Source organism: Lysobacter sp. DMC97 (assembly GCF_056313745.1).
Window position 1 is genome coordinate 1 of the sequence record NZ_JBQUZR010000009.1, and the last position, 113,810, is coordinate 113,810.

Genomic DNA, 113,810 nt, shown 5'->3' on the forward strand with positions numbered 1-113,810 from the left:
GTTCGGCTACCGGCGGATGGCGGCCTGGCTTGGCGTGGGGGAGGCCCGGGTCCGGCGCCTGTGGCGTTCGCTGGGTCGGAGTTGAACTCGCCCTTCAATTCATGTGATGAAGGGGGTCTTTCAGGGACGACCACTTATTGCTTCCGTTCTGGAACAATCGGCCCAAGGGTCTTCAGCATGCGAGCCGCCCCCTCATTGCCATGCTTTGCGGCGCGTTTTAGCCAAAACTCAACCCGATGCGGCGAGTACATCCATGACTCCTTATCAGCATGACACCTCGCCAAATTGAGTTCCCCTTCATCGTTACCATTCTCCGCCGAAATTGCATACCAATAGCATCGATCCTTAGGGGCAATATATGCCGCTATTGCATTTGCCGCACGTCCTGAACCCGAATAAGCAACATCCCTGAAAAGCGGGAAATTATCGTCATCGATCGCCTTCCCACGGATATCTTCTTCATCGATAAACGTCACAGCATTCAATTTTTTAAGCTCGCCAATTGCAAATCCCTCCCCTTGCTCGACGGACCTTTCAAACCAAAATTTCGCACGGATAAGAGAATATCTTGAGTACAGCTTGCTTGAATAACAAGATCCTGATCCATGCTGCCCGATACGATCTTCGTTCTGAGCCGAAATCAAATACCAATAGCATTCGTAATCCATTCCCCTAGCGTTCTCCATGTAGTAGGTAGACACGGAGTTCGCATATTTCCCATCGCCGGAATACGCCAGCGCTTTGAACGCCGGCAAGTCTGACCTTGCCGGCATCTGCCTGTAAAATTTCGGAAAGGTTCCATCCCACTCTTTCATATAACCAGAGTCCACGTCCTGATAATCAATCGGACATCCAGCCAACGAAAGAAATGCTACCACTGCTGTTATTTGAACCAATTTCCGATAATTTCCGACCACGGACATCCTCCTGGGCAAAATTTGATCCACTCTTGCGGCGATCCAATGACGCGCTGTGCAGTACCGCCAACATAGACTCCTTCACCAGCAATGAAACGCCCATCACTATAGAAGAAAACAAACCCACTCGGCGCTACAACTGGAACCTTCAATATCTCCGCAAGCTGTGCCGCGAATGAAACAGGACCGCTGCCTGTCCGACAACTCAAAAGAAGCACTGCGCGCTTACCTTTGAAATTCGGGTCTTTCCTTATCAGCTCAGCAAGCGCCTCTGGTGTGATACGAACATTATCCGGCGACCTCATCTCTGTTGGCGTACCGTGGCCTGCAACCGTGTACACGCCTTCCGGAGAAACGAACTTGTCGGCAGCAATATTGAAATTTGTCAAGCTCCCGGGAAGTCGATGGAACAGTTCCATCTCAACCCGAAGGCCGAGCGAGTCCTTCCAATTGAACGGGTTCTCTATTGCATAGCCGTATGAGGCAATGCCTCCATTCAACCCAATCGGGTCACTCTCGACATACCTCCCTGTCGCCGGATCGTAGTCCCGGAAGTAGTTGTAGTTCATCCCCGACGCACTGTCGTACCGCTGCCCCGGGAACCGCATGTCGAACACGAGCGCGGTGCCGTCGCCGTCCGGGTCCTGCACCGGCGCCGTGTCGCCGAACGCCTCGCCAGCCAGGTCCCAACGCCACACCGCCACGTTGCGCACCGGGTCGATCACGACCCGCGGACTGCCGAGGGCATCGGGCTCGACGTAATGCAGCTTCTGCCCGGTGCTGGCGCCCGTCAACAGCCCCACCGGCAGGTCGCCGAACCACACGACCTGCTGCAGCGGCTGCCCAGCCGCGCTGTAGTCGCCCAGCCAGCGGCCGTCCGGGGCGTAGAGCGTCAGCACCGTCTGCCCGCCCGCCGTCTTGCTCACGCGCTCGCCACGGCCGTTGTAGCCGTAGCTCGCGGTCTGCGCGCCGCCGGCCTTCACCGCCGCCATCCGCCCCGCCTGGTTGTAGACGAACTCCTTCGTGGTGCCGCCGATCGAGGTCGTGTTGCCCATCGCGTCATAACCGCGCGCGACGCCCGCCACGTTCTGCAGCTTGTGATCCGTCGTGCCATAGCCATAGGCCTGCGGCGCGCCCTGCGTGCGGCTGGTCCGGTTGCCGGTCGCGTCGTAGGTGTAGGCCTGCAACACTGCGGTCGTCGTCCCGTCCTGCGCGCTGGTCAGCCGGTTCAAGGCGTCGTAGCCGTACGCCCGCAGCGGCGGATCGGCCTGGTACCCGTCGCGCAGCCACTTCAGGTTGCCGACCTCGTCGAACTGGTAGCCCAGACTCAGGCCGCCCGCCGCCGTGTCCTGCACGATGCCCGGCTGGCCGTTGAGGTTGAGGGTGCGGGTCATCACTCGCGCGTTGCCCCATGTCCACTGCGCCACCGGCCCGAACGGGTGGTAGATCGACGACGACAGCAGCGTCTGTCGCGTACCGCCGAGCGGCGTGACTCCGACGCCGGTGGTCCGCCCAAGACTGTCGCGCACGAAGTCCACAACCGTGCCGTCCGGGTAGGTCATCGACGCCAGTCGGCCGTTGGCGAGGACGGACCACTGGAGCGTGAGCACCTGTCCGTTTGTCCTCTGGACCTTGCGGACCAGATCCCCGAAGCGGTTGTAGCAGTAGCTGGTGCTGCCGCTGCCGTCGCTCATCTTCGCCAAACGGCTGGTCAGGAATGTCTCGCCTGCCGCGCAGTCGGCCGTGGGCGTGTCGTACTCATAGGCCACGTCCTCGGCCGTGCCCGGGTAGTCCCCGCTGATCGGTCGATTCAGCTCGTCGTACTGGGTCGTCACCGTCACCTGCCGCGCATCGGTGGCCGACGTGCGGTTGCCGGCGGCGTCGTAGTCGCTGGTCGCGATGCCCGTATCCGGGCTCTCCAACTGCTTCAGGTCGTCGAAGCCGTCGTAGGTGTAGATCGTGTCCAGACCCTTCGGGTCGGTCACGCGCGCGACCCGGTCGAGGGCGTCGTACTGGACGTGGGTCTGCGCGGCAATGCCGCCCACGTCGGCGACGGTCAGCGTGGTCCGCCCCAGCGGGTCGTTCGTGGTGTCGGTCTTGCGTTGCAACGCATCGGTCGTGCGTGTTGGCAGGCCCTCGGCGTCATACTCGAACGTCGTCGCATGGTTGTAGGCATCGACTTGGCTGTTCAGACGGCCCAGCGTGTCGTAGGTCCGGCCAAGAGTGCGGCGTATCGTGCCTGTGGCATCGACGACGCTCTCACCAATCCGGTCGCCCGCTGCGTTGAGGGTGTACTGGATCGTGTTGCCGCGGTTGTCGCCGACCGTGGTCAGCCGCTGTGCGGCATCGTAGGTGAAGGCTGCCTCCATGCCGTCGGATTGCAGGACGCGCTTGATCGCGCCGAAGGGGTAGTACCAGAACCGCGTGATCCGGTCGTCGCTCTCGCTGGCGCCATTCGCGCCGCGCACCTTCTGCGCTGTCGTCCAGCCGCGCGTGTTGTACTCCAGGTCCGTGGTCACGCCGGTCACGTCGACCAGCGACTTAGGCCGGCCTGCGCCGTCCCGGCTGGCAATCTCGATGGTGTGGTTCAGCGTGTTCGTGGTCTTCCACAGGTCGCCCTTGCGCCACGGGCACGTCGTCGGCGCCGCCGCGCAGGTCGCTTCATCCGCCATGCGATAGGTGTAGGTCACCACGTCGAGCACGTCCGTGCGCGGCCCGTCGACCGACTTGAGCAATCCGATCGTCGGACAGGTACCCGCGGTCACGTCGGCCGACTCGCAGTAGGTGTACGTCACCGACCTCACCGCGAGGGTCGTCGGGTCGATTCGGCTCACCGTGGCGACCTGGTTGCGGGCGTTGTAGGTCCAGACCAGTTTCGCGCGCAGCGTGCCCGCGGCATCGAACACGCGATGCTGGAGCATGCGCCCGCTGACCGGGTCACGATCCACCTCCGTCCGCCGCTGCTCCGGCGTGCCGAAGGCCTCGACCGTGGCCGTCCGGAAGGCACCGGTGTACTCGTAGCGCGTGGTCACGCCACGGGCATCGATCATCGACTGCATGCGCCCATCGGTGCCGTAGCTGTACGAGCGCCCGCCGGCGCTGTCGCTCAGGCCCACGATGCGGCGATAGACGCTCGACTGGATGGTGTAGCTATCGCTGCCATTGGAGGCCGTCTGCACGACGGCCGCATCCTCGTTGGGGTAGCTGACCTGGGTCAGTTCGTTCGGGCTGCCCAGCATCCGGCTGGCGGTCACGCGGCCGCGGGCGTCGTACGAGAACGAGGCGATGCGCTGGCTGAACTCGTCGACGATACCGGTCAGCAGATGCTTCTGGTCCGTCGCGCCCGCCAGTCCCGCTTCGTTGTAGTAGTAGAACCGCGTCGTCCAGTCGGGGTTGAGGACGCTGGTCAGGTTGCGGTCGGCGTCGTAGTTGTAGAGGTACTCGTTGCCATCCGGCAGCGTGATCCGCTGCAGCATGTTGTTGGCGTAGTTGAAGCGCAGCACCCGCCCCTGCCCGTCGGTGACGGTCGAGATCGCCTTGTCGGTGTAGGCGATGGTCACGTCATTGAGCGGGTCCTCCGGATGCCGCACCGCGATGAGGTAGCCGTTGAGATCGAACTCGCGCGTCTCGCCGTCCGGCATCCACAGGCGCCAGCCGATGCCGTTGGCGTTGACCCGCTCCAGTACCCGGTCGACGGAGGTCTGACCGCGGTAGCGATTGCCGCTGACCAGCGTATACCCCTCGTAGTTGCCCTGCTCGTCGATGTGGAGATAAGGCTCGGTCGTCGTACCCGTGAGGATCCGGTCGCTCCAGGTGTGGTTCCAGGCGACGGCGAAGAAGCGGTCGTTGCGAAACTGGCGCAACGAGCGGTAGTAGCGGGTGAACGTGGTGCCGGCGAAGGTGAAGTCAGGCTCCTGTCGCTGCTTCTCGCCGGTCGCCGGGTAGACCGGGTGGGGGCTGCCGGCGCAGGTCGCGCACTGGCGAATCTGGGTGATGATGTTGGCGACATCGTGATTGCGGGCGCCACAGACGAGGCCCTGCAGCACCTTGTCCTCAGTCGCGTTCGCGAACAGTGGTGTGTAGCCGGTGACGCAGTAGAACGGGCGCTTCTTGGCGACAGACCAGGTCGTGGACTTGGTCGTTCCATTGATGCAGTTGGCCGTGGTCTTGTACCAGCGCAGCGAGTAATCGGCGAGGCCGCGCGTCGAGGTGCCGTTGGAGATGATCCCGAGGGTCGTGCTGAAGTCCTGCGTGATCGTGCTGCCAGTGACGGTGCAGCCGGGCCATGCCGCCTGGAATCGGCTCTCGCCGGTGGCGACGAACTGGTCCATGCTGGCGCACCAGTTCGGGAGCGCACTCTGGTCGTCGCCCAGCGTACAGGTGCCGTCACTGGTGCCGACGAAGCCGTAGTTGGCGTAGTACGACGGTTGCCGGACATCATTGGCCGGGCGATCGCGCAGCCAATACTGCATGTAGATCGTGGTCGACGAGACCGGCAGGGTCTGCACGTGTTCAAGGTAAGCCTCTGCACCGTAGTAGTTGAAGGCGGCGGGCAATGACGCTTCGGCCTCCTCCAGCGAGTAGTAGCAGCCGGCAACGGTGCAGTACGTGGGCTGTGGCGTGGTCGGCGTGCTCTGCGCCATCGCGCCGACGGCGGCCACCACGGCGAGCTTCACCGCCAGGATGAAGCCGAACCAGCGGCGGGCGTTGGAGCGGCTGCGGGTAGCCGCCGGGTTGTGGTCTGTACTCATCGAGATACCTCCCTCGTCGAATCGATCGTAGGCAAATCGGGTGAACGCATTTGCCGAAGACAACGTGTTGGTGATGGAACCGGGGCTAACGCTGAACTGGCCGACCCGCGGAATGCCGGTGGCGATGGATGGCGAAGACCACGATCGCGACCAGCACGACCATCGAAGCGATCCAGCTGAACGCGATCAACGCCACTGCAAGGCGAACAAAGAACTGCACGAATCTGCCCCCTCCTCGCAATCAAATGGACGGGATCCCGTCCGTGGAACCGTTGGCGCTGCGCCTAGCGCGCGCCCATCCGCATGGCAGGTCCCTGCCCCTCGTCGAAGTCCTGCGCCTGCATGCGCGCCATGTCCTGCTCCTGCCCCTGCTGGCGCGTCTGCATCGCCGCCTGGGCCACGGACGAGGATTGCTCGACCGACTGCGACAGCGCCTGTTCGACGTTCACCGCGATCCGGCGATGACCGGGATCGTCGAGCGCGCCCTGCACGAGAAACACGGTTTCGGGGCGACCGGTCTGCGGATCGATCTTGTTGCCGGGCACCACGTGATCCACGCCGGTGAAGTTCCAGCCCGGGGTGGATACCGCCTGCGCCACGGCCGCGGCGCCAAGCGCCTCGCGCTCGCGCTCGCTCAGGCCCGCCATGCCGGGCACGGTACCGGCCTTCTCCATCGCGTGCTGCGACTGGAGGTAGAGCCCGTGCGCAGGATGCGTGGGGGCGGTCATCCCGGGCGCGGCGCGCTCTGGCTCGGCGACATCGCGCTCGTCGTCGCGATCCGGCCTGCGCCCACCCGCGACCAGCTTCGGTGCAGTGGGTGACGGCAGAACGTCGGGCTCGGGCTGCCGCATCTCCCGCGCCGTCGCCGCGACCTCGTGCGCCGGCGGCGGCACGGTGCGCTCGAAGGCCTCGCGCGTCGGCTCCGGGGCCGTGGCGTTGATCGACTCCGCGCGATCGACCGACGCACGCTGCGGACTCGGCGCGTGCGCGACGGCCGACTGCGTGTCCTGGTCCGCGATGCCGGTCGCCGGCAGATCGTGGGCGGTCTGGAACTGGCGCACCGCGTGTTCGGTTTCGGGGCCGTACTGCCCGTTCTGCGGCAGCGGTTCGCCCGCCGGGCCGCGATAGCCCTGCCGGTCGAGCCGGAACTGCAGCAGTTCGACCTGGTCGCCGCGAGCGCCGGGACGCAGGGCATCGTCAGGTGCCGAAGCGTCGACGCGCGGCTCGGTGGACGCCGCAGGCGCCCGCGGTTCCGGTTCGGGGGAGAAAACCGGTGCCGCTTCCGGCGCGCGCGCCGACGCTTCGGCAATGGGAGAAGACGCGTCCAATGCATCGACCGGTTCGCGTGCGACGCCATCGTCCCGTCGCCGGCCCGTGACCTGGATCGTCTCCAGTGCCGCCGTCTCCGGCTGCGACAGCCCCTGTCGATTCGCTTCACGCTGCGCCTGCGCGCGTGCGTCGCGCTCCTGCTCGGTGGCACGCTCGATGCGCTGGTCCGGCGCCTCCGGCACCGGCTGGACATCGTGGTGCCGCGCCCGCACCTCCGCCAACGCCTGGCGGATGTCCTCGCTGCTCGTCACCGCGGCGATGTGGTCGACGCCCTCGCGGTCGCGTTGCAGATGCACGATCGGGCTGTCCGCACCGATCCGGCCATCCGGCCCGGGCTTGAGCTGCACCGATCCCGGCCCCGACAGTGCGTTCTCCGCGCGCGTGCGCTGCATCGCCAGATCGATCGCTTCGCGCCACTCCGGCTGAAGCTCCGTCCCGGCGACCCGATAGCGATACATCAGTTCCTCGTGCTGGGTCGCATCCGCGGTCTTCGGGCCGCGCGGCAATGCCGTCGAGATCTCCTCCGCATGCTGCTGGAGGTTGGCCTGGAGCAGCGTGCGCGAGGCGTTCAACTCCAGCCGCAGCGCACCTTCCGCATGATCGTTGCCCGGAAGCGCCGTCCGGTGAATCCAGTCGCCATCCGGCTGGCGCTCGTAGAGCTTGCCGTCCGATGCGATCAGGCGATCGTGGTCGGTCAGCGCCGTACGCACCGCCTCGGGCATCGGGCCGTACATCTCCCAGCCGTACTGCGCGTAGGCCGCCTCGTAGCGCGCCGCGATGCCGGCGGGGCCGTTGACCACGTTCGCCTGCATCACCTCCAGCGAGGCGCGAGACAGCGCTGCGGCGCGATCCGGGCTCGCCGTCTCGACCTCGACGATGTCCAGGTCGTTGCGGTCCGCACCTGCCACGACGCGACGATGCCATTGCCCACCGTCCGCATCGAAGGTCCAAGGTGCGGGCTTGAGGCTGCCGCGATCGTGTTCGTCGGCCGGCAGGCGGAACGGGTTGGCCGGTGGTTCGGCCTCGCCCAGCGCCAGCGCCGTGGCGGTGTTCGTAGCGCGGTAGTTCAGTTCGCGCGCCTTGTCGTAGCTCGCGACCACGGCCGTTCGCGCCGGGTTGTCGGTAGCATCGAGCGTGGCATCGACCAGCCCCTGCCGTTCCCATGCGCGGCCGTTGAAGGCCCACGGCACGCCCGTGGCATCGGACTGGTGGAAGATCGCGTGGTTGTCCTGCAACTTGGCGAGTCGATCACCGACCGAACTGCCGGCCACGGCACCGGTGGCGATGAAGACCATCGCACCAGGACCGGTCTCCCAGCCCATCGCCGCACCCGCGACCGCGCCGCCAGCCCAACCGCCCATGCCGCGCGCGCCGTAGTGCGCCAGCACCGACTTGGCGGCTTCCGGGTTGTCCAGCGTCAGCTGCGCCGCGGCACGATCACCGGCGGCGGCGGCTTCGACCACGCTCAGCACGCCGCCGGCCGCGGCGACGCCGAACGTCACCTTCACCGGCAACGGCATCGGCGGCTGGTAGGCGCGCAGTTCGACGTTGGGCGAGTCCACTACACGGGCGAGCATGGCCTCGCCGGCGAGCATCGCGGGCTCCGGCGCCAACGGGCTGCGCACCACGGTGTGACCGCGCGAGACACTGCGCAACAGCGACTCGTCGACCGGCTCCGGTGCCTGCTTGACCAAGGTGACAACCTGGCCGGGCGCGGCAAGATGCGAATGATCCGGGACGAGTTGGGTGACTTCACCTTCGGGCGTGTCGCGACCGATCCTGGGGTAGTGCCGGAACAGCACGCTGCCCTCGGTCGAATGGTGGATCACGTTCATCCGCGGGTCCTGCGTCTCGTGCAGGCGCTGGAACAGCGGCTCGCTCGACAGCGCGTTGCGGTAGTCGATCATCAGGTTGAGGCTGCGATCCCCCAGTCCGCCGCGCAGGTAGCTGCCGCCGATATCCGAATGCACGCCGGAGACGGTGACGCTCAGGAAGCGCCCGTCCTCCGACAGGCCATCGGGCAGGATACGGTCGACCGGGAACAGCCCGCGGCGCTCGTCGGCGGCGTTGATCTGGAAGCCGGACACCACCGACGGCGGCAGGCGCCGGTCGAAGACTTCCATGTAGCCGGTCGGGACCGGATCGTAGAGGCCAACCGCCATCGGCGTGGCGCCCGGTGGCTGATGGTATTGGGTGTAGGTCAACGTGGGGTTGCCGAACTCGTCCATGCCCTCCACGACGCTCTTGGCGACAGGAATGCCGCGCTCGTGGATCATCCGGGCGACAAGCGGCACTTCACTGGCGCCGCGGCTGAAGCCCTCAAGATAGATGCTCAGTTGGGCATCGGGGTCGGCCTTGAAGATGCGCTGCGCACTCTCGACCAACTTCACGTACATCTCTTCCGCGCGCTCAAGGCTGGTGCGACCCGTGGCACCGTCCAGCTTGTTCTGGAACAGATTCGTTTGTGTTCCTGGGCCGGCGGAGTATTCAAAAGAGACGCTTCTTGTGCCTGCCGCGTTCAGAGCGCGCACATCCGCACGAAGCTTTGCCACGTTGGTCGCATGCAAAGGGTCCTGATCGACATCATTGCCCGTTCCATCCAGCAATCCGACCAGAAGATAGGAGTGAGGGTCCTTGCGGTCGAGCAGGGTCGGCGTCTGGAACCGGTACAACTGCTCGGCCGCGCCCTCATAGCGACGCACCTGATCGGGTGTCGCCAGCGTATGCGGTACGTCGTCGGTCGGCAGACCGTCTTCACCGAGCTGCACGACTTCTTTCTTCCCCCGGCCTCCCATCCTTCACCCCTTAGGTCAGTATGTCTTCGTCCACGCAAGGACTAGGTCGCGACGCTCATCGCTGCCCGGGTCATCCGGGCTCTCTCGCTCTTTCAGCACGATCCATCCCCGCATATAGACATTGATGGTGCGATCGTTGACTTCGAGCAGGATGTCGGCTGACCTTGCGTAGGGCGTCTTTTCCCATCCGGGTTTGACGTCTTCTCGCGCCACGTTGTGCAGGACGAGACGGTCCGGAAAGATGTCTTCGAGATCGATCTCGGCCTCGCGCGCCACGCCATCCAGCGCCGTCCAATAGATTTCTACAGGAGGAGGAAATCCGGGGCGCCCTAAGCTATAGCCCGCAGACCACGACTCCTTCCAATTCTCGCTAATCGGCTGACCAGATGGTTCGCTAATGTGCAGAGACATCTCTGACTTGTTGTAGTAGATGTGGCATTTGAGCGTGTTGTAACAGCATGCATCGAAGCTGAAACTATCGAACCGGATGGGCCACGGTTCTTGCGGTGCTTTCTTCTTGAACAACTTGCCCAGGATGAACATTTCGGCGCCCTCGGGATCGGTGGGGATGTCGTCGACTGCACGCGACACCGGGGATGATGCGGTGCCCGGCGATGCCGCGGCAACGGCTGTGGGCACCTTCTCGGGCAGCACCGGCCTGCGCTTCGGGATCACCGGCAAGCCGTTCAATGGCAGCAAGCCAAGTTCCTCCCGCGTCCGGGCATTGATGATGTCCATCTCGCGCAGCAGTTGCTGATCGTGTTGCCGATCCCGCTCTCGCGCGTCCTCCATCCTGATTTCTACCATTGCCCTGTCTCGCCCGTTGATACGCCATCACGTCGCACGCTCAACACCACAAGAACACCACGATGCCCAGCAACCAACGCGCCAGCCACAGCACGACTTCGGCCACCCGCTCGATCCGCGTCCGTTCCCGCTCGTCCCCCAGCTTGCGGCGCCGCAATCAAGCCGCCCTCCCGGGCCATTCACGAGATTGGTGCCAGATCCGCCAGTAGATTTCCTCGCGATGCACCGGCACCTCGCGCGGCGCGTCGATGCTGATGCGCACCTGTTGTCCGGATCGCATGCGCAGCGTGCCGCCGTAGCGGTCTTCTCCGAACAGGACATGGACCGCATCGCCGATCCGCAGGGACTCGCCGGCCAGCAGCGCAACCACGTAGCAGCGCTTGCGGCGCTGCCGGTGACGCAGGGCGGAGAGCGACTGGCCTTCGTCATCGACGATCGGCAGGTCACCAGGCGCGGCGATCGCCACCGTGTAGTGGTTCCCCGCCTTCCCGCGGATCGTCAGGCGCACGTGATCGCCGATGCGAATGCTCTCGCCCACGCGGCGGGTCAGGACCAGCATGGCCGCCTCCCCTGTTCCGTCGTGCGCGCCGGCTTGGATGTGCGGCGGCGTGGTGGCGACGTCCGCACGATCCGAAGCACCTTCGGCGGGTCGATGCGCAGTCGGACGTCCCGCAGCGCCTGCGCGCCATCGATCCGCAGGCACACGGCCTGCACGGCGATCGTCGTCGGGCCGATGGTGAAGGCGTCGCCGTCGCGCAGGGCCAGGACATGGGCGACGCGTCCGACGCCGGAAGGCGCGCTCGCGTGGAAGCCGTCCACACCGCCCAAGTCGTGGCGTACCGAGGCATCGAGGTAGACGTACAGCACATCGTCGATGCGGCCCGTCAGGTGGAGGCGGGTGTCCCGGCCGATCGTGATGGATTCGAGCAGGGTGCAGTCGAGAATGAGCATTCAGGCATCCCTCTCATGCCGGTAGGCGGCGGCCCCGGTGGTCGACGACCATGCGGGCAGCAATGCCATGGCCGTCGCGGGTGATCTCCCGCGCCGGACGCGCGCGGGTGGAACGTACACAGGCGGCGGCATGGGGAGCGCGCTGTCGACGCCCACGTGCAGGCTGTCCAGGCAGTCCGCGGCCAACTCAACCACCTCGCCCGGAAGCCAGATGCGGAACTCGTACTGGCCGAACCGGAAACGCTGGCACGCGTTCAGCCAGAACACATAGCGCCAGACCCCCTGCCGGGCCGAGACGGTGTGGACGACCTCGTCGCCAAGCATCAGGTAGATGCCCGGCGGCGCCCAGGCGCCGAAGAGGATGCGTTCCCCCTGCCGGACGTGGAGGGTGATTCCTGTCTTCTCCCCAAGTTGGAGGCTTCCCCCGATCTGGCACGTAGCGATACGCATGCTTCCCCTTCACTTGCGACCTAAGCCTGCCCCTCGTGGGCGCTTAGGCTCGCGATCCTTTGGATGTCGACTCGGGAACTGGTGCCCGGGCTGGCGACAAGAAATATCGCATTGCTAAACTTTATGCAATATACTTCTTGAACAATTTCCGCCCCCTCTGCCTATGCCGGTAGGATGCTCAACATGACCAGACACTCCGAGGCTTTCGCCGAAGCCATGAAGAGCACGGGCACGCGAAATACCGCGGTCGTGGAGCATCTTGGCGGTCGGATTTCACCGAGCGATGTCTCGAACTGGCGTGTTGGCCGCCGCCCGATGCCTGCAGAACATGCACCGGCAGTCGCCGCGCTGCTGAACGTGCAGCCTGAAGAAATCAGTCAGGCCTACGAGCGCATGGTGTTGGCGGGCCTACCGCTCACCGGGGTTCGCTCAACAGCACCCCGTCCTGCGGCAGGGCATGTGAGCTTGGACAGGCTGGAAGAATTCGGGCACCTGGACGGCCCGATGCGAATCGTGCTTCCCGATTTTCTTGTCAGACCAAGGATCGGATTGGCACCAATTCAAAACGTGCGATGGGCGTTACAGCCTTCCGAGGCAATGGAGCCGGAGATCAGGCGGCACGCGCTCGTATTGGTAGACACGAGCATGACGGAGCACGCTCATGTCGTTGATGGTAGTGCCTACGCCTACACGCTGTGGGGCCGCCCCGATATTCGACGCATCCAGATCCGGCGCGATGAGTGGTGCCTGGTACGGCACGGAAGCGGGACCGAACATACGATCGTCCCGGAGGCCGACCTCGAACACTTGCGCATCCTTGGCGCAGTCAGCGGGTGGATCAACCCTCCCTGAACTCTGGCGCTAGCTGGGAACTGGTGCTATACCAACAAAGAGTGGCAGGATCGGCCGGAATCGCCGGATTCAGGGAGGGGGCATGGAGCGAACGAAATCCGGATGGATGCTGAAAGGAATTGCTTTCAGTGCCGCGTATTGCGCGGTCTATCTGCTGGCATGGTATCAGTCGCTCGATCAATGGTTCCTGCCGACAGGACTGCGTATCGCGGCCTTGTTGTTCCTCCCGTACCGTTACTGGCCATTCCTTTTTCTTGGGGATGCAGCAGGGCTGCTGAAGATCAGAGGGGCGAAAGCCGAGCAATACGGCGAGCTTTGGGCGTATGTCAGCCCATTCCTGCTCGCCCCGATGATTTCCTTGGCACCCGCACTATTCCGGACACACCTGAAGCGCCTTGGCGATGATGTCAGATGGCTTCCCATCATCGTCGTTGCCATTTCGGTCTGGTCGTCTTTTTGCAAGATCGCTCTGAACTATGCGCTCTCAGGCCCAACCTCCGCCCATCTTGCAGACACTTTCCACAAGTACACGGTTGGGGACTCCCTTGGCATCCTGATCGTTGTGCCGCTGCTGCTCGTTTGGAAAAGCAGGCACCAAGATGGCTTCTCGAAAAACAGATTTCTTCTAGACGCCAGCATTGCAATCGCCATGATCGCAACCATGGCGATTGCCTCTTTGCCTGCCAGCACAAGCCCCTCCCTACGACAACTGTTCCTTGTGATGGAAATCGTTCCCGCAGCAGGCATGACCATCCTGCACGGATGGCGTGGCGCGGCTCTTGGGATCACTGCAACAAACCTCGCAATTGGATTGTCGCTTCCACACTTCGACCAAATGCGCGCGCATGATCCCGACTCATTCATCGCCCAGCAGATTCTCGTTTTTTCTGCGATGGCGTTCTTTGCACTTGGTGCCGGCATAACAAGACTCTACGACCGCGCGCGAGCCTTGGGCATATCAGAAGCCCACGCCTTGTCGCTCGCACAATCCAGCTTTCTATCGACGGAACACAACCTCCGCGAAAAGATGCTGTATATGGCTCAGATGCAGATGGGGTTCGATGACTACCGGAAGAGGATGATCGCCAGGCTCAAGGCCTCCGGTCATCATGCCGCAGCCATGGAGCTTAATGCAGAAGGCGTCGAACAAATGGCCTTGTTTGAACGGCAGTCCGCCGCTCTCTATCCAATTCAAATAGAACGACAGGGCCTGTATGCCGCACTTCATGCCGATGCCTTTTCGAGGCTGTGGGCAGCGGACACAGAAGTGATGTTATTCGTGAAGGGGCAGCCGAAGAATCTATCTGTCAACCTTCAACTTGCCGCGTATCGCTGCATCTGCAATGCGTTCGCGCTATTGAGGGAATGTCGGCCAGATCAATACAAGATCAAAGCGCGAGTTTGGCGCTACAAGGGCAACCAAGGCATCGCCGTTTCCGTGATTGCTCGACCCACCGGAGCAGCAGACCCTTCCAGTTCCAGCACATTGGCTGCACTGGAACTGGAAGGCAGAGTGAAGGCATACCGCGGCGCCGCAAGCCACCGACAAGCATGCCGCATCAATTTCTTCGTCTCGGAGCCTATCGGAGAGAAGACTGAAGCCTCTCAATCGATCGATGAAATGAGCATCGCCCAAAATTAAGGTGACGAGGGAATCCGAAAGACCCAACGATCACCATTCACATCAGGGTAGCGCACCACCTCAATTTCGGACGAGTGATACAGCAGACTTCCGCGACCGGCAGGTGGCAAGTCCCCCGGGACCATGACCCTTTCCACATCTGTTCCGACCGGCAACACCCATATCAAGTCATCGATCCGACCGATGGCGGCCCGAACTTTGCCGGTCGCATCGTTGACTTGCAGATATCGGACGCCCGCTCGCTGAAATTCATAGAGACCCCAGGCTGGATCTGCGATCAGATCGGTTGCAACGGGCGCCGATTGACCAAGCCCTGACGCAGACTTCGGTATCCCGTTTCCATCATCAGGACAGCAGGTTGCCGCCGCCGGCAAGGCCGCCAGAAGGGCGAATGCCGCCAACAGGATTGATAACGATATGCGTATGGACGAGCGCATCAACATCGAAGTTCTCCTTGTGAAATCCGTGCGAAAGGCCATTTGCAGAGCAATTTTTCATTAATTTGCAGTGCAAACTTTTTTGCCCGCGTTGCTAACCCCCTGCGAGCATTTCGACGTTATCACCCGATTAGGACGCAGCACCGCGCCCTACGCCCCGTATCCAAACGGGCCAAGCTTACGGGCTATCCACAACCCCAGTGTCGGCTGCAATCCGCTGCCGCAGGGCACGGTCGTAGGCCACCCCATGCTCCGCCCGCTAGCCATACGCCCCCCCAACCGCAGCGACCGCCGGAATGGGCTGCCCTGTAATCGGCGGTCAGGCATTGCGGATGCCACAAACGCAAAAAGCCCCGGCACAGCGACCTGTGCCGGGGCGTATGCCGTATACAGATTGTCGCCGGCACCGCGTGCCGGCGGAAGGCCGCACTAGATGCCGAGCATCTCGCCAGCCTTGGCGAACCCAACCCAGCGGCCGTCGCCGTTGAGGCCACGGTTCATGAACTCCTGCCGGGCAAGCCCGATCACGTCGGCGTCGCCGTGCTGGATCTCCAGCAGGAACCTCGTGTCGAGGGACTGAAGTTGTTCCACCAGATCGCGGGCGATGTCCTGCGTGATGCGCGCGCCGCTCATGCCTGGACTTTACTCTTGGCGATGGCGTGCAATTCGGCCTGCGCGCAGGCGGTCAGGTCGAGGCGCGCATTCGGCAACACCCCGGTGCTGACGAGGTTGAGCGCCCAGTTGAGCACCTGCGCCTTGTCCTTGGGATCTTCGACCTGCTGGTAGCGCGATTCGTACTCCGCCAGATCCCGCGAGGCGCGGTCGAAGGCGGCGCGCAGTTGCTTCAGCGCATCGGCCCCCTTCTGGATCGCGATGTGCCGTTCCAGTTGGTTTTCATCGATCATCATGTTCATGCATGGTGTCCTTGCGTCGGGGTGTGACCGCATGAACGCGCTGTTCCCGAGAGAAGGGAAGCATGCTGGCTTCGATGTTCGGGCGTAGACAGACCGCGGACAGCATCCATGCCGCCGTCGCGATCATCCGCCCTGTTCGGCCAGCGACGTCTCCGAACACCGCCATGGCATCGATATCGATGGCATGAGGTTCCTGCACGATGGAACGATGGACGGCGTCTTTGTGCCCGAAGGCATGCGGGCTCTACCGCTCTCCTCGATCACCAGACCATGCCGGCGGGACTGGCGGCGATGCGCGCGAGCAGGTCGCCCAGCGGCTCAGCCTCGGCACCCTCCGCGATGGGAGCGAGCAGCGTGCGGCCGGCGTCGATGAGTTCGATGCGGATGACGTCGATGCCGTTGCTTGCGTAGGCGATGTGCTTGCGGCCGTCGATGTGGCGCATCAGCGCCTGCGGCGTCTTGGCACGCAGCAGTTCGCGGCGCCATGCATGCCGGCCACGTTTGCCGGGGATGCGCACCAGCAGGGAGGCGATGAAGAATTCCTTGACGCGTTTGGGTTTGCGGGAGGAGGTGGTTTTCATGCGGGTCGATGTCCGTGTCGGGGTGGGCATGAACGCGCTGTGCCCGAGGGAAGCCAAGCCCATCGGGGCCGGCGTCCGATGTCCTTGTTCAGCCGTCAGAGGCCTTGGCCTTCGCGCCCTTGCGTCCCTGCTCGATGCCGGCGCGGTAGGTCGCTTCCAGCGCATCCCGCAGTTCCAGCACCGAGACTTCGTGGAAGTCCCAGCAGTCGCGATGACGGGATTCCAGCGTTTCAATCCGCAGGTGCTGCTGTGCGATGCGGGTCAGGAGTATGTCGAGGTGTTTCATGTCTTGTGGGCTGATGGTGTGGAGGTGCTGCATGAACGCGCTGTGCGCCATCAAAGCCAAGCGGTTCCCGATGTCGCGCCATGACATCGGGACACCGCCTTGCAGGCATCTCGCACCGCGTCGACGTCGTGCCCGGACTACGCCAACCGGCGCAGGCTGACGCGCTCAATGCGGCCGGAGAACGCGGCGTCGGCAGCGATGCGCAGCGCGTTGTGCGCGTTCGCCGTGAACTCCTCGACGAAGCTGCCGCTGGCGGCACGCGCCTCGCCCAGCGCGGGCGTGGTGCCAGCCAGCACGATGCGCACGCTGCCGGCGCCGACCTGGGAGAGCACGAGTTCGACGCGGTACAGGGCGCCGTCGACGAACGCGAACGGCTGCGCGAGATCGGAGGCGGTACCGGCGGCCTTGCTCGCGGCGCTACCGGCGATGGACCAGCCGGTGCCGAGCGTCCACGCCGCCTGCGTGTCGAAGTCGGCGTTCGCCAGCTTCTCGCCGCACTCGCACTGAAGCGTGCGGACGTGCGTCTGGCGACTTGCGAGCACGCCGCGCTGGCTGCGGACTTCGATGCGGAGCGCCGCGTCGCTGGCGAGCAGCACATCGACGCTGTGACTCGTAACGGCGATGTCGGTGGCCTCGTACAGCACGGCGTTGCCAAGCGCATGGACGACGCGCACGGTGGTGGTCGTGCCCGGCTCAGGCCCGACGCCGCCGGCCTCGTGCTCGATCAGGCGGTCGCCCTGCAGCACGCGGTCGCGGTGCGCCCACGCGATCGCCAAGCGCGCAAAACTCGCCTGCGGCGCGGCGCTGCCGTTGATCCGCAGCCGGCCCGGCGGATACGGCCGTGCCTGCCGGCTGTCCAGGCGCACCTGCGCGATCGGCGCGAGCGCGGCGTCGAGCGTGCCCTGCTGCGTGCGGGTGAGCAGCTTGGCTTCGATGGTTTCGCCAGCGAGGTGCTCGGTCGGATCGGCACCGACGTAAGTGTCCGCACACCAGATCCGCGTGCCCTCGGCGTGGGGCGTCGGCACCGTGTCGACGCAGCCGCGCGCGAGGGTGAGCGTGCCGGCGATGGGATCGATCGCATCGATCCGAACCAGTTCCTCGTCGACCAGCGCTTCGCTGCCGACGGCGACCAGGTCCAGGTCGCGCATGTCCGCCAGCGTCGCGACCGTATCGGTCAGCCCCAGCGCGCCCGCGAGGGTGGCGGTCGCGGAGAAGTCGCCACCCGCGACTTCCGCGAACGTGCCGCCGGCCGTGCGCGTGAGCAGCGCGTAACCGTAGGCCGGCCCGTTCGGTCGCGCACCCAGCGCGACCACAAAGCCGGCGTCATCCTCGACGAGGGTGAGATCGGCCGGACGCAAGCTGCCGGCGAGATCCCGGTACGTGGCCTCGACCAGCCGCTGTGCCGGTAGCGGCAGCGGCCGGGTGTCCGGCGGCGTCCACGGCCCGATCACGGGTTGCAGGTACGTGGTCGCCGCCATGCCATCGATGTCCTGCAGCAGCACCAGCGCCAGCGCACCAGCGGTGCGCGTGCCCTCGTCCACCTCCAGCACCCGCACCGGCATGCGCTGCACGCCCTTGCGCCGCCACGACAGCGCGAGTACGTCGCCGCGCTTCACGCCCCACCAGCGGCGGTCGACGGTGAGCTTGATCCGCTGCAACAGGCTGCTGGCGGCGGCGGTCTCGCGCGCGGCCACGCGCTCGCACAGGTTGCGGTTCCACAGGCCCGGCAGTGTGCGTCGATCAGCGACCACGCGCCCCTGCGCCTGCACGTTCGCCATGTTCTGGAAGGTGGCCGCCAGTTCGAGGTTGGTCACGCAGTCGCGGCCAAGGACCGTCACCTCGTTCACCGACCCATCGAGCAGCGGCGTCTGCCAGCTCTCCAGCGCGGTCACGCTGGTTTCGTCCAGCAGGGGGAGCGTCGCGACCTCGTAGTCCGGTCGGAACAGCCGGTACACGAACTTGCCGAGCATGGGATCGAACGCCCACAGCCCGCCGACGTGGTTGTTGACCTGCTGCAGGAAGCTGCCGATCGAGTCGCCGCGCCGCCAGCCCAGGCACAGGCCGAACTGCTCATCGTGTAACCGCTCGGCCGCGCGCAGGAAGCTGTCCTCATCGATCAGCGCGGGATCCAGGCCGACACCCCACACCGTGTCGGTCAGGCACTGGTAGTGGATGTGCGCGGCGTTCATGCCGCGGCCGATGCGCGCAAGCTGCGGCTGCCACACCGGCGTCGACCAGCCCTCGACGAAGCGCCCCCAGCGCTTGGCCCAGAGCTTCAGGTAGGGGTTCATCGCCCCGACCATCCCGCGGTACAGCGTGGTGCACAGGCCGCGCGCGGCCGGCCACGGCCCCGGCACCTGCTGCTGCAGGTAGGGCACCGGCTGCTGGTCCGGCTCGCCCATGCGGATCTGCAGCGTGCCGACGAGCCCGCCTTCCTTCTTGTCGCCGCCGAACAGTTCGGGCAGGTTGATCGCCAGCGTGCCGCTGCCGGGCCGTTCGCCCTCGAACACCGACTGGCCGCCGACCTGGATGCCAGCGAGGTAGTCGTTCGGACCGATCGACTCGCCCATGTACAGGTACATGTAGTGGCGGTAGCCGATGGTCGGCTTGCTGGACTTACCCACGCCGCGTGCGCTCCGGGGAACGGTGCAGGCGCGGAATCACGATCGGACGCCGCTGCCAGCGGCCACGCACCCGTGCACGCAGGTCGATCGCCCACAGCGCGTGGAAGACACCGGTGGCGAAACCGCACCCGCCGAGCAGGCGCTCGCCCGCGCTCCACAACGCCAGTCCGGACACGATCGATGTCGTGCAGGCCAGCACGGTCCAACCGCGATACACGAGGTCACGTCGCATCGGACGTCTCCCGCGCGCCCAGTGCCGCTTCGGCACGCGCGATCGCGATGGCGCGCGCCACGAAGGGATCGTCGTGCAAGTGCGGGTGATCGTCGATGACGATGCCCTCGGCGCACAGGACGCGCAGGTCGATGTCGTGGCGGCGGCACCAGGTGCGGATACTCGGCGTGCACAGCGGCCCGGCCGCCAGATCGACGGCGCGCACGTGGCGCAGGTGGATGCGCAGTTCGCGGTTCGACGGGATGTCGTTCAACGGAATGGTCACTTGCCACCCTTGGCCTTGATCGGCGTGGTGCGCAGGTCGCCGTAGGCGAGGACGTTGGGATCGTCGACCCACACCTCGCCGAAGATCACCATGGCCTCACGGCCTTCCTCGGCGGTCGGGACCGAAAAATCCGCGAGCGCGGGCGGCTTCTGCGACTGCGGCCGGGGCCGCATCGCGATGCTCAGGACGACGGAGAGGACGAGGGTGAAGACGTAGAGCCACATGACGGACGTGTTCCTGTGGACAGGCGTGCGCGCAGCCGCCACCCGGCGCGCATGCGCCGGGTGGTGCGCCGGAAGGGGGATTCAGAAGACCGGGTCGCTGCCGAAGGGATTGCGCATCCCTTTGAGGGTCGGCTGGCCGCCGTAGTTGAGGGTGTTGGCGAACTTGGCGCAGCCGCGCGGCCCCAGCGTGCGATCACAGCCGGGCAAGGCGATGACCTGCGCGCCGGACGCGAGCGCGGACGGGGTGAGCAGGCGCAGCGTCGCGCCGATGTGGGTCACGACGAATCGGCGCTCGATGCCGAGCGCGGACGTCCACTGCAGGACGCCACCGTCGAAGTGGCCGTCGTCGAACGCATCGAATGCGGCCGATGCGACGGTGTAGCCGGTCGCGTCGCTGAGTATCGCCGGCACCGCATGCGCGTCCGGATCGGCATTGCACAGGCCCGGCCCTTGGCTGTAGAGCACCAGCGGGCAGTTCGACTGCCAACTGCGGCGCAGGCCGAGGGTCTCGACTGCGGCGGCGAGCGAGGCGCAACGCAGTTTCGCGATGCTGTGGGTCTCGTCGAGGTCGGCCACAAAGCCGGTCCAGCCCAGGCGCACGAGGCCATCGCGCACCCGCACCCGCTTGAGGTCCAGCCGCAGGCGCAGGCCCGGCGGCACCGGCCGGAACAGGTTCAGCAGCGGCAGGTCGAGCGGTGCGGAAATCTCCAGCGTGTTCTTCGCTTCCTCCGCCGACTGCGCGATGCGTCCGCGGGTGAGCGCAACCGGGGCATACCGCTGGCCTTCGACGAGTGCCTCGCGTCCGGCATCGGTGTAGCGCCAGTGCTGGATGCCGATCGAGAAGTCGTACAACTCGATCTCGCGCGAGAGCAGTCCCATCACGGCTCCTCCGCCGGGATGCCGGCGAAACTTACGGCGCAGTCGAGCAGGCCGTCGCTGTCGGCGTGGTGGTGGAGTTCGACCGCATCGCCCGCAAGCGTGACCAGCGCCATCCAGCAGACGAGCCGGACCCGTTCAGGTCGAACGACGACGCCCAACGCAGTGTCGATCCTCAGCTGCTCGCCGATCTCGCCGTTGGCGAGCGGGAGTTCGGAAGAGGCCTCGATGGCACGGTAGAACACCGTGCCGTCGACCAGTTCGATGCGGAGGTGGCGACGGCCCGCCTGCTGACGCAGGCTGCGGCTGATCCCGCAGGCGGCGACGATGAGGGTCACCGCGCTCTCTCCGATGGTCTCGATCACTTCAAGATCGTCCGTCCAGGTCGGCAGCCACAGCGCCTCGGCGCGTCCTTGCAGCCCGTACAGCAGGCTGCGGTGGGCAGCGCGCTCGGCGCGGCCGACCAGTCGCCACGCGTGCGACTGCGTCGTCCACGCCAGTCCCGAGCCATCGTCGGCGTGCGTACGCCCGACCTCGCCGTCGAGCAGATCCACCCGCCGGGCGATGCTCGCGACCGGATCGGTGCTTTCGTCGCCGCGGTGTTCCAGCACCGGGACACCGCGATAGCGCATCGCCGGTAGCGCGGCCGGCCAATCGCTGGGCTCTGTCGACTCGAAGCGCAACTGTGCGGAGACCAACCGATCGCTCAGCCGGCGCAGTTCCGGCGCATCGGTCAGGCGCGCGGTGCGACACGGGATCAGGCGCGTGCCGACCGGCCACGCGCGGCGCGTCGGCGCACGCAACACGATGTGGTCACGTGCGATCTGCGCGACTTCCGCCAGCTCACAGATCGCCACATCGCGCCACAGCATCGCAAGACCGCCGACGACGAAGTCCAGGCCCGAGGTGTCGAACACGATCTGCATTGCGCCAAGCGGCACGAACGTGCCGAGCCACAGCGTGTCGACGAACACCGGCAGCGCCCACACCCGTGCGGTCCAATCGAACAGCGCATGTTCGATGCGGCGCCGCTCGTTCCGGTCGGCGAGGACCGCGAACTCCCACGACCGCCGCGGCGCCTCGCGCAGCGGCGTGCGGGTGACGGTGCCGGCGACCGCGACCTGGACGTCGGTCAGCCAGGCGAGCGTCTCGGTGAGCGGTTCGGACCAGTTCGGCGGCAACGTCCATGCCTGCAGGCGCAGGCCGTCGATCCGGATCGACCAGATCGCGCCGCTGGCGAACGCGAGTGTCGCGGTCGCCTCGAGTACCGGCGGCCCGTCGAGCCCAACGGTGAGGGTCAGCACCCGCTCCTGCAACGGGCGCAATGGCAGCGGCAAGGCGCTTGGCGCCGTCAGCGTGCTGCCGGCATCGCCGTCCAGGCGCAGCGCGGTCAGGGGCTGCGGGACCGTGCGCCAGGCGTTCCAGACCACGATCTCGCGGGTCAGTTCGGAGACGACGTTGCCCAGCGACAGCGCCGTGGGCAGGACGTGGATGCGGTCGTAGTAGTCCTCGACGAAGCGGTGCGCGAGGCGTCCGGTCGCCGGCCAGCGCAGGGCGTCCGGTGCACGCCACGCGCCGGCCCAGGCTGCGAGCGATGCGCGCGCATGCGCCGCTGGCACGAAGCGCACGTCGGCGAGCGCGGCCAGTTCGGGCGCGAGCGCGGGGTTGGTTGCGCCGGCCAGCCGCGGCATCGGCGCGATCCCGATCAACCCGGCCATCACGACGGCTCCCGCAGCGCGACGCCGAAGGTGCCGCTGTGCTGCGCGCCGACCGGCCAGCCGGCGCCGTTGCGCTGCACCGGGTGGACCGCATGCAGCGGATACGGGATCCAGCGCTCGGTACCGTAGACGAGTGGTTCGGCGAGGTCGAGGAAGTCGAGCCGGCAGTAGCGCGCGTGTGCCATCGTCGCGACGATGGTCTGGCCTTGCGCCTGCCGTGCCAGGAGCACGTCGATCGGCAGCAGCACGGTCGCCTGGTTGAACTGCGAGGGCAGCGCATGCAGCAGGCCGGCCTTGTGCGAGACGCCGAGCAGGTCGCCGGGCGCGCCGCCATAGGTCGTGCGCCAGATGGGCGCGCCTTCGAGTCCGCAGTGGATGAACGAGGAAGGGTACGTCCCGGCGAGGCCGGCGAAGAAATAGCCGAGCCCCGGGCCGTCGTAGGGCGTCGCCCCGAGCTGGCTACCGGTGCCGGTGTCGATGAATACCCTGACGTTCGCGCCACTGCCATCGACATCGCCGCGGAACGAACCCGAGCACCACAGCCCGGTGCCGTCGATCTGCGGCATGGACGACCGCCCCCAGTTGAGATGCTGGTGGCGGTCGACGTTGTAGCGCAGCACGCAGTAGACCTCGTCGGGCGCGTCGAACACGTGCAGCGCATACACGGCGGGCCACTGGATGGGCGCGTTGGCGAAGGACAGCAGTTTCACGGCCTGCGGGCAGGCGCCGGTGAGCGCCGCGCCGGCCTGTCCGGTGCCGACGGCGAGGACCAGCGCTTCCGCGCTGGCAGTGAGCTGCACGAAGGCGGTGCCGCGGCTGAGGATGCCGTCGACCAGCGTCCAGCCGCGGGCGGCGAGCGTGGCCTCGATCGTCGCCTTGAGCGCCGTGAAGCTGGTGACCTGCCCGGTGACGATCGCCATCACGTCATCTCCACCGCGACGTAATCGCGCCAGCCGGTACGCGCGCCGTCCTGCAGCACCACGAACGCGCGGCCGTTCACCGCACGGATCGCATCGACCGCCTGGCGCACGGTCATGCCGGTCTGGTCGACGAGCACGCCGCCGTCGAGTTGCAGCACGTTCTCCGAGGCGTTGTCGAACCCGGAGACGAAGCTCACGCCGTCGAGTGCGCCGTAGACGTTGCCGCTGCTGGCATGGCTGCGACTGTCGAAGTCGTAGGCGCCGAGCCGCATGTCGTACAGTTCCAGCGGCTGCGGCTGGTGCAGGGCCCCCGCTGGGACGAGGCAGCGGGTGCCCGCACCGGCCGCGCCACCGGATTCGCCGGCCAGCGCGTAGGCGGTGACGACGTCGCCGGCGCCGTTGCCGAAAGGCGCGATCTGCACCTTGCGCCAGGCACCGGCCTGGTCGCGCAGGAACAGGTGGCCGTCGTCGTAGCCGGCGTCGCTGCTGCCGCGCACGCCCTTGTAAGGGAACCAGTGCAGGTCGCTGTAGCGCCTGGCCTCGCGACCGTTGAAGTGGCCGGCGACGACCAGCGGCGCGGGATACTCGCCAGGCCGGGCGTAGGGCAGCGCCTTGCCGACGTACAGGTGCACGTAGATCGGCGAACCCAGCTTCATCGCGCCGGTGATGCGGCGTGGGTTGGCGGTGAGGAAGTAGCTGACCGCCTGGTGGTGGCAGGGGACGCCGCTGGTCAGGATGCCCGGCTGCACCTCGAACGGTGTCGCCGGCACGTAGCCGGTCATGGTCGCGGCGAGCAGGTTGTAATGGTCGGCGGCGACATCCTGGTACGCCTTGAAGCCGACGGTGATCTGCTCCTCGCCGGTGGTGCCGGTCGAGCGCAGGATCAGTTCGTGCTCGGGGATGGCCGTGTCGAAGCGCAGCGTCGTCCAGCCGGCGGCTTCGGCGAGCGCGCGCAGGACCTCGAGCATTTGCAGGTGGGCGTCCGGGCCAGCGCCCTTGGTCACGGTGTCGATGGCGTAGGCCATCAGGAACCTCCGATCCGCTGGCGCAGGAAGCTGCCGTTGCGGTCGATGACGTTGAGGATGGTCTGCTCCAGGCCGCGGCTCTGCGCCATCGACTCGGCGAGCGCGTCGGTGTTGATCGCATTGACCAGGCGCAGGTTGAGTTGCGGGTTCAGGCCCGCCGCCGCGCGGGCAAGGCCGCCTTCGGCGAACTTCATCCGCGGGGCGTGCGGCAGCGACACCGGCGGTGGTGTCGCGCCCGCGAAGCGACGCGCATGCCAGGCGTCCAGCGCCGGCATGCCGCGCGCATTGAAGTCTTCGAGGAACGCCAGCGCGCCGGGCTGGCGCACGACGGCGGCGCGGGTCACGAACTCGAAATCCGACAGCCACGCCGGGATGCTGTCGCTGGTGGCGGTGCCCGGGCCACGGACGTGGCCGCCGGTGGCGTAGCCGCCCCCGCCATGGAAGGTCGCCTGTGCGATCAGCCCGGCGATGGTCGCGCCCTGCGCAATCGCGCCGGCGATGAAGGGAATGTTCTCGGGGAAACCGTGCTTGCTGGCCTCGGCGACGTTGTGGGCGAGCGCGAGCGCGGCCTGGGCGATGGCGAATGCTTTCGACAGGGCGAACAGCCCGCGGTAGATCGCGCTCTGCTCGCCGCCGAAGGACCTCGCGATGTCGGCCAGCTGGCCGAAGGTCGCGGACGCGGTGTCCAGGAGCAGGCTGGTCTGCGCCGACTGCAGCTGCACGAGCGCCTGCTGGTGCTGTTGCTGCAGTTGCAGTTCCTTGGCATCCCACTGCGCCAGCGTCCCGATCTTCTGCGCCCGGAAGTCCGTCAGCAACTGCTGCTGTTCCTGGTACCAGGCCTCCAGCTGCGCGCGGGCGCGGTCGACCTGCCCCAGTTCGCCCAGGTCGCCCGCGGCATTGCGCTGGACGACGGCGGGCAGCGTCGGCGTCTTGAACGCGGCGTCGAAGGCGCGGCCCAGCAGATCGTCGTACCGTGCCTGCGTGGCGAGGCCATCCTTGAGAGCGGCGTCGAGGATGGCGACCTGCTTGACCGCCTCGTCGAAGGGACGCTCGGCCTTGGGGTGCAATTTCTCCTGCAACTCGGCATAGGCACGCGTGGTCTTCTCCACCTCCGCCTTGTGCGCCTTGGCCGCATCGATCGCGGCGTGCTGACGGTCGAGCGCTTCGGCCTCGGCGATCAGCTGCGCCTTGAGCGCGACCGGGATCTTCGCCAGCGTACCGAGCGTGGTCTCATAGCGCAGCTTCGCGGCTTCGGACGCGCGGGTCTCGCCCGCCTCCACGTCCTTCAGCGCCGCCGCCTCCTCGCGCAGCCGTTCCAGCGTCCGCTGCGCCGCGTCGGTCTGGCGTTCGGTCTCGGTCCTTTTGGGGGCGGGCGTGCGCGGCGGCTTGTTGTGTTCCTCGATCGATGCGCGGCGCTTGCGCTCGTAGGCATCGACGCTCAGGCCTTCGACCGACGTCACGCCGCCTGCACGCAGCGCCGCGATGTCGCGCTCCAATGCGCGCAGCTGCTGGGCCTTCCGTACAGAGCGGTCCTGCCCCAGCGCTTCCTGCGCGCGGCCCAGCGCCGCGATCGCGTTGCGCTGTTGCGCCTGCACCGCGGCTTGCGCATCGGCCTTCGCCTGCCCGGCGTTGGCCTCGCGCTGCAGGGTCGCCTGTTCCTGCCGCAGGGCACGAATGCGCTGCTTCGTCGCGGCGTCGACATCACCGCTGGCGAGCACCGCGTCGAGCGAGTTCAGGCCACCGAGCTGGCGCCACTCGTTGCCGATGCGGGCCAGTTCGTCCGTGGTCTTCGCCAGCCGGAACGCGGCATCGTCGCGACCGATGTTGCGGATCGTGTTCCAGACGCCGCCGATGACCTTGCCGAGGTTGATCCACGCGCGTTCGAGCGAGCCTGCCCGGGCGTAGGCCTCCTGCATGCGCTGCGCCTCGACCTGCGAGAAACGCTCGATGGCGAGCTTCGCGGCATCGTGCGCCCTGCCCTGCGCCTCCAGCGCGCGGACGTGCTGGTAGACCTCGACCGTCACGCCGCCGTAGGCCTGGCTCAGGCGTGCCAGTTCTTCCGTCGGCGCCTTGGCGAGCGCGACGATCTGCTGCGTGGTCTGCTCGACGGACTGTCCGGTCAGCTCCGCCAGGTCGACCGCCGCGCTCGCGGCGGCCTCCAGGCTGTCGCCCGCGACCTGGCCGGATGCCGCCAAGGCAGTCAGGGCGGCTTCGGCGTCGCCGTACTCGCCGGTGGCCGCGCCGACGCGGTCCTTCACCACGCGCAGTTGGTCGGCGGTGGTGCCGGCGGCGTTGCCGGTGGCGACCAGCGCGTGCTCGTAGGCCTGCGTCTCCCGGTAGCTGGAGATCGTCGCGACCGCGACGCTGCCGACCACCGCGGCCACGAGTCCGAGGCCCACCACCATCGGACCGATCGCGCCGAGCAGCGCGCGGACCGCGGGCACCACGCCGCCGAAGCTGTCCTTCAGCTGCCCGCCCTGCTGGATCGCGACCAGCCACGGTTTCTGGCCACCGGCCAGGGACGTGACGATGTCGGTGATCTGCGCCGGCAGCTGGCGCATCGCCTGCCGGGTCTGGCCGATGGAAACGGTGTACTGCTCGGTGGCGCGCCGGCCGGTGTCGGTCGCGCGCGCGGCGGTGATCGTCGCGGTGGCCAGACCCGTGCGGGTGGTCGCCAGCCGCGCTTCGAGGGCATCGGCGCGGCGGTTGATCTCCAGCATCCGCAGTGCGGCGTCGCGCTGCAGCGCCTGCGAGCGCCCCAGCGCTTCAGTGCGATCGGCGGGCGTACGCAGCTGTTCCGGGCTCGCCGCGCTGAACACGGCGGTGGAGGCGGCGCGCCGCTCGGCGATGCGCGCCTGCTCGGTCGCCTGCTGGCGCAGCGCGGCGGCGTTGCGGGCCGCGGCGTCGGCCTCCAGGCGCGTGCGCCGCTCGACCTCGGCGGTGATGGCCCGCTGCGCAGCGAGCGCGGGCCCGGCCTGCGCATCGACGGTCACCGCGCGGCCGGCAGCGCGCACCCGGCCGAGCGCGCGGTCGACCTGGACCAGCGCGTCCTGCAATCGGCCGAGACTGGTCTCGGCCTGCGCGGAATCGCCGCGGACCTTGAGGTTGAGGACGAAATCCTGGTTCATGGCACCCGGTTCACGGACGGCCGCGCAGGGACTTCACGCGCGCCTCGGCGGCCTCTCCGCCCCACACGGCGGTCGCGACGTCTTCGATGAAGTCCGCGCGACGGTGGCGTTCGCCGCGCTCCACGGCCTCGAAGGCGGCGATCAACTGGCGCTCGGTGCGTCGCCCGCACTGATCGGGCGTGCCGTATCCGGCGGCGGCGAGTCGGGCGAAGAGATCGCTCCAGCCGAGGCGCCGGCCGCGAGCAGCTGTGCCTCGCGCAGTTCCGCCAGCACCTCGCGCACGAAAAAAGCGGCGTTGACCGCGAACCACGTCGCCATGAACAGTTCCTGTTCGTCCTCTGGCAGCGCGAGCAGCCAGTCGACGGTGACATCGGCGGCCTGCGCCGCGACCTGGGGAACCACCGCGCGGTGGCGGCCGAACAGGCGGCGGACCTGCGCGTAGCGCAGGCGACCGTCGTCGGTGGCGGCGATCAGGTCGGCGATGAACGCCGACGCGCGGTCGGCGACGTCCAGTCCCTCGAAGAAGCCGTACTCGCGGATCACGATCGAGCGACCACCGACGACCAGCGTGCGGTCCGGGTGCAGGATCGCGAGATCGTCCGCAGTCGAGGAGGCTTCGGAGGCCGGCGGGGCGGGAAGTTGCGTGGCCATCAGACCACCTCCGGCAGATCGAGCCGGCCGAAGCCGCCGAGCAGCGGGTCAGCCGCCGCTTCGGCGTCGAACAGCACCGAGGCGGTCAGCTCGAACTGGCCGAACGACTCGTGGATCAGGCCGAGGTTGCTCACCGGATTGAACTGCACCCGGTACAGGCGCACCTGCACCGGCGCGTTGTCGATTGAGTTGGTGCCGTCCAGATACAGGAAGCGTTCGGGCGCCGAGGTGGTGAGCATCGCCACGCTGGTGCGCGCGCCATAGCGGTAGGCCGCGCGCAGCGGTTGGGTGAACGTCGCGAGGTTCAGCAGCTTGATCAGGCCCGCGCGCACGCTCTCGATACGGTAGTGGGTGTTCGCAACCAGCGTCGCGGGTGCGGCATTGCCGTCGGTGAGGACGAATTGGCTGATGGTGGTGTGATCGAGCGCGATCACATCGTTCGCAGCCAAGCCGGGCGGGAACGCCTCGCCGGTCACCGTGCCGGCAGCGATCGTCGCCTTGCTCGCGTACAGGCCGAGCAGCAGGTTGTCGATGTCGGCCCAGTTGATCGCGACGGTGAGTTCGGCCTCCTTGCCCTTCTGCAGCACGGCGGAGGTCAGGCGATTGCCCGAGTACGATTCCTTGCGGGTCTCGGTCTCGGTCTTGAGGGTCAGGTCGCACTTGGGGGCATCGCCGACCCAGCGCAGCGCGCCGGGCCGGCCGCCGGGCAGGCGGGTGCCGAGATAGAGCTTGCCCTGGAAGCTGAAGTCCTGCATCAGGCGGTCCTCGTGGAAGTGCCGGCATCGACGCTGTCGTCGAGGGGGATCGCGACGCGCACGCGGCGGTCATGGCGCGGGGCGAGCGCGCGATCGGTGGCGTTCGCCACAGGTCTCTGCGGCGGAGTTGCATCGGTCACCGCCGCGTCGGCGACCGGCGCGTCAGCGGTGGGCGGACTGGATGCGTCGACGAGCGCAGGCGGCGGCGTGGTCAGGCCCCATGCCTCGAGCACGGCGGCATCGGCGTCGTTGACGGTGAGTTCGATGCCTTCGGGCGGCGGGTCGTAGGCGATGCCTTCGTGGGTGTGCGGGTGGTACAGGCGGATGGTCTTCATGAGGAGGGGGGCTGGGGGATAGGCATGCCCACCTGTCGCCGCCACTCGAGGCAGCAGGCGCGGGAGCATGGGGATGAAAGGAATGGGAAGAAGCCGAGCAACGCGACGCCAAAACGGTGATTTTTTGGCTCTTGCGTCGCTTCGATGGCGCGCTACAACATCGGACGCATCCAACCAGACAAGGGAAAACCATGGAAAGCGAACTCGCAGGCAGCCTTAGCCACCTGTTGGAGCAACTAGCCGCCGGCCCGGTGGCAACCTCGGTTGCCGTCCTGGTCCTATTGCTCGTGCTCGCAGCAATCAGAGGTTCGTTCGCGTTGTCAGTGGCGCGGCATGGTCGCCGGAGAGAGTTCCTTGAGACGTACCAAGCGTTGTGTGGGAAGGAATCCGACGCGCTTGCGTTGGAGACGGTCGTGCGCCATGGATTCGGCGTATGGATTCCTGCGCAAGTGATTCGCCGAATCCGCGAACTGCCTTCCCCGTCGCAATGCCTGCTGATGCTCGGGGATGTCAGGCGCTTTTTCGGTCATGACCCCGCCGCAGGCACGCTCACGGTCGAGCCTCGCCTCGCAACGCGCCCGAGAGCCAGAGTCAACGCTATGCCTCGGTTGATCGCGTATGTCGTCCTCAGCTATGCCTCGGCCATACTGCTTGGAATCACCGATGGCTTGCCGAACTCGCCAATTGTCATCGTGCGCATCGCTCTCGGTTCCTCGCTTGCGTTTCTTGCTTATCTGTTCCTGGATACGGGAATCGCCATGTGGCGAGTTCCGGAATTCGTCGAGTGCTATCCGACGTTGGTTTCGATAGGTCCGGAGGCGGCATCGAACGGCAAGGCAATCCAAGGATGGGCTGCGGTGCACAATTCACTTCGCCTTGCGAAGGCATGGATAGATCGCACTCGGATTGCAATCGAAAGACGACGCTATCGTGATGCGCGAGCACTCATCTCTGACACGGACAGTCGCGATAGTCGACCCAGCTCAGAGGACAACACACCGCGCGCATAGTCGACTAGGCGCTCGGGGCGGCGGCCCTTGGCGAGCATTTGCGCGGCGGTGGCGCCGTACTCGGCGACGACGGGTTGGCGTTGCTTGCCGGCATACCGCCCCTGCTGCATCTGGCGTTTGGGACCTTCGCGGCGGAACACCTGCGCCTTGCGATTCACGCCGACGCCGAGAAAGGCGTGCTCGCGCAGGCTGCGTTTGCCGCGGAAGATCGCGGCGGTGACGCCGCGCGTCGTCTGACGTGCGGCGAAATTGCGCAAGCCGATGCCGCGGAAGCGACCGACCAGTCGCACGCCGTCGTCGGTGGCGCGTGCGTCCAGGTCCTGCGCCAGACGTCGCGCGCCGATCTGGTACTCGGCCTGGATATCGCGTCGCGCCTGCACGGGCAGGCGTCGGCGCAGCGTGCCGAGCGCGCGCGTGTGCAGGGTCGGCAGGCGGGAGGACAGGACGCTCAGGTTGCGGGACGCGGACAGCAGGCCGTCGAGATCGGCGTGCAGCGCGATCGCGCCGCCACCGGCCTGCGTGGAGGTCATGGTCATGAGGGGAAAAGTGAGGTCAAAAACGGAGGACTTATCCGCTTCGGCGGATTTGAATCCGGTACAAGATGGTCATCCCTCATCCCGAGACGACCCGATGCGCACGCAAGACCAAACCGCCAACACAATGCTTGCTGATCAGCTCCGGCAACTCCGATCAGAACTCGGCAAGGACGCCCTTTTTTTTGGGTTCACGGGCGTGCTGATCGGTCTGCTGCATTTGTCCGAGTTCAGGATTCTCGGCGCGAATATCCCGGGCGCCAGGTTCTCCGACGATTTGCTCGGCGACTACATCTCATTCAACGCGCTTGCCTTCCAGATGCTCGGCTGCATGCTGATGGGAGGGTTGGTCGGGTTGATGCGATCCGTGGCTCCGCTGCGGTCGGCACTTCTTGGCCTCTACGACCATGTCCGGCTGCGACTGCTCCAGGTCGCCTCGCCGATGATCTGCATCTCGATCGGCATCGCGCTCACATCGACCACGCACTACATCAGGACGGGCGGCGGTAACGGACTGGCACTGGCCCTGCTCCTGGTGGTACTCGTCCTGTACGTCGTCATCGCCTACCTGTTGCCGGCACTGCTGGATCCACGTGCCGACTGGCCCGGCGCGCGCGGGAAACAGTGGATCGTTCCCGTGCTGACCGTTGCGCTATCACTGGCCGGCATGTACTTCCTGATCGTTGCGATCCCCGCCCAGCATCGGAATGAAGATGCCGCCAACACAACATCATCCGATCAGGTCGTCCTTCCGATTCGCCGGTAACGCGTTCCGAACAACACTTGCGCGGCCATCGCGGCGATGCCATCGGGGCGGTCGAGCAGCACCGACTCCTGGAACTGCAGCGGCAGCGCGAGCGGCGCCTGCGCGTAGCCGTCCAGCGCATCCTCGATGTCGGCGATGGTCTCGACGATGCGCTGCTGCGCGTTGTCGAGTTTGACCGGCACCAGCGCCTCGACGACGAAGGTGAACCCGCGCTCGCCGGAGGCGCGTGCATCGTCAGGAAAGACCGAGGTCAGCGGATACAGCGTCAGGCGCGGAGCGTCGTTCGGATCGAACGGCGCTGGCTCCAGGCGCACGTCGCGACCAGCATCGGTGCGGTAGTCGTTCGCACGACGTACGGTGCGCAGGCGCGCCTGCACCAGTTCGAGGATCGCCCACGGGATCGGCGCTTCAGCCATGGAGCACTGCTTCGGTGACGAAGCCGTCGTCGACCACGATGCGTTCGATCCGATGTCGAACGCCAGGCACGTGCAGGACATCGCCCGCACGCGGCCGCCACTCGGCGTTGCGGAACTTCACGGTGGTGACCCGCACCAGGCCCTGGCTGTAGTCGCCCAGTTCGGCCACGTTGTAGGTGATCACCACCCTCACGGGCACCGTCGGCCGACGTCCCCGGCGCACGATGGCCGGCTCGCCGAACACTGCGAACAAGGCATCGTGCGCGGCGGCGAACGCCGGATCGAGCCGCGTCGTCACGCCAGGTCCCGGGCCGCGAAGCGCAGGTTGGCGGCGATCCGGCGTGTCCAGCCGCGGCCGAACACCGCGAAGCGGTCGTGCTCGGCGTAGAGGTCGAGCCGCAACGCGAGCAGGCGGTCGATCAGCGATGCCTGGTCCGCCGCACGCAAGGCCGCCAGCGTCACCGGCCCGAGTTGCCCGTCGATCCGCACGCCCGCCAGCCGCTGCAGCCAGCGCACCGTGCGCCCGACACCGTGGTTCACCGCGGCATCGAGTGCCTGGAACGCGAGCGCAGGCGGCAAGGCATCGCCCTGCAACGCCCCCCAAAAATCCCGCCGGTACAGCGCGATCGCTTCCGCCCGCGTGAGCCGGCGGATGTCGAGGGTCGGATAGGTGCGCTGGCTGATCCCCCAGCGTGTGCGACCGCCCGGATCGCGATGATCGTCGGCATCGCCGCCCTCGTGGACGAGCACCCGGTCGATCGCGCGGGCAAAGCGATCCCCGGCCGGCGGCAACGCCGCCAGCCCATCGTGCGTGGTCATGGGGGATTCCTCAGTTGATCGAGAGCTTGACCAGCACGCTGGGGCGCAGGCACAGCGGCAGCGGGTTCGATTGGGTATGCAGGTCGGTGCCGCGCTCGAACTTGCGCGGCTCCTGCTTGGCGTAGACCGGCTGGCCGAGCGTGTTGACCGTCTCGTTGAAGTCCGCCGGGGCGTTGTAGGTCGCGAAGCTGTTGACGGTGCCGACCGGGAAGGCATGCGCCTCGCCCGGGGCGATGAAGCGACGCACGTTGCCGTCGAGGTCGGAGGCCTTGCCGCGATACTCCTCGAACACCAGGCCACCGAAGCTGAAGCCCTTACGCACATCGTTGATCAACACCGCGCCCTGCTGCCACTGCGCGTAGGCGGTCTTGACGTCCTTGTGCGAGGTGAGTGCGGCGAAGAACTCCTGCGAGCACAACACTCGCGCGCCGGTCATGAACTCGCCGAGCAGGCCCTCCTCGATCAGCGCGAGTGTCTCGATGCACTTCTGCTTCACATCGGTGCCATTGCCCGCGTTGTCGATCTGGAACACGACGTGCTGCTGGGCGATGCGGAACTCCTCGAACAGGTCGTAAAGCACGCTGCCGTCGGCATCGAGGATCTGGCCCTTGAGCGCTCCCATACGCAGGTGCTCGAGCGTGATCGCATGCTTGTTGCGCATGGTCTCCAGCTTCTCGGCGATCACCGCGGCGATCGATTCGAGCTCGGTCTCCGAGCCGAAGGCACGCAACCCCTGCACTTCGTTGGGTAGCACGACGTCGTCATGCGGGATATGCGGCACGACGAACGAGCGCATGCGGCGCTTGCTGCGCGCCGCCAGCGTGCCCGGTGCGCCAAGCGGTTTCGTGGGCAGTAACGTCAAGACACCGGTCCGCTCCTCGACCAGGATCTGGTTCTGGCGTACCGGCTTCTCGGGGAACAGGTCGAGTTCCTGCAGCCGGCCGTAGCGGTTCGGGATCAGGTTGATGGCGGCGGTGAGCGCGGCCATCGAGAACGCGGGGTTACTGAAGGGATTCAACATGGGTCGGGCTCTGCGGGAACTGGCGGACGAGGACGCCGAGCGCCGCCAGCTGCGCGAGGGCGGCGGCGGTCTGTTCGGTCGTGAGGGAGGCGGGTAGCACCAGCGCGCCGCCGAAGACGATGGCGTGACGCGCGACGATCACGCTGCGGCGACGTTCGGTCGCCGGGGTGGTGACCGCTTCGATCAACACGCCGGCCACGGCCTCGCGACCATCGCTGGCGGCCGGATCGAGGGCGACGATCTCGCGGGTGGCGGTGACGCGACCGACGACGGCGCCGAGCGCGAGCGTCTGGCCCGCGCCGACGACGACTTCATCGCGCGAGTACAGGTTCGGCGCCTCGTACTTGAGCAGATCGCCGAGGGTGTTCGGTTCCTGGAGGACGGCCATGGCTCAGGCTCCCTGCGGGTGGGTGGCGGCGATGCGCTTGCGCACGGCGTCGAGGACAGGATTCGCGGTGGTCGCTGCGGTGACCGGTGCCGCGTCGGCGAGGTGGTGCGAGGCGATCTCGACCTGGTCGGCGCGGGCCTGCAGCAGCACCTGGCGCACCTGGGCGACGCTCATGCGTGCCGCGAGGAACTCGCCGGTGCGTTCGGGGCAGCCGGCGAGCAGGCACAGTTCGGCGATGGCGACGGCCTCGCTGTGCGCGTCGGCGGACGGTGGTGCGGTGGACACGGCTGGGACGACGGAGACCGTCGGCACCGCGGCCGGTTCGGTCGTCGCGGGCGCGACAGCGGGCGTCGGCTGCGCGGGCGCAGCCTCGGTGGGAACGGTCATCGAAATCTCCGTAGTCGTTGGAAGTGCAAGCCGCATCGGCGAAGCGAGCGGTGTTGGGGAACCGGGCGGACGCCCGTCGCGAAGCGAGGTAGCGAAATCGGCGAGCACGGTGTCGAACGGCGCGACCGCGTCGGCCAGCCCGGCCGTCACCGCGTCCGCGCCGAAGAACAGCGCCGCCTCGGTCGCACGCACGGCGGCGGCGTCGAGGCCGCGCATCGCGGCGACGTGGTCGACGAATAGGGCGTAGAGGCGGTCGATCTCGGTTTGCAGCGCATCGGTCGCCTGCGGCGTCAGCGGCGCGTGCGGGGTGGCGTCGTTCTTGTGCGCCCCGGCATACAGCGCGGTCACGCTCAGGCCGTTCTGCGCGTTGCGCACCGACTGGTCGATGTGCAGCGCGATCACGCCGATGGAACCGACGCCACCGGTCTGGGCGAGGGTCACGCGCTGCGCGGCGGATGCAAGGGCGTAGGCCGCGGAGAACGCGCTGTCGCCGGCATGCGCCCACACAGGTTTGATCGTTGTCGCCGCACGTATCTGGTCGGCCAGCTCGAACACGCCGCCGGCCTCACCGCCGGGCGAGTCGATATCGAGCAGGATGCCGGCGACGTCCGGACTGGCGAGCGCCGCGTCGAGGTCCGCTGCGATGCGCGCGTAGGACGTGAGGCCCGACATCGCATCGAGTCCGAGCGCGCGGCGCACCAGCGTGCCGTGGATCGGGATCACCGCGATGCCGGGCATCGTTGGCACGGGCTCGGAAGCCGTCGGCGCGACTGCCGGGAGGTTCATCTCGATTGGCGCCAGGCCGATGCGCGGACCGAGCACCGCGAGGAGCGTGTCGAGCTTCGCGCGCGCGATCAGCAGCGGCGTCCCGTACACACGGGACGCCAAGTGAACAAGGGAGGTCATCAATTCGCCCGGGAAGTTGGAGCGGTGTTGGACGGGGTCGAACGACCCTCGTGACGGGGGTCGGAGTCGAAGCGCAGGCCCAGCGCATCGGCGCGGGCGTTGTCGGCGGCGATCTCGTGGTCGATGTCCTCGGCGTCGTAGCCGAAACTGGAGATCGCCTCCGAGCGCGACAGCAGGCCGCCGCGGATCGCCGCGATCATCGCGTCGAACTCCTTCTTCGGATCGACCCACTGCCAGCCCTGCGCGATCCACTTCACCGCGAGGTAACCACGACGGCGTGCGACGCCACCGCGCGCGTAGCCGGGCAGCACCAGCGCGCCTTCGAGCACCGCCTGCGTCATCCACGCGCGCCACAGCGGGCGGCAGAGCTGGTGGACGATCACGCCGTGCTGGATCGCCTCGCAGCGACGGCGGAACTCGAGCAGACCGGCGCGGATGGAGGAGTAGTTCACCTGCGTCAGATCGCCGGTGAGCATCTCGTAGGTGATGCCCATCGCCGCCGCGACCGCGCGGAACTGCTGGCGCATGAACTCGGCGTAGCTCGAACCCACGTCGGCCGGCTGCGAGAACTTCACGTCCTCGCCCGGCTCCAGGAACTGCATCGTCCCCGGCTCCAGACTCGCCATCGCGACACCCTGCGCGTCGGCTTCGCCTTCGCCGAGCAAGGGGTCTTCCGGGCCGCCGCGGGTGATGAAGCCCGCGAACATCGCCGCGGTCTTCTTGCGCACCAGTTCGGCATCGTCGTACTGGTCGAGTTCGTGCAGCTTCACCAGCGCCCGCGCCAGCCACGGCTCGCCGCGGATCTGGCCCGGCCGCAAGGGCCGAAACAGGTGCAGGATCTCGTCTGCCGGCACGCGTACGGTGTCCAGGCCGCCATGCGCGGACATCGGCGCGAGCATCCCGTCGCCGGGATGGCTCTTGTACAGGTGGTAGGCGACGCGCACACCGATGCCGTTAAACTCGATGCCGGCGCGGATCACGTTGCCATTCGGCAGTTCCCGGTTCAGCGTCGTCGGCAGGTGCTCCGGTTCCAGCAGTTGCAGCTGCAGCCCGACCGACAGCCGATCCTCCGGCCGGCGGTAGCGCAGCCGCACCAGGCACTCGCCGCCTTCGAGCATCGCCCGGCAGGCCAGGCCCTGCAGCCCGTACAGATCCGTCAGCCCGGCGGCATCGGCCTCCTCGCACCAGTCGCGCCACAGCGCCTGCACCGCCTCGCGCTGGGCGAGATCGTGCAGCATCGACTGCGGCTTGATGCCGGTCCCGATGGCATTCGCCACGAACGCCTCGACGCCGGTCGCGGCCCAGGCGTTGCGGCGCACCAGGTCGCGGCTCTTGGCGCGCAGTTCGTCCTGCGCGTAAGCGAGCGCCGCGACCGCGCCGGGATTGCCGACCTGCCAGAAGCGGGCGCGACGCCCGCCGCCGACGCCGTCGTAGGTGGTCGACGCGCCGAACAGTCGTGCGCGCAGCCGCGACCACCAGCTCATGCGATCACGTCGCCTTGTCGGTGTTCACGACGACGCGGCGCGGGCGGCGCCGCGCCGTTCCGGACGCGATCGCCTGTTCGGCGAGATCGCGTCGAACGACGCCGATGGCAGCGATCAGTTCGTCGATGGAGCGGTATTCGACGGTGCGATCGCCGAACGTGACGCGTTGCTCGCCTGTCGCGAGCGCACGTTCGAGCGCCGCGAGTTGTTCCGGGGTGAAGGCCATGCGGCAGGTCTCAGCGGTGGAGCCAGCGGCTCTTGACCACGCGCCGACGATTCGGGCGTGCAGATGTGGCAAGGCCACCGGGATCGGTGGCCTTGTCGGGTTCCGGGTTCGAGATCGGCGGCGGCGCCTCCGGCGGCGGCAGCCCGAGCGAGCGTTCCAGTTCGCGCCAATGGCGTTCCTCGAAACGATCCAGCCCGGCCGCCGCCGCCGCGGTCCGTGCGTACACGTAGCAGTCGAGCGCCTCGTTGCGTTCGCGCAGCTTCTGCCACTCGCGCACGGCATGGCCGTTACGGTTGCGGCGCGTGACCAACTGCTCGGCGCACAGCTGCTGCAGGAACTCGGCGTCGATCTTCGGCAGGTGGAGGTAGCCGGCCGGATACACCGGGGTCAGTCCGTCCTCCGCCACATCGGCGTGCAGCCGCAGGTGCTGGTACAGCTCCTGCTTGGCGATGCCGACCGCGACCGTGGTGACCTTCACGCCGCGTCGCAGCTTCTTGCCGGCGACGGTGACGTCCACCGCCGTTGGCGTGCCGACGAGCGCCGCGCCACGCGCCGCGCCCTTGACCGCCATCACCCGGCTGTCGCGGCAGGCGCGCACGAAGGCATAGACCTCCTGCGTCGCGAAGCCGGTGTCGATGGCGAAACGTGCCAGCGGCAACTGCGCCCCGCCCGCGTGCGTCCAGGTCTCGCCGAGCAGTGCGCGCAAGTCAGTCCACACTGCGTCGCGCGCGGTGTCGCCCATCAGCACGCGGTGTTCGACGAGCCACGCGGTCTTGCCGCGGCCGAAGGCCCACACCGAGACCTCGATGCGGTCTTTCTGCACGTCGGCGCCGCCGACCAGCAGCAGGCCGCCGCGCGGCACCGTGCCGATGCGATAGTCCTCGCGCCGCTCCAGCAGGTGCTGCCAGTCCGGGGCATCGCCCTCCTCGACCCAGGTCTCGCCCAGTTCGGTGTTCTTGAACGTCTTGATCGCCGCCGCGGAACCCGTGACCTTGTCGATCGCGCTCTCCCACGCCGCGGCAATCTCGCGCCAGCTGCGCCAGCCGACCGGGCTGTACAGCGACGACAGGTGGAACCCGGCGGTCCGACCGTTGCCTGGTGCCGTCGCCCGCCATTGGCCCTGCGCCAGCATCATTGTCTTGTGGTGTTCGGCGATCGGCAGCTCGCAACCTTCGCAGACATAGGCGACGGTCTCCGGCCGGCCGCGCTCCCAGCGCAACTGCTCGAACTTGAACCACTGCGCATGCGCGCAGTGCGGGCACGGCACGAAGTACCGGCGCTGGTCCGACGCCTCGTACTCGCGCTCGATGCTGCTGGCGCCGGCAATGGTCGGCGTGGAGACGATGAAAATCTTGCGCCGGCTGAACGTGCGCGTGCGCGCCTCCGCCAGCGCGATCGCATCGCCTTCGCCCTCGACGTCGAGCGGATAGCCGTCGACCTCGTCGAGGAACAGATACCGCACCGGCATCGAGCGCAGGCCGACCGCGCTGTTCGCGCCGGTCATTACCAGCACACCGCCGCGGAACTCCTTGGCGAGGATGGTGTTGCCCGCATCGCGCGAACGCGCCGGTGCGATCAACGCCGCCAACACCGGCGACTCCTCGATCAGCGGATCGATCCGCTGCTTGGAGGCGCGCTTGGCCGTCTCCACGGTCGGCCAGACCGCCATCATCGGGCCGGGCGCGTGGTGGATCACATACCCAATCCAACACCCGCCACTCTCGGTCGCCCCGATCTGCGCCCCTTTCATGAACACGACGCGCTCGATCGGCGAGGCCGGCGAGAGGCAATCCATGATCTCGCGCAGGTACGGCGTGCGCGCGGTGCGCCAGCGGCCGGGTTCGGCCGAGGCCTTGCTGGAGAGCATCCGGTGCTGGTCGGCCCACTCGGAGACCGAGAGCAGCGGATCGGGGGTCAGACCCTCGTGCCAGGCGCGCTCGATCTCGTGCGCGCCTTCGTAGTCGAGCATGCCTGGATCCAGTTGAATGATGGCGTCGGAAGCGCTTGGCTTCTGTGGCGAACAGCGCGTTCATACGGTCCCCGGCCAGACAGCCATCGAGGACACCGCCATGCACGATCCCCTGCACACCGATCTGTTGCTCCTGCGCCAGCGCATCGAGTCGCTGTACGACGCCTATCCCGACGACGAGGAGTTCCAGAACGGCCTGAACTTCGCGGTCAGCGGCATCGAGCAGGCGCTCGGCGCGGCCGGTGGCGAACCCGACGACGCCCTGCAAGCGGGCGACAGTCTCGACAGCCTCAACGGCATCGAGAGTTCGCTGGCCGAAATGCACATCCGCCTCGAAGCGCGCGGCGACGAGGACAACGACGATCCCGCCCAGCACGCGCGCCTTGCGATGATCGACCACCTGCTCCAGCAGGCCTGCGCGCTGCTCGCGGACTAATCCACCTTCACCCGCACCTCGCCCAACTCGGCGAGGTGCGCGCGGACCGCCGCTTCCAGCGCCAGATGCATCGCGTGCGGATCGACCGCCAACGTCGCCGCCATCTGCGCCGATACGCGCGCCGGCCAGTTCAGCCATGCATCGCGCTCGTCGCGCGCCAGCTTGAACACGTGCGCGACCACCTGCGAACGCTCGACCAGTTCGCCCTTCAGGCGCGCGAGGCGGACCTTGTTCGTCTGCGCCTTCACCACCTCGTTGACGGTGCGCGCCTGCAGCAGCGAAGCGCCGCCCGCCGGCAACGCCGCCGCGCTCGCGTCGCGGCCCGTCTCGCGCCCCGTGTCGGCCGCCTCCGGCACCACCACGCGCGGTGCGCGCGCCTGCGTGCCGTTGCGAGCCGACGCGGAATTGCGCGTCCACTCCGCGTCGGCTTTCGCGGGATCGATGGTGCCATCGGCCTCCGGCGCGATGCGCCCTGCACGGATCGCCTTGTGGACCGCGGTGTCGGTGACCCCGCGATGGCGCGCGTACGCGCGGATCGAAATTCCCATCCGTCTGTTCGTTTGGATCGTTGACTTCCGGCGCGCACAGCGCGCCAGGCGACGGCTTTCCGTCCGTTGGCTTAACACGGCGCGGATGCACGAAATCGCGCTTGGCTTCGGTGGGGAACAGCGCGTTCATCACGTCGCGACAACCACATCCAACATCACTGACACAGGAGCAACGCAATGAAGACTGCCACCACCGCCAAGCCGATCACGCTGAACGACACCCAGGCCGCCGTGCTGACCCACGCCATCGACCACACCGGCGGCAAGGTCGAATGGTTCCCCGACAACATCAAGGGCGGCGCCCGGCAGAAGGTCCTCGAAGGACTCTTCAAGCGCGCGATGATCATCGGCAACCAAGGCGACTGGCATGTCACCGCAGAAGGCTACGATGCGCTGGGCCGCCCGCGTCCCGGCCAGCGCTCCGCCACCAAGCCCGCGCAGGACGACACGAAGACCAACAAGGCGCCCAAGGCCGCGCCCATGGCGAAGGCCGGACAGAAGGACGTCGCAGCCGGCGACGGCGAGCACACCGCACCGCGCACTCGCGCGGACAGCAAGCAGGCGCAGGTGATCGCGATGCTCAAGCGACCCGAAGGCGCCACGATCCAGCAGGTCTGCGAAGCGACCCAGTGGCAGGCGCACACGGTGCGCGGCACCTTCGCCGGCGCCTTCAAGAAGAAGCTCGGACTGACCATCACCTCCGACAAGGCCGAAGGGGGTGTTCGGGTGTACCGCATCGTCGAAGGCGCGCCGACGGCGTGATGTCGCAGCGCAACGCAGCCTGACGCAATGCCGTGCCGATGCACGGCATTGCGTACCGACAATCACGAGCACGACGCGCGCACCGTTCAGTGCCTTGTCCATCGCCCGACGCTCATCGCGGAAATGGCAGAAAACAAGCCAAATCAGCTTGGCTTCCATCGCGAACAGCGCGTTCATGTCGATGTCGCCACTCACCGGAACCCAACGATGCCCAGCAACACGCCCATCCCCGCCCCGCGCACCGAAGCATGGGGCTTCTGGGGCACGATGCACGAACAGGCCGAGGCCGCATGGCCGCTGGCCATCGTCGCCATCGCCGAGACCACCGGCGAATCGCCCGAGGCCGCCCGCGCCTTCCTCGACAGCCGCCACGGGCGCCATTTCGCCGACGAGGTGCGCAACCGCCTCCTCGTGGGCGACACCCTCGACGCGGCGGTGCGATTCGCGACCTCACGCTGGATGTCGTGGACCATCGGCCGGAGGATGGGGCGCGAGTACGACATCCCCCACGACCTGCCCTACCTCATCGGGCTGACCATCCACTGCGCGCTCGCCGAGGAGGCGAGCGACGCATGAACGCGACCATCACCGACCGCGAACAGGCGCTGCGCTGGTTGATCGACAACCGGCATCCGGACATTTCCCTCGATCAGGCCCTGCGCATCCTGCGCACCGCGCTGCCGCGCGACGAGGAAGCGACACGACTCCTGCAGCGCATTGCCGGGGAAACGACGCCCGACTGACGCCGCAGCGCGGTGCAACCTGACGCAAGGCCACGCCGAGGCGTGGCCCCGCATCCCGATCATCGAACCATTCCCCCCCCCCCTCGACACTGGAGTTTCCGATGTCCTCCTCCATCGATTTCTACCTCAGGCAACTGCGACCGCTGGTCGGTGGCAGCATCGCCGCGCTCGCCCGCACCGGCGCGAGCGACGATCCGCTCGACGAAGAACTCTACGGCTTCGTCGTCCAATGCCGCGACGGCAAGGAACGCACGCTCATCCTGCTGAGCGACGACGAGGGCAACGGTCCCGGCAGCTTCATGCTCAACGAAGAGGCCTGACTGCAACGGGGCCGGACCCTGCCCGGTCCCGTTTGTTCATGCAGCGTCACCCTTCGTGCAGGGCACGGAGGACTTCCGCCGCAAGTTGCGGGACGATCGCATTGCCGGCGGCGCGCAATCGAGGAATGCGTGCGGGAATCCCATGAGCCAGAAGACGAACTCCGGCGCGAGGGACCCGGCGGAGCTTGCCGTCGTAGCCGACGATCCAATCGTGTTCGTCCCATGCGCCACCAGCGCGATCTCGCGGATCGCCACCAACCCCGCCGAATTGCCCGCACCGCTGCCACCATCCTCCGGCGGCGACAGACCCGTGGGCGCCGGCCACAGCGCCTTGACGACCACCGTCGTCAACGACTCCTGCGATCCCTTCTTGCCCCGCGACCTGTCCTGAAACCCCTGCCGCGCTTCCGATGCCAGCACGGTGGGCCACAAACCACAGTCGGTCCCGGCGATGGGGTGCGTTGACGGCACAAGCCGGGAGTACGACCGCCCGGCAGGCGTAGTCGACACTCGCCAGGTCAGCGAACACTCGGTCGAGCCAATGCTGGCCAACCGCTGCCGCAACCTGTTCTCCCACCAGCACAGCGGGCCGTCGGGCACGGACGAGCCGAAACACGTCGGGCCATAGATGCCGTGGATCGTCGGTGCCGCCACGCTTGCCGGCGACCGAGAACGGCTGGCACGGGCACGACGCGCTCCACAGTTCGACGTCGTCGGGCCAGCCGGCGAGCCGGGCGGCGTAGGCCCAGCCGCCAACGCCCGCGAACAGGTGGACCTGCCGGTGGCCGGCGAGGTCGTCGGGGTCGAGGTCATGGATGTCGCGCCCGTCGACGCGCCCCGGCAGAATCAGGCCGGCGGCGATCTGGTTGTTCAGCCATGTGCAGAGGTAGGGCTCGATTTCGTTGTAGAAGGCCGGCGCGTGGATCGGCAGGTTCACTCGATCGCATCCGCCGCATCGTCGAACGGCACACCGTCGGCTTCACGCACCGCGGTTTCCCCGCTCCAGGCCTGCCAGCGGCGCACGATCACATCGACGTACTTCGGATCGAGTTCCATCAACCGCGCGCGCCGACCGCTCTTGTGCGCGGCGATGAGCGTGGTCCCCGATCCACCGAAGCTGTCGAGCACCACGTTGCCCGGGCGACTGGAGTTGCGGATGCACCGCTCGACCAGTTCCACCGGCTTCATCGTCGGGTGCAGGTCGTTGCGCTGCGGCTTCTTGATCTGCCACACATCGCCCTGGTCGCGGTCGCCGCACCAGTGGCGCTGCGCGCCTTCCGGCCAGCCATACAGGATCGGCTCGAACTGGCGCTGGTAGTCGGCGCGCCCGAGCGTGAAGGTGTTCTTCGCCCAGATCACGAACGTCGACCAGTGACCGCCCGCGGCGCGGAATGCGGCCTGCAGGGTGTCGAGTTCGCCCGAGGACATGGCGATGTAGATCGCGCCGCGGCAGTGCGCCACCACCGGCGTGAGCGCGGCGAGCAGGAAGTCATGAAAGGCCGCGCCGAGATTGTCGTTGAGGATCGGACGCTGGGTGCCGCGCAGCCGCTCCTTGGCGCTGTTGGCATAGTCGACGTTGTAGGGCGGATCGATGAAGACCATGTCCGCCGGTCCATCCGCCAACAGACGCATGTAGGCCTCGGGGTCGGTCGCGTCGCAGCAGAGCACGCGGTGGTCGCCCAGCACCCAGAGGTCGCCGGGGCGCGAGACCACCGCGACCGCTTCTTCCGGAACCTCGTCATCATCGACCTCGCCGGCCTGGTCGGTTTCCTCGCCCGCCAGCAGCTCGGCGAGTGCGTCCGGATCGAAGCCGGTCAGGTCCAGGTCGAAGCCGTCGGCCTGCAGCGCCTCCAACTCGGTGCGCAGCATCGCGTCGTCCCAGCCTGCGTTCTCGGCGATGCGGTTGTCCGCAAGCACCAGCGCGCGACGCTGGGTCGGCGAGAGGTGATCGAGCACGACGACGGGCACCGTCTCCAGCCCGAGCTTGCGCGCCGCCAACAGGCGACCGTGACCCGCCACCAGCACGCCATCGGCACCGACGAGACACGGGTTCGTGAACCCGAACTCGACGATGCTGGCGGCGATCTGCGCGACCTGGTCGTCCGAGTGCGTGCGCGCGTTGCGCGCATACGGCAACAGCCGCGCGAGCGGCCAGTGCTCGATCTTCTCCGCGACCCAGCTCATGCCGCCTCCGATGTGGCACCGCGCCGTTCGGCCGCGACCGCATCAAACGGTTGCCCGGTCGCTTCGAGCGTGATCGGCACGCCCGGCAGTTGCTGGCGCGCGCGTTCGATCGCGACATCGACGTACTCGGCGGCGATCTCCACCGCGCGACAGACGCGCCCGGTGCGTTCGCAGGCAATCAACGTGCTGCCGCTGCCGCCGAAGGGTTCGTACACCACCTCGCCCGCATCCGAGTACGCCTCGATCACGAACGTCGGCAGCGCGACCGGGAACACCGCCGGATGGTCGATGCCCCGGCCGAGCTTGCCCTTGTGGCGCATGACGCGGATCACCGAGTCCGGGATCCGCATGGCCTGCGTCGGCTGGTGTTCGTGCGACCACGCCAGCGCACCGCCATCCCGGCCGCGCAGCGCGGTGGACGAGCCATCGGCGCGCAGGTGGATGTCCTGCCCGGCGAACTTGCACGGCACGGTCTTGTTCGCCTTGCGGTTGTGGCGATTGAAGTGGAAGACGAACTCGAAGCTCGGCGCGAGGCGTCCGCGCCAGTCGCCCGGTAGGCCCGGCCCCTGGTCCCAGACGTACCAGCCGAACCGACGCCAGCCCTGCGCACGCATCCACGCGGTCCAGTCATCCCAGTACGGCTGCACTTCGTTGTCGTCGTGGACGAGGCCGAGGTTGACCAGCAGTTGGGCGTCGTCGCGCAGTGCGTCCTCGGCCGCGGCGAACACGCCGCGCATCAGCGCGTCCCAGTCGCCGATGCCGCTGGCGTAGTCGCGCTGCCGGGCGTAGGGCGGCGAGGTGATGCACAGGTGCGCAGCCTCGTCGCGCATCAGCGTCGCGACCACGGCCGGATCGGCGGCGTCGCCGCAGATCAGCCGGTGCCTGCCGATGATCCAGACATCGCCCGCACGGGACACCGACGCCATCATCGGCGCGGGATCGCGGTCGTCTTCATCTTCGTTGCCGTCGTCCGACGCGCCAGCGTCGGCACCTTCGTCGGCCGCCGCTTCCACGACAGGCGACGCAGGTTCCGCAGCGTCGCTCGCAGCGTCGCCGTCTTCCACCAGACCGAGCAGGCGCTCGATCTCGCTGGCGGAGAAGCCGGTCAGGTCCAGCTCAAAACCGACCTCGGCGAGGTCGGCCAGTTCCAGCACCAGCAGCGCCTCGTCCCAGCCCGCATCGAGGGCAATGCGGTTGTCGGCGATCACCAGCGCGCGCTTCTGCGCCGCGCCCAGGTGCGCCAGTTCGATCACCGGCACTTCGGTCATGCCGAGCCGGCGCGCGGCGAGCAGCCGGCCGTGGCCGGCGATCACGCCGTTCTCGCCATCGACCAGGATCGGCGAGGTCCAGCCGAATTCCGCGATGCTCGCGGCGATCTGCGCGACCTGCGTATCGCTGTGCGTGCGCGGGTTTTTCGCGTAGGGAACCAGCGTCTCGACCCGGCGGGTCTCGACGGTGAGGGCGTGGGGCATCGTGGGCTCGAAAAAGGTGCCCGCCGACCATCGCGCCCGGGAGGAGAGAGGGGCAGACGCGATGGCGGCGGGCTGGGGGAACGAAGAGGTGATGCAAACCTGCGGGAGTGCAAACCTGCAAACCCTGCAACCCGTGCAAACCTCGGTTTGCAGTCAGACGGTAGCGGGGTTCTGCGGCTCTGCCGCCCGCTCCAGGCGGGGCGCAGGGAGGACCCGTAGACCTTGTGGGTCAGTCGTGGTCCTCGTGCGTCAGCGATACGGTGGTGGAAAGACTACAGGGCCGATGCAGCGAAAACATCACGCACATCGGTCGCGAAATGCGCTGCGGCACGACTGTTTGCGCCACGCTACTTCACGTTACGCGATGCTGCGATTTTGCGTTTCACGAGATCCCGAAACCCCTGCTCCCTCGCGACCGTCTCGCCGCTTGGGAGCATGACCACCGTAGCGGGAAAGATACGCTGGAACTGGAGAAGTGTTTCATCGATTTTCGTGGGGTTTTACGATGCAACGTGAGTGCTTGCGCTGCACGACGTCACCTCACGTCACGCTGCGACATTGCGTCCACGATGCGTGGCGGCTGGCCGTTGAGCTGCACTACGATCAGCGTGAGCGCGTGCCGCCAGCGTCGCCAGGCAGTGGGCTTGGAGCAGTGGTGCGCTTCGCAGATCGCACGCCACGGCACGTAGCGGGCACGTGCCCACACCAGCTTGCGCTGCTCCACGCTCAACCACTGTAACCACTGCGTGGTCTCGGCGAGGCGATCGACCGCCGCGGGCGTCGCCGGGAAGCGCAGCACGATGCGTTCGTCCGCATAGCCCTCCCACGCCTGCCGCGCGATCTCGGGCCAGAGACTGACGTAACCTGCGACGCGCGCTGCAGGCAGGCGGAAGGACGTGGCCGCAGCTTCGTGGAAGCGGTGCTCGACCGCCTCGATGGTCCACACGGTCATGCACTGCGCTCCTGTGCGATGGCCCAATGCAGCAGGGCAAGCGCGTCCGCTTCGTTGTCGTCGACGGGTGCGAAGCCCCAGCCCCGCACCGCGTCGAGCATGGCGTCCTTGTTCGCGTTGCCCTTGCCGGTGGCGTGTTTTTTGATCGTGCCCACGGGCACGCCCTGATACGGGATCTGGTGCTGTTCGCACCAGGCGGAGAGTTGGCCGAGGAAGCCCCCGTACGCGTGTGCCGCGTCCGTGGAGGCGTGCCGGCGCACTTCCTCGAATGCCAGATGGTGCAGTCCGCCCGAGAGCGTCTGCAGTTCGTCCAGCCAACGCACGAAGCGCAGGAAGCGCATGCCGCCGCCCTCGAAGCGTTGTGGCTTGAACGATTGGGTGCCGCTGACGATGCGGCGATCGGGGGTGCGCAGTGCCCAGCCCGTGGTGGTGCCGAGGTCGAGTGCGAGGAGGGTTCTGGTCATTCCGGAGTCCTGGGGGATCGGGTCTGACGCAGTCGACACAGCTTCTGGATAACGCCTTACGCGCGCGTGCACGCACGTAAAGAGGATAATCATGGACTGTGTCGACTGCGTCAGACGTGGGTGGCGTTGCAGGGGGTCAATCGTCGTTGTCGTCGGGGAATCGGCTGCGCTCGGGTCGGGGCTCCGCCTTCAGGCCGATGCCCTGGAAGCCGCGGACGCCCATGCCGTTGCGCCACTTCTCGATGCCTCGGGCGACCAACTGGTCCGAGAATCGGCGCTGCGAGCCGACGAACTCGCCTGCGGCCTCGGCCCAGGCCTTCCAGTCGTTGAACAGTTCGGCCGTCAGCGATCGGGCGCGTTCGATACGCACGCAGCGTTCGTCAACCCACCGCCCCAGCGCATCCTCGGCCTCGAAATACTCCTCGGTCGCGGAGAGGACGCTCGCAGGCGGTTGCAGGCCCGTGCGCTGCCACTGCAGACAGCCGGCCAGTGCCCAGGCGAGGATGCCGTCGCGCTCGGCGAGCAGCTTCTCGGTCAGCTTCGGGTCGCGGCGTTCGGGCGGAATCGTCACCGTGAACGGGATCAGGTGCATGCGCCGCTTCATCGCTTCGTCGACGTTGCGGATGGCCGGTTTGTGATTGCCGGCGATGATGAGCTTGAACTGTGGGGTGTACTCGAAGAAGTCCTGGCGCATGAAGCGCGCCGAGACCTTGTCGCCGCCGGTGATCGCCTTGACCTTCGATTCGTTCCAGCGCCGGCCCTGCTCGGTCTCGACCGAGGCGACGAAGCGCGCGCCGCGCAGTCCGGCCAGATCGGTCGGGTGGCGGTCGCCACGGGCCTCCATGAACGTGTCCATCGGCGCGTTGGTCGCGTAGTCGCCGAGGATCGTCGCCAGCACGTTCACGAACACCGACTTGCCGTTCGCGCCGGTGCCGTAGAGGAAGAACAGCGCGTGCGCACTGGTCGCGCCGGTGAGGCAGTAGCCGGCCATCCGCTGCAGGTAGGCCTGCAGGTCGGCATCGCCGCCGGTCACATCGCCGAGGAACCTGTGCCAGCGCACGCAGTCACCGCGCGGCGCCGCCGTCGCAATCTTGGTCATGCCGTCCTCACGGCGATGCGGGCTCAGCCTGCCGGTGCGCAGATCCACCACGCCACCGGGGGTATTCAGGCGCCAGATGTCCGCATCCCAGTCCTCCGGGAAGGAGGCCAGGGTGACATCCGCTCGCGCAAGCTTCTCGACCGCGAAAATCACGCTCGCGCTCGCCAGCTTCCGGCGCAACGGTGGCGTGTTCGATCGCTGCGCGGCAGCGCCGCACAGCTCGCGCACGAGATACACCACGTACAGACGCCGGTCCGGATTCCAGCGCGTGCCGGTCCAGGCCAGCCATTTGCCCCATTCGATGCAATAGCGCCAGTCTTGACCGAAATGGCGACGAAAGGCGACCGCAAGCCCGTACTCGGACGTCCAGTCCAGCCCCTCGAACATGCCCGGCGGCGGCGCGTCCTCATCGGTCTGCGCGCGCTCCTCAAGCGACGCCTGACGCACAGGCGTCCGCTCACCGGCGAGCAGGAAGCCGGCGACGTCGAAACCCTCCGCGATCGCATCGGCCGCATCCCACCCCTCGGGCTTGTCCTCCGGTGGATAGAGGATCTGGCAGTGCTGGGCACCCGCCGCCAGGATCGCGTGCGAGGCGGCATCGGCGTAGTCCCAGCCGGGCTTGTCCTTGTCGGGCCAGATCACCACCGTCCTGCCGGCCAGCGGCGACCAGTCGGTCTTGTCGACCGGCGCGTTCGCGCCGTGCATCGCCGTGGTCGCGACGATGCCGGCATCGATCAGCGCCTGCGCGCACTTCTCGCCCTCGACGAGGACGACCGTGTCCGCGGCGGCGACGCCCGGCTGGTGGTACAGCGGACGCGGTTCCGGCGGCGCCATCTTGCGACGCTTGGCATCCCACGGTCGGAATTCCTTCTTGCCGCCGGGCGGATCGTAGCGGTACACCACGGCGATCAGCTGGCCGTCGGCGTCGAGGTAATCCCACTTCGCGGTCGCCGGGCCGAGATCGTCCATCGGCGGCGATTTCTTCGGCTTTGCGATCGGCATCGCGGACGCACGTCCGAGCAGGCGACCCGCCTCGTCCAGCACGCGCGGAAACTCGACCTGCACATCCATGCGAAAGTGCGCCGCGAGCAGGGCGTAGATGTCGCCGCCGGTGTTGTTGGCGCGATCGGTCCACAGGCCCGCCTTCTCGCCGGTGAGCACCACTTCCAGGCTGTCGCCGGGGCTGCCGAGCACATCGCCGATCAGGAACTTGCCCTGTCGCTTCCTGCCAGCCGGGAACAGCGCGGTCAGCACCGATTCCAGACGATCGAGCAGATGCGCACGAATCTCGTCCCGGCCGTCGCGGGGTGCGGCGGCCGGTGGTACGTCGTTGAAATCCAGAGACGGATGCGTCACTGCGCGCGCTCCTCGCCGGCCGGCATCGCATCCGCGCGCAAGCGCGCGATCCGCTCCACGGCTGCGACCGTCGTGGCACTGGCGAACCAGCACCTTGCCTGTTCTGTCCGGGCGCGATCGGCGGCTTCACGGCAAATGACGCGCACCAGGTCGAACACGGTCAGCGTGCCGTCCCGGCACCAGCCTTGATCGGTGCGAATGAACCAGCTTCGCAGGCGTGCGCTGTAGCGGTAGTCGTTGCCGTGGCGCCGCACGAAGATCTCGGCGAGCCCTTCACGACGGTGCCAGTTCACGCCGTTGAAGTCCGTGGCGACTGGCGGCGGTGAGACAACGACCGCTGTGGCATCGGCCTGTTCCGGTTGCGGTGCGATCACGGTCGCATGGCGGTCACGCCACTGTTCCAGTTCGCCCAGGCGGAACCGGACCAGGTGGCCGATGCGGTAGTGCGGCACGCCGCGCGCACGGCGCTGGACCTTGTTGTTGAGCCACTGCATCGGAATGCACAGCGCCTTGTGCGCGGTGCGCGCAGCGACCATCGGCTCGTCGAAATGGGGAAGGGTATCGGGCGTCATGCGGGCCTCCAGCAGCGGTCCTGCCAGGCACAGAACCGGCACTCGAAATGGGTCGAATCGGAAAAAGCGCGCGGCAGCAACTCGCCGGCATCGGTGGCGAGCACGATCTGCACCGCGCGATCGGACATGCGCTGCGCGAGTTGGCCGTCGAAAGGCACGCGCTCGGCGTAGATTTCCATCGTGTCGGCGTTGATCGCGGTGAACAGGGCAGGGTGCGCGTGCAGGCCAAGGTAGGCCTGATACATCGCCACCTGCGCCGCGTAGACGGGCTTGGCGACGGCGAGCCGGTGTTTTTCCAACTCGCGCCAGGCCTTCGCGCCGAGGAATTTGCACTCCCAGAGCGCCGGGTAGGCATAGCCCTCGGGACCGGCGACGAAGACGCCGTCGACGTGACCGCGCAGGCGACCGTCGAGCGCCGAGAAGCCGAACTGTCCGCCGTCGTCCTGACGCGTGCGAAGATCGAAGCCGGCGCCGCGCAACCAGGCGACCATGCTCTCCTCGAGCACGTGCCCACGCTCGAAGATCCGCAGCATCCGTCCGTCGGTGTTGCGACCGGGATCGACCGGCGCGTCGGCGTACTCGTACTGCAGCGCGCGCGAGCAGGCCACGCCCAGGCGCGAGGCGCCGAGGTAGGTGCGCCTGGGCTCGGCCGCGCGCGCCTGCTGCAGGCCGATGTCGATCAACGCCTCGAGGCGTCCGGACTCCGTCGACGAGGAATTGAAATCCAGCATCACGGCGCCCTCAAAATGGAATCTCACTGTCTTCGAAATCGTCCAGCGCCGGCAGTCCGCGCAGCGCGCGTGTGTGCTGGTGCTGCTGGCGTTCGTAGGCGTGGATGACCGCGTCGATGACGTGCAGCGCCTGCCGCTGCGAGTACTGCGCGAGCGGCACGGCAAAGCCGACCGCGTCGGCGGCGTTGCCGAGCGCGAGCAGGCAGGCGCGCTGGGCATCGGGGGACAAGGGCAGGGTCACGGGAACAAGCTCCTCCAGCGCCGCCGGCGGGTGCCGGCGGCGGGTGTCGTAGAGTTGGTGGAAGGCGTCCTGGCAACGGCGCGAGCAGAAGGCCCAGCGGTGCGGGTAACGCCGTGGATCGGCGGGCGGGTGTCTCAGGTCAAGGTGACCGAACCCGCGCGCCGGTTGGCCGCAGGCCCAGCACCGCACGGGTGGGCCTTACTGCGCCCACGCCGGGCGTCCGGTGGGCGTCGCGGGGCGTGTGCCCTGCGCGGCCGGCGTTGCCGCGCGTGCGGCCGGTGCGCCCGCGCCCGGCCCCGGGCCGGCACCGCCCGGGTGGTCGGACTGGCCCGGCTCCACCGCCTGCTTGATGATGTTGCGCGGATCGCCGCGGTTGTCGCGTTCGACGTCGATCTTCGCCACGAACTCGATGCCGTCCAGTTCGTGGAAGCCCTGAATGCGCCGTGCCGCCGCGGCCTGCGGCGAGCTGTCGTCGGCGTGGACGTTGCGCGCGGAGTTGAGCAACGCGCGCAGGAAGCTGCGGCCCATGCCGGTCCAGGTCGGTCCTTTCGGGCTGTACAGGCCGATGTTGCTCCACAGCTTGCGCTTGGCGAACGGACCTTCCAGCACCACGAACTCGCAGGCGAGGTAGACGGCGCCGGTCTCGTCGCTGCGCGTCGCCCAGCCGCCGGTCCAGCCCTGCAATGCATCGTTGTAGCCGCCGGGTTTGATCGTCATCCGCACCCAGGCGACGGTGCCCTTGGGGATGAGGTCGAAGCTTTGCTGCTGTTCGGCGTCGTTGAAATCGTTCCAGACGGTCATGCGGTCTCCTGCGCGGCGATGGCCGGCGCATGCGAAGGGGTGGTCGTGGTCGCGGGGCGGGTGAAGTCGAGCCGTTCGAGCGCGGGACGCGCGCTGCCGGCGATCTTCTGCATCAGGCGGCCGAGGTGCGGTTCTTCGATCAGGTCGAGCCGGCCGGAACGATCCTTGGCCGGGTAACCCCACGGATTGAGGGTGTGGCACACGAACGCGCGATAGGCGGTGCCGTCATCAGCGGCGATCTCGGTCATCGTCACGACCTCATCGACGATGCCCGGCAGTTCGAGGCCGGTCTTGCTACCGTCGATCTGCAGTTGCAGGATGCGGCGGCCGAAGTCGTCGATCTTCTCCTCGAGGATGCCGACGAACCACACGCTCTTGCCGCGGGTGTGCTGCAGGTGGGTCAGCCACGCGATCATCTCCTGGCCCATGAGGCCGTAGGCGCCGCGCATGTCCGGCTTGCCGGTCTTGTCGGAGTACGCCTGCGGCTGGCCCTTGCTCCACTGCAGGCACAACCGGCCGGCGACGGTGATCGAGTCGACGAACAGCGTGTGGTATTTCGCGAGCTGCGCCGGATCGCCGAAGCGCGCGCAAGAGGCGTCGTAGTGCGCCTGGCTATAGGCCTGGTCATCGCGCAGCGCCGGGTTCGGGCCGCCGATGAACACCGCCAGGTCGCGGCACTCGCTCCAGGTACGCGGGCGCAGGCTGTCGCCGGCCCAGTCCTCGACCGCGAGATCGCCCGCTTCCAGATCGAGGAACAGGGTCGAGCCCGCGTCGAGGGTCCACAGCTGCGAAGTCTTGCCGATGCCGGATTTGCCGATCAGCACGCCCTTCACGCCACGGCGTTCGGACATGCGCTGGTCGGCGCCGATGATGGGAAGCGTCATCTCAGCCCTCCCCGGCCGGCGTCAGCCGGTACGTCGGCTTGCCGGGCTTGACGGTGCGTGCGGCCTCGAACTGCGTGCGCAGCGTCGACGGCCAGTTCTGGAAGCGCGATTCGGAAATGCTGTAGCTGACGTCGATGAATTCCTCGACGGACTCGCCCGCGGCACTGATGCGCTTGGCGATCGTCGCCAGTTGCGCCTGGTCCCAGGTCACGCGCTTGGAGACATCCACGCTCAGGCGGATCTCGCCGTCGGCTACATGGACGACGCCGAAGTCCTTGCCGCCGTCGCTGCGCGCGTCGCGGATGCGGTCACCGTAGGTCTTCTCCAGCGCGGCGTCGAAGCGCGCCTTGACCTGCTTGAGCCACTCGCTGGCCTGGTCCAGTTGCCGGGCGAGCAGGATCTTCTGTTGAGGAGAGAGCGCCGCCAGCTGGGCGACGGTGAGTTCGGCGAGTTCCGCCGGCAGGAGGGTGCGGTCGGTCATGATCGTCGGCCTCACGCGAACGCGCGCTCGCTGGTGCCGCGACGCAGCGCCTGGCGTTCGTACCGCTCGACGTCCTCGCGGCGGTAGCTGACGCGGTTGCCGAGCTTCAGGTAGACGGGGCCGATGCCCATCCGGCGCCACTGCTGCAGCGTGCGGTGGGAAATGTCCCAGCGCCGGGCGAGCTGGTTCTCATCGAAGGCGCGGGCATCGTCGGAGACGCTCTGCGCGGAAGTGCGGTCTTGCATGTCGTGCTTCTCGTCGTGCTGCGGTTGCAGCGGGCGAGAAGCACACTATGCATCGGGCGGCTGGAAAGCAGCTGGAAAAGCGGCTGGAAAACGGACTTTATATTTTCCAGCCGCCGACTGCGCACCTACTACGAGATGGCTGTTATCAGTGCGACTTCGCCGGGAGTTGGTCGCTCGACAACCGATGCCGCAAGCGGGCATTCATTCATGTGCCTGGTCATCGACGATCGACATATCGAGGAGGTCTGCCGGGTTTTTATTGCCCCAAAGGTACTTTGACATCGCATGGGTGCCCTTTTCTTCACGATCTCTAATCGCCGAGTTGAGCTGGCTTCGGTTCGCTTCGAAATGGCAGATCTTCAATCTCCACGCCGCTGGATTGTTCATGTCACGACAGCGATCGACAGTGCTGTGCAACCAGATCCAACATCTTCGATCAGCCGTTTCCAGGAAAAGCACCCAAGCTGCGAATGCTTTGTCAAGAGACTGCTCGGAGAGAAACTTCTCCCACCAGTAGTGAGCGATCGAATGCATATTCCGTGAGAGCATCGCGCGTTTGGTCACATCATCGTGATCGACCCCGTTGGGCCACGCCAACCTGTCGATTTCAGGTCTATCGATCATTCCTCTGAGCATGCAGGCTCGCATGCCACGCCAAGAACAACCAGAAGATTCATCCTCAGCAATCTTTCGATTAAGCCAATCGACGGCTCCGTTGATGCTCGCAACAACCACGATATCCAAATAGGCCTTTTCGGTCGTGTTTCGCCTGATACTGAAGAACTCATCGCGAAGCGCATCGACGGCCGGACTTGAGGGTACGCGGAATAAGACATGAACACATTCATGAATGTCCGCAAGTCCGGAAATTCGTATCGGCATGCTCGATTCGAGATAACGCCAAAGAACGGCTCCGCGCCCAGGATCTGAACACAAAAGAACCTCGCAGATCGCCAAGAACAGTCCGCCCGCCCGATTGACTCTGGCTCTGAATTCGATGCTTTGAGTGTCCATTCCAGAAAGCCAAGAATTGACAATCTCTGGATAATGTTCCACAAAAGGGCGAACGTCCTCTGCTGAAAATGCGATCTTGAAGAGCAGTGCTCCCTGGTTGTGCATCTGCTGAATATGAGCGCGCCCGCGCTCATTGACCTGTGCCCACCTGGCCCTTCGATACGCGTCGTCAAAAGCCTTTTCTGGGTCGGCTTCGTCGTCACCGTCTTTCTCGTCAAATGTCGGACGAAAATATCGGTCACTCGTATCAATAACGATCTCGACGGGTGAAGGCTCTTCTGGCCAGTAGGCGACATCCAACGCCCTCGAAATTTCCGCTGCTGCCACCCCCAAACTCTGTGCATCTCCCCGCGAGCATGCCTCGCGAAGCAGACGCCAAGGCGCGAGGCGGCCACGAAATTCATGGAGAGGCACATCCTTGCTTGCCGCCAGTATCGCCGAAGACCCAGAGCCCATTTCGAGATGTGATTGATCTGGCTGAATTCTCCAGCCAGACGCGAGCAATCGCATACCGAACCGATCTGGGGCGCAGTTCGCAAGCGCCATGAATCCAATCACGCGGTGACTGTCGTCGCCTTGTACTTGTGAAAGTGGGAACAGTGTGTCGAAAGCAGGTTCGGAAATATTGATCTCGTGCTGAGCAAGGTGGTTGAAAACCGCTTCTACAGCCCTTCCAGCAACAGTGCCTCGCTCCGCGATAAAGCGGTCAATCTCTGCCGGTGAACATGCGTCCGTGCAGTTCATCTGTCGAACCAAAATCCACGCACGCTCATCATCCGCCATTGCACACAGCTGATCGTAAGGCGGCAGGAAGGAAACGTCCAACTGCAACAGGTGCGCTCGCGCCACCTTCTCGTCGCTTGCGTTGTCACTCTGGTGGTCGTAACGACGCTTTGCGTCTCGAACAGCCTCTAGTTCGCTCGCTCCAGCGACCAGCAAATATTCAGGCGCCTTCAGGCAGGTCCAATAAAGAGCCTCGCCTGTCCGCCTTCCAAGCTCACGAATGCGCCTCCTGCATAGATCGCCCAGGTCATTTGGCGCGAACCTCGCACCGACAGGCATGATCTCCTCAAAGCGGTGTTCTTCTATGGTATAGAATCTGCCGGTACTGAGCCTTTGTATGTCGAAACACGATATGGCTGAGCCGATATCTGAAACCATAGAAGGTGGAACGACAAAATTCGGGTCTGGCAAGAGCTTTTTTAACTTCCTGCACTTCTCCAGCGCATCTATGCGTTTGTCATGAAGGACCAAGTCGAGGTGCCTTCTTTCCACCTCGAAGAAGCTCGCCGCAGGATCGGCGAGATAATCAGCCTGATAGCTATAAATTTGTCTGGAGGGTGGATTTATTGCGCTCGCTCTGGCATCCATGATCGGGTTGTCCGGGAGCCAAAGCAGAAGTGCGGCAACGCGCGCCTTGATATCAGGGCGGACATTTTTTTCAAGATCTGAAGCAAGCACGGCTTCTGCCATCTGAGTCAGCGCAGACTGTGTCGCCCGGCGAGTCATTGGATCGAAGAGAAGTAACCATTTCAGGCTTGCCCATGTGTCAGAGCGTGCAGGACTTAAAGCGTGCGCGACCGCAGCCGCCTTGAACACCATGGCTGCGTTGTCCAGCCGGCGCCCTTGCAATGCCAGAGCCACGCACCCACCGAGATATGGCTCGCGATAGGGGCGGATCGCCACTTTGGTTCCCAACACAACGACGCTTCCGGGCTGGTCTGTACCGATATCTGCAATGAGTCGCCTGGATAGATACTGCGCAGCCTCATCGCTTTTTGTGCGCTCGGATGATGAGGCGCACTCGGTGACGGCGAGCCATTCTCCAAGCCGCACTAAGACCTCACTCCATGCGCCTTGGTTTCCCTCTGGAATTCGACGAATTGCTTTCAATATCCACTGCCTCGCGGCGGCGTGCGCGCGCGCAGTGCTTCGTTCCATACAATTCAAGATCGATTTCGGTATCGCTGGCGCCGCCGCGACGACTTCTTGCAGATGCCTTTCTTCGCTGTTCTGCCCTTGGAGCAACTCTGAGGCGATTGCGGTGACCACAGGCTCCCTCGTCGAGGCTTGTGTCGATACCGCAATTGCCAGTGCGGCTGCGAGGGCGTCGGCAGTGCTCGAAGAGGCCCGGATGGGGTCCAGGAAGCTCGATAGTTCGACTGCGACATCTTGGTCTGAAACCATGTTCAGCCTGTCGACGATTGCAAGACCGAGCGCGAGGGCTATTGTTTCTGCGCGCGGGCGATACTTGGTAGGCGTGCCGGGGATCGCTTCCATCCACGTGCCGTCGATGATCTCTTTGAGCCGCCGCTGATTTTCCGAGGGTGTGCGATGTTGCTGAGAGACCGTTTGCGAGAGGTCCGTGATCGACATTGCGCCATTGGCAGCACTATCTTCCTTGTTCACGCTGTAGTTCTTCGCCAGCGTAAGCAGCCATTCTTCCCACTCGGAATTGACAAAAGCCCGCCCCACACGATGGCCCATTTCATCACGCCCATAGACCCACAACAGTCTGAGCGGCGTGATATCACCCTGCATCATCACTTGATCTCGGAATCGAATGACGAGCGGAAACATCCTCGGATTTCTAGCCAGCGTGAGAATGTTGTCCGGAACGTCGGATCGCGTCATCCCGTTCATCCGCAGAATTTGGTCGAACTCTCCTCCCGGCGTGATGTCGTAGGGCTCGACACTGATCGTTCTCGCGGGAAAAGCGAGTCGACGCAACTGGTTAAGCTCCTGAATGAAATAGTTGCGCTGCGAACTCGCAATGACTCTGATGGAAGCAAAGCTGTCGCCCTGCAATATTTGCAGGAGACGTGACCAGTCGAACGTTGGCGCTTGGTTCATGCCGTCTACGATGACAAGTAATTGTGTCGAACCCGGAGGACAATGCTTCAGCATCCTTGTCAGTCGACGGCTCCAGAATGTATCCGAGCGAACGCCGGCGAGATGTCGAAGCTCCCTTGCGATGAAATCATGAACCCCTGCAGGAGACAGATCCCGGATTTCGCAGAAGGATGATGATGGAATCAACAGGGTTGGCGGTAGCCGACTCAATGCGTTGTGGACCCATTGGAAAGTAGCCCAGGTCTTTCCAACCCCCTCCTCGCCGACGACGATCGCAGGATCTCGCCCCGGTTGGTCATACCATGCTTGCAGCGCGTTAGAGATGGAGACCCGTTCGATACAGTCGGAACAGGCGCCTTGGGCAATGTTCTGTGCAAACTGCGCTTTGGCTTCCGCTTCGCTTTTCCACATGGATTCAATATTGCGATCGGCGGTCTGCTTGACCCAGGTGAGTCCGATGCACGCTTGCTGAATAGTTTGGCGTAGGCGGTCCCATTGCTGGGACGCAACTTGCACCAACGCACCCGCGAGACGTTCTGCTTCCTGGCCATAGACACGCCCAACAAGCTGCGGGGAGTACGCGCAAAGCGCCGCAAATTCAGGAATCCCAGGGCCGACGGATGTCCAGTCGATGACCAAGATTGGAAGACCGGTTTCCTCGGCTTTGAGGTGGAGTTTTTCCCGCGTGGTCTCGTCGACCGAGCGTGTCGCCACAAGAATCCACGCCTCAAGATCTTGGTTTCGTGCGAGCGCATCGTCGATTTCGCCACGAAGCTCACGGTCATCAAGTCGAGTCGACTCCGAATAGCGTTTACATTCAACGCGGATATTGCGGTCCTGTTGCCCTGCGGTGCCACCATCGGCGCCATGTTGAAACCCTCCTCGCGCCAGAAAGAAGGGTACGGCCATGAACTCGGACAGCAATTCGACTGCGACCATTTCGAGTTGCGCGGGAGTGCCGCCCCTCAACTGTGAACACAAATCTTCGATCGTTCCATGAACAGACGAGATGGTCACTTTTACACGCTCTTGTGATTTTTCTGACTGATGAAGTCGATAGCGATTGCGTTTGAAGTACCTGCTTTCTGACGAATGCCACTTTCATCGCCTTCTACAGCAGCCTTCTATCGCGACGCCGACGGATTGTGGTCGGGCCATCATCCCGGCAGGGTCAATCCAACGTCTGGCTCGACCAGCGCCTCCGGCCCCTGGTTTCCTATGTCGAGCACCGGCCATTCGCGGTATTCAACTAGAGATGGCATACGCTCCATTGCACCGAGCGGTTCGATCCCCATGCACCGCATGCGCTCGACCAGTTCTTCCAGCACGTCATTCTTGCGGAGAGACCAGGTTGAGGCGAAGCAGCGCCAGAACACCCAGCCGGCACGTTCGAGGATCCGCTGCCTCTGCATGTCGGCCTGCCAACGGTCTGGGCCGTGGAACTCATCGCCGTCGCATTCGATCGCAAGGCGCACGTCGTCCGCGCCTTCGACCACCATGTCGATGCGGAAGGCGCCGGCCTTGACTTGTGGTGTGACCCGGTAGCCGCGGTTGAACAGTTCGGTGTAAACCTGACGCTCAAAGCCGGACTCACACAGGTCAATCAGACTCGAGTGGTCGTCGTTTCTCTCCATCGGCTTGCTGAAATGCTCCAGCAGCGTGCGGCGAACATCTGCCGTCGACAACTCGTCGAGCCGCACCGATCGCACCAGGTACATCCGGTCGCGCGCGCGACTGGCGGCAACATTGAACCGCTGCTCAAACATGTTGCCGGAAAGCGCGTGGTGGTTACCGCTGTCCGCAACCATCGACAGGAATATGATGTCGCGTTCGCTGCCCTGGAAGACACGGGCGTCGCCGCACTCGAAGCGGCGGCGCAACAGTTCAGCGGCGTCACACCGGCTGCGGACCAACGTATCGATCGATTGAGCCTGGTCTGGGCCGAGCAATGACACGACCCCCAGCGTCCGGTGCCGCAGCTTTGGGTTGCGCAGGATAGCCTCGATCTCTTCAGCGATGACCTCGGCTTCCTGCCGGTTCGCATCCTTCTTGTCGCGCTTGCCAGTAGTGACGTAGATGTCGACCAACGGCGGATCAAGCCGCTCCGATGCCTTCGGTACCCGCAGCGGCTTGATCTGGTCCTTGTAAAAAGTCCGGTTGCTGTACGCGATGATGGGATGTACGCAACGGAAGTGCTCGGCGAGCATCACCTTTTGGGCCGCGAAAACCGTGGAAGCAATGTCATATAGCGACTTCTCCGGTGTCAGGTCCGCGGCGTAGGCTTGATCGGCCAGAAAGCGTTCGCGCAGGGATTGGATCTTCGCCGCTGAAATGAAGCCGCCCTCCGGCGAAACCTGCTTGTCGTCACCCACCACCAATATCTGCTTGCCGCGCAGTACAGCCGGTAGAGCCCACAGGTTTGACTGACTGGCCTCGTCAACGATGACCAGATCGAAGGCGCCCAACTGGGCGGGCATGCTTTCCGAGACCTTGGCGTGGCTCATGATCCAGCACGGGATCGCACCCTGTGCATCCTGCATCGCTTGCTGTGCGTCGCGACGGTAGCGCGTGGCATTGGGCCCGGTACCCTGCCCGATCCTGCGAATGGCGGTGCGATAGCTCTCAAGTGCCGAAAGCACCCTCGCCGACGCTTGGGACTTCGCTTCCAGCCACGCGGCGCGTGCCACCAGCCGCTCGTACTGCTGTGCAAGCAATCTTTCCAGATCGCGGCGCCGAGCAGACAAAGTCAACAACTCGTCTCGGGCGTCGATGCTGTCCAGATGATGCCGGATACGCGCCCAATTCCAAGCGTCACGCCAGGCGACAGGCAGCACCTCATCTTCGCCGGAAGCGGGCAATGCCTGCGTGCGCAGGCGCACGGCCAGCTTCTGCCCGCCCGCAAACGCTACCCGACGGCAAAGTTCGCGCACAGTGGAGATCGGGTGTGCCAAGGCTTCGATGCGTTTGATCTCGCCAATCAGTTCCACGTAACGGGCGACGGCACGTTCGGTCTTCACGTCCGGGTTGCCGAGTTCCGTGGCGATGAACACACGTAGATCTTCGGCGACAGTCCCGTTCGCCCCGGCCAGCTTCTCTTGAAGGATCGCAAGCTGGGTCGCGGCCGCAGCCAGTTCCGCTCGAGTCAGGTGCTGCAGCAGCTGGGTCCTGATGATCGACAACTCACCGGCTCCCCCCAGGAGCTCTTGCGCAGGCGGTGTCTCAAACACGCGCCCCGCAATTAGAGGCAACTGCACATCATGCACCGTAGCCAGCGAATGGACTTTCATCGCGGCCTGCGCTGTCAGCTCGGTGGAACGCAACGCCTCTACGTTTCCGACCACCGTAGGTACCGACAGCAACTCGGCGAACTGGTTCCAACGCACGCTGAAGGAATGCACCCGCGCATGCAACTCCAGATAGCGCTTCACATGCTCCCAGTCGTCCTGGCCGGCTGGTGGCTGGCCCGAGATGCGGATGGCAGCGACCTCTGACTTGGCGTCGCCAGCGCCGAATGTGAACAGCCCGAACGGCTTGCCCGTCTCGCTCGCTTTCTCGACAGCCTCCCGCACCTTCGGATGGCCGATCGCCTCAACCGATATCTGGACCGGCCGCTGCAGGAATGCGGCTCGCGCCTTGGCCAATTCCTCGATCTCGCCAAACAGTGCTTGGAGGGCATCCCGCTCGCTGGCGAACTCAGGGCGTCGGCACTTGCTGCGCAATTCGAAGACCCAGGCGCTATCCAAGGCTTCTAGTTCGCGGACGATGCTGGTCACGGTCTCGACGGAAGCGAGCAGGCGCCGCGCTTCCTCCAGGACTTCCGGCGTCGTGGCGCGCAGAGCGCGGAGTTTTCCGCCGTCCTGTGCGTCGTCGATCTGTCGCATCCTCACGAGTGCGTTGTGCAGGTTCTCAACGGTTTCGGTTGGCAGCAACACCTGACTCGACGGCAAGCGGGCGCTCACGTAGTGCAGATCCGATCCCAGGCGCCGCCGTGCATCGCGAAGCTCCTGCGCGTCCGCAGCTGTGAGCGGGGGCGCATGTTCGGGCCCAAGCGTCAGCGCATCGTCGAACCAACCGTGCAAGGCTTGGCCCTCGACCACCATCTCCGCCATCTTTTGCGCGCGCATCGCCACGCCATCGACCTCAATGTTCGCCAACTGCTGCTCGGCAATGGCATTCACCCGGTGATCGATGACGGACACCTCGCCATGTGCGGCGTCGATCTGCTGCCTGCAGCGCTCGATCTCCTCTTGGGTGATGCGCGGATTGAGCTGGGACAGGTTGTGGATGATGGCTTCAATCGAAGTCTGGAACTGCCGCATGCCCTCCTTGTCACCTGACAAAAGGGCCACGCTGAGCGGACGCACCTCTTCGGGTATCTTCGACTGCAGTACCTCCAAGGCATGCTCACCCTTGGAAGTCACCAGAACCTTGCGGCCAGTCGCGAGGTAATGGCAGATGATGTTGGCGATGGTGTGGGTCTTGCCTGTACCCGGCGGCCCCTGGACGGCCACGCCCGGCGCGCGCTCCAGCATCTCCACGATCGTTTCCTGCTCTTGGTTGTAAGGCAAGGGGAAGTAGAGTTCCCGTGGTTCGCCCTGCCTGCGACCTCCACCGCACATGCCCCGGAACGAGATGGCCTCGTAGCGGACGACCTCACTAGAGGGAGGCGTCACCAAGGCTACGGGGCCCGCCGGAATCGGGTCGCCGGCCAACAACCGAGTCTTAAGTCGGCGGATGTCCTCGACAAGGAAGTTGCTCGACCGCTCCCGAACCAGCAGCACCCAGCGAGGGGTGACCACCAGTTCGGGACCGGGCATGGGCAGGCCCGGGAAGACCGGGTCGTAGCGCCCCTCCTTGCTGAGATTGCCTGCCGCCAGTTTGAGGATGGGCTCGAAACTCGCGATGTCGAATGGCGTGACCGGGTGTTCGACCTCCCTGGCCAGCAATTGCCGGGCCTGCTTCTCGACCTCGGCTACACCCATGACTTGGCAGGCGCCGAAAGCGTCGAACTCAAGACGGGGCGAGACCGATCGGGGGCGGACAGCAATGCGGTGAGTCTGCGGATCGAGTTCGATCTCAACCACCTGGGTGAGCAGCGGGTACTGAAAGTCAATGGCGGCGGGTGCGCCGGTTCCGCCTTCCGTCAGATGCCCTTGAAGCTGCCAGGCAGAAACGCCGATGCCCCAGACCAGTTCCGAGGGCTTCGAGGTCTCCTCAGCTTCAAGCCGCCCTTTGAGCATGAACAGATCGCCGTAAAGCGCGATCGACCGGCGTCGCGGCTTCTCCCCTTCGGCCCAAGCCTGCCACAGCGGCTGGAGTTGGCGTAGCGCTTCCGCAACCGCACCCCGACGCTCGGCGTCAGCCTGGGCGGCACGCTCGGCCCCCAGCGTGCGGACCTCGGTCGCATAGCGGTGCTTCAGATCGGTTTCATTGGGCTGCGGCGCTGGGCCGCTGGGGTCGTCGGAGATCGCGATGAACTCACGTAGCGTCGGGTCGCCGGAGCGCGGAGCCGGTCGTGCCTCCAGCCGCTGCACCTGAAGCCAGATATGGTCGCCCTCGGGTTTGAGATCCAAGTCGACACCGGGCAACGCAGCGAGATCCGCCTGGAAGCGCCGGAACACTGCTGTGCCCGACAACGTGTAGGCACGCGGGTCGATGTCCTTACTTTGTTCGACTACGTAATCCAGCAGCCTGCCAAGCAGTCCGTGTTGCGGCGTTCCGACCATGAGCCTCCCCCCTCATTTATCAAGCAGCATACCCCTATCCCAATCCCAAATAATCTTTGCACCGCCCCGCGACAGCACGGTAAGTGCGTCCCTTGCGCCGCTCCGCTCAAGTCCTGAATGCGCTGTTGATCAAGGGGCAGGGCTAGGCCGGTCCCACGGCCCCACCTTCACGATGGCAAGGGCTCATGCCCGTTGCGGGGCAATCTGTACCATCCTCGCCGATCCGACAACACCAGGGCGCGGTATGCCCGATTTGCCTCTGGATACTTGTTCCGAGGAAAAGCGTCGATCGGCTTCTCCAGCGCGACTCTGGCCCTTTCCATCAACAGATCACGATCAATGGCGACACCCCGCAGTTCCCACAGAACGCGCAAGACGGCAGCTTGAACCCTCGTCAACGGGATCGGCACGCTCTCGCCTGGTAGCAGAACCTGACTGAAGTCGTGCGAGAACGGCCCATCTTGCAGAGTTGCCGTATGAACGTGCGATGGCGCGGTGACGCCCTTCCAAACCGCCTCATCGGCAACAAGACCCTTGCCGTGCGTCCGGAACGCCGCCGGCAGCGGCACCAGTTGCACCAGCACGCCGGGCAGGTACACCCGCTCCGGCGCGGTGGTCGTCACCAGGATCGTCGGAATGTCACCGACGTAGCTCGGCCACGCCGACCGCAGTACGCGCAGGGTCATGATGTCGCCCAATTGCTGGCCGAACAGCACCCGATGGCGCCTGCCTCCCTGTCCAACATCGCCGAGACGCCAGACCTTGCCGGGAACGATCATCAATGCCGACTCGCCCGCCAAGCCCAGCGCCTGCGCCATGCGTCGGCGCAGCCAGTCGCCATCAGGCGTGAGCCGCTGAAGATCTTCCACAGTCAACGCGACCGGGCCGCAGTCCCTGCACGCAGCCATGTCCACAGCGACCACGTGGACGCTGTGCGCTTCGCACATCGGGCAGATGATCGCCTGCGCGCGGACTTCGGTCAGCGCGCCCATCTGTCGCAAGCGTTCGAGTCGTCGACGCAATGCCGCATCGGCCAGCGTCGACGCAACGGCCGTCCGCCCCTGCTCAATGCAGGAGGCCAACCACATCAGGAATTCCATGAGAGTCACGCCCGTGGGGCGTCGTAGGTCGTTAACCGATCTTCGGTACGAGATCAGCGGCCGGGCGCCAGTGCGCCAGCCAGGATTCGAGTCTTGTGCGCAGACCGAAGTCGAAATCGGCCAGGTTGCTACCGCCGCGTCGCTTCAGGACGAGTGTCGCCGATCGGCCGATCGCCTGTCCGATCTCGGGCAGGAACGTCAAATCGATCTTCGCCGCGATCACCCAGAAGCGTTCCTGGTGGGCCGGGTTGTCGTTCGGCATCCATTCCGACAGCAGCTGAAGCACACCGCCGTCCCTGCCATCGACCGGCGCAAGCACGACGATCTCGCCGCCACTCACCTCGTCCAGCAACGTGACCTCGCACAGGCGTGCCTCGGCCACGGATGGGTCGTCGGGCAGGCTCAGGGGCAGGCGAAGGTGATCCAGCAGCATCGGCTCGACCAGATGCGTGGACAGCCCTCGTCTGCGGCAAGCTGCATCGAAGATCTCGCGGTGGCGCAGATAGACCCACAACGCACACTGGGCCGGTGCCGCCGGCAAGTGCAGGAGTTTGATGCCAACAGCCGCCTCGACTGCAGTCTCGCGCAGCGCATTCAGGCCAGCCGTGTCGGCGAGCAAAGCGACTTTGCGGAGCCCTGCCAGGATGCAATCGCGAACGGAGAGCGGCGCACGCTCGATCTCGACCGCGATATGCAGCGTCGCGCAGGCCGCGTCGTCGGCATCGACGTCGCGCAGCACGAGACCGCACTGTGCCAGGAAGTCGAGCATGACTTCATCCGGCGGAATTTTCTGGAGCAAATCCAAATGCTTCATCGGGCTGGACACGATCCGTCTCCAGCGCAAACCTCGACTTCGTATCGACGATCCCCTTCGCCGACGCGGCGTACCGCAGATCCACGCTTCATCTTGTTGTTGAACAAGCGGGCGATTCTAGAACGGCCGCCGCCGTTGTCAATGTTTCGTTAAGTTTTGTTACATCGTCACACTTCGCCGCGGCATGGCGCCGGGTGTAACGTTCTACACCTGCGAAAGTGGTCTCGAAGGCGAAGTCACACCTGCCCTGCCAGTAGCACTCCCGTACTCGATGCGGACGCAGAAGGGACGACATCGTTCGACAGGCCTTCCACCAAAGGTGGCCGGAAGGGACAGTGTGGCCCGGTCGTCTGCTCTGCTGCATACGCCGATACGTTCGGCGATACTTTTCCCAACGAAGAAGGGAAGCCGTCAGAATGCGGAAGATGACGATTTCGTATGGCCCGACCAAAGGGCCATCAGGCAAGGAACGGCGATTGGCTCAGTACTACTTGGCCACCAATACGGACAGCATGCAGTTCTATTGCTTTGATGAGCCGAAAGAGGGAGCGGAGAACAAGTGGACTCTCATCAGCCAGCTTGATCGGTCTGTGCTGCTTGCTGCAGGCGACAAGGAGACCGCGCGAATCTGGGCAATTCGACTAGGCCTCACGAACTGGACATATGTTCGGGTCTGAGCGGTGTAGGACTTTCCTGACACACATGTTCGGAGTTGACTGATTTCGCGATCACCCAACCGATTGCAAGCTGAGTCTCATCAAGCCTGCGTCGAAGGTCGCCCAAACCGGACGGCCGCTCGGAGACGCGGTCCATCAACATCCGCCAACAAAGTGCTCATGATCGCTGGCCTTCTGCGCCACTACGTCACGCTGCGATACAGCAGCCGGTTTGGATTGGGACACTGTCCGCTGGTTTGATATTCCAGTGGAACACCCTTGACCCCTTCCAACCTGCACGACCCGGCGCGCATGACGGCGCCACAGCGGCGCACGGAGGCCGCCGCACTCCTGGCCTTGGGCCTGCACCGCCTGCGCGGCGGTGACGCGCACGACGACGCCGTGCGCGCGCCTTCTCCGGTTGACCTTGGCTTTGGCGCGACACAGCGCGTCCATGCGGACTCCACCAACCGGAGTCCACACGCATGACCCAAGATTCTTCCCCCGCGGCGGCGGCCGCATCGATGGCCACGCGCATCGCGCGCCTGGCCGACTGGGCCTGGAACGATCTTGCCAGGGAATGGCATCGTCTTTTCGGCGTCGCCCCTCCCGTGTCCAATCGGCGCTTCGTCGAAAAGCGCATCGCGCACCGCTGGCAGGAAATCGAGTTCGCCAAGACGGATCGCACCCTCCTCGACCGCAATCGCCGACGCATCGACGAACTGGTCGCGACGGGCACGTTGGCGCGACATCGCGTTGGCGCGGTGCCAGTCGCCGGCACCGAACTGGTGCGCCTCTACGCGGGCGTCGAACATCGCGTGCAAGTGCTCGCCGATGGCGGGTTCGAGTACGCCGGCACGCGCTACCGGAGCTTGTCGATGATCGCCCGGAAGATCACCGGCACCCAGTGGTCGGGGCCGTTGTTCTTCGGCCTGCGCAAGGGAGGTCGTTGATGAGTGCCGTTGCCCCCAAGCGCCTCCGCTGCGCCGTCTACACCCGCAAGTCGACGGAAGAAGGACTGGACCAGGCGTACACCTCGATCGACGCCCAGCGCGATGCTGGCGCCGCGTTCATCAGCAGCCGACGCATGGAGGGCTGGATTCCGGTGGCGGCCGACTACGACGACGGTGGATTCTCCGGCGGGACGCTGCTGCGGCCCGCGCTGCAGCGTCTCATGGACGACATCCGCGCGGGCCAGGTCGACATCGTCGTGGTCTACAAGATCGACCGGCTGACGCGGTCGCTGTTCGACTTCGCCGAACTGGTCAAGGTCTTCGAGGAGTACGGCACGACCTTCGTGTCCGTCACGCAGCAGATCAACACCACGGACGCGATGGGGAGGATGATGCTAAACATCCTCCTCGCGTTCGCGCAGTTCGAGCGTGAACTGACTGCCGAGCGCATCCGCGACAAGTTCGTGGCCAGCAAGAAGAAGGGGCTGTGGATGCACGGTATCCCGCCGCTTGGCTACGACGTCGTGGACCGACGGCTGGCGATCAACGAGGTCGAGGCCGGCCAGGTCCGAACGATCTTCCGCCGTTTCGTCGAGTTGGGATCGATCCTCAAGGTCGTGCAGGAGATCCGCGCGCGCGACTGGTGCAACAAGACGTGGACGACCAAGACCGGGCGGACCCTGGCCGGTCAGCTCCACGACAAGAGCTCGGTCCACAAGATCCTGCATTGCCGGACCTACCTCGGCGAAATGAAGCACCGCGACCAGTACTTCGAGAACACGCACGCGCCGATCATCGAACGTGCCCTGTGGGACGAGGCGCACGCGCTCCTGCAGGTCAACGGCCGGGTCCGGGCAGGTGCCTCGCGTCGCGGCAAGGTGGAGTTCCTGCTGAAAGGCCTGCTGACCGGTCCGGACGGCCGCGCCCTGTCGCCATGGCACACGACCAAGGCCAACGGCCGCACCTACCGCTACTACCTCAGCACGCGCGACACACACGAGGGGCCGGGCACGTCGGGCCTGCCGCGCCTGCCGGCCGGGGAACTGGAGGGGGCGGTCGTCGCCCAACTGCGGCGCGTGTTGCGAGCGCCCGAGATGATCGAGGCGATGGTCCCGCAGGCGGTGGCTCTCGACCCGACGCTGGACGAAGCGCAGGTGACGGTCGCGATGACGCAGGTCGACCGGGTATGGGAACAACTCTTCCCGGTCGAGCAGCAGCGGCTGGTCCGGCTGCTGGTCGAACGGGTCATCGTCTCGCCGACGAACCTGGAACTGCGGCTGCGACCCAGCGGGATCGGTACCCTCGCCGCTGACGCCCGCCCGCTCGCTGGAGTGGCGGCATGAGGGGGCCGACGCTGAAGGTGTCCGGGCCGGCGGCCGAGGTGGTCGCCAGCGACGGCGGCGTCACGCTGAACATCCCGATCGCCCTGCGGCGGCGCAGCGGGCGGCGGGTCGTCGTGTCCGAATGTTCCGGGTTCGAGTCCGGAAAGCGGACTCGAACAGGCGCCACCCCACTGCAGCTGGCACTGGCCCGGGGGCACCGCTGGCTCAGGATGCTGGAAGCCGGCGAGGCGGCCTCGATGAGCGAGATCGCCCGTCGCGAGGGGACCGATCACAGCTACGTCGCCCGGCATATCAACCTGACCCTGCTGGCACCGGACATCGTGGCGGCCATACTCGACGAGACGTTACCTGATGGTGTTCAGCTCATCGAGCTCGCCATCAACCCACCGATGCTGTGGGAGGACCAGCGCCGATGGCAGGCAGCCATGGTGGATTGAATACATCCTCCTCAGACTCGGGACTTGCAAGAAAGGATCTGTCGGAATAGTTTAACGGTGTGCCGGTCACGCCGGCCCGCCCGTCCACAATGGCGAAGCCGTATCGGCAGCGTGCTTTGAATCCCCGGCCTTTTTTCCTGCCGCGGCGCTTGATGTGTGGACGCATTGGCAAATTCGCGGCATTGAAGAAAGGTATCTCACGATGCTGCAGCTTTTTTTCGCCCATCAAATCGAGGCCATGCGTCGCGCGGCCAAGAAACTCGCGCGCGAGGAAAGTCTTTCCTACAGCGCATCACAAGATCGCATTGCCAGAGAGAACGGCTATCGAAACTGGTCGTTGTTGATGAAGAACGGGCAACAGGATTCCGATGCCCGCCCGTACTTCTTCTTCCGACTGACAGATGAAGAAGTTGCCTCTTCCATGCGCTTCGTCCCAGACCCGGGACGTTACGCAGCCAGAACACGGGCAGAAGTGGCGCGGGCTCAAGTTGTTGACCTGAGCCAGCGCTTCGCCGACGCCAGAAACGCGGTCGATTTCGCAATCGCTTACCTTGAGGCCATTCTGGCGCAGCCAAAATTCAGAGTTTTTACTGATGCTCCGATCTATTGGGCAATGCGCTGCTGGCTACCTTATGTCGTCCACCCGGTCGACGAGGAGCCGAGTGATTGCATCATCCTGAATCGGAACTACAAACCTGTCGGCATGACGGCGCGCGAGCATGTGAATTACGAAGCGTTTCCAAATCTGCACATGAAGCTTGAGGTGGACGCCTGGCGGAAGTTCGCACACAAGGGCGCTCAAGATGCTTATCTTTTCAACGACGGATCAAGACCTTGGCTCTCTCGCCAGACCGCAACTGCCTACCTTGATCGGCTCCGCAGGATTGAGGTGTAGCTCTGCTGCGCTGGCTCGCACCGCGATGAGAGACTTGAGTCGCGATCATGTCATAGCCGCCAGCGATACAGGCTGGCGGCCGAAAGACCTGACAGCAAAGCCAGAGGGGTGTCGCACCTGAGGACTGCGAATTCGGGTTCGAAATGCAACTCGGACGAGGGATGCGCCGCTCCAACTGGCGGCGGCTCGCGGTCACCGCTGGCTTGGGATGTTGAAAGTCGGCGAAGCCGCCTCGATGAACGAGATCGCCCGCTGCGAGGGGACCGACCACAGCTACGTCGCACGTCACGTCAATCTGACCCTGTTGGCCCCGGACATCGTCGCGGCGATCCTCGACGAAACGCTGCCGGACGGTGTCCGGCTGCACTCCCTTTCGATCAATCCGCCGCTACTATGGGAAGAACAGCGAAGAGCGTTAGAGTAAGCTACGAACCCCCAAGAATTGGCCAAACGGCAACGCCATGGTATTTTTTTATTGTGCTACTGAGTCGATCACCATAAGGAATGGAAAATGCTCAAATGTCATGAAGAAGATGCACATGAACCCTTGAGTTGCATGACGTCGGAATCGGAAGTTCTTGATTCAAGAGGGGTGGTTGCTGGAAGTGCTTGTCGAGTTCGTGGCTGTACTTGTTCTAGCTTCCGAACTGGTGACAAATACAATGCACAGTTTTGCGAAAACTGTGGTCATGCGCGATCTAGTCACGTTTCTGGTTGATGCGAACGGTCATCTCAGTCTCTTGAGTTGACTACCATTGTCAATTGCTCTTTCTGAGCGATGTGGAAACAAACAACAGCGCCTTCGTTGGAGAAATCATGCTAAGGAAGCACATCAACGATTCTGTCTCAGTAGTTTCGATTTCATCAAGTGATATTGTCGGGCCGTGCGCGTGCCCGCAAGAAGGGTGTCAGCGCAGTGACGGCGAGTATCCATTCAGCAAGGGCTGGGTTGTTTTTGAGGAATTTGGCGGGCACTCAGGGAATTATCTGACGTCCGAGCCGTGTAGATGTTGCGATGGGAAAGGCCATCTGTTCGAAAACGAGAGGCCGTATTACAGATATTGCTTTGGCGTTCCAACGCGAGACGTATCGACGCCATACCCTAGGCCGTTTCCAATGCCGAGATCTGTTTATGAAGATCCAAAAGTGTTGGAGAGGATTCGAAATATAAGAGAAGCATCGCCTCCTGCCGAAGAAAAGAAAACGGATTGTTTCATAGCAACTGCAATCTATGGCGATTCTTCTATGGAAGTGGAGGTGCTTAGATGGTTTAGGGACAACTATCTATGCAAGCGCGCTCTAGGCAGGGCTTTCGTTAGAGTTTACTATCAGTTGTCTCCGCCACTCGCTTCATGGCTACGCTACCACAAGACTGCTGCGGGACTTGTGAGACATATTTTGACAGCAATAGTTGGCGCAGCATCAAGACTGCGTAGATGATTATTCCGGTATTTTCCAGGCTCAATGAACTGAATCATCAGATTTGTTCGGCCGCAGCTATTAAGGCCAATTGATCTTACCGTAACTCGTCTTGTATTTTCTGTAAAGGATTGCAAATGTCTCGGACAATCACAGTCAAAGTTCTAAACAGCAATGGCTATGGGCTGCCTGGCTACAAGGTCAAGGCATATGGTGGTGATGCTGTAATAACCGATAGAAATGGTAATGCGGCAATCGAAGCAGACGGGAACGCTGTAACGATTTATGTAAATGGAACGCAGGTTTATAGCGGATCTACAAGCAACTGCGAGAATCCGCTTAGGGTTTTCAGATAGAGCGATGGTTTCGACATTGAGCGGCGGAGTGCTTGGCGATTTTCTCCCAGAAAGGAGCGACACCATCGATTGCCGGCAGGTGAACTGCCTGTTACGCAGATACGGCGAAACTGCATGGTCTAATTTCAAGTCTCATCCGCACATTCATGCGTCACGCCTGAGAGTGTTCCTTTAGAAAATGCAGGGTCATTTCGCTATGTTCAACAGTTTCGAGATCCTTGGTAACGGCAGTTCATTTTCAAACTGGCCGTATAAAGAAACCGTATTCTCTATAGCGAGGCAAGCATGATTGCAATTTCTCGACTCCACGACAGGGGAATTTATCAGTTTCAAGGTCAAAAATTTGAAGAAACTGTCGAAGGATTGATGGGTTACAGATACAGTTTGCGCAACGAATATTCCCTATTTCAAACATCAAAAAAACTGCATTATTTTATTTTTTGGAGATTAATTCCAATAGCATTTATTGCTTTTTGGATATTTTACATTTTCTTTTACGAGCACACACACAATTTTTTTACGGTATTTGGTAGCTTTGGGCTTGCGGTTCCGATTTTATACATAGAACTTTTTTTGGTGCTTATAGTCCCATATTATATTTTCAGAAAAGTTAAACTTCAAAATAGCTTAGCTATTTTGCAAATTGAAATTGAAAAAGCATTATATAACGAGTTGTTGGATATGAAGTTGGGGGAAAAATCAGGGGAACCGGCTTTATCTCGTTTTTATGAAAATGGCAATTGAGGAAATGGAGCGATACGAGAGGAAGGTTTGAGTGGCCCGGGTGCGGTACTTCGTCAGCCCTGAAAAACCCACTCTGCCGCTAAAATCAAGGAATTTTCTGATTTCGTGTGTGCATGGATTGCCGGAAACCGCTATGTTCGCATGGGGTTTTGGCAATCCTGGGCATGGAATGAGGCGCAGCAAGACCCCATCCGAGGCCGACGCATCACGCGCGGACGAATTGTTCCGCTCGCGTCTGGACTCGCTGATCGATCTGCGCCATCCGCTGGCGCAATTGGCGGGACGGATCCCTAGGCGAGCTAGAAGACGCGCTGTCGGCGACGCTGCCGCCCGCACCGGTCGGCGGTGGTCGTCCGGCCCTGCCGATGCGGCTGATGGCGGACTTGCTCAATCTAAAGCATGCGAACGAACTGTCCGACGAAGACGTGTGCTGGCGCTGACTGGAAAACCCGTAGTGACAACAGTTCGTCATCGGGGAGGTGTTTTTCCAGACGCGGCTGCCGTGTGATCCCAGTTCGCTCACGCGCTGGCGCCGGCGGCTGGGCGAAGCGGGGATCGAGGAACTGCTGGCGCAGACGATCGCGGCGGCGCGGTCGATGATGGCGATCACAGTGGGCGATATGAAGCGCGTGATCGTGGACACGACGGCGCACACGATCGCCTGCGCGGCGAGCTACAACATTCACTGGCTGCTGCGCTGGATCGCGTTATTGCGCGCCTGGTGGATGGGAGCGCTCCAGCGTGTGCTGGCGTTGCGGGTGCCGCAACCGTCGCAAATGACGATTAGGAATCTGATTCTTTAGGAACGACTGGTTGGCATACGCAACGAGCATTAGTTTCGATGCTGACACCGTGATGCAAATCGAATCCACACATATTAGTAGAAGTTATTAATCACAATAAATTATGCTTTTTTACGCTTCTCCGGCGCGCTTGAAAACCGACGCCCACAGCACTTTAGAGTGCAATATATTTACTAAATCTATTTTTTTGGAGATGATATGTTAAGGAAGCACATCAACGACGACACGCTTTACCCAGTGTCCGTTAAAAATAGGGATGACATCGTTGGGCCTTGTCCATGCCCTCAAGAAGGCTGCCAGCCCCGTGACGGAGACGGCCCGTATAGGAAAGGCAATGTAGTAGTCGAGGAATATGGCGGTAATTCCGGGAATTATGTCACCTCGTATTCGTGCAAATGCTGCGATGCGAAAGGCGAACTTTATGCAGGAGAGAAGCCATATCGCAACTACTGCTTTTCATTCTCCGCTAGAGACTTGGCGACAATCTACCCAGCTCCATTTCCGATGCCCCGCTCTATCTATGAGCACCCCGAGTTAATTGAGCGAGTTCGGCGAAAAAGTGAGAACAAAAATGAGGAAAAGAAGGAGGCAAGCGAAAGTGAGTGTTACATAGCTACTGCTGTTTATGGCAGCGCTAGTCACCCTGCGGTATCGGCCCTTAGAAAGTTTCGCGACGGAAAGCTGAATACGAACAAAGCTGGTCGTTTTCTCGTTTTCTTCTACTATCGACTGTCTCCGTCTCTGGCTAAAAGAATCGATTCATCGTCACTTTTGGGCCGCAGCATAAGAAAAGCACTTGATCGCTTCGTATCTCACCTGAACTCTGTGTCCTGATGACGCTGCCGGCACTAAATGTCGATGTGGCAATTGAGCTGCCGGACGGTTCCGGCGGCATGCGTTCTCGATCTATCCACCGGCACCATTGGAGCAACAGCGTCGCACGCTCCGCACTGGCAGCGAAGATTTTGAAGCTTCTGCACTGCCCGAGGGAATGGAATCCTCGTTGAATGGGTCCACTATGCCGGCACCGCACGTTGCGACAAATCAACGACACGACCCAGACAGGACGCAACATGGCAACCAGGAAGTTTGCTGCCGAGGGCAGTCTTCACCTTTACTCCAGCCAGGCCAATCCGCTTTATCCCTCCGAACTCTATTTGCCGGAGCGATGGCCCGAGATGCGAGAGGGGCTGGAGCACTGCAACATCTATCTCATCACGCGGCGACGGCGCATCGTGCCAGAACCGTCCACGCTCCGCGTCGAAGCTGGTTGGTTGCATGGCGACTTGCACGTCCGCCACGGAATCGGTTGGGTGCAGGTGCCTTTTAGATACCGGCTGCACGAAGGACATCATGCCGGAGCACCAGATAGCGTCAGGATCACTGCCGATGGCGTCGGCAGCTATTTGATCGTCCAGAATCATCTGAGGCAGTGCATACGTCTCCCGACATATGCACTGCTTGCCGAAGCAGAGTGCGACCTAGGCTCGGCGACGGATCTCGAAGTCCTCTACATCGGTCAGGGAATCGGACGCACGCGAAGTCGAATTGCTGTCGATCGGCTGGTTGCGCACGACAAGCTGCAGCGCATTCTGGCTGAAACTATGACCGATGCGCCCGACGCCGAGGTCATTGTGCTGATGTATCGATTCGAGCACGCGAAGATGCATGTCAGCACTGGAGGCGATCTGACGCTGGAACCCACTGCAACGGCGGCCGAAGAGGTCGAGCATTTTCGTGCGCTGCATGCGGTTACGTTCAGTCGGAAACAGCAGATCGACCTCGCGGAAGCAGCCCTCATCCAACACTTCCAGCCGCCATACAATTGGACGTTCGTCAACTCTGACTTTGCCGCGAAAAGGAGGATGAAGCTCGTCAACTGTCTGGACGCTCAGGACGTTACCGGTCTCATTGTTGAAATCTCGACGTCTTATCTTCGTTCGCGTCTCTGGTCCAGATCGCGGAGGCCAGTGGACATCGACGACCTGTTTCCCGCCGGCTTTGACGCCTCGCACATCGCTCAGGCCTCGTCGGAAGACCGCGCGAGGTGGCAGTCCGATCTTCACGATATGATCCATGCTCAGATCGCCCAGATCGCGCTCACGACCACCGAAGAGCGAAACACGTTCCTGCATGGCATGAAGTGGCTCGACGAAAGCACCTGATCTTGGTCGCTGAGCCAGAGCGGTCTTGTCGCACTCGGTTCGTTAGGCTACGAATTCGCGTGAGAGAGCATTTGGAATTCAGTTGCTCTGGCACCACCATCGCATCGCCGCGCCGGACGCCCCGCGCGGCCGCCATCCCGACCGCGCGCGAATGACGGCGATCCGGGCCAAACGCATCTCGAAGAAACCCGCTACGGCGGAAGGCGCGCGCGGCGGGCGCGTTGCGGACGCGCGGAGAGGGTTTCGGTGAGCACCACCACCGCGGCACGGTCGAAATCGTCGAGCGTGCGGAAGGCTTCGATCAGTTGTTCCTCTTCGTCGTTGTGCGCGAAGAGACGATAAAGCACCGCGGGTGATGGGTCGTCGTCCCGGCCGAATGCCGGACGGCGCGTGTTCGAGCGCGACCCCTGCCCGGTCGCGAGCCATTCGAAGGTGCATCCCAGCGTCGCGGCCAAGCGCGCGAAGTTGGCGGTCGAGGGCGCCGACCCCGAGGCGCTTTCCCATTGCGCGACGGCGCTTCTGCTGAGGTTCAACGCGGCCGCCAGTTCGGACTGGGTGAGTCGTGCGGCCTGCCGTGCGCTTCGGATACGCAGGGCGATCTGCTTCTGCAGTGATCGATGTGCCATATGTCATCCACTTTGTCATGTCGAGGATTGCTGACGTCTTGTTGTCTCCTTTCACTGACAAAGCCGCGCCCGTCCGTTGTGTTCGGCTAACCCTGTTGCCTGCGTCAGTAGAACTATCGTGGAGCACGAAACCGGGGCGCCGCCACTTGGTTATGGTTGGCCCGCAGTCGACGCGAGACGCGGCGCGACCGATCGGAGATTCCGATCGGACCAGCGAAAGCAACGCCGCATCGGGATCGTCGACGGCCGCAGACGGCGGCGAACAGGACGCGCGAATCCCGCCGCCTGCTCACGCCACGCAACGATGCGCAGGCCGCGCGACGACGCGATGCCCGCAGGGCCATGGAAGGACAGGACGATGCTCGAAGACGACCTCTCGGACCGCTTCACCCAGGACCCGCTCCGCTTCCTGGACGAGCACTTCCCGCTGGGCGGCGGCGTCGTGCGCACCGGTGCCGCGGAATACGCGCTGGGCGATCCGATCGCCGCGCGCAACGTGCTGCGCAATGCCGACGGTCGCTATCACGAACACTCCGACTTCTTCCACAGCCGCTACGGCGACTTCGGGCCGCGCGCTTCGCAGCTGAAGGTCCGCCGCGAAGCGCGCGTGCTGGTGCGCGACCTGCTGCAGCAGCAGGATCCGCAGACGCTGCGCGCGCTGGTCGCCGAGCGATTGCCGGAAGTCACCGAATGGCCGGACGCGGGCAACCGGCTCGTGTACGGCCATCTCTCGCCGCTGCTGCTGGCGCCGGACAGCCCGCCGAAACTGCGCGCACTGCTCGACCGCATCGTCGAGCACGCGGTGCTGGCGAATGCACGCGCACGGCAGCCGCGATGGCGGCGCATGCTGCTGCAGTTCCAGACGACGTTCCAGTTGTCGAGCGCGATCGAGGCGCGGCAGCGGCAGCGGGGTTCGCAGCCGCGGGATCTGCTCGACGTCGTCGCCGACGCCGCCGAGCCCGGACAGCGGCTCGACGAGCTGTCGGAAATCTATCTGTCGTTCCTGTTCGCCGTCGCCGGTTCGATGGGCTTCGTGCTGGCGTGGTCGCTGTATCTCGCCGGCACGCATCCGCGCCGCGACGTGCCGGCGGAATGGATCGTGCGCGAGGCGCTGCGGCTGTGGCCGGTGGCCTGGCAACTGGGCCGGCAGCCGGCGACGGCGCATGCGGTCGCAGGCACCGACGTGACCACGACCGACGAAGTGGTGGTGTGTCCGTACCTGGTCCACCGGCATCCGGACTACTGGGCGGACGCCACGGAATTCCGGCCCGAGCGCTGGGGTGATCCCGCCGCCTGGCACAACCCGGCGTTCATTCCCTTCGGCCACGGTCCGCACCGCTGCGTGGCGGCTGACCTGTCGCAGCAACTGGTCAGCGCCCTCTTTGCCGCGATCGACGAAGGCCACGCGCTCACGGTCACGCCGCATGACACACGGCCGACCATCGCCGCGGCGATGGCGCCGCCACCGTTCCGGCTCGCGCGCCGCCGCGTCGACTGAGAGGCACGGCGCGCCGCCGGTCGCCGATCGGGGACCGGCCACGCGCACCGCGACGGACGACTGCGGTCGTCGTGCGTCCCGACGACACGAAGCCATCCCCTGATCACGCAACCGACGAAGGAGCATCACCATGAAGAAGGCGATCCGCGCGATGAAGGCGACCACGGGCATCCGCACCAGCACCCGGGCCCTCGACCACTGGCTGCGCTGCCACGACATCTGATCGAACGCCGGCTTGCGCCAGGCGTCGACACCCCATTCCCGGAGCGGCAACGGATTCCGGTCCATCGCCGCCCGCGGGGATACACGCGGTGAACCCACCGCACATTCCAACTCAAGGAGAGTGACATGAAGAAGGCAATCTGCGCGATGAAGGCGGCCATGGGCGTCCGTGGCATCGGCGGCTGCATCGGCTGGCGCTGGGTGTACTACCACAACATCTGATGCGGCACCGCGGGCGCAGGGATCGGTGCGTGCCGGTTCCTGCGTCCGATGCAAGACCCGAAGTCATTCATTTCAATTCAAAGGAGAACGACATGAAGAAGACCCTCTGCGCGATGAAGGCCGCCCTCGGCGTCCGTGGCATCGGTGGCTGCCACATGTGGCGCTGGGTGTACTACCACACCATCTGATCGCGCCAGCACGGGCGCGGGGATCGGTGCATGCCGGTCCCCGCGTTCGCGGGAAGACCCGGAGTCATTCATTCCATTCCAAGGAGAACGACATGAAGAAGACCCTCTGCGCGATGAAGGCCGCGATGGGCGTGCGCGGCGTGTTCGGCTGCTACGACTGGCGCTGGTTCAACTACCACAGCATCTGAAAACCGATGCAGGCCGTGCCGGGCGCAACCCCGGCCCGGTCTTCGACATTCCTTTTCCGGAGCACGACCGATGCAGGCACGGACCATCACCGAAACCGACAAGGTGCAGCAGTTCCGCCGCCGCCGCCGCGAGGAAGGCCTCGTGTTCTGGGATCGCGAAGACGCACTGGCCGTGCTCGATCCGCAGATCGCGCAGCGCCTGGAGGCGATGAACTACGCCGACCTGACGATGTTCGACGACGTCGCCGACGTGCTGCGCGGGCGCCAGAGCGCGCCGTTCAACTGGCACCGGCTGCGCCAGGCGTGGCTGGGCCAGATGCGCCACCTCAACGACACCGACGGCCTGCGCGCGATCGCCGGACGGATGGACGCGATCCTCGCCGCGGAGGATGGCCGCGAACAGGATCTGCTGTGGCTGGGCGAGCGCGTCGCGGTGGAGCCGCTGATTCCCGCGATCATCGACGGCCTCGGTCCGATCGACCGCCGCTGGGTGGTGTCGGAAGTGTTCTCCAAGGTCGCGTGGTTCCTTTCCGACATCGAGGACGGCCGCGTGTCGTCGTGGCACAAGCCGAAGATGATCACGCTGCAGGTGCTGGCCGGCCTCGTGGTGCGTCGCGAACTGAAGGGCCGCCTTTCCGGGCGCCGCCCGCGCCGCAAGGACCTTGCCGATCCGGTCGTCGACCTGATCCCCTCGCTCGGCCTCGGCCGCGCGGTCGACGCGGTCACGTCGCTGCTCACCGCGGTCACCGGTTCGCCGGGCGCGGCCGCGGCCTGCCTGCTGTTCGAGCTGGAACGCAATCCCGAATGGCGCGCGAAGATGGAGGCCGAACTCGGTGCGATCCCGCTCGACGACTTCTGCGCGTCGCCGACACGACTGGCGCCCATCACCGGCCGCTTCGTGAAGGAAGTGCTGCGCATCTGGAGCACGCCGCCGGTGGTGGTGCGCGACGTGCGTACCGACCTGCAGCACGGCGACATCAGCCTGAAGAAGGGCCAGTGCTACGTGCTCAGTTCGTACCTGATCCATCACGGCGAGCAGGACTGGGGCAATCCCGATGTCTTCGATCCCGACCGCTGGCTGGCGGAGGCACGCCGCAGCGGCCAGTGCCCGCATGGCAGCTACGTGCCCTTCGGCTGGGCGCCGAAGTCGTGCATCGGTGCCAACCTCGGCATGGCGCAGCTGATGCTCCTCGCCCATTTCGTCTGCACACGCTATGCGCTGCGCGTGCCGGATCCGCAGCGCGCATCGATGGCGGTCGCCTCGCTGGTGCGGCCCAGGGATTTCCACGGCGCGATCGTGCGCCGCGACGCCAACCCGCAGGGCGCGAGCGCACCATGAGAGATCTCACCACCGGCCGCATCGAAACCCATCTGGCGCGGATGTCGGGCGCCATCCTGCTGAACATGCTCGCGGGCAACCTGTTCGCGCTGATCAATCTCTACTGGCTCGGGCGGCTGGGCCCGCACGCGCAGGCCGCCGTCACGCTGGCCGGCTTCCCGATGATGCTGCTGCTCACGCTGATGCCGATCGTCGGCGTCGGCGCGGGCATCCTGATCTCGCATGCGGTCGGCGGCGGCGACCGCGCGTGCGCCAACCGCATCTTCAACGAAGCCTTCGGCGCCGCGCTGCTGTTCATGGCCGCGTTCGGCACCGTCGCGTGGATCGAGCGCGACGCCTTCGGCCGGCTGCTGACGTCCGACGCCGACACCGCGGCGCTGATCGCCACCTACTTCCGCTGGTTCGTCCCGGCGATCGTGGTGCAGCTGCCGATGTACATCGTCGCCAGCGCGCTGGAATTCACCGGCAACGTGCGCACCGGCACCATCGCGCAGCTGTCGACGCTGGCCTTGAACGCGGTGCTGGCACCGCTGCTGATGTTCGGCTGGCTGGGCCTGCCCGCGCTGGGCGTCGCCGGCACCGGCATGGCCACGTTCCTTGCGTGCGGCCTGACCATGATCGGCGTGCTTGCCTGGTTCGCCCGCAGCGACACCTACCTGCGCCTGCAGCCTGCGGTGTGGATGTCGCGGCCACGGGAGCTGTGGGGCGCGCTGAAGATCGGCCTGCCCACCGGCATCGAAAGTGCGATCGTCGCGGTTTACCTGCTCGCCATCGCCCTGCTGCTGCGGCCGTTCGGTGCGGACGAGCAGGCTGCGTTCGGCGTCGGCCAGCGCGTGTTCCAGTCGCTGCTGATGCCGCTGATGGCACTGAGCAGCGCGACCTGCGTGATCGTCGGCCAGAGCCACGGCGCGGGGCTGGCCGATCGCGTCCGCGACACGCTGCGCCGCAGTCTGCGCGTGGGTCTGGTGCTTGCGCCGGTGATGCTGCTGGCGATCGAGCTCGGTGCGCCGTGGCTCTGCCGCCTGTTCACCGACGATGCCGCGGTCGCCGTCGCCTGCACGCGGTTCCTGCGCATCGCCGCGATCACGTTGCTTCCCTCGGCCGTGTCGTACCTGGTCTTCGCGGCACTGTCGGGCACCGGCTACACCCGCGCCAGCCTGTTCACGCAGATCGTCTATGCATCGACGGTGGTCGTGATGGCGTTCGTGCTGTCACGCCTGCCCGGATTCCGCCCCGCTTGGCTGTGGACGACGATGGCCGCGGCCGGCTTCGTGCAGGCGGGCATGGCGGTCTGGTTCGCGCGTCGCCATTTCGGTCGACGGGACGGCGCGTTGCCCGCCGTCGCTCCCGGCGAAGCCGGCGCACCGGCCTGATCGGCACCGCCAGAGGCCCGCATGCGCAATGCCGCCATCGCCCATGACGCTCGCCTCCGCGACGACGTGCCGTTCGTGCGCGAGGTCGGCGGCATCGAGGAATACCGCCTCGCCGCCAATGGCCTGCGCGTGCTGTACATGCCGGTCGCCGCCATGCCCGTCGCGTTGACGATGCTGACCTATGCGGCCGGCAGCCGGCACGAGCCGCCCGGGGTGAAGGGCGCGAGCCACATGATCGAACACATGATGTTCAAGGGCACCGATCGCTTCCGGCGCGCGCTCGGTACCTCGATCCACGACCTGCTGCATCCCTGCGGGGCGGAGGTCAACGCGACCACGTGGATGGACCGCACGCACTACTTCAATCTCGTGCCGCTCGACCAGCTCGAACTGTCCGCCGAGATCGAGGCCGATCGCATGCGCGGCCTGCGCATGGACACCGACGATCTCGAAGCGGAGCGCGTGGTCGTGCTGAACGAGCACGACCTGTACGCCGGCGACCCGCTGGAACGGCTGCACCAGGCGGTGTGGGGCGCGGCGTTTCCCGCGCACCCCTACGGCCATCCCGTGCTCGGAACCCGCGAGGACATTCTCGGTCTGCGGCGCGACGCGCTGCTCGACTTCCATCGCCGCCACTACCGTCCGGACAACGCCACACTCACCGTGATCGGCGATGTCGCACGCGAGCGCGTGCTCGATCTTGCATTGCGCCACTTCGGCGACATCGACGTGCCCGGCACGCACGTCGCCGCGGAGCCCGCGCCCGAGCCCGCGCAGGGCCGCGAGCGCCGCATCACGCTCGCGCAGGCGACGCCACCGGACTGGGTCATGCTGGGTTATCGCACGCCCGATGGCCGCAGCGCCGACATCGATGCGCTGGAACTGCTCGGGTTGATCCTCGTCGGCGGCAAGCTGTCGCGGCTGTATCGCCCGCTGGTCGCCAGCGGCCTGGCCACGCATGCCTGGTCCACCGTGGCGCGACTGCACGACCCGGGCCTGTTCCAGGTGCAGGCGCAGCCGGCACTGACGCAGGATCACGCCCGCGTCGAACGCATGCTCCGAGACGCGATCGACGCGATCCGCCACGACGGCGTGACCGACGCCGAGGTCGCACGCGCCGCGGGCTTCCTGCGCGGCCAGCTGGCGACCGGCCGCGACGGCCCGATGGCGATGGCGATGCAGCTCAACGAGGCGATCGCCGCCGGCGACTGGACGCTCTACGCGACGGTCCACGAACGCATCGCCGCGGTCACGCCCGCGGACGTGCAGCGCGTCGCGAAGACGCATCTGCTCGACGCGCAGCTGACGGTGGGCCACCTCGCCCATGATCCGGCGCATGCCGATGCCAGCGCGGACGAGGCCTGCGCATGACGACCGCGCTCGCCCCGCCGACACGATCCGCGCCGGCGATGCCGGAGATCGTGGATGTGCCGCTGGCGCAGGGCAGTCTGCATGCGCTGCAGGCGGCCACGCCGGCGGCGTTCGCGCTGGCGGGCGCCATCCGCACGGCGCCCGCGATCGAACGTGGCGAACACCTGCTGCAGCAGCTGGTGGTCGCGCTGCTGACCTGCGGCACGCAGGGGCGCGACGAATTCACCTTCGCGGAAGCGCTCGAAAGCCGCGGCGCCTCGCTGGCGTTCGAGTCCGAACCCGGGCGCGTGTCGTTCTCGGTGCGTGCCTGCACCGCCGACCTGCCGGTCGTCGCCGAGCTGCTCGGCGACGCGTTGCGTGCGCCGCGTTTCGACGAGGCGAGCTTCCAGGCCGAACGCCAGCGCATGATCGCGGGCCTGCAGGCGATCGCCGCCGATCCGGCGACGCTGGCCGCCGACGCATTGGCGCGCGCGCTGTACCCGCCTTCGCATCCGCGCCATGCGGCCGACATCGACACGGCGATCGCATGGCTGGACGCGTTCACCGTCGACGACGTGCGCCGTCATCATCACCAGCATTTCGGCGCGAACACGCTGCGCATCGTCGCCGTGGGCGACGTCGAGCCCGACACGGCCGCGGATGCGCTGTCGCGTGCGTTCGATGGCTGGACACCGCGCGACGTGCGCGCATGGCCCGCAAGTGCGGATGCGCACCCGCCGCCGTCGACGACATCGACCCGCATCGATGTGCCCGACAGCGGCCACTTCCAGGTCTCGCTCGGACAACGCTTCGCACTGCGCTGCGACCACCCCGACTACGCCGCGCTGTGGCTGGCGAACCACGTGCTGGGTGCCGGCTTCGGTTCGCGGCTCGTGGCGTCGGTACGCGAAGCGAAGGGGCTGACCTACGCGATCCGCTCGCAGCTGGCGAAGCCGCATCCGGATTTCGACGGCCACTGGCAGATCGATCTGTCGCTGAGCCCCGGGATGCTGGACGCCGGACTCGCGGCGACGCGCGAGACGCTGGCGCGATTCGTCGACGGCGGCGTGGGCGCGGAGGAACTCGACCTGCGCCGGCGCCAGGCCATCGGCGCGTTCCAGATCAGCCTGGCGACCCTGTACGGCCTCAGCGAGACCGTGCTGTTCGGGCTGGAAAGCGGCTGGGGCACGGATCACCTGAGCAGCTTCCCCGAGCGTCTGCGCGCGGTGGACGTGCCTCAGCTCGATCGCGTGCTGCGCGCCGGTTTCGTGCCCGAGACGGCGCAGGTCGCGATCGCGGGCCCGTTCGGCGACGCGAACGCCTGACCTCGTGGATCAGGCGTCGGGCGCCTCGTCGGCCGCGGCGGCGATGCGCCGGGCGAGGAAGTCGAAGTAGCCGTCGATGTAGACGCTGTCGCCGTCGGCATCGAGCAGGAACGGATTCATCAGCGTGTGGCGCAGGATCACCAGCCGGTCGCGCTCGGGATCGGCCTCGTCCAGCGCATCCGCCGGCAGGCCCAGCGCGTCGAGCACGCGCGCGGTGTCGGCGGCGCCCATGGTCTCGCGGCGCAGCGTGGTGATCGAGCCGAAGTGCTCGCCGAGCTGCAGCGGCTTGGTCGGATCGGCGCTGAGCGCGCGATGCAGGCCGCGGACGAAGCGGTTCATCGCCGCGATGTCGCGGTTGCCGTGCGGGTTGAGCGCGAGGCAGACGAGGTTGCTGTCGGGCGCGAACGGCACCGTCGCCTGCGCCAGCGGTGCGATGCGCGCGATGAAGCGGTCGGCGGCAGCGAGGAAGGCCTCGGTGTTGCGGATGCTCTGCGCCGGCAGCCGGCCGAAGCGCGCGTGGTCGAGCGGCATCACGCGATGGGTCACGTACACCGCCGCGGCCATCGCGCCCGGCTTCGAGCCTTCGGGGATGTAGCGGCCGAGCTGGCGATGGCGCTGGAAGTAGTCGCCGTCGGCGGCCTGGTCGAACACGTAGTCCGCGCCTTCCGACAGCAGCCCGATCGCGCGCTGGTCGCGGCACAGGAACGCGCCGGCGCCGTACGGCAGGTAGCCGAGCTTGTGCGGATCGATGGTGATCGAATCCATGCGCGCCATCGCGCCCACCGCCGCATGCACCGCGGGGCTCGGGAACGCGGCGAATTCCGCGCCGACCGCGTCCGCGCTGCGCAGTGCGCCGTCGGCATCGCGGAACAGCGTCGCGAGGTAGCCGCCCCACGCGGCATCGAGATGCAGCGCCATGCCGAGGCCGTCGCGATGCAGGCGATCGCGCAGGTCGGCGAGGCCGTCGAGCGGATCGATGGTGCCGAACTCGGTGCTGCCGAGCACGCCGACGGTCATCAGCACCGGCTGGTGCGTGCGGCGGCAGGCGTCGAGCTGTTCCGCGAGCGCGTCAAGATCCAGCCGCATCGCCTTGCCGGGGATGAGCCGCAGCTGCGCACGACCGAGCCCGAGCAGCTTCGCGCCCTTGCTCCACGAGTAGTGCGCGGTGGCCGGCGCGAACACCAGCGGCGTCGACAGCGTCGGATGCCGCGCAAGGAATTCGGCGAGGCCCAGCGTCTCCAGCCGCGCGTCCTCGACCCGGCGCGACCAGCGCGCGCGTTCGTCGCCGGGCATCGCCGCCAGCGCGTCGCACCAGCGCGCGTACAACGCGGTCGATTCGGCGGGCAGCAGGTTGAACGCGGCCCAGTCGTCGTCGGGCAGATCATCGAGCGGTGCTTTCGCCGCGCGCAGCGCCACCGGAAGCGCCTTCAGCGCCAGCGCCAGCCGCAGGCCCTGCACGTTCGCCAGCGTGCCGCCGGAGGTGAGATGGCCGAACGCGCAGTCGGCGCGCGCGGGATCGGCGACGTAGCCGACCATCGCCGCGAGCTGCAGGCCGGCCTTCAGTTCGAGATCGATCGTGACCGGCGCGGCGTCGGCGCTGACGTTGTTCGGGTTGTACGGCAGCGCCAGCATCTGCGCGACGAGGCCGGGCAGCAGCAGGTCGCTGACCATGTGGCCGATGTAGCGCGGGCTGTGGAACGGCACGCTGCGCTTGAGCGCCGCGGACAGCTGGTGCAGTTCGCGCCGCAGCCGCGATTCGAAGTCGACATAGTCCCCGCGCCGGTTGGCGCCGGTGGGGATCGCCGGCGCGTCCTCGGGATGCAGGTTGCGACGCCAGTAGACGTGGTCGCGCAGGAAGCCGACGACCAGCGATTCCAGCAGGTCGTCGTTCTCGGCATACGGGCCGAGGAAGCACGGGTACAGCGCGGGATCGGCACTCATGCCGCCGCGCCGCAGAGGCTGTCGAGCGCCAGCGCGGTCATGCGTGCGAGGCCGCGTTCGCGCTCGATCGCGGGCATGTGCCGGCCTTCTTCGAGGTGGTCGCTGACGGTGAGCAACGACAGCGCGGCGATGCCTTCGCGCATCGCCAGCCCGTACAGCCCGGCCGATTCCATGTCGATGCCGAGGATGCGGTGCCGGCGCAGGTGCGCGACGAGGTCGCGGTCGCCGTCGTAGAAGCAGTCGGTGCTGAAGACGTGGGCGACGCGCACGGAGACCGACTGCCGCTCGGCGGTGTCGACGACCGCCCGCAGCATCGCGAAATCGGCGCAGGCGGCGAGGTCGTGATTGCCGAAATGCAGGCGGTTGAAGCGCGAGTCGGTGCTGGCGCCCTGGGCGACCAGCAGGTCGCCCAGCGCGACGTCGCCGACGCCGCCGCAGGTGCCCAGGCGCACGATCCGCCGCACGCCGTAGACGCGCGCGAGTTCGGTGGCGTAGATCGCCGACGACGGAATGCCCATGCCGCTGCCCATCACCGACACCGGGCGGCCGAGCCACGAGCCGGTGTAGCCGAGCATGTTGCGGCGGGTGTTGAATTCGATCGGCGAATCGAGGAATTCGCGGGCGATGTGCCGCGCGCGCAGCGGGTCGCCGGGGAAGAGGACGATGTCGGCGATGGCGCCGGGTTCGGCGTCGAGATGCGGCGTGCTCATGCGGAAGGCGCCCGTGTCGGCACGCCGTCCTGCGGCGCGCGGTCGGTGAGGAAGCAGCGGCCCGCCGCCAGCGGCGGCAGGCCGAGATGGGTGGCCAGGCCCTGGCCGAGGTCGGCGAACGAGTCGCGGCGGCCCAGCGCGCGCGGCGCCAGCCCCGGGCCGTACGCGAGCAGCGGCACGGTCTCGCGGGTGTGGTCGCTGCCGGGCCAGGTCGGGTCGCAACCGTGGTCGGCGCTGAGCACCAGCAGGTCGCCCGGGCGCAGCGCGGCGAGCAGCGACGGCAGGCGCGCATCGAAGGCTTCGAGCGCGGCGCCGTAGCCCAGCGGGTCGCGGCGATGGCCGTACACGCTGTCGAAGTCGACGAAGTTGACCGCGACCAGCGCGCCGTCGCCCGCACCGGCGAGCGCGGCCAGCGTCACGTCGAACAGCGCGTCGTGGCCGCTGGCCGGCCGCACCGACGCCACGCCGCGGTGGGCGAAGATGTCGCCGATCTTGCCGACCGCGATCACGTCGCCGCCGGCAGCGTCCACCGCATCGAACAGCGTCGGCGCCGGTGGCGGCAGCGCGTAGTCGCGGCGATGGCCGGTGCGCGTGAAGCCGGTCTCCGGCGTGCCAACGAAGGGCCGCGCGATCACCCGGCCGATGTCGTATGGCGCGAGCAGCAGGCGCGCGAGTTCGCACAGCGCGTGCAGCCGCTGCAGGCCGAAGCTGTCCTCGTGCGCGGCGATCTGCAGCACCGAGTCGGCGGAGGTGTAGACGATGGGTTTGCCGCTGGCCATGTGCTCGGCGCCGAGCCGGGCGATGATCTCGGTGCCCGAGGCGTGGCAGTCGCCGAGCACGCCGGGCAGGTCGCCCTGCGTGATCAGCGCGCGCAGCAACTCGGGCGGGAACGAATGTTCGTGCGCCGGGAACAGGCCGAACGGACGATCGAGCACCACGCCCATGCTTTCCCAGTGCCCGGACGGCGTGTCCTTGCCGCAGGCGCGCTCGACCGCGTACCCCCAGCAGGCCTCCGGCATCGGCAGGTCGATGAAGCCGGCGGCCGCACGCCCGCGGGCCTGCGCGTGCGCCTGCGGCAGGCCCAGGCGCGTGAGCGCCGGCAGGCGCAGCGGCCCGCGCGGGGCCTCGGCGCAGGCGGCGGCGATGTGGCCGAAGGTGTCGGCCCCGGCGTCGCCGTAGGCCGCGGCATCGGGCGCAGCGCCCAGACCGAGGGAATCGAGCACGACCCAGACGGCACGCGGCATGGCAGCGCCCCCCTGCTCAGGCGGCCGGCGCGGCGAGCGCGGCGGCGATGTCGGCGAACAGGCCACTGGCGCCGATCCGGAAGCGCTCCGGCGTCACCCACTCGGTGCCCAGCCGGTCTTCTGCCAGCGCGACATAGGCCTGCGCCGCGGCCAGCGTGCGGATGCCCCCGGCCGCCTTGAAGCCGCACAGGCCGCCGCCGGCCGCGATCTCGTCGAGCATGATCGCGGCGGCGTCGAGCGTGGCGTTGACCGCGACCTTGCCGGTCGAGGTCTTGAGGAAATCCACGCCCGCGGTCAGGCCGATGCGGCAGGCGGCGCGGATGCGCGCCGGCGACGCCAGTTCGCCGGTTTCGAGGATCAGCTTGAGCGCCGTGCGCGTGCCGCAGACTTCGCGGCAGGCGTCGACCCCGCGGCGCGCGGCGTCGGTGCGTCCTTCCATCAGCGCGCGGTACGGCAGCACCAGGTCGATCTCATCGGCGCCGGCGGCGATCGCGCGGCGGGTCTCGCGGGTGATGCGCGCGGCATCGTCGCTGCCGTCCGGGAAGTTCACCACCGTCGCGACCTTGACGCCGGTGTCGGCCATCGCCTCGCGCACCGCCAGCACGTATTCCGGATATACGCACAGCGCCGCCGGCAGGCCGGCGGGCAGGCGCGCGGAGGCGCACAGCGCGCGGATCGCGGCGGGCGTGTCGTCCTCGCCGAGGCTGGTCAGGTCGAGCAGCGGCAGCAGGCGCGCGGCGAGGTCGGCGGGCGGAACGGTGGACACGGCGGCGGCTCCCTGCGCAGGTACGGAGGCGACAGCCTAGGGAGCCGGCCGCGCCGCCGTTTTGACCTGCCGCAAATCGGCGCGGCCCGGCGCGTGCGATCCGTGACGCACCGCAACGCCCGCGAGGTTCAGCCCGCCACGGTGACGCGCCAGCCGTCGCCGGTCTCGACCCAGTCGATCTCCACCGGCAGGAACTTCTCGATCAGCCGCGCGTTGCTCGACAGGTGGTCGCTGATCGCCGCGGTCGTGAACGTGCCGCCGCCGGCCAGCGCCATCGGCAGCAGCAACTGGTCGGACAGGTGCTCGCCGACGCAGGCCGGGCTATCCAGGTAGGCCTGCGCCTCCGCGGCCAGGCGCTCGGCCACCTTCTCCGCCGACAGCCCGCGCTCACCGTGGCCGGTGAACACCTCGACGTGCTGCGCGTGGCGGACGTGCAGCAGCAACGCGTTGCCCGGACCGATCGACGGCCGCACCTGGCGCTGGTGCAGCGCCGACGCCGGCAGCTTCAGCGCCCGCGCCAGCGTCTCCAGCTCGCGCGTGCCGATGCCGGCGGCGAGGCCGGACAGCAGCGCGGTCGCTTCGATGGAATGCAGTTCGCCGCGCACGCCGAAGTCGAGCTGCGCCAGCACCGGCGCCGGCTGCACGACCGCATGCGCGATGCCGCCGCCGGCCGGGAAGAAGCCCGGGCGCTCGACCTCCAGCGTCGCCTCGATCCCGAACCGCCGCAGCGACGGCAGGTAGGTGTCGACGAGGAAGTCCGCGCTCGGCGCCAGCGGGTTGTGGGTGCCGCCTTCCAGCCGCAGCCGCGACGGCCGATCGCAGCGCCACAGCGGCGGCAGCACGGTCTGCAGCACCAGCATCGCCGACCCGGCGCTGCCGGTGGCGAACGCGTAGTCGCCGGCCGTCACCGGGCCGGGCGTGAAGCGCAGCGTGGTCGCGCCCAGCACCGCGCCTTCGACGAAGGCGTTGCCGACCTTCACCGCGGCGTTGACGGCGGTGAGGTGCTGGCGCATCAGCCCCGGCTTCGAGCGCTGCGCGCGGATGCACGTCATCGCGAAGGCGGTGCCGGTGCACAGGCTGAGGCTGAGCGCGGTCCGGAGCAGTTGTCCGCCGCCGGTGGAGCCGTCGAGTTCGATCATGTCCATGGAAATTTCACCCGAACTTCTCTGGGCGCACAGACAGCTAGAAAATCGTGCGCCGAATATTTAATTTTTCCTCAATGAGTCGCTCTGCAATAGATCGTATAATCCACATATCTTCGGACAAGCGATGCAATTGGGCCACGTTATCCGGGTCAACAATGGGATCACAATTAGCATGTGCGATCGCACAGCGACCTGACTCATAGAGGTATTTTGCCGGATCTTCTCCCATTGACTTCAGCGCATTGATTCTGCCTACAGCTTGACTGTCCTTGATGTTCGACAGCTCGCCTCTAATACCCTCAATGATCGGGTTAACCCTTGCCCCACCCACTGTTTCAAATTTGTCTTTCCAAAATATATTCAAAATTTTGAAATAACTTAGAAATTCAAATGGCGTGCTTTCGACAGAGCGACCCTCTCGATACAGCGCCAAGGCAAGCAAAGCTTTCGGATCTTGCTCGATATCACGATAAAAAGGAAAAGCAATTGAAGATCCGATGGACCTGACTTTTTTCGGCACAGAAACTGGAACCGGACCTCCAGACCATCCATAGAGGTTTCTAAGAGGCTGCCCATCACACCAACTCAAAACACTTAAGAATCGATTAGCAAGAGTGAGGGCCTCAACGTCGGACATGCGGACCAAATTGATGTGTATGGACTGTTCGGTTTCCTTCGTTGCAGGGCGCAACAAAAGTTCGCGCCCACCGAAGGACACCGTCGTCTCTTCAGTCGGCCACATTGCAGATCCTTCAACACCGATGTTCAACCAGTTGTTCATGTTCTTCTAACCGATGCTTAGGAGTTTGGCTTTCCGGCGAGTTCTATGAAGCTCACCCTTTGACGCACACCACCTGCCGCAGCGTATGCACGATCTCGACGAGGTCGGACTGCGCCGCCATCACCGCGTCGATCGGCTTGTACGCGGCCGGCGACTCGTCGACGACGTCCGCATCCTTGCGGCATTCCACGTGCGCGGTGGCCTTGATGTGATCGTCGAGCGTGATCAGCTTCTTCGCCTGGGTGCGGCTCATCACGCGGCCGGCGCCGTGGCTGCAACTGCAGAAGCTGTCCTCGTTGCCGAGGCCGCGCACGATGAAGCTCTTCGCACCCATGCTGCCCGGGATGATGCCCAGCTCGCCCTTGCGCGCGCTCACGGCGCCCTTGCGGGTGACGTGCACATCCTTGCCGAAGTGGTGCTCGCGCTGCACGTAGTTGTGGTGGCAGTTCACCGCCTCGGCCTGGGCCTCGAACGGCTTGGTGATGACCGTACGCAGCGCCTCGACCACGTGCCGCATCATGATCTCGCGGTTCATGCGCGCATAGCGCTGCGCCCAGTCCACCGCGAACACGTAGTCGGCGTAGTACTGGCTGCCTTCCGGCAGGTAGGCGAGGTCCTGGTCCGGCAGGTTGATCATCCAGCGGCGCATCTCCTGCTTCGCCAGCTCGATGAAGTGCGTGCCGATGGCGTTGCCGACGCCGCGCGATCCCGAGTGCAGCATCACCCACACGCGATCGGCCTCGTCCAGGCACAGCTCGATGAAGTGGTTGCCGGTGCCGAGCGTGCCGAGGTGCTTGAACTGGTTGGTGTTCTTCAGGCGCGGATGGCGCTCGCAGATCGTCTCGAAGTCCGCGACCAGCTGCGACCAGCCCTCGACCGCCAGCGCCGGCGGCGTGTCCCACGCGCCCTTGTCACGACGACCGCGCTCGGCCGTGCGGCCGTGCGGCACCGCGCGCTCGATCGCGCTGCGCACGCCGGCGAGGTTGTCCGGAAGATCGCTGGCGACCAGCGTGGTGCGCGCCGCGATCATGCCGCAGCCGATGTCCACGCCCACCGCCGCCGGCACGATCGCGCCGATGGTCGGCACCACCGAGCCCACGGTCGCGCCCTTGCCGAGGTGCACGTCGGGCATCACCGCGATCCAGCGGTGGATGAAGGGCAGCTTCGCGATGTTCTGCAGTTGCTTGCGCGCCTCGTCCTCCAGCGGCACGCCGCGGGTCCACAGCTTGATCGGCGCCGCGCCCGGCTCCTGGATGACGTCGTGATTCTGCGGTTGCATGGCTCATTCTCTCATGTCGAAAAGTGACGCGTGGAATCGGCGACCACGACGAGTGGGTGGGAACATCCTGCTCTATCCGACTGAGCTACCGTCTCGCGACGGGCGGGACTCGAACCCGCGACCTGGAGCGTGAAAGGCTGTAGTTCCCGCGGCATTCGTGGCCGACGAAATCGAAAACGTGTATCGCGCCGTCATGGCATGACGGCTTGTTGCGGGGATCACCGGTCTCGGCGAGGGGTGATGGAACTCGGCTTTGCTGTCGTTTCATCGGCGTTTGCAGCCGACGATGAAGCCTTACGCCTCGCGGATGACGCGGACGGCATGCGGGCGCAGGAACACCTTCTTCCCGTCCGCCAGCGCGACGACCAGCAGCGTGCCCCAGTCGCCCAGCGCCGCGGCGGCCGGCTCGGGATCGGTGGTGCCCAGCAGCGTCACGCCGTTGAAGACGCGGCCGTCCGAGAGGTACAGATCGTAGAGCGACCCGACCCGCGGCGCTTCGTCCAGCACGGGAAGGCGCGCCTTGCGCGTTTCGAGCCGCTCGCGCGCCTCGCGCTTCGAGGACGCGATGGCGCGCACGATCCAGATGAAGATCGTCGCGACCAGGCCCGCCCAGACCAGCGAGGTGTAATTTGCGTCGTGACATGCCATGTGCGATTGCTCCGGTGAACGTGCGGCGACTGCAGGCAGCGGTACTGCCCTGGAAAGCATCGCCGGTCGCGACGAAATTGACGGGACATCCTTCAAGGCTCTACCTGGCTGAGCTACCGTCTTGCGACGGGCGGGATTCGAACCGGCCCAGGCAGCATGCCGCCTGCGACGAGAACGAGGCCGCGCCTGCGGCTGGGAACAATGAATCAATATCGCCTTGTGGAAAGCATCGCCGCTCGCGACAAAATTGACGGGACATCCTTCAAGGCTCTACCTGGCTGAGCTACCACCTTTCGGCGGGCGGGATTCGAACCCGCGACAATTGAGTCATGTAGTCCCGTCGGCATTCACGACCGACGAATTCGAAAAGCGCAGCTTCCCTCTGTCATCCCGAGCGCAGCGAGGGATGACAACGGAATCACCGACCGCGACAACAGTGTGGAAACGCCTGCTCTACCGACTGAGCTACCGTCTCGCGACGGGCGGGACTCGAACCCGCGACCTGGAGATTAAGAGTCTGTAGTTCCCACGGCATTCGGGATCGGTGAAACCGAACCTCGTTGCATGCACTGCAATGCGAACCGCCGACCGCGACAAACATGCCTCCGACTGCCGGATTCGAACCGGCTTGACCGATGTAGTCGGGGGCGCATTCGCGATCGACGATTCTGAACCCGTATTTGCCTCCTGCGCCCGGCCGGCCCCATTGCCGGCCGGGACTGTTCCCTGCCTACACCTCGATCGAGGCGATCCTGTCGACCCAGCGCTGCGTGCCGGCGCCTTCGGCGGCGAAATTCGCGAGCAGGTCGAAGACCGCGTCGCTGAACCCGCCGACGTGCAGCACATCCTCGCGCTCGAACGTCTGGCTGGTCGCGACCGGCTGCAGGTCGATGCAGACCAGCTTCGCCTGCGGGCAACGCGCCTTGATCTGCGCCCACTGGCGCATGGTCTCGGTCTCGCCCGCGAAGCGCGTGTCGCGCCAGCTTTCGTTGTCGGACACCAGCACCAGCAGATCGACGTGCGCGCGTTCGCGGTTCAACCGCGCCAGCGGCGCGCTGACCGCGGTACCGCCACCGCAGAGCGCGGCCAGTCGCTGCGCCTGCGTCATCACGCTGTCGCGCGGGTTCGTCCGCACCTTGCGCACATCGGTGTCGAACGGCATCACGCGCGCCTGCGGGCTGTTACGCTGCACGCAGGCCGCGATCAGCGCCGCCACGTCGACGCAGCGCGTCGCGGTGGTCGCGCCCTTGCGGAAGCCGGTGACCGGCGAGGCCATCGACCCCGACACGTCCACCGCCACCACCACGTCGCCCGACAGCGCCGGCACGTTGCGGGTCGCGATCTCCATCGCGTCCTGCAGCGCCTCGGCGATCGCGCGCGGCAGTCCGGCCGTCGCCTGGTACGCGGTCAGCAGCTGGTACGGGAACACGCGGGCCTTGCGGATCGACGCTTCGTCCGTCAGCTTCGCCACCACGTCGTACAGCGCGGCCTTGTCCTCGAACACGCCGTTGCGGGCGAACGTGTTGAGGTTCTGGCGCAGGCTCTGCCACGACGCGCGCCGGGCCAGCGTCGCCCACTGCGCGCGGGTCAGCGGCAGCGAGGTGAAGTACTGGAACGGCAGGTCCGGCAGCTCGGCGGCCGACGGATCGCGCTTGAAGGCTTCGTAGCGGCGCAGCAGGTCCGGCAGCGCGTCTTCGGCGTGCGGCTTGCCGAGGATCCACGCGTACAGCGCCTCGCGCCCTGCATCGACCGGCTTCGGGTGGACCATCTTCACCACGTCCGCCAGCGACGGATCGTTGCCGATGGCCGCCTGCACCAGCTGCGCCACGCTCGCCTGCGCCAGCCAGCCGCGGATCAACCGCTTCGGCAGCGAACCCAGCGACTTGCGGCCGACGCGGCCGCTGCGCAGCACCTGCACCAGGTTGCGCAGCAGGCGGCCGTTGTCGATCACCTGCGGGAACGTCGCCTCGAACAGCGCGCGATCGCGCACCGACAGCATGGCCAGCAGCAGCGCCGGCATGTCCTTCATGAAGGCGGTGCGGCGGGCGTAGATCGCGGTGCGGGCGACGAAGCCCGGCTCGACCGCCTCGGCCAGCGCCAGCACGCGATCCAGCTGGGCCTCGGCGTTCGCGTAGAAGGTGCCGTTGAGGCAGCCGGTCGCGGCGAACAGCGCCAGCGCCGCCCGCGGATCGCGGACGTAGGCGAGGCCGCCGGCCTCGTTGCGGGCGGTGGCGGCCGGCAGACGCGGACCGCGGGTGGAAGCGAAGAGGGAGGTGTTGGCCATGATCGTTGCCTGTCGGGAATGCCCGGGGAATGCCCGATACAAGGCAAGCCGCGTGCCAACTCCTGCCGACACCACATATCCCATTGTCTGGAAAGGGTTTTTCCGATTTCCGCATCGGAACCAAGCGCCGCCGATCCGAGGATTTCGTATATGATCGGATCGTTTTCTATCGGATTGGATCATGCGCAAACCGCTGGTGGTGTTCGGCATGCTCGGCACGCAGATCGACGCGGGCACGGGGCCGGCGCGCTGGGAGAAATGGCGGCCGACGGTGTCGCTGGGCCAGCACGAGGACTTCGTGGTCGATCGGCTGGAGCTGCTGGCCGACGAACGCCGCTACGGCTGGCTGGCGCAGCGGGTGCAGGAGGACTTCGCGCAGATCTCGCCGGAGACCACCTTCCGTCGGCACGACACCCATCTCGCCGACCCCTGGGACTTCGAGGGCGTCTACGCCACGCTGCACGACTTCGTGCGCGGCTACGACTTCCGCCCGGAGGACGAGGACTACCTCATCCACATCACCACCGGCACCCACGTCGCGCAGATCTGCTGGTTCCTGCTGGCGGAGAGCCGGCACTTCCCGGGCCGGCTGCTGCAGACCTCGCCGCCGCGCAAGCAGGGCAGCGGCGATCCGGGCAGCTTCACCGTGATCGATCTCGACCTCTCGCGCTACGACCGCATCGCCACGCGCTTCGCGCAGCAGCGGCAGGAGGATCGCGACCTGCTCAAGAGCGGCATCGCCACGCGCAACGCGGCGTTCAACCGGATGATCGAGCAGATCGAGACCGTGGCCTCGCGCTCGAAGGCGCCGATGCTGCTGATGGGGCCCACCGGCGCAGGCAAGAGCCAACTGGCGAAGCGCGTGTTCGAGCTGAAGAAACTCAAGCACCAGCTGCCCGGGCGCTTCGTCGAGGTGAACTGCGCCACGCTGCGCGGCGATGGCGCGATGAGCGCGCTGTTCGGCCACGTGAAGGGCGCGTACACCGGCGCCGGCACCGATCGCGCCGGCCTGCTGCGCTCGGCCGACAAGGGCCTGCTGTTCCTCGACGAGATCGGCGAGCTGGGCCTGGACGAACAGGCGCTGCTGCTGCGCGCGCTGGAGGAAAAGCGCTTCCCGCCGGTCGGCGGCGACCGCGACGTGGAGAGCGATTTCCAGCTGATCGCCGGCACCAACCGCGACCTGCAGGACGCGGTCGCGCGCGGCCGTTTCCGCGACGACCTGCTGGCGCGGCTCAACCTGTGGACGTACCGGCTGCCCGGCCTCGCGGAACGACCCGAGGACATCGCGCCGAACCTCGAGTTCGAGCTGGAACGCTGGTCGCGCGAACAGGGCCGGCGCGTCGCCTTCAACCGCGAGGCGCGCGAACGCTACCTGCGCTTCGCCACGTCGACCGACGCCGCGTGGGCCGGCAATTTCCGCGATCTCGGCGCCTCGGTGATGCGCATGGCGACGCTGGCCGACAGCGGACGCATCGACGTGGCGCGCGTGGACGAGGAGATCGCCCGCCTGCGCGCGCTGTGGCGCAGTCCGGCGCAGGCGTCGCCGCTCGACACCCTGCTGGGCGACGGCGTCGCTGCGCTCGACCGCTTCGATCGCGTGCAACTCGAGGAGGTCGTGCGCGTCTGCGCGCGTGCGAAGTCGCTGTCGGAGGCCGGGCGCCTGCTGTTCGCGGCCTCGCGCGCGAAGCGCAGCAGCACCAACGACGCCGACCGCCTGCGCAAGTACCTGGCGAAGTTCGGACTGGACTGGTCGATGGTGAAGGACGCGGCCAGCTGAGGCCGGCGCGCGAGGACGCAGACGCGGTCAGGCCCGGCGCTGCTTTCCGTCGCCGGCGGAATCGCCGCCGTGGGCGAGGCGCAGCAGTTCGGGGACGTTGAGGATCTCGACCCGGCGGCCGGTGACGGCGATGACGCCGTCGTCCTGCAGGCGGCTGAAGCCGCGGCTCACCGTCTCCAGCGCGAGGCCGAGGAAACGCGCGATGTCCTCGCGGCTCATCGGCAGCTGGAACTGGCGATCGGACTGGCCGACGTTGCGGTAACGCTCGCCCAGGCTGTGCAGGAACAGCGCGATGCGCTCGTTGGCCTGGCGACGGACGAGGATGCCGAGGTGGTCGTGGTCGCGGCCGACGCTCTGGCCGATCACGCGCAGCAGCTGCTGCTGCAGGCTGGGGATCTGCGCGGCGACGGTGGACAGCTGGTCGTACGGGATTTCGCAGACGTTGCCCGACGTCAGCGCCACGCCTTCGCAGCGATGTTCGCCGCTGCCCAGCGCATCGAGGCCGATCAGTTCGCCCGGCAGGTGGAAGCCGAGCACCTGCTCCTCGCCGTCCTCGCTGATGCTGACCGACTTGAAGGCACCGTCGCGGGTGACGAACACCGCGGCCAGCGGGTCGCCCAGGCGGAACAGCCGTTCGCCGCGGGCGATGGGCCGGCGGCGCTGGACGATCTGGTCCAGGCGCAACATCTCGTCCGCGCCAATGCCGCCGGGCAGGCAGAGCTGACGTACCGAACAGTACGTGCACCCGCGGCGCAGCTGGATCAGATCGAGGACAGGGGACTCGCTCATTCGGCGGATAGTGTGCCATGCGCAGCCCTGCAAGCCGACACCCGACTTGCGTCCAATGGCTTTCCGGCCGCCGCAACGCCCCCGGGGAGCGCGCCCGGGCGCCGGCGGGCGCGAATCCTTTATACTGCCCCGGTTGCGCGCCGGGGACCGGTGCGCGGGCGCGTTCGCGCCAACCTCCCTTCCGTTCCACTTCCGTTCCCGCGGGTGAGTCGTGCGCAATTACGATCTGGACTTCCTGAAGCGCTTTTCCATGGTCATCGCCTTCCTGATGGCGTTGACGCTGGCCCTGATCCTGTTCGCCCGGCATCTCCAGAACGAGGTCCCGCAGGAAACCAACCCGGTCGAAGCCGCGCGCACCGACGCCCGCATCGCGCCGACCGGCGCGGTCTACGCCGGCGCCACCGGCGCGGCCCAGCAGGCCGCCGCCGCCGAGGCCGCGAAGGCCGCGGCCGCGTCGCAGGTCGCCTACGGCGGCACGACCGACGGCTCGGTGATCTTCGGCAACCTCTGCGCCGGCTGCCACAAGACCGGTGCCGGCGGTGCCCCGATGCTGACCGCCGACGGCTTCGGCGCCCGCGCTGCGAAGGGCAAGGACCTGCTGTACACCCATGCGATCGACGGCTTCCAGGGCACGGCCGGTGTGATGCCCGCCAAGGGCGGCAACCCGGCGCTCACCGACGAGCAGGTCAAGGCCACCGTCGACTGGATGCTGGGCCAGGTCGGCAAGTCCTGATCCGCGACGCCCGTCGATCCGCTTCCGCAACGCCGCCTCCGGGCGGCGTTCGTCTTTCCGCTTCCCGCAGGCGCACCGCCATGTCCCGCATCTCCCCGCTCCCCGCCCTTGCCCTCCCGCTGCTGGCCGCCGCCGCGTTGGCCCAGGCCGCGGCCCCGATCCCGATCGGCCGGCTGTCCCGCGACGGCGGCGAGGCGACGATCGAGGGCGTGATCACCGCCCGCACCGCCGACGGCGGGTTCGTGCAGGACGGTGGGGACGGCGACCCGGCGACGTCGGACGCGCTGCGGGTCCGGTTCGACGCGATACCGGCGGTGGGCGAACGGGTCCGTGTGCAGGGCCGCCTCGCCGGCGACGGCAAGTCGCTGCAGGCGAGCGAGGTGACGCCGCTGGGCCGCGGTTCGCTGCCGAAGGCGACGGTGCTGCGCCAGCCGCCCGCGGACTGGACGCCGTACGCAGGCATGCGGGTGAAGATCGCCGCGCCGCTCACCGTCGCCGGCACCGATCGCCTGCCAAAATACGGCGAACTGACGCTCAACTTCGGCGATCGCCTGCGCACGCCCAGCGACGCCGCGCGTCCGGGCGACGCCCTGCGCGCCGTTGCTGCGGACAACGCCCGCCGCACGCTGTGGCTGGATGACGGCAGCGATGCCGAACAGCCGCCGGCGCCCGGCTTCCTGCCCAGGACCGGCGCGCCGCGCGCCGGGACGCGCGTCCGCGGCGTGGAAGGCGTGGTCGACCTGCGCCGTGGCACGCCGCTGCTGCTGCCGACCCGCACGCCCCGCTTCGACCGCGATGCCCAGCCGCGGGCGCCGCACGTCGGCGGCGACGTGCGCATCGCCAGTTTCAACCTCGAGAACTTCTTCAACGGCGACGGTCATGGCGGTGGCTATCCGACGCCGCGCGGCGCCCGCACCGAGGCCGAACACCGCACCCAGCAGGCCCGCCTCGTCGCCACGATCCGCGGCCTGGCGCCCGACATCGCCGCGCTGATGGAGCTGGAGAACGACGGCTTCGGCCCGGACTCGGCGGTCGCGCAGCTGGTCGACGCGCTGAACGCCGCCGGCGACGGCGACTGGCGCTTCGTCTCCACCGCCGACCAGGGCAGCGACCAGATCCGGATCGGCATGCTCTACCGCGCGTCGCGGGTGCAGCCGGTGGGCGACGCCGCGACCCTGATCGACGATCTCTTCGGCAGCCGCAGCCGCAGCCGGCCGCCGCTGGCGCAGAGCTTCCGCGCCGGCAGCGGCCCGGTGTTCACGGTCGTCGCCAACCACTTCAAGTCCAAGGGCTGCAGCGGCGCCACTGGCGCGGATGCCGACCAGCACGACGGCCAGAGCTGCTGGAACGCGGTCCGCACCGCGTCCGCGCGCCGGCTCGACGCTTGGCTGCGCACCGACCCCACGCATGCCGGCAGCGATCTGACGCTGATCGTCGGCGATCTCAACGCCTACACCCGCGAAGATCCGGTGCAGGCGCTGGTCGACGCCGGCTGGCGCGACGCCTTCGCCGGGCATCGCGAGACGCCCTACAGCTACGTCTACGCGGCGCAGACCGGCCGCCTCGACCATGCCCTGCTCAGTCCGGCGCTGGCCGCCCGGCTGGCCGGCGCGGCCGAATGGCACACCAACGCCGACGAACCCGACAGCCGCGGCTACCAGGAACGCCCGGATGACCGCGCGGTCTGGCGCAGCTCGGACCACGACCCGCTGGTCGTCGGCCTGCGCCTGCGGACGCCCTGAGCCGCCCCGGTATCATCCGCGCATGGACTTCCCGGCCTTTCCCGCGATCGCGACCACGCTGACCCTGCCCGGCCCCGCCGGCGGGCTGGAGGTCGCGGTCGATCCGCCCGAAGCCGACGCGACCCCGCGGCCGCTGGTGGCGGTGCTCTGCCACCCGCTGCCGACCGAGGGCGGGACGATGCACAACAAGGTTGTGACCATGGCCGCGCGCGCGTTGCGCGAACTCGGCGCGACCACGGTGCGCTTCAACTTCCGCGGCACCGGCGCCTCCGAAGGCGCGTTCGACCACGGCGACGGCGAACGGGACGACCTGCGCGCCGTCGTCGCCTGGGTGCGCGCGACGCGCCCCGGGGACACGCTGTGGCTGGCCGGCTTCAGCTTCGGCGCCTACGTCAGCCTGCGCAGCGCCGCCGAACTGCAGCCGGCGCTGCTGCTGTCGATCGCGCCGCCGGCCGGGCGCTGGGACTTCGACCGCATCGTCACCCCGACGATGCCGTGGAAGGTGATCCAGGGCGAAGAGGACGAGATCGTCGACCCGCAGGCCGTCTACGACTGGTTCGCGACGGTGTCGGCGCGGCATCCCGACGCCGAACTGGTGCGCATGCCCGAGACCAGCCATTTCTTCCATCGCCGCCTGATGGACCTGCGCGGCGCGATCCGGCACCTGGTGCAGCCCTACCTGCCCGGCCCGGCGGCATGAGCGACGCGGCATCGCCTTCCGCGCGCTACGCCGCCGGCGTGGCCCGCGGCGAGTGGAGCGACGATCCGGCGCAGCATCCGGCGCTGCGCGAACTCGATCGCCTGCACGACGCACTGTCGACCCCGGTGCCACGCAAGGGCCTGCTCGATCGCGTGTTCGGCAAACCGCAGGCCGCCGCGCCGCAGGGCCTGTACCTGTGGGGCGGCGTCGGCCGCGGCAAGACGTTCCTGATCGACCTGTTCTACGCCGGCCTGCCGATCGCCGAAAAGCGCCGCACGCATTTCCACCGCTTCATGCGCGACGTGCACGAGCGCCTGCGCGCGCACGCGGGCGAGCGCGACCCGCTGGCGATCATCGCCCGCGAATGGCGCGCGCAGCTGCGCGTGCTGGTGCTGGACGAATTCTTCGTCAGCGACATCGGCGACGCGATGCTGCTGGGGCGGCTGCTCGAACGCCTGTTCGACGAAGGCGTGGCGCTGGTGACCAGCTCCAACGCCGCGCCGGGCGATCTCTACAAGGACGGCCTGCAGCGCGCACGCTTCCTGCCGGCGATCGCGCTGATCGAACGCCACTGCACCGTCGTGCACCTGATCAGCGACCACGACTACCGCCTGCGCGCGCTGGTGCGTTCGCCGGTCTACCGCGCACCGCTGGACGACGACAGCGACACCTGGCTGCACGAACGCTGGCACGCGCTGCGCGGCGACGACGACCACCGCGACGCCGGCATCGTCGTCGACGGCCGCCGCATCGCGGTGCGTTCACGCACGCAGGGCATGGCGTGGTTCGATTTCGCCGCGCTGTGCGAAGGCCCGCGCGGCAGCGCCGACTACATCGAGATCGCGACCGAATTCCACACCGTGCTGCTCGGCGGCATTCCGGTGTTCGACGCACGCCGCGATGATGCGGCGCGTCGGTTCGTCACGCTGATAGACGAACTCTATGATCGTCACGTGAATCTGGTCTGCACCGCCGACGCGGTGCCGATGGCGCTCTACCGCGGCGAACGACTGGCATCGGCCTTCGAACGCACCGCATCGCGCCTGATCGAGATGCAGGGCGAGGATTACCTCGCCGCCGAACATCGCGTTTGACGCCATCGATTGCTGTTGCCGTGCAGCAGCGACCGCAATTGCGAATGTGTCGCAATGGTGCTAAAGCTGATATCGCTTCGCGCATGGATCGTCATGGAACGACGGGATCCCCTCGGAAAATCGAGCCCGTTCCGCGACGTGCCCTGCCGCGGGGCCGGCCCTTGCGCCGTCGCGCTCACCGCCGAAGGAATGCGGGCGCCGCCATTCGACAACTTCACAGTCCAAGGAGAGACGTCATGAAGAAGGTTTCCGTCGTCAAGGTGCAGAAGCTGAAGACCACCGCCGTCGCGCTCTACCCGATCTGGGAGTGCTGGCCCTGGTTCTGATCGATCGTGCGCGATCGACGGTTCGGTGCATCGTGATGACCGCTTCCGCGGCCCCTCCCGCGATGCCTTGAGCCGCGGGCCGACGGTGTTCCGTCGGCCCGTCCTTCCCACGCTTCGTTCGCGGCCCGCATCGGGATCGCCTCCGCGCGCCTGCGGTGCGCCGCGATCGATGCCCCATCGACGCACGCCATGTCCATCGCATCGCCCGTTCCCGACGCATCGCCCTGGTTCGTGATTCCGCTGTCGGTGCAGCGGGAAGGCGAGGTGTACTGCGTCGGCAACCGCGAGCTGGATGCGTTCTACCACTTCCCCGAAGAAGGCGTGCGCATCATCGCGCTGCTGCGCGAAGGCCTGTCCGCCGACGGCATCCGCGCGCGCCTGCACGACGACGGTTTCGACGACGTCGATGTCGACGACTTCATCGGCACGCTGCACGAGATCGGCTTCGTGCTTCCGGCCGCGGAACGCGACCGCTTCGCGGCGACGATCGCCGAAGCCGAGGCCGGCGACCGCCGCCTGCGCTTCTCGCTCCCGACCGGCGTGGCGCGCGCACTGTTCTCGTGGCCGACGTTCGCGCTGTACCTCGCCCTCCTCGGCGCCGCCGTCGCGTCGGCCGTCGCCGATCCGCGGCTGCGCCTGGATTTCGGCGCGTTCTATCTCGAAGACCACCTCACGCTGACGCTGGTCGCGCTGCTCGGGCTGTACGCGGTCAGCGCGTCGTTCCACGAATTCGGGCACATGGCGGCCGCGGCGCGTTACGGCATCCGCTCGCGGCTGGGCGTGGGACATCGCCTGTGGCAGATCGTGGCCGAGGCCGACCTCACCGGCATCCTGTCGCTGCCGCGCCGGCAGCGCTACCTGCCGCTGCTCGCGGGCATGATGACCGACCTGCTGAGCATCGCGCTGATCACGCTGGCGCTGCGCTGGCTGCTCGCCGGCGGCGAGGACGGCTTCCTCACCCACCTGCTGCGCGCGTGGATCCTGCAGATCGCGATCTCGATCACGTGGCAGTTCAACATCTTCCTGAAGACAGACGTGTACTACGTCCTGTGCAACCACTTCGGCCATCCCGATCTCGACGACGAGGCGCGCCGCTACCTGCGCGACCGCCTGCACCGTGTCAGTTTCGGTGCCCTCGGCCTGCGCGACGACGCGCTCGATCCGCGGTATTCCGGCGTGCTGCGCACGTTCACCGCGATCTGGCTGCTGGGCCGGACCGCCGCGCTCGCGTTCCTGCTGCTGGTGCTGATCCCCACGCTGCTGCGCTACGCCGAGCGCGCGTTCGACGCGTTCCGCGGTGCCGCGGGCGGACGCGCGGACGCCTGGGACGCGACCGCGTTCGCCGCCATTTCCATCGCGCTGTTCGCCGTCGGCATGGCCATGTGGCTGCGGCGGCGGAAGCGCGTGACGCCCTTGCAGACTGGAGAACCGACATGACCGGAGACGTCGCCGGCGCCGATGCGCGCCCCCTGTTCCGCCTGCGCAACGTGCAGCCGCCGACGCCGACGCTGCCGGCCGCGGACCGCATCGACCGGTTGTTGCACCTCGATGCCGATTTCCGCCGCGACGGCACCTGGAGCGGCGTGCGCGATCTGGTCGCCGTGGCCTATCTCGAACTGGCCGCGGCGGGCGAGGACGCGCTGATCGATCGCCACGCCTACGAACTGCACCGCGTGCTGCCCGAGCATCGCGACCGGATCGTCGTGCGCCACGCCTGCCTCACCGACACCGCGCGCGGCTCCGAGCGCACCCGCAATTTCCCGCTGGACCGCGCCTACCGGCTGCTGCACGGGCTGGTCGAACTGCTGCTGGCGTGGAAGCAGGCCTCGGCCCCGGGACGCCGCTGGGTGGTGGCCGTGGAAGGCTTCGGCCACGTCCAGCATCTCGGCGCGCGGTTCTTCGCCGAACTGGCGCGCCGCGGCGCGGCGGCGTCCATCGAGGTGCTGGTCGACGATCCGGCGCCGGTCGCCGGCATCGCCGGCGCAGGCTTCGTGCCGGCCGGCATTACGTTCGGCGACCTCGGACTCGCGCCGCTGCCGCGCCGTGCGCTCGACGACGCGGCACGCGCGACGATCGAACGCCAGCTGCGCGACAACGACATCCTCGACTGGGAAGCGCAGTACCCGACGATGCTGGCGCATGCGATCGAGCGCGGCGACGCGCGCACGCAGGCGCACATCGCGCTGCGTGCGCTGTGCATCTGCAACCACTACGGCTACTACCACGAGTCGGCGAGCTTCGCCGACGACGTGCTGCCGCACCTCGACGACATCGTCGGCGACGACGAGGACGCGCGCTGGAACTACCTGGGCAACATCTTCCAGGGACTGGCGACGACCGGCGCGGAGATGCGCGCGCGCGAGATCGTGCTGACGCTGGGCGAGCCGCGCCTCCGCCGCGCCGTGCTGCGCGCGAAGATGCACTACCTGCTGTCGATGTCGTACCTGCGCTACACCGCGGCGCCGGACCTGCCGCGCGCCGAGCACCACATCGTGCAGGCTGCCGCGGACATCGAGGCGGCGCGGCCGGAGATCGGCCACGACGACTACAGCTTCCTGAAGGTCTTCATCGACAACGGCCTGGCGTTCCTGCGCGTGCGCCAGGGCCGGCAGGCGGAAGCGCTGGCGCTGTGCCAGGACGGCTACGCCTTCCTCACCGGCGAAGTCGGCGAGGAGAAGCACATGCTCCATCGCTCGGTGCTCCAGTACAACACGGCGCAGGTGCACGTGATGCTGGGCCGCCATGACGACGCGATGGCGCACTACCGCAAGTCGATCGAGATGGATCCCTACTATTCCGAGTACTACAACGAAGTCGGCAACATCCTCCAGCGTCAGGAGCGCTACGAGGAAGCGAACGCGATGTACGACCTGGCGATCGCCTACAGCGCGCCATACCCGGAGGTGCACCACAACAAGGGCATCTGCCACAGCGCGCTGGGCGAGATCGACGCCGCGCTCGCCAGCTTCGACCGCAGCCTGGAGATGAACCCGCTGCAGCCGGAGCTGCACGCGATGCGCGCGGAGCTGCTCGAAGCCGAGGGCCGCAGCGACGAAGCGCTGGCGGACTACGAGGCCGCGCTCGCGCTTGCGCCGGATCTGGTCGCGGCGCGCGTGAACCGCGCGGTGCTGCACTACGAGGCCGGGCGTTTCGAGGCCGCGCTGGCGGACATGGACCGCGCGATCGCGCTGGAGCCGCAGCAGCCGGACCACTACCTCAACCGCGCCGAGATCCACAAGGCGATGGCGCAGCGCGATCTGTACCAGCGCGATCTCGCCGCGGCCGAGGCCTGCCGCGAAGCCGCCTGACGGCGGCTTCACCGGCGATGTCCGCGGGGGTCACTTCTTCGCGTTGACGATGCGCGCGCCGTGCAGTTCCGGCACGCCGTCGACGACCTCCGTCCACACCGCGTAGGCGGCGTCGCTGCCGAGCGCGAGCCGCGGGAAGCCGGTGCCGCGGCCGCTGCCCTGCAGGTCGGCCAGCTTCGTGCGCTGCAGTTCCTTCGACAGGTCCGGCGCGTAGCGCGCCAGCCACAGCGACTGCTTGCCGGCGTCTTCGCGCATCCACAGCAGCCAGACCTGGCCGGCGTCGACCGCCACGGCCACGCGACCGATCACCGCCGCGCCGCGATCGACCACCACCGGCGCCGCGAACGTCGCGCCGCCGTCGGCGCTGCGCGCGAGCTGCACCACCGGCGTGTCGCCGGGCGCGGTGTACCACGCGACCACCGCGTCGTTGCCGCGCACGGCCACCGACGGGCCATTGACCGGGCAGGCCGGCATCTTCCAGCCATCGGCATGCACGCGCACCGGCGTCGACCAGGCCTTGCCGTCGAAGCGGGTGGCGTAGATGTCGCGGATCTCGTCCTCACTGCGATCGCGATAGACCAGCAGCCCGCCCTCGGCGGTCCCGGCGGCGTCGGTCTGGCAGCAGTCGCAGGTGCGGGCGTCGATCTCCGTCGCCGCGCTGATGCGCAGATCGCCGTCGAACACCGCAGCGCGCAGCGACATCGGACCGGTGCCTTCCTCGTCGTGCGCGGCGTGGTCGCCGTGGTCGCCCGCCTTCTGATCGCCCGCCTTCGCCTCGCCGCCGGTGTGGCGACCGTCCAGCCAGGCGACGCCGAGCTGGCTTTCGCTCTGCGGCCAGAACGCGACGAAGCCGTGCTCGGTCTGCGTGCCGTCGTCGTGCACGCGCCTCTGCGCGCTCCAGTTCATGCCGTGGTCCATCGACCGCACCAGCATCACGTCGTAGGCGTACGGCTTGTCGGCGGACTTCTGCAGCCAGTGCGCCCACAGCGCACGGTCGGCGGTGACCGCGATGTGCGGCGTGTCGGCCCAGTTCACGAACATCGACTTGCCGATGGCGATCGTGCGCGGCCCTTCCCAGTGGCCGTCGATGAAGCGCTCGGCCATCTGGAACGCGGGACGGCGCCCCGTCTGCACGTTGAGCCAGCTCAGCAGCACGCGGTCGTCGGACGTGACGAGGAGGTCCGGCTGCGCCGACCCGGGCGGCGCCGGCAGCGGCCACGCCTCGATCGCAAGGTCGCCGACGCGCAGGGGTTTCGGGGCTTCGGCCTCCTCGCCGCAACCGGCGATCAGGACGAGGGCGGACAGGGCGAGCGGACGGAGGATTTTCTGCATTCTGATAGGGTACGCCTGTCGCGTTTGCCCGGCATCCCGCATGTACCGCACCGTCGCGAGCTACCTGGATCCGATCGAGGCCCACATCGTCTGCGGCCGGCTGCAGGCGGAAGGCATCGACGCCTTCGTCAGCGACGACCAGACCAACCTCGCGAACTGGGAATGGCGGCAGGCCATCGGCGGCACCCGCGTGCGCGTGGCCGAGGCCCAGTACGCGGAGGCGAAGACCGTGATCGCGGCGCTCGACGGCGGCGACTTCGCGCTGGAACCCGACGCGCCGGCGACCCCGCCGTATCGCGAGAGCTGGTCGAGCCGGCTGGCGCTGCTGTTCGGGCTGGGCTTCGGCATTCCGCTGCCGTGGCGACGCGAGCGGCGCGACGACGACGACACCCTGCGGGCCTGAATCGCCGCGACGCGCATGCACGCATGCGCGCGGTCGGCATCGCGAATGCGAAGCCGCTCACGGATCGTCGCTGCGATCGCGCGAAAACCCCGGGTTTCCACGGCAATTTGACCATGCTCAACTCGGATGCGCGCGGGGATGCTGTGATGGCGACACCCAACACGCGCCGCACCCGGAGGTGGCATGAAAGTCCTGACCTGGAGCCCGGATCTGGATACCGGCGTCGCCGTCATCGACCAGCAGCATCGGCGCATCGTCGATCTGATCAACGCGCTGAATGAAGCTTCGAAAAGCCATAGCCGCGATCTGGTCGGCGATGCCATCGGCGAGCTGATCGACTACACCATGTCGCACTTCGCGTTCGAGGAAGAGCTCATGGACGAGGCCGGGTATCAGTTCGGCACCGCGCATCGCCGCGTGCACGAGATGTTCACGCGCCGGGTGAACGAGTACAAGATGCGCTTCGATGCAGGCGAGGACGTGACCGACGAACTGCGCTCGATGCTGTCGCGCTGGCTGTTCAACCACATCCGCAGCGACGACAAGGCGTATTCGGACACGGTGAAGCGCTACCTCGACCACTTCAGCCGCGCGCACCAGGGCGGCGGCTGGATGCAGCGGACGATCAGCCGCCTGTTCGGCTGAGTCGGCGGCCGTCGACGCGCTCAGCGCGCCGGCGGCAGCGACGCGAGGAACGCTTCCACCGCGCGCGGCGATTGCAGGACGCGGACGTCCACGCCGCGGGCGGCGGCTTCGTGCAACCGTCGACGCATCGCCGGGCGTCGCTGCACGCGCCATGTCGCGATCCAGTACAGGAAGGCGATGTCCAGGCGCTCCGGGCAATCCGGCGCCATGCCCGGCCGCGTTGCGCCGCGATGGCGCAGGCGCCGGTGCAGCACGCGCCAGAGGCATCGCCACGGCGGCAGGTCCAGCAGCAGCACGGTGTCGCAGGCCGCGAGGCGCTGCGGGAACGTGCCGCCGAAGTTGCCGTCCATGATCCAGGCCGGACCGCGCGACAGCGCTTCGACCTGCGCCGCCCACGCCTCGCGCGACGGCGCACGCCAGCCGGGTCGCCAGTATTCGGCGTCGAGGTGGATCAGCGGCAGCGAAAGCCGCGCGGCCATGCGTTGCGCCAGCGTGGACTTGCCGGCACCGCCGGGACCGACGATCAGGATGCGGCGCATGCGGACGGCCGCCTCGGTCAGCGGTCGGAGGCGGCGGTGCCGTGCAGTTGCCGCCGCACCGACGCGCGATTGTCGATGGCCCGCTTCAACTCGAAACTGGCCTTGTAGTAGGCGATATCGTTGTCGAAATCGGCGAACCGGAGCTTGCCCGCTTCGCGCGACCAGGGCCCGGCATCCAGCACGGCGGTGGCCTGGCGGGCACGTTCGAGCAGCTGGCTTTCGGAATACGCCTGCACCCGGGTGGCGTAGTCCATGGCGTCGAGGCGACGCGCGAGGTGCGCGCCCAGCGGATCCGGCAACGCCAGCGCAGCGATGTCCGCGCGCAGCGTCTTCAGGCTGTCCCGCTCCGCCGCATACCACGCATCGACCGCGGCGAGGCCGGCGGCGTAGCGCGCGTCCTTCGCGGCGTGCTGCGTCGCGGGTCCGGTCTTCGCGGGATCGGACATCGATGCCCAGTCGACGGCGTCCAGTGCGGTCGTGTAGCGGCGGTAGTTCTCCACGCTGCGCCAGTCGTGCTGGCGGAACGCCGACAAGGCGTGCGCGAAGCCGTTGCGGCTGTCGATCGCCTCGGGGCGCGGACGCGCATGCGGCCGGCGGCCGGCGTCGAGGTCGGCCTTCTCGCGGTCGGCGTCGCGCTCCGCGGCCTCGATCTCGCGCAGCGCCGTCTCCACGCCCGAGGTGCGCTTGAGCCAGCCGCCGCCCGCCACCCACAGCGCCAGCATCACCGCGAGCACCGCGATCCACGCCGCCTTGAATTCCGCCGAGCTGCCGCGCATCGCCCGCAGCGCGATCGCCGAGGGCACCACGACCGACGTGACGCCGACGCCGAGCAGGGCGGAAAAGCCCCAGGTCGCCGGCATCGCGACCACGGCCACGACCGCGCAGAACATCGCACCGACCAGGCCCACGATCGCCGCCAGCCACTTGTTCGAATCGGCCGCGGTGGTCCGCGCCCGCGCGATCTCGCTCGCCTTCGGCATGTCGTCTCCCCCCGTGGACGTCGTGCGGTGTCGTCGGATCTTATGCGGCGGCGCCGCGGCGGCGGATCAGGTGCACCAGCAGCAGCGAGATCGCCGCCGGCGTCATGCCGGGGATGCGCTGCGCCTGGCCGACGGTCTCGGGGCGCACGCGCTCCAGCTTCTGCTGCACCTCGATCGACAGGCCGCGCACGTTCGCGTAGTCGAAATCGCCCGGGATCGTCGTGTGCTCGTGGCGGCGCTGGCGGGCGATCTCCTCGCGCTGGCGGTCGAGGTAGCCGGCGTACTTCGCCTCGATCTCGACCTGTTCGGCCACGTCGGCGGCGTCCACGCCCGGGCCCAGCAGCGGCACCGACATCAGCGTCGCGTAGTCCATCTCCGGCCGGCGCAGCAGGTCCAGCGCCGGCGTCTCGCGGCTGAGGTCGATGCCCAGCGTCGCCACGGCCTCGCGGCCGAGCGCGTTGTTCGGCGCCGCCCACACGCTGCGCAGGCGCTCGGTCTCGGCGGCCACGGCGTCGCGCTTGCGGCTGAAACGTTCCCAGCGCGCGTCGTCGACCAGCCCGAGCGTGCGGCCGGTCTCGGTGAGGCGCAGGTCGGCGTTGTCCTCGCGCAGCTGCAGCCGGTATTCGGCGCGACTGGTGAACATGCGGTACGGCTCGCGCGTGCCGTGGGTGATCAGGTCGTCGATCAGCACGCCGACATAGGCCTCGTCGCGGCGCGGCGACCATGCGTCCTTCGACTGCGCGTGGCGCGCGGCGTTGACGCCGGCGACCAGCCCCTGCGCCGCGGCTTCCTCGTAGCCGGTGGTGCCGTTGATCTGGCCGGCGAAGAACAGGCCGTCGACCAGCTTGGTCTCCAGCGAGGTCTTCAGCCCGCGCGGGTCGAAGAAGTCGTATTCGATCGCGTAGCCGGCGCGGGTGATGTGCGCCCGCTCGAAGCCGCGGATGCTGCGGACCAGCTCGAGCTGCACGTCGAACGGCAGCGAGGTCGAGATGCCGTTCGGATAGATCTCGAACACGTCCAGCCCCTCGGGCTCGACGAAGATCTGGTGGCTCGCCTTCTCGGCGAAGCGCACCACCTTGTCCTCGATCGATGGGCAGTAGCGCGGGCCGATGCCCTCGATCTGCCCGCTGTACAGCGGCGAGCGGTGCAGCGCGTTGCGGATGATCTCGTGTGTCCGCTCGCTGGTGTGGGTGATCCAGCACGACACCTGCGGCGGATGGTCGGCGGTGCTGCCGAGGAACGAGAACACCGGGCGCGGATCGTCGCCGGGCTGCTCTTCCATCGCCGCGTAGTCGAGGCTGCGGCCGTCGATGCGCGGCGGCGTGCCGGTCTTCAGGCGGTCGATCGCGAACGGGCGCTCGCGCAGGCGCGCGGCGAGCGTGGCCGCCGGCGGGTCGCCCATGCGCCCGGCGGCGTACTGGGTCTCGCCGATGTGGATCTTGCCGGCGAGGAAGGTGCCGGCGGTCAGCACCACCGCCGACGCGCGGAAACGCAGGCCGGTGTTGGTGATGGCGCCGCGCACGGCGTCGCCCTCGAGGATCAGGTCATCCACCGCCGACTGGAACACGGTCAGGTTCGGCTGCGTCTCCACCGCGCGACGGATGAAGCGCCGGTACAGCGCGCGATCGGCCTGGCAGCGCGTCGCGCGCACGGCCGGGCCCTTCGACGCATTCAGCCGGCGCCACTGGATGCCCGCGGCGTCGGCGGCGCGCGCCATGATCCCGCCGAGCGCATCGATCTCCTTCACCAGATGGCCCTTGCCGATGCCGCCGATCGCCGGGTTGCAGCTCATCGCGCCGATGGTCTCGATGTTGTGGGTCAGCAGCAGCGTGCGCGCGCCGGCGCGCGCCGCGGCGAGCGCGGCCTCGGTGCCGGCATGGCCGCCGCCGATGACGATGACGTCGTGGGTCAGGAAATCGTTCACGGGGATGCGTTCACAGGAGTTCGTTCGCGGGAGGGCGTCCGTCGGCGGCCGCCTCGGCCGCATCGCGATGCGGCGGTGGAAAGTCTAGCGCTGTCGTCCTTTCGCGCGCCCGGGCCGCGAAAGTTGGCACGCAATCTGCTTCTCCCAAGTGGCACTCAGCGCGGCAAGCGCGAAAGCGCTGGCCGGGGTGGAACAGGGCTGGCCATGCGCGCGCTGAGGGAGCCAGGGGCCGAATGTCGGGGGACGTTCGGCCCCTTTTTTTGCGCGCGTTCCGGCGATGCGGAACCGTCGCGGTGCCTCTGCTCGGCGCGGGCAACGGGTCGCTGCGGTGTCGGGCACAAAAAACGGCGCAGTGCGCCGTGAGAAGGTGCCGACGCCCGACGGGGAGCGGAACAGGGGGGATCCGGATTTCCCCGCCGGGGTCGGCGATGCCTACCGAGATGCGTCGCAATTCGACGTAACCGGTCATTGCTGGTTAGCTTGCGGCCAATCCTTCGGCTTGGCAAGCGCTATCACGGGGTTGGATTGAGACCGGGTTCTCGTTCCCGGCGTTCCATCCGACCGCCCGGCGGCGCAGACGGTCTCGGCATCTCGGCGCGCTCCATGCGCCGCGGGAACGCCGGCGCGGATTCCTGCATCGGCGGACGGCGCGGACGCTCCTGCGGCATCGGCGCGCCACCGGGCTGGCCCGGCGACGGGCCCGCGCCGGGCATCGGCCGGATGCGCGGCTGCCCACCCTGCAACGGCGCACCGGGTTGGCCCGGCTCTCCCGGCTCCGACACCCGCCAGCGAGGACGCGGCGCCGGCTTGGACATCGGGATCGACGCCTGCCCGGTGCCGTTCTGGGCGATGTCGCCGGGACGCGGCGTACCGGGCGGATCGAGGATCACGCCCGGCGGCAGCGTACCGGGCGGCAACGGCCCCGGCGGGCGCGGACGATGCGGGCGGTGGTCGCCGTCGTGGTCGCGGTGGTGCCAGTAGAACGGCGGATAGAAGCCGCCGTAATAACCGAACGACCCGCCGTAGTAGCCGTAGGGCCCGCCCCAGTACGGGAAGCCGTAGTGCGAGTACGGCAACGCGCCGTAACCAAAGCCGTAGCCGAACCGGCCATACCAGCCGCCGTCGTAGCCGAGACCGACGTACGGCATGCCGTAGACGTCGCGGTATTCGATCTCCGGCTCGGCGTAGTAGTAATCGCCACCATTGCCGCCGTCGCGATAGGTGTAGGAACTGACGCAACCGGTCAGAATCAGTGCGGAGAACGTCGCAAGCAGACCAAGACGAGACATCGCTTACCCCTGTGGCGCGTGGGCGAAGTGCGGGCTGCCCGATGCAGGCAGCATCCTCCGCACGGTTTGAACCCGTCCTTAAAGGTACCCGGCCCGACGGAGCACCGCGACCTGCCTGATACGATGTCGCGATGAACGCCGCCGTCCCCACGACGTCCGCCGACGTGTCCACCGTCCCCGCCCTGCCCGGTTTCGCCGATGTCCTCGCGGCGGCCGCGCGGATCGCGCCGCACGCGCACCGCACGCCGGTGCTGCGCTCGCAGTCGCTGAACGCGATCGCCGGCTGCGACCTGCACTTCAAGTGCGAGAACTTCCAGCGGGTCGGCGCGTTCAAGTTCCGCGGCGCCTGCAACGCGGTGCTGGCGCTGTCCGATGCCGCCGCGGCGCGCGGCATCGTCACCCAGAGCTCCGGCAACCACGGCGCGGCCGTCGCGCTGGCCAGCCGCCTGCGCGGCGTGCCGGCCACCGTGGTCGTGCCCGAGGGCGCCCCGGCGGTGAAGCTGGCCGGCATCGCCGGCTTCGGCGCACGCATCCTCCGCTGTGCGCCGAACATGGCCGCGCGCGAGGCGGCCGCGGCGCGGGCGCTGGCCGACACCGGCGGCCACCTGGTGCATCCGTTCGACGACGCCGACGTCATCGCCGGCCAGGGCACCGCCGCGCTCGAACTGCTGCACGACACCGGCAACCTCGACGCGCTGCTGACGCCCGTCGGCGGCGGCGGCCTGCTGTCGGGCTGCGCGCTGGTCGCGAAGACCATGCGGCCGGAGATCGCCGTGTTCGGTGCCGAACCCGCGGGCGCCGACGATGCCGCGGCGTCGCTGCGCGAAGGCCGCTGCATCACCGACCGCACCGCGCGCACCGTCTGCGACGGCCTGCGCGGGCACCTCGCGCCGCGGACGCTGGCGCTGCTGCAGCGCCACGTCGACGGCATCCTCGTCATCGACGATGCCGACACGCTCGCCGCGATGCGGCTGCTGTGGGAGCGCCTGAAGATCGTGGTCGAGCCGTCGTCGGCGATCGCCTTCGCTGCCGTGCTCAAGCATCCGGACCGCTTCGCCGGTCGCCGCGTCGGCCTCGTGCTCACCGGCGGCAACGTCGATCTCGACACCCTGCCGTGGCAGGCGCCGGCGTGAGCCGGAACGCGCCGCCGCCGCTGATCCAGCGCGCCTCCGGACGCCGGCGGCGTCGCGGTGGCGTCTGGCGCTGGCTGCGCCGACTGCTGCTGCTCGCGCTGCTGTGGCTGTGCGGCGTCGCGCTGTACATCCTGCACGTCGGCGGCCGCGACGACGCCGCGCGCGACGACGTGCGCGCCGACGCGATCATCGTGCTCGGCGCCGCCGCCTACGACGCGCGGCCGTCGCCGGTGTTCGAGGAACGCCTGCGCCACGGCATCGCGCTCTACAAGCGCGGACTCGCGCCGACGCTGATCTTCACCGGCGGCTTCGGCGGCACCGGCGCACGCTTCGCCGAATCGCAGGTCGGGCGCCGCTACGCGCTGCGCCAGGGCGTCCCCGACCGCGCGATCCTGATCGAGACCGCGTCGCACAACACCCGCGAGAACCTGCGCCAGGCCGCCGCGCTGATGGCGCCGCGCAAGCTCACGCACGCGATCGTGGTCAGCGACCCGCTGCACCTCTCGCGCGCGCTGCGCCTGTGCGAAGACATCGGCATCCGGTGCCTCGGTTCGCCCACGCCGACCACGCGCTACCGCAGTTTCGCCACGCGCTGGCGGTTCCTGCTCAACGAAGTCTATTTCTTCCACCGCGACGCGGCCGAGCGCCTGCTCGCCCGCCTCGACGCCTCCCGGAGCCCCGCGCCATGATCATCGACGGCACCCGCGCGCACGATCGCGCCACGACCCTCGTCCTCGACTACTACGCCGCGTTCAATCGCGGCGACCGCGACGCGATGCTGGCGCTGCTCACCGACGACGTCGCCCACGATCTCAACCAGGGCCCGCGCGAGACCGGTCGCGACGCGTTCGTCGCGTTCATGGCGCGCATGGATCGCAGCTACCGCGAACAGCTGCGCGACATCGTGGTGATGGCCTCGCCCGACGGCGCCCGCGCGGCCGCCGAATATGTCGTCCACGGCGAATACCTCGCCGACGACGAGGGTCTGCCGCCGGCGAACGGCCAGAC

The 113,810-nt window shown here is 66.7% G+C and carries 105 protein-coding genes and 1 pseudogene (1 of these 106 running past the window's edge); 37 read left to right on the forward strand and 69 right to left on the reverse strand.

Translation table 11 applies throughout. The features are described 5' to 3' along the window. Positions 1 to 134 precede the first annotated feature (134 nt). The 7 genes from ACT53Q_RS18030 to ACT53Q_RS18060 all read right to left on the reverse strand — a co-directional run bounded on the left by ACT53Q_RS18030 (position 135) and on the right by ACT53Q_RS18060 (position 12,000). Complete coding sequence (locus ACT53Q_RS18030) at positions 135 to 917, reverse strand: SEL1-like repeat protein (RefSeq protein ID WP_476188048.1); 783 nt, start codon at positions 915 to 917, stop codon at positions 135 to 137. Next, on the reverse strand, positions 884 to 5,668 hold the full coding sequence (locus tag ACT53Q_RS18035; RefSeq protein WP_476188049.1) for an RHS repeat-associated core domain-containing protein: 4,785 nt from the start codon (positions 5,666 to 5,668) through the stop codon (positions 884 to 886). Before ACT53Q_RS18035 ends, ACT53Q_RS18030 begins: the two co-directional genes overlap by 34 nt. Positions 5,669 to 5,952: 284 nt before the next feature. After that, positions 5,953 to 9,765, reverse strand: coding sequence for a phospholipase effector Tle1 domain-containing protein (locus ACT53Q_RS18040; protein ID WP_476188050.1), 3,813 nt, complete (start codon positions 9,763 to 9,765; stop codon positions 5,953 to 5,955). A 42-nt stretch (positions 9,766 to 9,807) separates the two neighbouring features. Further along, positions 9,808 to 10,599, reverse strand: a complete 792-nt coding sequence (locus ACT53Q_RS18045; protein ID WP_476188051.1) for a hypothetical protein — start codon at positions 10,597 to 10,599, stop codon at positions 9,808 to 9,810. A gap of 157 nt (positions 10,600 to 10,756) precedes the next feature. Next, positions 10,757 to 11,158 (reverse strand): carbon storage regulator, encoded by a 402-nt coding sequence (locus tag ACT53Q_RS18050; protein WP_476188052.1) that lies wholly within the window; start codon positions 11,156 to 11,158, stop codon positions 10,757 to 10,759. After that, complete coding sequence (locus ACT53Q_RS18055) at positions 11,146 to 11,550, reverse strand: hypothetical protein (RefSeq protein ID WP_476188053.1); 405 nt, start codon at positions 11,548 to 11,550, stop codon at positions 11,146 to 11,148. Before ACT53Q_RS18055 ends, ACT53Q_RS18050 begins: the two co-directional genes overlap by 13 nt. Further along, positions 11,551 to 12,000 carry a hypothetical protein gene (locus ACT53Q_RS18060; protein WP_476188054.1) on the reverse strand — a complete coding sequence of 150 codons (450 nt, stop codon included), beginning with the start codon at positions 11,998 to 12,000 and terminating at the stop codon, positions 11,551 to 11,553. It lies immediately after the preceding gene. 183 nt (positions 12,001 to 12,183) lie between these two features. Between ACT53Q_RS18060 and ACT53Q_RS18065 the strand changes: the two genes are divergently transcribed. Then, positions 12,184 to 12,852 (forward strand): hypothetical protein, encoded by a 669-nt coding sequence (locus ACT53Q_RS18065; protein WP_476188055.1) that lies wholly within the window; start codon positions 12,184 to 12,186, stop codon positions 12,850 to 12,852. Positions 12,853 to 12,934: 82 nt separating this feature from the next. Continuing rightward, entirely contained in the window at positions 12,935 to 14,494 is a 1,560-nt protein-coding gene (locus ACT53Q_RS18070; protein ID WP_476188056.1) for an MASE1 domain-containing protein, read from the forward strand. On the opposite strand, the gene ACT53Q_RS18075 is transcribed toward ACT53Q_RS18070, so the two are convergent. The 18 genes from ACT53Q_RS18075 to ACT53Q_RS18160 form a co-directional block, all read right to left on the reverse strand. Further along, positions 14,491 to 14,937, reverse strand: a complete 447-nt coding sequence (locus tag ACT53Q_RS18075) for a hypothetical protein (protein ID WP_476188057.1) — start codon at positions 14,935 to 14,937, stop codon at positions 14,491 to 14,493. The two genes, ACT53Q_RS18070 and ACT53Q_RS18075, sit on opposite strands and share 4 nt — an antisense overlap. Before the next feature lie 423 nt (positions 14,938 to 15,360). Next, positions 15,361 to 15,564, reverse strand: coding sequence for a hypothetical protein (locus tag ACT53Q_RS18080; RefSeq protein WP_476188058.1), 204 nt, complete (start codon positions 15,562 to 15,564; stop codon positions 15,361 to 15,363). Then, positions 15,561 to 15,845: a hypothetical protein gene (locus ACT53Q_RS18085; protein WP_476188059.1), complete on the reverse strand. Its 285-nt coding sequence runs from the start codon at positions 15,843 to 15,845 to the stop codon at positions 15,561 to 15,563. Before ACT53Q_RS18085 ends, ACT53Q_RS18080 begins: the two co-directional genes overlap by 4 nt. Positions 15,846 to 16,105: 260 nt before the next feature. Further along, positions 16,106 to 16,426 (reverse strand): hypothetical protein, encoded by a 321-nt coding sequence (locus tag ACT53Q_RS18090; RefSeq protein WP_476188060.1) that lies wholly within the window; start codon positions 16,424 to 16,426, stop codon positions 16,106 to 16,108. Positions 16,427 to 16,514: 88 nt separating this feature from the next. Then, a complete protein-coding gene (locus tag ACT53Q_RS18095) occupies positions 16,515 to 16,712 on the reverse strand; it encodes a DUF6900 domain-containing protein (RefSeq protein ID WP_476188061.1) in 198 nt (65 codons plus the stop codon). Positions 16,713 to 16,849: 137 nt separating this feature from the next. Then, entirely contained in the window at positions 16,850 to 19,336 is a 2,487-nt protein-coding gene (locus ACT53Q_RS18100; protein ID WP_476188062.1) for a hypothetical protein, read from the reverse strand. Then, positions 19,329 to 19,568 carry a hypothetical protein gene (locus ACT53Q_RS18105; RefSeq protein WP_476188063.1) on the reverse strand — a complete coding sequence of 80 codons (240 nt, stop codon included), beginning with the start codon at positions 19,566 to 19,568 and terminating at the stop codon, positions 19,329 to 19,331. Before ACT53Q_RS18105 ends, ACT53Q_RS18100 begins: the two co-directional genes overlap by 8 nt. After that, the gene (locus ACT53Q_RS18110) at positions 19,558 to 19,833 is read right to left on the reverse strand and encodes a hypothetical protein (RefSeq protein ID WP_476188064.1); all 276 of its coding nucleotides are present in this window, start codon (positions 19,831 to 19,833) and stop codon (positions 19,558 to 19,560) included. Before ACT53Q_RS18110 ends, ACT53Q_RS18105 begins: the two co-directional genes overlap by 11 nt. Next, a complete protein-coding gene (locus tag ACT53Q_RS18115) occupies positions 19,830 to 20,057 on the reverse strand; it encodes a hypothetical protein (protein ID WP_295330203.1) in 228 nt (75 codons plus the stop codon). Before ACT53Q_RS18115 ends, ACT53Q_RS18110 begins: the two co-directional genes overlap by 4 nt. 81 nt (positions 20,058 to 20,138) lie before the next feature. Beyond that, entirely contained in the window at positions 20,139 to 20,936 is a 798-nt protein-coding gene (locus ACT53Q_RS18120) for a phage BR0599 family protein (RefSeq protein WP_476188065.1), read from the reverse strand. Then, positions 20,936 to 22,651 carry a hypothetical protein gene (locus ACT53Q_RS18125; RefSeq protein WP_476188066.1) on the reverse strand — a complete coding sequence of 572 codons (1,716 nt, stop codon included), beginning with the start codon at positions 22,649 to 22,651 and terminating at the stop codon, positions 20,936 to 20,938. Before ACT53Q_RS18125 ends, ACT53Q_RS18120 begins: the two co-directional genes overlap by 1 nt. Then, positions 22,651 to 23,571: a hypothetical protein gene (locus ACT53Q_RS18130; RefSeq protein WP_476188067.1), complete on the reverse strand. Its 921-nt coding sequence runs from the start codon at positions 23,569 to 23,571 to the stop codon at positions 22,651 to 22,653. Before ACT53Q_RS18130 ends, ACT53Q_RS18125 begins: the two co-directional genes overlap by 1 nt. Continuing rightward, a complete protein-coding gene (locus ACT53Q_RS18135) occupies positions 23,571 to 24,596 on the reverse strand; it encodes a hypothetical protein (RefSeq protein WP_476188068.1) in 1,026 nt (341 codons plus the stop codon). Before ACT53Q_RS18135 ends, ACT53Q_RS18130 begins: the two co-directional genes overlap by 1 nt. After that, positions 24,596 to 27,724: a phage tail length tape measure family protein gene (locus ACT53Q_RS18140; RefSeq protein WP_476188069.1), complete on the reverse strand. Its 3,129-nt coding sequence runs from the start codon at positions 27,722 to 27,724 to the stop codon at positions 24,596 to 24,598. The genes ACT53Q_RS18135 and ACT53Q_RS18140 overlap by 1 nt, the downstream gene beginning before the upstream one ends. A 10-nt stretch (positions 27,725 to 27,734) precedes the next feature. Further along, on the reverse strand, positions 27,735 to 27,869 hold the full coding sequence (locus ACT53Q_RS18145) for a hypothetical protein (protein ID WP_476188070.1): 135 nt from the start codon (positions 27,867 to 27,869) through the stop codon (positions 27,735 to 27,737). Next, positions 27,866 to 28,375, reverse strand: a complete 510-nt coding sequence (locus ACT53Q_RS18150; RefSeq protein WP_476188071.1) for a DUF6631 family protein — start codon at positions 28,373 to 28,375, stop codon at positions 27,866 to 27,868. The genes ACT53Q_RS18145 and ACT53Q_RS18150 overlap by 4 nt, the downstream gene beginning before the upstream one ends. Beyond that, positions 28,375 to 29,130: a phage tail tube protein gene (locus ACT53Q_RS18155; protein WP_476188072.1), complete on the reverse strand. Its 756-nt coding sequence runs from the start codon at positions 29,128 to 29,130 to the stop codon at positions 28,375 to 28,377. Before ACT53Q_RS18155 ends, ACT53Q_RS18150 begins: the two co-directional genes overlap by 1 nt. After that, the gene (locus ACT53Q_RS18160; RefSeq protein ID WP_476188073.1) at positions 29,130 to 29,465 is read right to left on the reverse strand and encodes a hypothetical protein; all 336 of its coding nucleotides are present in this window, start codon (positions 29,463 to 29,465) and stop codon (positions 29,130 to 29,132) included. Before ACT53Q_RS18160 ends, ACT53Q_RS18155 begins: the two co-directional genes overlap by 1 nt. Positions 29,466 to 29,656: 191 nt before the next feature. Between ACT53Q_RS18160 and ACT53Q_RS18165 the strand changes: the two genes are divergently transcribed. Continuing rightward, positions 29,657 to 30,475, forward strand: a complete 819-nt coding sequence (locus ACT53Q_RS18165) for a hypothetical protein (protein WP_476188074.1) — start codon at positions 29,657 to 29,659, stop codon at positions 30,473 to 30,475. Here the strand turns inward: ACT53Q_RS18165 and ACT53Q_RS18170 are convergent. After that, positions 30,391 to 31,011, reverse strand: a complete 621-nt coding sequence (locus ACT53Q_RS18170) for a hypothetical protein (protein ID WP_476188075.1) — start codon at positions 31,009 to 31,011, stop codon at positions 30,391 to 30,393. The genes ACT53Q_RS18165 and ACT53Q_RS18170 overlap by 85 nt on opposite strands. 94 nt (positions 31,012 to 31,105) lie before the next feature. Here ACT53Q_RS18170 and ACT53Q_RS18175 point away from each other — a divergent pair, with 94 nt between their 5' ends. Then, positions 31,106 to 31,774, forward strand: a complete 669-nt coding sequence (locus ACT53Q_RS18175) for a hypothetical protein (protein ID WP_476188076.1) — start codon at positions 31,106 to 31,108, stop codon at positions 31,772 to 31,774. Here ACT53Q_RS18175 and ACT53Q_RS18180 read toward each other — a convergent pair. The 9 genes from ACT53Q_RS18180 to ACT53Q_RS18220 are packed head-to-tail and all read right to left on the reverse strand — an operon-like array spanning position 31,747 to position 39,390. Beyond that, positions 31,747 to 32,190, reverse strand: coding sequence for a hypothetical protein (locus ACT53Q_RS18180; protein WP_476188077.1), 444 nt, complete (start codon positions 32,188 to 32,190; stop codon positions 31,747 to 31,749). The genes ACT53Q_RS18175 and ACT53Q_RS18180 overlap by 28 nt on opposite strands. Beyond that, positions 32,183 to 32,488, reverse strand: a complete 306-nt coding sequence (locus ACT53Q_RS18185; RefSeq protein ID WP_476188078.1) for a head-tail joining protein — start codon at positions 32,486 to 32,488, stop codon at positions 32,183 to 32,185. Before ACT53Q_RS18185 ends, ACT53Q_RS18180 begins: the two co-directional genes overlap by 8 nt. After that, a complete protein-coding gene (locus ACT53Q_RS18190; RefSeq protein WP_476188079.1) occupies positions 32,485 to 33,009 on the reverse strand; it encodes a glycoside hydrolase family 108 protein in 525 nt (174 codons plus the stop codon). Before ACT53Q_RS18190 ends, ACT53Q_RS18185 begins: the two co-directional genes overlap by 4 nt. Positions 33,010 to 33,019: 10 nt before the next feature. Further along, positions 33,020 to 33,997 (reverse strand): major capsid protein, encoded by a 978-nt coding sequence (locus ACT53Q_RS18195; RefSeq protein WP_476188080.1) that lies wholly within the window; start codon positions 33,995 to 33,997, stop codon positions 33,020 to 33,022. 13 nt (positions 33,998 to 34,010) lie between these two features. Beyond that, positions 34,011 to 34,418 carry a head decoration protein gene (locus ACT53Q_RS18200; protein ID WP_476188081.1) on the reverse strand — a complete coding sequence of 136 codons (408 nt, stop codon included), beginning with the start codon at positions 34,416 to 34,418 and terminating at the stop codon, positions 34,011 to 34,013. A gap of 3 nt (positions 34,419 to 34,421) precedes the next feature. Next, positions 34,422 to 35,711, reverse strand: a complete 1,290-nt coding sequence (locus ACT53Q_RS18205; protein ID WP_476188082.1) for a S49 family peptidase — start codon at positions 35,709 to 35,711, stop codon at positions 34,422 to 34,424. Beyond that, the gene (locus tag ACT53Q_RS18210) at positions 35,711 to 37,195 is read right to left on the reverse strand and encodes a phage portal protein (RefSeq protein WP_476188083.1); all 1,485 of its coding nucleotides are present in this window, start codon (positions 37,193 to 37,195) and stop codon (positions 35,711 to 35,713) included. The genes ACT53Q_RS18205 and ACT53Q_RS18210 overlap by 1 nt, the downstream gene beginning before the upstream one ends. A 4-nt stretch (positions 37,196 to 37,199) precedes the next feature. After that, complete coding sequence (locus tag ACT53Q_RS18215; RefSeq protein WP_476188084.1) at positions 37,200 to 37,421, reverse strand: phage head-tail joining protein; 222 nt, start codon at positions 37,419 to 37,421, stop codon at positions 37,200 to 37,202. A 10-nt stretch (positions 37,422 to 37,431) separates the two neighbouring features. Then, entirely contained in the window at positions 37,432 to 39,390 is a 1,959-nt protein-coding gene (locus ACT53Q_RS18220; protein WP_476188085.1) for a phage terminase large subunit family protein, read from the reverse strand. 100 nt (positions 39,391 to 39,490) lie between these two features. Here ACT53Q_RS18220 and ACT53Q_RS18225 point away from each other — a divergent pair, with 100 nt between their 5' ends. Then, the gene (locus tag ACT53Q_RS18225) at positions 39,491 to 39,826 is read left to right on the forward strand and encodes a hypothetical protein (protein ID WP_476188086.1); all 336 of its coding nucleotides are present in this window, start codon (positions 39,491 to 39,493) and stop codon (positions 39,824 to 39,826) included. Here ACT53Q_RS18225 and ACT53Q_RS18230 read toward each other — a convergent pair. Further along, the gene (locus ACT53Q_RS18230) at positions 39,823 to 40,374 is read right to left on the reverse strand and encodes an elements of external origin (protein WP_476188087.1); all 552 of its coding nucleotides are present in this window, start codon (positions 40,372 to 40,374) and stop codon (positions 39,823 to 39,825) included. The two genes, ACT53Q_RS18225 and ACT53Q_RS18230, sit on opposite strands and share 4 nt — an antisense overlap. Before the next feature lie 177 nt (positions 40,375 to 40,551). Between ACT53Q_RS18230 and ACT53Q_RS18235 the strand changes: the two genes are divergently transcribed. The 4 genes from ACT53Q_RS18235 to ACT53Q_RS18250 all read left to right on the forward strand — a co-directional run bounded on the left by ACT53Q_RS18235 (position 40,552) and on the right by ACT53Q_RS18250 (position 42,199). Then, complete coding sequence (locus ACT53Q_RS18235) at positions 40,552 to 41,136, forward strand: DUF3489 domain-containing protein (protein ID WP_476188088.1); 585 nt, start codon at positions 40,552 to 40,554, stop codon at positions 41,134 to 41,136. 48 nt (positions 41,137 to 41,184) lie between these two features. Beyond that, on the forward strand, positions 41,185 to 41,712 hold the full coding sequence (locus ACT53Q_RS18240; RefSeq protein ID WP_476188089.1) for a hypothetical protein: 528 nt from the start codon (positions 41,185 to 41,187) through the stop codon (positions 41,710 to 41,712). Continuing rightward, positions 41,709 to 41,879 carry a hypothetical protein gene (locus ACT53Q_RS18245; protein ID WP_476188090.1) on the forward strand — a complete coding sequence of 57 codons (171 nt, stop codon included), beginning with the start codon at positions 41,709 to 41,711 and terminating at the stop codon, positions 41,877 to 41,879. Before ACT53Q_RS18240 ends, ACT53Q_RS18245 begins: the two co-directional genes overlap by 4 nt. 101 nt (positions 41,880 to 41,980) lie before the next feature. After that, a complete protein-coding gene (locus tag ACT53Q_RS18250) occupies positions 41,981 to 42,199 on the forward strand; it encodes a hypothetical protein (RefSeq protein ID WP_476188091.1) in 219 nt (72 codons plus the stop codon). Between the two features lie 46 nt (positions 42,200 to 42,245). Here the strand turns inward: ACT53Q_RS18250 and ACT53Q_RS18255 are convergent, their stop codons facing one another. The 17 genes from ACT53Q_RS18255 to ACT53Q_RS18335 form a co-directional block, all read right to left on the reverse strand. Continuing rightward, positions 42,246 to 43,136, reverse strand: coding sequence for a DNA cytosine methyltransferase (locus ACT53Q_RS18255; protein WP_476188092.1), 891 nt, complete (start codon positions 43,134 to 43,136; stop codon positions 42,246 to 42,248). Then, positions 43,133 to 44,383, reverse strand: coding sequence for a site-specific DNA-methyltransferase (locus ACT53Q_RS18260; protein ID WP_476188093.1), 1,251 nt, complete (start codon positions 44,381 to 44,383; stop codon positions 43,133 to 43,135). The genes ACT53Q_RS18255 and ACT53Q_RS18260 overlap by 4 nt, the downstream gene beginning before the upstream one ends. After that, positions 44,380 to 45,855, reverse strand: coding sequence for a site-specific DNA-methyltransferase (locus ACT53Q_RS18265; RefSeq protein WP_476188094.1), 1,476 nt, complete (start codon positions 45,853 to 45,855; stop codon positions 44,380 to 44,382). The genes ACT53Q_RS18260 and ACT53Q_RS18265 overlap by 4 nt, the downstream gene beginning before the upstream one ends. Before the next feature lie 535 nt (positions 45,856 to 46,390). Further along, positions 46,391 to 46,807 (reverse strand): DUF6362 family protein, encoded by a 417-nt coding sequence (locus tag ACT53Q_RS18270; protein ID WP_476188095.1) that lies wholly within the window; start codon positions 46,805 to 46,807, stop codon positions 46,391 to 46,393. After that, on the reverse strand, positions 46,804 to 47,271 hold the full coding sequence (locus tag ACT53Q_RS18275) for a crossover junction endodeoxyribonuclease RuvC (protein ID WP_476188096.1): 468 nt from the start codon (positions 47,269 to 47,271) through the stop codon (positions 46,804 to 46,806). Before ACT53Q_RS18275 ends, ACT53Q_RS18270 begins: the two co-directional genes overlap by 4 nt. 136 nt (positions 47,272 to 47,407) lie before the next feature. Beyond that, positions 47,408 to 49,726, reverse strand: coding sequence for a phage/plasmid primase, P4 family (locus ACT53Q_RS18280; RefSeq protein ID WP_476188097.1), 2,319 nt, complete (start codon positions 49,724 to 49,726; stop codon positions 47,408 to 47,410). Then, positions 49,723 to 50,298, reverse strand: coding sequence for a hypothetical protein (locus ACT53Q_RS18285; protein WP_476188098.1), 576 nt, complete (start codon positions 50,296 to 50,298; stop codon positions 49,723 to 49,725). Before ACT53Q_RS18285 ends, ACT53Q_RS18280 begins: the two co-directional genes overlap by 4 nt. Beyond that, entirely contained in the window at positions 50,295 to 51,029 is a 735-nt protein-coding gene (locus tag ACT53Q_RS18290) for a hypothetical protein (RefSeq protein WP_476188099.1), read from the reverse strand. Before ACT53Q_RS18290 ends, ACT53Q_RS18285 begins: the two co-directional genes overlap by 4 nt. A gap of 10 nt (positions 51,030 to 51,039) precedes the next feature. Further along, positions 51,040 to 51,270 (reverse strand): DUF6511 domain-containing protein, encoded by a 231-nt coding sequence (locus tag ACT53Q_RS18295; protein ID WP_476188100.1) that lies wholly within the window; start codon positions 51,268 to 51,270, stop codon positions 51,040 to 51,042. Between the two features lie 198 nt (positions 51,271 to 51,468). Further along, a complete protein-coding gene (locus tag ACT53Q_RS18300) occupies positions 51,469 to 52,071 on the reverse strand; it encodes a hypothetical protein (protein WP_476188101.1) in 603 nt (200 codons plus the stop codon). Next, a complete protein-coding gene (locus ACT53Q_RS18305) occupies positions 52,068 to 52,955 on the reverse strand; it encodes an ATP-binding protein (protein WP_476188102.1) in 888 nt (295 codons plus the stop codon). The genes ACT53Q_RS18300 and ACT53Q_RS18305 overlap by 4 nt, the downstream gene beginning before the upstream one ends. 1 nt (position 52,956) lies before the next feature. Beyond that, positions 52,957 to 53,436 carry a hypothetical protein gene (locus tag ACT53Q_RS18310; protein WP_476188103.1) on the reverse strand — a complete coding sequence of 160 codons (480 nt, stop codon included), beginning with the start codon at positions 53,434 to 53,436 and terminating at the stop codon, positions 52,957 to 52,959. A gap of 11 nt (positions 53,437 to 53,447) precedes the next feature. After that, positions 53,448 to 53,681 (reverse strand): helix-turn-helix transcriptional regulator, encoded by a 234-nt coding sequence (locus ACT53Q_RS18315; protein ID WP_476188104.1) that lies wholly within the window; start codon positions 53,679 to 53,681, stop codon positions 53,448 to 53,450. Positions 53,682 to 53,882: 201 nt separating this feature from the next. Continuing rightward, a complete protein-coding gene (locus ACT53Q_RS18320) occupies positions 53,883 to 58,565 on the reverse strand; it encodes a P-loop NTPase family protein (RefSeq protein WP_476188105.1) in 4,683 nt (1,560 codons plus the stop codon). A 140-nt stretch (positions 58,566 to 58,705) separates the two neighbouring features. Further along, positions 58,706 to 63,274, reverse strand: coding sequence for an AAA domain-containing protein (locus ACT53Q_RS18325; protein WP_476188106.1), 4,569 nt, complete (start codon positions 63,272 to 63,274; stop codon positions 58,706 to 58,708). A gap of 167 nt (positions 63,275 to 63,441) precedes the next feature. Beyond that, on the reverse strand, positions 63,442 to 64,374 hold the full coding sequence (locus ACT53Q_RS18330; RefSeq protein ID WP_476188107.1) for a hypothetical protein: 933 nt from the start codon (positions 64,372 to 64,374) through the stop codon (positions 63,442 to 63,444). 31 nt (positions 64,375 to 64,405) lie between these two features. Then, entirely contained in the window at positions 64,406 to 65,200 is a 795-nt protein-coding gene (locus ACT53Q_RS18335) for a hypothetical protein (RefSeq protein ID WP_476188108.1), read from the reverse strand. A 413-nt stretch (positions 65,201 to 65,613) separates the two neighbouring features. On the opposite strand from ACT53Q_RS18335, the gene ACT53Q_RS18340 reads away from it, so the two are divergent. From ACT53Q_RS18340 to ACT53Q_RS18390, 11 genes and pseudogenes are all read left to right on the forward strand, one after another. Further along, complete coding sequence (locus ACT53Q_RS18340) at positions 65,614 to 65,865, forward strand: hypothetical protein (protein ID WP_476188109.1); 252 nt, start codon at positions 65,614 to 65,616, stop codon at positions 65,863 to 65,865. A gap of 464 nt (positions 65,866 to 66,329) precedes the next feature. Continuing rightward, positions 66,330 to 66,797 (forward strand): DUF2924 domain-containing protein, encoded by a 468-nt coding sequence (locus ACT53Q_RS18345; protein WP_476188110.1) that lies wholly within the window; start codon positions 66,330 to 66,332, stop codon positions 66,795 to 66,797. Beyond that, positions 66,797 to 68,140 (forward strand): recombinase family protein, encoded by a 1,344-nt coding sequence (locus ACT53Q_RS18350; RefSeq protein WP_476188111.1) that lies wholly within the window; start codon positions 66,797 to 66,799, stop codon positions 68,138 to 68,140. Before ACT53Q_RS18345 ends, ACT53Q_RS18350 begins: the two co-directional genes overlap by 1 nt. Further along, positions 68,137 to 68,577, forward strand: coding sequence for a hypothetical protein (locus tag ACT53Q_RS18355; RefSeq protein WP_476188112.1), 441 nt, complete (start codon positions 68,137 to 68,139; stop codon positions 68,575 to 68,577). The genes ACT53Q_RS18350 and ACT53Q_RS18355 overlap by 4 nt, the downstream gene beginning before the upstream one ends. A gap of 154 nt (positions 68,578 to 68,731) precedes the next feature. Continuing rightward, positions 68,732 to 69,472, forward strand: a complete 741-nt coding sequence (locus tag ACT53Q_RS18360; RefSeq protein ID WP_476188113.1) for a hypothetical protein — start codon at positions 68,732 to 68,734, stop codon at positions 69,470 to 69,472. Between the two features lie 235 nt (positions 69,473 to 69,707). Continuing rightward, complete coding sequence (locus ACT53Q_RS18365) at positions 69,708 to 69,896, forward strand: hypothetical protein (RefSeq protein ID WP_476188114.1); 189 nt, start codon at positions 69,708 to 69,710, stop codon at positions 69,894 to 69,896. Between the two features lie 692 nt (positions 69,897 to 70,588). Further along, a complete protein-coding gene (locus ACT53Q_RS18370; protein ID WP_476188227.1) occupies positions 70,589 to 70,912 on the forward strand; it encodes a CFI-box-CTERM domain-containing protein in 324 nt (107 codons plus the stop codon). A gap of 620 nt (positions 70,913 to 71,532) precedes the next feature. Continuing rightward, the gene (locus tag ACT53Q_RS18375; protein ID WP_476188115.1) at positions 71,533 to 71,991 is read left to right on the forward strand and encodes a hypothetical protein; all 459 of its coding nucleotides are present in this window, start codon (positions 71,533 to 71,535) and stop codon (positions 71,989 to 71,991) included. A gap of 169 nt (positions 71,992 to 72,160) precedes the next feature. Beyond that, positions 72,161 to 72,659 (forward strand): annotated as a pseudogene (locus ACT53Q_RS18380) (transposase); the annotation flags it as partial. 639 nt (positions 72,660 to 73,298) lie between these two features. After that, on the forward strand, positions 73,299 to 73,628 hold the full coding sequence (locus ACT53Q_RS18385) for a CFI-box-CTERM domain-containing protein (RefSeq protein WP_476188228.1): 330 nt from the start codon (positions 73,299 to 73,301) through the stop codon (positions 73,626 to 73,628). Positions 73,629 to 73,867: 239 nt separating this feature from the next. Beyond that, the gene (locus tag ACT53Q_RS18390) at positions 73,868 to 74,959 is read left to right on the forward strand and encodes a hypothetical protein (RefSeq protein ID WP_476188116.1); all 1,092 of its coding nucleotides are present in this window, start codon (positions 73,868 to 73,870) and stop codon (positions 74,957 to 74,959) included. 191 nt (positions 74,960 to 75,150) lie between these two features. Here the strand turns inward: ACT53Q_RS18390 and ACT53Q_RS18395 are convergent, their stop codons facing one another. Further along, positions 75,151 to 75,585 (reverse strand): helix-turn-helix domain-containing protein, encoded by a 435-nt coding sequence (locus ACT53Q_RS18395; protein ID WP_476188117.1) that lies wholly within the window; start codon positions 75,583 to 75,585, stop codon positions 75,151 to 75,153. Between the two features lie 358 nt (positions 75,586 to 75,943). On the opposite strand from ACT53Q_RS18395, the gene ACT53Q_RS18400 reads away from it, so the two are divergent. The 5 genes from ACT53Q_RS18400 (at position 75,944) to ACT53Q_RS18420 (ending at position 83,290) form a co-directional block, all read left to right on the forward strand. Then, the gene (locus ACT53Q_RS18400) at positions 75,944 to 77,083 is read left to right on the forward strand and encodes a cytochrome P450 (RefSeq protein WP_476188118.1); all 1,140 of its coding nucleotides are present in this window, start codon (positions 75,944 to 75,946) and stop codon (positions 77,081 to 77,083) included. A gap of 890 nt (positions 77,084 to 77,973) precedes the next feature. Further along, positions 77,974 to 79,242 carry a cytochrome P450 gene (locus ACT53Q_RS18405; protein WP_476188119.1) on the forward strand — a complete coding sequence of 423 codons (1,269 nt, stop codon included), beginning with the start codon at positions 77,974 to 77,976 and terminating at the stop codon, positions 79,240 to 79,242. Further along, positions 79,239 to 80,615 carry an MATE family efflux transporter gene (locus ACT53Q_RS18410; RefSeq protein WP_476188120.1) on the forward strand — a complete coding sequence of 459 codons (1,377 nt, stop codon included), beginning with the start codon at positions 79,239 to 79,241 and terminating at the stop codon, positions 80,613 to 80,615. The genes ACT53Q_RS18405 and ACT53Q_RS18410 overlap by 4 nt, the downstream gene beginning before the upstream one ends. 21 nt (positions 80,616 to 80,636) lie before the next feature. Continuing rightward, the gene (locus ACT53Q_RS18415; protein WP_476188121.1) at positions 80,637 to 81,986 is read left to right on the forward strand and encodes a M16 family metallopeptidase; all 1,350 of its coding nucleotides are present in this window, start codon (positions 80,637 to 80,639) and stop codon (positions 81,984 to 81,986) included. Continuing rightward, entirely contained in the window at positions 81,983 to 83,290 is a 1,308-nt protein-coding gene (locus tag ACT53Q_RS18420; RefSeq protein WP_476188122.1) for a M16 family metallopeptidase, read from the forward strand. Before ACT53Q_RS18415 ends, ACT53Q_RS18420 begins: the two co-directional genes overlap by 4 nt. Before the next feature lie 9 nt (positions 83,291 to 83,299). Here the strand turns inward: ACT53Q_RS18420 and ACT53Q_RS18425 are convergent, their stop codons facing one another. The 9 genes from ACT53Q_RS18425 to ACT53Q_RS18465 all read right to left on the reverse strand — a co-directional run bounded on the left by ACT53Q_RS18425 (position 83,300) and on the right by ACT53Q_RS18465 (position 94,088). Then, positions 83,300 to 85,231: a pyridoxal phosphate-dependent decarboxylase family protein gene (locus ACT53Q_RS18425; protein WP_476188123.1), complete on the reverse strand. Its 1,932-nt coding sequence runs from the start codon at positions 85,229 to 85,231 to the stop codon at positions 83,300 to 83,302. Then, positions 85,228 to 85,941, reverse strand: coding sequence for a purine-nucleoside phosphorylase (deoD, locus tag ACT53Q_RS18430; RefSeq protein ID WP_476188124.1), 714 nt, complete (start codon positions 85,939 to 85,941; stop codon positions 85,228 to 85,230). The genes ACT53Q_RS18425 and deoD overlap by 4 nt, the downstream gene beginning before the upstream one ends. Then, a complete protein-coding gene (locus tag ACT53Q_RS18435; RefSeq protein ID WP_476188125.1) occupies positions 85,938 to 87,185 on the reverse strand; it encodes a phosphopentomutase in 1,248 nt (415 codons plus the stop codon). Before ACT53Q_RS18435 ends, deoD begins: the two co-directional genes overlap by 4 nt. A gap of 16 nt (positions 87,186 to 87,201) precedes the next feature. Beyond that, positions 87,202 to 87,951, reverse strand: a complete 750-nt coding sequence (gene deoC, locus ACT53Q_RS18440) for a deoxyribose-phosphate aldolase (protein ID WP_476188126.1) — start codon at positions 87,949 to 87,951, stop codon at positions 87,202 to 87,204. 128 nt (positions 87,952 to 88,079) lie between these two features. Next, entirely contained in the window at positions 88,080 to 89,096 is a 1,017-nt protein-coding gene (gene rtcA / locus ACT53Q_RS18445; protein ID WP_476188127.1) for an RNA 3'-terminal phosphate cyclase, read from the reverse strand. Between the two features lie 37 nt (positions 89,097 to 89,133). Next, a complete protein-coding gene (gene mauJ / locus ACT53Q_RS18450) occupies positions 89,134 to 89,877 on the reverse strand; it encodes a methylamine utilization protein MauJ (protein ID WP_476188128.1) in 744 nt (247 codons plus the stop codon). Positions 89,878 to 89,929: 52 nt separating this feature from the next. Further along, positions 89,930 to 91,156, reverse strand: a complete 1,227-nt coding sequence (locus tag ACT53Q_RS18455) for an RtcB family protein (RefSeq protein WP_476188129.1) — start codon at positions 91,154 to 91,156, stop codon at positions 89,930 to 89,932. Positions 91,157 to 91,450: 294 nt separating this feature from the next. Further along, positions 91,451 to 91,804 (reverse strand): hypothetical protein, encoded by a 354-nt coding sequence (locus ACT53Q_RS18460; RefSeq protein WP_476188130.1) that lies wholly within the window; start codon positions 91,802 to 91,804, stop codon positions 91,451 to 91,453. Between the two features lie 730 nt (positions 91,805 to 92,534). Further along, the gene (locus ACT53Q_RS18465) at positions 92,535 to 94,088 is read right to left on the reverse strand and encodes a vWA domain-containing protein (RefSeq protein WP_476188131.1); all 1,554 of its coding nucleotides are present in this window, start codon (positions 94,086 to 94,088) and stop codon (positions 92,535 to 92,537) included. Between the two features lie 181 nt (positions 94,089 to 94,269). On the opposite strand from ACT53Q_RS18465, the gene rtcR reads away from it, so the two are divergent. Then, positions 94,270 to 95,865: an RNA repair transcriptional activator RtcR gene (gene rtcR, locus ACT53Q_RS18470; protein WP_476188132.1), complete on the forward strand. Its 1,596-nt coding sequence runs from the start codon at positions 94,270 to 94,272 to the stop codon at positions 95,863 to 95,865. A gap of 27 nt (positions 95,866 to 95,892) precedes the next feature. Here rtcR and ACT53Q_RS18475 read toward each other — a convergent pair whose 3' ends face one another. After that, on the reverse strand, positions 95,893 to 96,654 hold the full coding sequence (locus tag ACT53Q_RS18475; protein WP_476188133.1) for a helix-turn-helix domain-containing protein: 762 nt from the start codon (positions 96,652 to 96,654) through the stop codon (positions 95,893 to 95,895). A gap of 211 nt (positions 96,655 to 96,865) precedes the next feature. On the opposite strand from ACT53Q_RS18475, the gene ACT53Q_RS18480 reads away from it, so the two are divergent. The 6 genes from ACT53Q_RS18480 to ACT53Q_RS18505 all read left to right on the forward strand — a co-directional run bounded on the left by ACT53Q_RS18480 (position 96,866) and on the right by ACT53Q_RS18505 (position 104,557). Next, positions 96,866 to 97,387 (forward strand): c-type cytochrome, encoded by a 522-nt coding sequence (locus ACT53Q_RS18480; protein WP_476188134.1) that lies wholly within the window; start codon positions 96,866 to 96,868, stop codon positions 97,385 to 97,387. Between the two features lie 89 nt (positions 97,388 to 97,476). Further along, a complete protein-coding gene (locus ACT53Q_RS18485; RefSeq protein ID WP_476188229.1) occupies positions 97,477 to 99,129 on the forward strand; it encodes an ExeM/NucH family extracellular endonuclease in 1,653 nt (550 codons plus the stop codon). A 22-nt stretch (positions 99,130 to 99,151) separates the two neighbouring features. Continuing rightward, positions 99,152 to 99,829: an alpha/beta hydrolase gene (locus tag ACT53Q_RS18490; protein ID WP_476188135.1), complete on the forward strand. Its 678-nt coding sequence runs from the start codon at positions 99,152 to 99,154 to the stop codon at positions 99,827 to 99,829. Continuing rightward, entirely contained in the window at positions 99,826 to 100,923 is a 1,098-nt protein-coding gene (gene zapE, locus ACT53Q_RS18495) for a cell division protein ZapE (protein WP_476188136.1), read from the forward strand. Before ACT53Q_RS18490 ends, zapE begins: the two co-directional genes overlap by 4 nt. 515 nt (positions 100,924 to 101,438) lie before the next feature. Further along, complete coding sequence (locus ACT53Q_RS18500; protein ID WP_476188137.1) at positions 101,439 to 102,686, forward strand: zinc metalloprotease; 1,248 nt, start codon at positions 101,439 to 101,441, stop codon at positions 102,684 to 102,686. Continuing rightward, entirely contained in the window at positions 102,683 to 104,557 is a 1,875-nt protein-coding gene (locus tag ACT53Q_RS18505; protein ID WP_476188138.1) for a tetratricopeptide repeat protein, read from the forward strand. The genes ACT53Q_RS18500 and ACT53Q_RS18505 overlap by 4 nt, the downstream gene beginning before the upstream one ends. 30 nt (positions 104,558 to 104,587) lie before the next feature. Here the strand turns inward: ACT53Q_RS18505 and ACT53Q_RS18510 are convergent, their stop codons facing one another. Beyond that, on the reverse strand, positions 104,588 to 105,889 hold the full coding sequence (locus ACT53Q_RS18510) for a hypothetical protein (RefSeq protein WP_476188139.1): 1,302 nt from the start codon (positions 105,887 to 105,889) through the stop codon (positions 104,588 to 104,590). 40 nt (positions 105,890 to 105,929) lie between these two features. Between ACT53Q_RS18510 and ACT53Q_RS18515 the strand changes: the two genes are divergently transcribed. Next, on the forward strand, positions 105,930 to 106,292 hold the full coding sequence (locus ACT53Q_RS18515) for a putative signal transducing protein (protein ID WP_476188140.1): 363 nt from the start codon (positions 105,930 to 105,932) through the stop codon (positions 106,290 to 106,292). Positions 106,293 to 106,475: 183 nt separating this feature from the next. After that, positions 106,476 to 106,937 (forward strand): bacteriohemerythrin, encoded by a 462-nt coding sequence (locus ACT53Q_RS18520; RefSeq protein WP_476188141.1) that lies wholly within the window; start codon positions 106,476 to 106,478, stop codon positions 106,935 to 106,937. Positions 106,938 to 106,957: 20 nt separating this feature from the next. Here the strand turns inward: ACT53Q_RS18520 and ACT53Q_RS18525 are convergent, their stop codons facing one another. The 4 genes from ACT53Q_RS18525 to ACT53Q_RS18540 all read right to left on the reverse strand — a co-directional run bounded on the left by ACT53Q_RS18525 (position 106,958) and on the right by ACT53Q_RS18540 (position 111,669). After that, positions 106,958 to 107,476: a P-loop NTPase family protein gene (locus ACT53Q_RS18525; RefSeq protein ID WP_476188142.1), complete on the reverse strand. Its 519-nt coding sequence runs from the start codon at positions 107,474 to 107,476 to the stop codon at positions 106,958 to 106,960. 17 nt (positions 107,477 to 107,493) lie between these two features. Continuing rightward, positions 107,494 to 108,456 (reverse strand): hypothetical protein, encoded by a 963-nt coding sequence (locus ACT53Q_RS18530; RefSeq protein ID WP_476188143.1) that lies wholly within the window; start codon positions 108,454 to 108,456, stop codon positions 107,494 to 107,496. Between the two features lie 40 nt (positions 108,457 to 108,496). Next, entirely contained in the window at positions 108,497 to 110,380 is a 1,884-nt protein-coding gene (mnmG, locus tag ACT53Q_RS18535) for a tRNA uridine-5-carboxymethylaminomethyl(34) synthesis enzyme MnmG (RefSeq protein WP_476188144.1), read from the reverse strand. Positions 110,381 to 110,892: 512 nt separating this feature from the next. Further along, positions 110,893 to 111,669 (reverse strand): hypothetical protein, encoded by a 777-nt coding sequence (locus ACT53Q_RS18540; RefSeq protein WP_476188145.1) that lies wholly within the window; start codon positions 111,667 to 111,669, stop codon positions 110,893 to 110,895. 131 nt (positions 111,670 to 111,800) lie between these two features. On the opposite strand from ACT53Q_RS18540, the gene ACT53Q_RS18545 reads away from it, so the two are divergent. The 3 genes in view from ACT53Q_RS18545 to ACT53Q_RS18555 are tightly spaced (at most 23 nt apart) and all read left to right on the forward strand, a layout consistent with a single transcriptional unit that may run on beyond the window. Beyond that, positions 111,801 to 112,802, forward strand: a complete 1,002-nt coding sequence (locus ACT53Q_RS18545) for a threonine ammonia-lyase (RefSeq protein ID WP_476188146.1) — start codon at positions 111,801 to 111,803, stop codon at positions 112,800 to 112,802. Positions 112,803 to 112,825: 23 nt separating this feature from the next. Beyond that, entirely contained in the window at positions 112,826 to 113,491 is a 666-nt protein-coding gene (locus ACT53Q_RS18550) for a YdcF family protein (RefSeq protein WP_476188230.1), read from the forward strand. Further along, positions 113,488 to 113,810 carry the 5' portion of a nuclear transport factor 2 family protein gene (locus ACT53Q_RS18555; RefSeq protein ID WP_476188147.1) on the forward strand. The gene runs 106 nt beyond the window's last position, so only the first 323 of its 429 coding nucleotides appear in the window; its start codon is at positions 113,488 to 113,490; the stop codon falls past the right edge of the window. The genes ACT53Q_RS18550 and ACT53Q_RS18555 overlap by 4 nt, the downstream gene beginning before the upstream one ends.

Bases quoted from the DNA above. Each gene is read 5' to 3' on its own strand.
- ACT53Q_RS18465 (WP_476188131.1), bottom strand. From the start codon at position 94,088: ATGGCCAACACCTCCCTCTTCGCTTCCACCCGCGGTCCGCGTCTGCCG.
- ACT53Q_RS18365 (WP_476188114.1), top strand. From the start codon at position 69,708: ATGAACGAGATCGCCCGCTGCGAGGGGACCGACCACAGCTACGTCGCA.
- rtcA (WP_476188127.1), bottom strand. From the start codon at position 89,096: ATGGACATGATCGAACTCGACGGCTCCACCGGCGGCGGACAACTGCTC.
- ACT53Q_RS18050 (WP_476188052.1), bottom strand. From the start codon at position 11,158: ATGCTGGTCCTGACCCGCCGCGTGGGCGAGAGCATTCGCATCGGCGAT.
- ACT53Q_RS18135 (WP_476188068.1), bottom strand. From the start codon at position 24,596: ATGGCCTACGCCATCGACACCGTGACCAAGGGCGCTGGCCCGGACGCC.
- ACT53Q_RS18270 (WP_476188095.1), bottom strand. From the start codon at position 46,807: ATGACCGTGTGGACCATCGAGGCGGTCGAGCACCGCTTCCACGAAGCT.
- ACT53Q_RS18315 (WP_476188104.1), bottom strand. From the start codon at position 53,681: ATGCAAGACCGCACTTCCGCGCAGAGCGTCTCCGACGATGCCCGCGCC.
- ACT53Q_RS18215 (WP_476188084.1), bottom strand. From the start codon at position 37,421: ATGGCCTTCACCCCGGAACAACTCGCGGCGCTCGAACGTGCGCTCGCG.
- ACT53Q_RS18210 (WP_476188083.1), bottom strand. From the start codon at position 37,195: ATGAGCTGGTGGTCGCGGCTGCGCGCACGACTGTTCGGCGCGTCGACC.
- ACT53Q_RS18435 (WP_476188125.1), bottom strand. From the start codon at position 87,185: ATGCCGCGTGCCGTCTGGGTCGTGCTCGATTCCCTCGGTCTGGGCGCT.
- ACT53Q_RS18160 (WP_476188073.1), bottom strand. From the start codon at position 29,465: ATGAAGACCATCCGCCTGTACCACCCGCACACCCACGAAGGCATCGCC.
- deoD (WP_476188124.1), bottom strand. From the start codon at position 85,941: ATGAGCACGCCGCATCTCGACGCCGAACCCGGCGCCATCGCCGACATC.
- ACT53Q_RS18400 (WP_476188118.1), top strand. From the start codon at position 75,944: ATGCTCGAAGACGACCTCTCGGACCGCTTCACCCAGGACCCGCTCCGC.
- ACT53Q_RS18300 (WP_476188101.1), bottom strand. From the start codon at position 52,071: ATGACCGTCTGGAACGATTTCAACGACGCCGAACAGCAGCAAAGCTTC.
- ACT53Q_RS18065 (WP_476188055.1), top strand. From the start codon at position 12,184: ATGACCAGACACTCCGAGGCTTTCGCCGAAGCCATGAAGAGCACGGGC.
- ACT53Q_RS18475 (WP_476188133.1), bottom strand. From the start codon at position 96,654: ATGAGCGAGTCCCCTGTCCTCGATCTGATCCAGCTGCGCCGCGGGTGC.
- ACT53Q_RS18250 (WP_476188091.1), top strand. From the start codon at position 41,981: ATGTCCTCCTCCATCGATTTCTACCTCAGGCAACTGCGACCGCTGGTC.
- ACT53Q_RS18095 (WP_476188061.1), bottom strand. From the start codon at position 16,712: ATGAAACACCTCGACATACTCCTGACCCGCATCGCACAGCAGCACCTG.
- ACT53Q_RS18505 (WP_476188138.1), top strand. From the start codon at position 102,683: ATGACCGGAGACGTCGCCGGCGCCGATGCGCGCCCCCTGTTCCGCCTG.
- ACT53Q_RS18235 (WP_476188088.1), top strand. From the start codon at position 40,552: ATGAAGACTGCCACCACCGCCAAGCCGATCACGCTGAACGACACCCAG.
- ACT53Q_RS18170 (WP_476188075.1), bottom strand. From the start codon at position 31,011: ATGACCATGACCTCCACGCAGGCCGGTGGCGGCGCGATCGCGCTGCAC.
- ACT53Q_RS18225 (WP_476188086.1), top strand. From the start codon at position 39,491: ATGCACGATCCCCTGCACACCGATCTGTTGCTCCTGCGCCAGCGCATC.
- ACT53Q_RS18045 (WP_476188051.1), bottom strand. From the start codon at position 10,599: ATGGTAGAAATCAGGATGGAGGACGCGCGAGAGCGGGATCGGCAACAC.
- mauJ (WP_476188128.1), bottom strand. From the start codon at position 89,877: ATGAACAACTGGTTGAACATCGGTGTTGAAGGATCTGCAATGTGGCCG.
- ACT53Q_RS18390 (WP_476188116.1), top strand. From the start codon at position 73,868: ATGGCAACCAGGAAGTTTGCTGCCGAGGGCAGTCTTCACCTTTACTCC.
- ACT53Q_RS18455 (WP_476188129.1), bottom strand. From the start codon at position 91,156: ATGCAACCGCAGAATCACGACGTCATCCAGGAGCCGGGCGCGGCGCCG.
- ACT53Q_RS18140 (WP_476188069.1), bottom strand. From the start codon at position 27,724: ATGAACCAGGATTTCGTCCTCAACCTCAAGGTCCGCGGCGATTCCGCG.
- ACT53Q_RS18265 (WP_476188094.1), bottom strand. From the start codon at position 45,855: ATGCCCCACGCCCTCACCGTCGAGACCCGCCGGGTCGAGACGCTGGTT.
- ACT53Q_RS18125 (WP_476188066.1), bottom strand. From the start codon at position 22,651: ATGGCCGGGTTGATCGGGATCGCGCCGATGCCGCGGCTGGCCGGCGCA.
- ACT53Q_RS18385 (WP_476188228.1), top strand. From the start codon at position 73,299: ATGCCCCGCTCTATCTATGAGCACCCCGAGTTAATTGAGCGAGTTCGG.
- ACT53Q_RS18375 (WP_476188115.1), top strand. From the start codon at position 71,533: ATGATTGCAATTTCTCGACTCCACGACAGGGGAATTTATCAGTTTCAA.
- ACT53Q_RS18330 (WP_476188107.1), bottom strand. From the start codon at position 64,374: ATGGAATTCCTGATGTGGTTGGCCTCCTGCATTGAGCAGGGGCGGACG.
- ACT53Q_RS18105 (WP_476188063.1), bottom strand. From the start codon at position 19,568: ATGCGACGTGACCTCGTGTATCGCGGTTGGACCGTGCTGGCCTGCACG.
- ACT53Q_RS18085 (WP_476188059.1), bottom strand. From the start codon at position 15,845: ATGAACATGATGATCGATGAAAACCAACTGGAACGGCACATCGCGATC.
- ACT53Q_RS18060 (WP_476188054.1), bottom strand. From the start codon at position 12,000: ATGCGTATCGCTACGTGCCAGATCGGGGGAAGCCTCCAACTTGGGGAG.
- ACT53Q_RS18525 (WP_476188142.1), bottom strand. From the start codon at position 107,476: ATGCGCCGCATCCTGATCGTCGGTCCCGGCGGTGCCGGCAAGTCCACG.
- ACT53Q_RS18410 (WP_476188120.1), top strand. From the start codon at position 79,239: ATGAGAGATCTCACCACCGGCCGCATCGAAACCCATCTGGCGCGGATG.
- zapE (WP_476188136.1), top strand. From the start codon at position 99,826: ATGAGCGACGCGGCATCGCCTTCCGCGCGCTACGCCGCCGGCGTGGCC.
- ACT53Q_RS18520 (WP_476188141.1), top strand. From the start codon at position 106,476: ATGAAAGTCCTGACCTGGAGCCCGGATCTGGATACCGGCGTCGCCGTC.
- ACT53Q_RS18310 (WP_476188103.1), bottom strand. From the start codon at position 53,436: ATGACCGACCGCACCCTCCTGCCGGCGGAACTCGCCGAACTCACCGTC.
- ACT53Q_RS18070 (WP_476188056.1), top strand. From the start codon at position 12,935: ATGGAGCGAACGAAATCCGGATGGATGCTGAAAGGAATTGCTTTCAGT.
- ACT53Q_RS18200 (WP_476188081.1), bottom strand. From the start codon at position 34,418: ATGGCCGTCCTCCAGGAACCGAACACCCTCGGCGATCTGCTCAAGTAC.
- ACT53Q_RS18355 (WP_476188112.1), top strand. From the start codon at position 68,137: ATGAGGGGGCCGACGCTGAAGGTGTCCGGGCCGGCGGCCGAGGTGGTC.
- ACT53Q_RS18115 (WP_295330203.1), bottom strand. From the start codon at position 20,057: ATGTGGCTCTACGTCTTCACCCTCGTCCTCTCCGTCGTCCTGAGCATC.
- rtcR (WP_476188132.1), top strand. From the start codon at position 94,270: ATGCGCAAACCGCTGGTGGTGTTCGGCATGCTCGGCACGCAGATCGAC.
- ACT53Q_RS18195 (WP_476188080.1), bottom strand. From the start codon at position 33,997: ATGGCCGCGCTCACCGCCGCCATCAACCTGATCCCGAACCGCTACGGC.
- ACT53Q_RS18180 (WP_476188077.1), bottom strand. From the start codon at position 32,190: ATGGCTGAAGCGCCGATCCCGTGGGCGATCCTCGAACTGGTGCAGGCG.
- ACT53Q_RS18515 (WP_476188140.1), top strand. From the start codon at position 105,930: ATGTACCGCACCGTCGCGAGCTACCTGGATCCGATCGAGGCCCACATC.
- ACT53Q_RS18545 (WP_476188146.1), top strand. From the start codon at position 111,801: ATGAACGCCGCCGTCCCCACGACGTCCGCCGACGTGTCCACCGTCCCC.
- ACT53Q_RS18500 (WP_476188137.1), top strand. From the start codon at position 101,439: ATGTCCATCGCATCGCCCGTTCCCGACGCATCGCCCTGGTTCGTGATT.
- ACT53Q_RS18175 (WP_476188076.1), top strand. From the start codon at position 31,106: ATGCGCACGCAAGACCAAACCGCCAACACAATGCTTGCTGATCAGCTC.
- ACT53Q_RS18540 (WP_476188145.1), bottom strand. From the start codon at position 111,669: ATGTCTCGTCTTGGTCTGCTTGCGACGTTCTCCGCACTGATTCTGACC.
- ACT53Q_RS18090 (WP_476188060.1), bottom strand. From the start codon at position 16,426: ATGAAAACCACCTCCTCCCGCAAACCCAAACGCGTCAAGGAATTCTTC.
- ACT53Q_RS18340 (WP_476188109.1), top strand. From the start codon at position 65,614: ATGACGATTTCGTATGGCCCGACCAAAGGGCCATCAGGCAAGGAACGG.
- ACT53Q_RS18405 (WP_476188119.1), top strand. From the start codon at position 77,974: ATGCAGGCACGGACCATCACCGAAACCGACAAGGTGCAGCAGTTCCGC.
- ACT53Q_RS18035 (WP_476188049.1), bottom strand. From the start codon at position 5,668: ATGAGTACAGACCACAACCCGGCGGCTACCCGCAGCCGCTCCAACGCC.
- ACT53Q_RS18490 (WP_476188135.1), top strand. From the start codon at position 99,152: ATGGACTTCCCGGCCTTTCCCGCGATCGCGACCACGCTGACCCTGCCC.
- ACT53Q_RS18325 (WP_476188106.1), bottom strand. From the start codon at position 63,274: ATGGTCGGAACGCCGCAACACGGACTGCTTGGCAGGCTGCTGGATTAC.
- ACT53Q_RS18230 (WP_476188087.1), bottom strand. From the start codon at position 40,374: ATGGGAATTTCGATCCGCGCGTACGCGCGCCATCGCGGGGTCACCGAC.
- ACT53Q_RS18345 (WP_476188110.1), top strand. From the start codon at position 66,330: ATGACCCAAGATTCTTCCCCCGCGGCGGCGGCCGCATCGATGGCCACG.
- ACT53Q_RS18155 (WP_476188072.1), bottom strand. From the start codon at position 29,130: ATGCAGGACTTCAGCTTCCAGGGCAAGCTCTATCTCGGCACCCGCCTG.
- ACT53Q_RS18395 (WP_476188117.1), bottom strand. From the start codon at position 75,585: ATGGCACATCGATCACTGCAGAAGCAGATCGCCCTGCGTATCCGAAGC.
- ACT53Q_RS18275 (WP_476188096.1), bottom strand. From the start codon at position 47,271: ATGACCAGAACCCTCCTCGCACTCGACCTCGGCACCACCACGGGCTGG.
- ACT53Q_RS18460 (WP_476188130.1), bottom strand. From the start codon at position 91,804: ATGGCATGTCACGACGCAAATTACACCTCGCTGGTCTGGGCGGGCCTG.
- ACT53Q_RS18290 (WP_476188099.1), bottom strand. From the start codon at position 51,029: ATGCTGGATTTCAATTCCTCGTCGACGGAGTCCGGACGCCTCGAGGCG.
- ACT53Q_RS18120 (WP_476188065.1), bottom strand. From the start codon at position 20,936: ATGGGACTGCTCTCGCGCGAGATCGAGTTGTACGACTTCTCGATCGGC.
- ACT53Q_RS18190 (WP_476188079.1), bottom strand. From the start codon at position 33,009: ATGACCACGCACGATGGGCTGGCGGCGTTGCCGCCGGCCGGGGATCGC.
- ACT53Q_RS18245 (WP_476188090.1), top strand. From the start codon at position 41,709: ATGAACGCGACCATCACCGACCGCGAACAGGCGCTGCGCTGGTTGATC.
- ACT53Q_RS18305 (WP_476188102.1), bottom strand. From the start codon at position 52,955: ATGACGCTTCCCATCATCGGCGCCGACCAGCGCATGTCCGAACGCCGT.
- ACT53Q_RS18350 (WP_476188111.1), top strand. From the start codon at position 66,797: ATGAGTGCCGTTGCCCCCAAGCGCCTCCGCTGCGCCGTCTACACCCGC.
- ACT53Q_RS18130 (WP_476188067.1), bottom strand. From the start codon at position 23,571: ATGGCGATCGTCACCGGGCAGGTCACCAGCTTCACGGCGCTCAAGGCG.
- ACT53Q_RS18055 (WP_476188053.1), bottom strand. From the start codon at position 11,550: ATGCTCATTCTCGACTGCACCCTGCTCGAATCCATCACGATCGGCCGG.
- ACT53Q_RS18080 (WP_476188058.1), bottom strand. From the start codon at position 15,564: ATGAGCGGCGCGCGCATCACGCAGGACATCGCCCGCGATCTGGTGGAA.
- ACT53Q_RS18220 (WP_476188085.1), bottom strand. From the start codon at position 39,390: ATGCTCGACTACGAAGGCGCGCACGAGATCGAGCGCGCCTGGCACGAG.
- ACT53Q_RS18075 (WP_476188057.1), bottom strand. From the start codon at position 14,937: ATGTTGATGCGCTCGTCCATACGCATATCGTTATCAATCCTGTTGGCG.
- ACT53Q_RS18205 (WP_476188082.1), bottom strand. From the start codon at position 35,711: ATGACCTCCCTTGTTCACTTGGCGTCCCGTGTGTACGGGACGCCGCTG.
- ACT53Q_RS18510 (WP_476188139.1), bottom strand. From the start codon at position 105,889: ATGCAGAAAATCCTCCGTCCGCTCGCCCTGTCCGCCCTCGTCCTGATC.
- ACT53Q_RS18165 (WP_476188074.1), top strand. From the start codon at position 29,657: ATGGAAAGCGAACTCGCAGGCAGCCTTAGCCACCTGTTGGAGCAACTA.
- ACT53Q_RS18420 (WP_476188122.1), top strand. From the start codon at position 81,983: ATGACGACCGCGCTCGCCCCGCCGACACGATCCGCGCCGGCGATGCCG.
- ACT53Q_RS18530 (WP_476188143.1), bottom strand. From the start codon at position 108,456: ATGCCGAAGGCGAGCGAGATCGCGCGGGCGCGGACCACCGCGGCCGAT.
- ACT53Q_RS18370 (WP_476188227.1), top strand. From the start codon at position 70,589: ATGCCGAGATCTGTTTATGAAGATCCAAAAGTGTTGGAGAGGATTCGA.
- ACT53Q_RS18260 (WP_476188093.1), bottom strand. From the start codon at position 44,383: ATGAGCTGGGTCGCGGAGAAGATCGAGCACTGGCCGCTCGCGCGGCTG.
- ACT53Q_RS18425 (WP_476188123.1), bottom strand. From the start codon at position 85,231: ATGAGTGCCGATCCCGCGCTGTACCCGTGCTTCCTCGGCCCGTATGCC.
- ACT53Q_RS18285 (WP_476188098.1), bottom strand. From the start codon at position 50,298: ATGACGCCCGATACCCTTCCCCATTTCGACGAGCCGATGGTCGCTGCG.
- ACT53Q_RS18415 (WP_476188121.1), top strand. From the start codon at position 80,637: ATGCGCAATGCCGCCATCGCCCATGACGCTCGCCTCCGCGACGACGTG.
- ACT53Q_RS18150 (WP_476188071.1), bottom strand. From the start codon at position 28,375: ATGGCCACGCAACTTCCCGCCCCGCCGGCCTCCGAAGCCTCCTCGACT.